Origin of the sequence: Parageobacillus galactosidasius (assembly GCF_002217735.1) — a bacterium.
GTDB classification, from domain to species: Bacteria; Bacillota; Bacilli; order Bacillales; family Anoxybacillaceae; genus Parageobacillus_B; species Parageobacillus_B toebii.
This window is the reverse complement of sequence record NZ_NDYL01000002.1, coordinates 1,842,403-1,957,745: the sequence shown is the minus strand read 5'-3', so window position 1 is coordinate 1,957,745 and position 115,343 is coordinate 1,842,403. Positions and strand designations below refer to the sequence as shown.

At 44.4% G+C, this 115,343-nt stretch carries 110 protein-coding genes and 2 pseudogenes (2 of these 112 only partly in view); 87 read left to right on the top strand and 25 right to left on the bottom strand.

The features are described from left to right. Both B9L23_RS19445 and B9L23_RS19440 read left to right on the top strand, forming a co-directional pair. Positions 1 to 390: the final stretch of a glycerate kinase gene (locus B9L23_RS19445; RefSeq protein ID WP_089098283.1), read on the top strand. 753 nt of this gene lie to the left of the window's left edge; the window shows 390 of its 1,143 coding nt (coding positions 754-1,143); its start codon lies off the left edge, out of view; it ends in the stop codon at positions 388 to 390. A gap of 102 nt (positions 391 to 492) precedes the next feature. Then, entirely contained in the window at positions 493 to 1,956 is a 1,464-nt protein-coding gene (locus B9L23_RS19440; protein WP_089098282.1) for an alanine/glycine:cation symporter family protein, read from the top strand. A 34-nt stretch (positions 1,957 to 1,990) separates the two neighbouring features. Here B9L23_RS19440 and manA read toward each other — a convergent pair whose 3' ends face one another. Further along, positions 1,991 to 2,965 carry a mannose-6-phosphate isomerase, class I gene (manA, locus tag B9L23_RS19435; protein WP_089098281.1) on the bottom strand — a complete coding sequence of 325 codons (975 nt, stop codon included), beginning with the start codon at positions 2,963 to 2,965 and terminating at the stop codon, positions 1,991 to 1,993. A gap of 160 nt (positions 2,966 to 3,125) precedes the next feature. Further along, positions 3,126 to 4,649 carry an FAD-dependent oxidoreductase gene (locus tag B9L23_RS19430; protein ID WP_089098280.1) on the bottom strand — a complete coding sequence of 508 codons (1,524 nt, stop codon included), beginning with the start codon at positions 4,647 to 4,649 and terminating at the stop codon, positions 3,126 to 3,128. Positions 4,650 to 4,865: 216 nt separating this feature from the next. Here B9L23_RS19430 and B9L23_RS19425 point away from each other — a divergent pair, with 216 nt between their 5' ends. Next, on the top strand, positions 4,866 to 6,236 hold the full coding sequence (locus B9L23_RS19425; protein WP_089098279.1) for an ATP-binding protein: 1,371 nt from the start codon (positions 4,866 to 4,868) through the stop codon (positions 6,234 to 6,236). Positions 6,237 to 6,430: 194 nt separating this feature from the next. Here the strand turns inward: B9L23_RS19425 and pflA are convergent, their stop codons facing one another. The 3 genes from pflA to B9L23_RS19410 all read right to left on the bottom strand — a co-directional run bounded on the left by pflA (position 6,431) and on the right by B9L23_RS19410 (position 11,137). Beyond that, positions 6,431 to 7,180 carry a pyruvate formate-lyase-activating protein gene (gene pflA, locus B9L23_RS19420; protein ID WP_081189688.1) on the bottom strand — a complete coding sequence of 250 codons (750 nt, stop codon included), beginning with the start codon at positions 7,178 to 7,180 and terminating at the stop codon, positions 6,431 to 6,433. A gap of 55 nt (positions 7,181 to 7,235) precedes the next feature. Next, the gene (gene pflB / locus B9L23_RS19415) at positions 7,236 to 9,485 is read right to left on the bottom strand and encodes a formate C-acetyltransferase (RefSeq protein ID WP_089098278.1); all 2,250 of its coding nucleotides are present in this window, start codon (positions 9,483 to 9,485) and stop codon (positions 7,236 to 7,238) included. 257 nt (positions 9,486 to 9,742) lie between these two features. After that, positions 9,743 to 11,137 (bottom strand): amino acid permease, encoded by a 1,395-nt coding sequence (locus B9L23_RS19410; RefSeq protein ID WP_089098277.1) that lies wholly within the window; start codon positions 11,135 to 11,137, stop codon positions 9,743 to 9,745. Between the two features lie 358 nt (positions 11,138 to 11,495). On the opposite strand from B9L23_RS19410, the gene B9L23_RS19405 reads away from it, so the two are divergent. Next, a complete protein-coding gene (locus B9L23_RS19405) occupies positions 11,496 to 12,209 on the top strand; it encodes a TrmH family RNA methyltransferase (protein WP_089098276.1) in 714 nt (237 codons plus the stop codon). 93 nt (positions 12,210 to 12,302) lie between these two features. On the opposite strand, the pseudogene B9L23_RS19400 reads toward B9L23_RS19405, so the two are convergent. Next, positions 12,303 to 13,042: pseudogene (locus B9L23_RS19400) on the bottom strand (basic amino acid ABC transporter substrate-binding protein); the annotation flags it as partial. A 249-nt stretch (positions 13,043 to 13,291) separates the two neighbouring features. On the opposite strand from B9L23_RS19400, the gene putP reads away from it, so the two are divergent. Further along, positions 13,292 to 14,746, top strand: coding sequence for a sodium/proline symporter PutP (gene putP / locus B9L23_RS19395; RefSeq protein ID WP_062754497.1), 1,455 nt, complete (start codon positions 13,292 to 13,294; stop codon positions 14,744 to 14,746). A 41-nt stretch (positions 14,747 to 14,787) separates the two neighbouring features. Here the strand turns inward: putP and B9L23_RS19390 are convergent, their stop codons facing one another. The 5 genes from B9L23_RS19390 to B9L23_RS19370 all read right to left on the bottom strand — a co-directional run bounded on the left by B9L23_RS19390 (position 14,788) and on the right by B9L23_RS19370 (position 19,875). Then, positions 14,788 to 15,459 (bottom strand): GNAT family acetyltransferase, encoded by a 672-nt coding sequence (locus tag B9L23_RS19390; RefSeq protein WP_089098274.1) that lies wholly within the window; start codon positions 15,457 to 15,459, stop codon positions 14,788 to 14,790. Between the two features lie 16 nt (positions 15,460 to 15,475). Further along, complete coding sequence (locus B9L23_RS19385; protein ID WP_089098273.1) at positions 15,476 to 16,327, bottom strand: carbon-nitrogen hydrolase family protein; 852 nt, start codon at positions 16,325 to 16,327, stop codon at positions 15,476 to 15,478. Between the two features lie 109 nt (positions 16,328 to 16,436). Further along, the gene (gene pdxK, locus B9L23_RS19380) at positions 16,437 to 17,249 is read right to left on the bottom strand and encodes a pyridoxine/pyridoxal/pyridoxamine kinase (protein WP_015865382.1); all 813 of its coding nucleotides are present in this window, start codon (positions 17,247 to 17,249) and stop codon (positions 16,437 to 16,439) included. A 134-nt stretch (positions 17,250 to 17,383) separates the two neighbouring features. After that, on the bottom strand, positions 17,384 to 18,517 hold the full coding sequence (gene ald / locus B9L23_RS19375) for an alanine dehydrogenase (RefSeq protein ID WP_015865381.1): 1,134 nt from the start codon (positions 18,515 to 18,517) through the stop codon (positions 17,384 to 17,386). Positions 18,518 to 18,636: 119 nt separating this feature from the next. Next, on the bottom strand, positions 18,637 to 19,875 hold the full coding sequence (locus B9L23_RS19370) for a PucR family transcriptional regulator (RefSeq protein WP_089098272.1): 1,239 nt from the start codon (positions 19,873 to 19,875) through the stop codon (positions 18,637 to 18,639). A gap of 431 nt (positions 19,876 to 20,306) precedes the next feature. Between B9L23_RS19370 and B9L23_RS19365 the strand changes: the two genes are divergently transcribed. The 8 genes from B9L23_RS19365 to B9L23_RS19325 all read left to right on the top strand — a co-directional run bounded on the left by B9L23_RS19365 (position 20,307) and on the right by B9L23_RS19325 (position 28,322). Further along, the gene (locus tag B9L23_RS19365) at positions 20,307 to 20,810 is read left to right on the top strand and encodes a PTS sugar transporter subunit IIA (protein WP_089098271.1); all 504 of its coding nucleotides are present in this window, start codon (positions 20,307 to 20,309) and stop codon (positions 20,808 to 20,810) included. A 171-nt stretch (positions 20,811 to 20,981) separates the two neighbouring features. Then, a complete protein-coding gene (locus tag B9L23_RS19360) occupies positions 20,982 to 22,601 on the top strand; it encodes a M20/M25/M40 family metallo-hydrolase (RefSeq protein WP_089098270.1) in 1,620 nt (539 codons plus the stop codon). A gap of 235 nt (positions 22,602 to 22,836) precedes the next feature. Next, positions 22,837 to 24,033: an MFS transporter gene (locus B9L23_RS19350; RefSeq protein WP_062754487.1), complete on the top strand. Its 1,197-nt coding sequence runs from the start codon at positions 22,837 to 22,839 to the stop codon at positions 24,031 to 24,033. 89 nt (positions 24,034 to 24,122) lie between these two features. Continuing rightward, the gene (locus B9L23_RS19345) at positions 24,123 to 24,944 is read left to right on the top strand and encodes a glycosyltransferase family 2 protein (protein WP_089098269.1); all 822 of its coding nucleotides are present in this window, start codon (positions 24,123 to 24,125) and stop codon (positions 24,942 to 24,944) included. A gap of 308 nt (positions 24,945 to 25,252) precedes the next feature. Continuing rightward, positions 25,253 to 26,635 (top strand): glycine--tRNA ligase, encoded by a 1,383-nt coding sequence (locus tag B9L23_RS19340; protein WP_081188522.1) that lies wholly within the window; start codon positions 25,253 to 25,255, stop codon positions 26,633 to 26,635. Positions 26,636 to 26,850: 215 nt separating this feature from the next. Further along, positions 26,851 to 27,525: a uracil-DNA glycosylase gene (locus B9L23_RS19335; protein ID WP_062754483.1), complete on the top strand. Its 675-nt coding sequence runs from the start codon at positions 26,851 to 26,853 to the stop codon at positions 27,523 to 27,525. Positions 27,526 to 27,591: 66 nt separating this feature from the next. Continuing rightward, positions 27,592 to 27,852, top strand: coding sequence for a YwdI family protein (locus B9L23_RS19330; RefSeq protein WP_073967960.1), 261 nt, complete (start codon positions 27,592 to 27,594; stop codon positions 27,850 to 27,852). A gap of 98 nt (positions 27,853 to 27,950) precedes the next feature. After that, positions 27,951 to 28,322, top strand: a complete 372-nt coding sequence (locus B9L23_RS19325; RefSeq protein ID WP_062754481.1) for a DUF423 domain-containing protein — start codon at positions 27,951 to 27,953, stop codon at positions 28,320 to 28,322. 91 nt (positions 28,323 to 28,413) lie between these two features. On the opposite strand, the gene B9L23_RS20220 is transcribed toward B9L23_RS19325, so the two are convergent. The 4 genes from B9L23_RS20220 to hemQ all read right to left on the bottom strand — a co-directional run bounded on the left by B9L23_RS20220 (position 28,414) and on the right by hemQ (position 30,708). Further along, entirely contained in the window at positions 28,414 to 28,755 is a 342-nt protein-coding gene (locus B9L23_RS20220; protein ID WP_141103881.1) for a UbiA prenyltransferase family protein, read from the bottom strand. 15 nt (positions 28,756 to 28,770) lie between these two features. After that, positions 28,771 to 29,334, bottom strand: coding sequence for a spore coat protein GerQ (gene gerQ, locus B9L23_RS19320; RefSeq protein WP_081188520.1), 564 nt, complete (start codon positions 29,332 to 29,334; stop codon positions 28,771 to 28,773). Between the two features lie 23 nt (positions 29,335 to 29,357). Then, positions 29,358 to 29,780: a cell wall hydrolase gene (locus tag B9L23_RS19315; protein ID WP_062754478.1), complete on the bottom strand. Its 423-nt coding sequence runs from the start codon at positions 29,778 to 29,780 to the stop codon at positions 29,358 to 29,360. Positions 29,781 to 29,961: 181 nt separating this feature from the next. Next, entirely contained in the window at positions 29,962 to 30,708 is a 747-nt protein-coding gene (hemQ, locus tag B9L23_RS19310; RefSeq protein ID WP_062754476.1) for a hydrogen peroxide-dependent heme synthase, read from the bottom strand. Positions 30,709 to 30,910: 202 nt separating this feature from the next. Between hemQ and pta the strand changes: the two genes are divergently transcribed. Next, entirely contained in the window at positions 30,911 to 31,885 is a 975-nt protein-coding gene (gene pta / locus B9L23_RS19305) for a phosphate acetyltransferase (protein ID WP_062754474.1), read from the top strand. Positions 31,886 to 31,968: 83 nt separating this feature from the next. Further along, positions 31,969 to 32,805, top strand: a complete 837-nt coding sequence (lipL, locus tag B9L23_RS19300; RefSeq protein WP_089098268.1) for an octanoyl-[GcvH]:protein N-octanoyltransferase — start codon at positions 31,969 to 31,971, stop codon at positions 32,803 to 32,805. A 32-nt stretch (positions 32,806 to 32,837) separates the two neighbouring features. On the opposite strand, the gene B9L23_RS19295 is transcribed toward lipL, so the two are convergent. Continuing rightward, the gene (locus B9L23_RS19295) at positions 32,838 to 33,497 is read right to left on the bottom strand and encodes an RsfA family transcriptional regulator (RefSeq protein WP_015865363.1); all 660 of its coding nucleotides are present in this window, start codon (positions 33,495 to 33,497) and stop codon (positions 32,838 to 32,840) included. Between the two features lie 266 nt (positions 33,498 to 33,763). Here B9L23_RS19295 and B9L23_RS19290 point away from each other — a divergent pair, with 266 nt between their 5' ends. The 3 genes from B9L23_RS19290 (at position 33,764) to B9L23_RS19280 (ending at position 35,971) form a co-directional block, all read left to right on the top strand. After that, positions 33,764 to 33,991: a YuzB family protein gene (locus B9L23_RS19290; RefSeq protein ID WP_015865362.1), complete on the top strand. Its 228-nt coding sequence runs from the start codon at positions 33,764 to 33,766 to the stop codon at positions 33,989 to 33,991. 146 nt (positions 33,992 to 34,137) lie between these two features. Next, on the top strand, positions 34,138 to 35,439 hold the full coding sequence (locus B9L23_RS19285; protein ID WP_015865361.1) for an HD domain-containing protein: 1,302 nt from the start codon (positions 34,138 to 34,140) through the stop codon (positions 35,437 to 35,439). Positions 35,440 to 35,452: 13 nt separating this feature from the next. Continuing rightward, entirely contained in the window at positions 35,453 to 35,971 is a 519-nt protein-coding gene (locus B9L23_RS19280; protein WP_015865360.1) for a YwgA family protein, read from the top strand. 24 nt (positions 35,972 to 35,995) lie between these two features. On the opposite strand, the gene B9L23_RS19275 is transcribed toward B9L23_RS19280, so the two are convergent. Then, complete coding sequence (locus tag B9L23_RS19275; RefSeq protein WP_081188516.1) at positions 35,996 to 37,297, bottom strand: NCS2 family permease; 1,302 nt, start codon at positions 37,295 to 37,297, stop codon at positions 35,996 to 35,998. Positions 37,298 to 37,414: 117 nt separating this feature from the next. After that, positions 37,415 to 37,600 (bottom strand): 2-hydroxymuconate tautomerase, encoded by a 186-nt coding sequence (locus B9L23_RS19270; RefSeq protein ID WP_015865358.1) that lies wholly within the window; start codon positions 37,598 to 37,600, stop codon positions 37,415 to 37,417. A 130-nt stretch (positions 37,601 to 37,730) separates the two neighbouring features. Here B9L23_RS19270 and B9L23_RS19265 point away from each other — a divergent pair, with 130 nt between their 5' ends. Together B9L23_RS19265 and B9L23_RS19260 are read left to right on the top strand one after the other, a co-directional pair. Further along, complete coding sequence (locus B9L23_RS19265) at positions 37,731 to 38,408, top strand: site-2 protease family protein (protein ID WP_015865357.1); 678 nt, start codon at positions 37,731 to 37,733, stop codon at positions 38,406 to 38,408. Between the two features lie 15 nt (positions 38,409 to 38,423). Beyond that, positions 38,424 to 38,936, top strand: a complete 513-nt coding sequence (locus B9L23_RS19260) for a YwhD family protein (RefSeq protein ID WP_089098267.1) — start codon at positions 38,424 to 38,426, stop codon at positions 38,934 to 38,936. 174 nt (positions 38,937 to 39,110) lie between these two features. Here the strand turns inward: B9L23_RS19260 and B9L23_RS19255 are convergent, their stop codons facing one another. Next, entirely contained in the window at positions 39,111 to 41,162 is a 2,052-nt protein-coding gene (locus B9L23_RS19255; RefSeq protein ID WP_089098266.1) for a transglycosylase domain-containing protein, read from the bottom strand. Between the two features lie 198 nt (positions 41,163 to 41,360). Here B9L23_RS19255 and speE point away from each other — a divergent pair, with 198 nt between their 5' ends. The 5 genes from speE to B9L23_RS19230 all read left to right on the top strand — a co-directional run bounded on the left by speE (position 41,361) and on the right by B9L23_RS19230 (position 45,788). Continuing rightward, positions 41,361 to 42,188, top strand: a complete 828-nt coding sequence (gene speE, locus B9L23_RS19250) for a polyamine aminopropyltransferase (protein ID WP_062678159.1) — start codon at positions 41,361 to 41,363, stop codon at positions 42,186 to 42,188. A 15-nt stretch (positions 42,189 to 42,203) separates the two neighbouring features. Next, positions 42,204 to 43,088, top strand: a complete 885-nt coding sequence (speB, locus tag B9L23_RS19245) for an agmatinase (protein ID WP_081188512.1) — start codon at positions 42,204 to 42,206, stop codon at positions 43,086 to 43,088. A 264-nt stretch (positions 43,089 to 43,352) separates the two neighbouring features. After that, positions 43,353 to 43,784, top strand: coding sequence for a YwiB family protein (locus B9L23_RS19240; protein ID WP_062678157.1), 432 nt, complete (start codon positions 43,353 to 43,355; stop codon positions 43,782 to 43,784). A 4-nt stretch (positions 43,785 to 43,788) separates the two neighbouring features. Continuing rightward, a complete protein-coding gene (gene argS, locus B9L23_RS19235; RefSeq protein WP_062678156.1) occupies positions 43,789 to 45,459 on the top strand; it encodes an arginine--tRNA ligase in 1,671 nt (556 codons plus the stop codon). Between the two features lie 161 nt (positions 45,460 to 45,620). Next, the gene (locus tag B9L23_RS19230) at positions 45,621 to 45,788 is read left to right on the top strand and encodes a XapX domain-containing protein (protein WP_015865350.1); all 168 of its coding nucleotides are present in this window, start codon (positions 45,621 to 45,623) and stop codon (positions 45,786 to 45,788) included. A 47-nt stretch (positions 45,789 to 45,835) separates the two neighbouring features. On the opposite strand, the gene cls is transcribed toward B9L23_RS19230, so the two are convergent. Beyond that, entirely contained in the window at positions 45,836 to 47,023 is a 1,188-nt protein-coding gene (cls, locus tag B9L23_RS19225) for a cardiolipin synthase (RefSeq protein ID WP_015865349.1), read from the bottom strand. Between the two features lie 201 nt (positions 47,024 to 47,224). Between cls and B9L23_RS19220 the strand changes: the two genes are divergently transcribed. From B9L23_RS19220 to B9L23_RS19175, 9 genes are all read left to right on the top strand, one after another. Then, positions 47,225 to 49,324: a heterodisulfide reductase-related iron-sulfur binding cluster gene (locus tag B9L23_RS19220; RefSeq protein WP_089098265.1), complete on the top strand. Its 2,100-nt coding sequence runs from the start codon at positions 47,225 to 47,227 to the stop codon at positions 49,322 to 49,324. 179 nt (positions 49,325 to 49,503) lie between these two features. Continuing rightward, entirely contained in the window at positions 49,504 to 50,682 is a 1,179-nt protein-coding gene (locus B9L23_RS19215; RefSeq protein WP_081188504.1) for an acetyl-CoA C-acetyltransferase, read from the top strand. 444 nt (positions 50,683 to 51,126) lie between these two features. After that, positions 51,127 to 51,978 carry a 3-hydroxybutyryl-CoA dehydrogenase gene (locus B9L23_RS19205; protein ID WP_081188500.1) on the top strand — a complete coding sequence of 284 codons (852 nt, stop codon included), beginning with the start codon at positions 51,127 to 51,129 and terminating at the stop codon, positions 51,976 to 51,978. A 21-nt stretch (positions 51,979 to 51,999) separates the two neighbouring features. Further along, positions 52,000 to 53,139 (top strand): acyl-CoA dehydrogenase, encoded by a 1,140-nt coding sequence (locus tag B9L23_RS19200; RefSeq protein WP_062678151.1) that lies wholly within the window; start codon positions 52,000 to 52,002, stop codon positions 53,137 to 53,139. A gap of 19 nt (positions 53,140 to 53,158) precedes the next feature. Next, positions 53,159 to 54,298, top strand: a complete 1,140-nt coding sequence (locus B9L23_RS19195; RefSeq protein WP_062678150.1) for an acyl-CoA dehydrogenase — start codon at positions 53,159 to 53,161, stop codon at positions 54,296 to 54,298. Between the two features lie 27 nt (positions 54,299 to 54,325). Continuing rightward, entirely contained in the window at positions 54,326 to 54,958 is a 633-nt protein-coding gene (locus tag B9L23_RS19190; RefSeq protein WP_015865343.1) for a TetR/AcrR family transcriptional regulator, read from the top strand. Positions 54,959 to 54,974: 16 nt separating this feature from the next. Then, on the top strand, positions 54,975 to 58,232 hold the full coding sequence (icmF, locus tag B9L23_RS19185) for a fused isobutyryl-CoA mutase/GTPase IcmF (RefSeq protein ID WP_081188496.1): 3,258 nt from the start codon (positions 54,975 to 54,977) through the stop codon (positions 58,230 to 58,232). A gap of 237 nt (positions 58,233 to 58,469) precedes the next feature. Continuing rightward, the gene (rpoE, locus tag B9L23_RS19180; protein WP_216368281.1) at positions 58,470 to 59,021 is read left to right on the top strand and encodes a DNA-directed RNA polymerase subunit delta; all 552 of its coding nucleotides are present in this window, start codon (positions 58,470 to 58,472) and stop codon (positions 59,019 to 59,021) included. A gap of 169 nt (positions 59,022 to 59,190) precedes the next feature. Continuing rightward, the gene (locus tag B9L23_RS19175) at positions 59,191 to 60,786 is read left to right on the top strand and encodes a CTP synthase (RefSeq protein WP_015865340.1); all 1,596 of its coding nucleotides are present in this window, start codon (positions 59,191 to 59,193) and stop codon (positions 60,784 to 60,786) included. A gap of 56 nt (positions 60,787 to 60,842) precedes the next feature. Here B9L23_RS19175 and B9L23_RS19170 read toward each other — a convergent pair whose 3' ends face one another. After that, positions 60,843 to 61,373, bottom strand: coding sequence for a DUF2529 domain-containing protein (locus B9L23_RS19170; protein WP_089098264.1), 531 nt, complete (start codon positions 61,371 to 61,373; stop codon positions 60,843 to 60,845). 148 nt (positions 61,374 to 61,521) lie between these two features. On the opposite strand from B9L23_RS19170, the gene B9L23_RS19165 reads away from it, so the two are divergent. The 12 genes from B9L23_RS19165 (at position 61,522) to B9L23_RS19110 (ending at position 74,061) form a co-directional block, all read left to right on the top strand. Next, on the top strand, positions 61,522 to 61,884 hold the full coding sequence (locus B9L23_RS19165) for a response regulator (RefSeq protein WP_015865338.1): 363 nt from the start codon (positions 61,522 to 61,524) through the stop codon (positions 61,882 to 61,884). A gap of 168 nt (positions 61,885 to 62,052) precedes the next feature. Next, a complete protein-coding gene (locus B9L23_RS19160) occupies positions 62,053 to 62,916 on the top strand; it encodes a class II fructose-bisphosphate aldolase (RefSeq protein ID WP_089098263.1) in 864 nt (287 codons plus the stop codon). 106 nt (positions 62,917 to 63,022) lie between these two features. Further along, positions 63,023 to 63,664 carry a fructose-6-phosphate aldolase gene (gene fsa, locus B9L23_RS19155; RefSeq protein WP_015865336.1) on the top strand — a complete coding sequence of 214 codons (642 nt, stop codon included), beginning with the start codon at positions 63,023 to 63,025 and terminating at the stop codon, positions 63,662 to 63,664. A 36-nt stretch (positions 63,665 to 63,700) separates the two neighbouring features. Beyond that, positions 63,701 to 64,987 carry a UDP-N-acetylglucosamine 1-carboxyvinyltransferase gene (locus B9L23_RS19150; RefSeq protein ID WP_089098262.1) on the top strand — a complete coding sequence of 429 codons (1,287 nt, stop codon included), beginning with the start codon at positions 63,701 to 63,703 and terminating at the stop codon, positions 64,985 to 64,987. 27 nt (positions 64,988 to 65,014) lie between these two features. Further along, a complete protein-coding gene (glpX, locus tag B9L23_RS19145) occupies positions 65,015 to 65,977 on the top strand; it encodes a class II fructose-bisphosphatase (protein WP_062754452.1) in 963 nt (320 codons plus the stop codon). Between the two features lie 263 nt (positions 65,978 to 66,240). Continuing rightward, positions 66,241 to 67,515 carry a transcription termination factor Rho gene (gene rho / locus B9L23_RS19140; protein WP_015865333.1) on the top strand — a complete coding sequence of 425 codons (1,275 nt, stop codon included), beginning with the start codon at positions 66,241 to 66,243 and terminating at the stop codon, positions 67,513 to 67,515. Positions 67,516 to 67,675: 160 nt separating this feature from the next. After that, positions 67,676 to 67,876 carry a 50S ribosomal protein L31 gene (gene rpmE / locus B9L23_RS19135; protein WP_081188488.1) on the top strand — a complete coding sequence of 67 codons (201 nt, stop codon included), beginning with the start codon at positions 67,676 to 67,678 and terminating at the stop codon, positions 67,874 to 67,876. A gap of 515 nt (positions 67,877 to 68,391) precedes the next feature. After that, positions 68,392 to 69,009 carry a thymidine kinase gene (locus B9L23_RS19130; RefSeq protein ID WP_089098261.1) on the top strand — a complete coding sequence of 206 codons (618 nt, stop codon included), beginning with the start codon at positions 68,392 to 68,394 and terminating at the stop codon, positions 69,007 to 69,009. A 64-nt stretch (positions 69,010 to 69,073) separates the two neighbouring features. Next, positions 69,074 to 69,517 (top strand): hypothetical protein, encoded by a 444-nt coding sequence (locus B9L23_RS19125; RefSeq protein ID WP_245842472.1) that lies wholly within the window; start codon positions 69,074 to 69,076, stop codon positions 69,515 to 69,517. A gap of 254 nt (positions 69,518 to 69,771) precedes the next feature. Further along, positions 69,772 to 70,920 (top strand): iron-containing alcohol dehydrogenase, encoded by a 1,149-nt coding sequence (locus B9L23_RS19120; protein WP_089098260.1) that lies wholly within the window; start codon positions 69,772 to 69,774, stop codon positions 70,918 to 70,920. Positions 70,921 to 70,922: 2 nt separating this feature from the next. Then, positions 70,923 to 72,587 carry a sensor histidine kinase gene (locus B9L23_RS19115; protein WP_089098259.1) on the top strand — a complete coding sequence of 555 codons (1,665 nt, stop codon included), beginning with the start codon at positions 70,923 to 70,925 and terminating at the stop codon, positions 72,585 to 72,587. A gap of 19 nt (positions 72,588 to 72,606) precedes the next feature. After that, positions 72,607 to 74,061, top strand: a complete 1,455-nt coding sequence (locus B9L23_RS19110; RefSeq protein ID WP_089098258.1) for a sigma-54-dependent transcriptional regulator — start codon at positions 72,607 to 72,609, stop codon at positions 74,059 to 74,061. Positions 74,062 to 74,102: 41 nt separating this feature from the next. Here the strand turns inward: B9L23_RS19110 and adh are convergent, their stop codons facing one another. Together adh and adhP are read right to left on the bottom strand one after the other, a co-directional pair. Then, positions 74,103 to 75,620, bottom strand: a complete 1,518-nt coding sequence (adh, locus tag B9L23_RS19105) for an aldehyde dehydrogenase (protein WP_089098257.1) — start codon at positions 75,618 to 75,620, stop codon at positions 74,103 to 74,105. Positions 75,621 to 75,697: 77 nt separating this feature from the next. Next, entirely contained in the window at positions 75,698 to 76,720 is a 1,023-nt protein-coding gene (gene adhP / locus B9L23_RS19100; protein WP_062678137.1) for an alcohol dehydrogenase AdhP, read from the bottom strand. 274 nt (positions 76,721 to 76,994) lie between these two features. On the opposite strand from adhP, the gene prfA reads away from it, so the two are divergent. The 11 genes from prfA to upp all read left to right on the top strand — a co-directional run bounded on the left by prfA (position 76,995) and on the right by upp (position 86,770). Then, positions 76,995 to 78,071: a peptide chain release factor 1 gene (prfA, locus tag B9L23_RS19095; protein WP_062754440.1), complete on the top strand. Its 1,077-nt coding sequence runs from the start codon at positions 76,995 to 76,997 to the stop codon at positions 78,069 to 78,071. Next, on the top strand, positions 78,061 to 78,927 hold the full coding sequence (gene prmC, locus B9L23_RS19090; RefSeq protein ID WP_089098256.1) for a peptide chain release factor N(5)-glutamine methyltransferase: 867 nt from the start codon (positions 78,061 to 78,063) through the stop codon (positions 78,925 to 78,927). Before prfA ends, prmC begins: the two co-directional genes overlap by 11 nt. Before the next feature lie 96 nt (positions 78,928 to 79,023). Next, positions 79,024 to 79,788, top strand: coding sequence for a stage II sporulation protein R (gene spoIIR / locus B9L23_RS19085; protein WP_089098255.1), 765 nt, complete (start codon positions 79,024 to 79,026; stop codon positions 79,786 to 79,788). A 199-nt stretch (positions 79,789 to 79,987) separates the two neighbouring features. Next, positions 79,988 to 81,034 (top strand): L-threonylcarbamoyladenylate synthase, encoded by a 1,047-nt coding sequence (locus B9L23_RS19080; protein ID WP_081188470.1) that lies wholly within the window; start codon positions 79,988 to 79,990, stop codon positions 81,032 to 81,034. Between the two features lie 62 nt (positions 81,035 to 81,096). Beyond that, positions 81,097 to 81,651 carry a manganese efflux pump MntP gene (locus B9L23_RS19075; protein ID WP_081188468.1) on the top strand — a complete coding sequence of 185 codons (555 nt, stop codon included), beginning with the start codon at positions 81,097 to 81,099 and terminating at the stop codon, positions 81,649 to 81,651. Positions 81,652 to 81,801: 150 nt separating this feature from the next. Further along, positions 81,802 to 82,248: a low molecular weight protein arginine phosphatase gene (locus B9L23_RS19070; RefSeq protein WP_062754430.1), complete on the top strand. Its 447-nt coding sequence runs from the start codon at positions 81,802 to 81,804 to the stop codon at positions 82,246 to 82,248. 11 nt (positions 82,249 to 82,259) lie between these two features. Then, the gene (locus B9L23_RS19065) at positions 82,260 to 83,555 is read left to right on the top strand and encodes a methyl-accepting chemotaxis protein (protein WP_062754428.1); all 1,296 of its coding nucleotides are present in this window, start codon (positions 82,260 to 82,262) and stop codon (positions 83,553 to 83,555) included. A 90-nt stretch (positions 83,556 to 83,645) separates the two neighbouring features. Then, positions 83,646 to 84,092 carry a ribose 5-phosphate isomerase B gene (gene rpiB / locus B9L23_RS19060; protein ID WP_015865321.1) on the top strand — a complete coding sequence of 149 codons (447 nt, stop codon included), beginning with the start codon at positions 83,646 to 83,648 and terminating at the stop codon, positions 84,090 to 84,092. A gap of 19 nt (positions 84,093 to 84,111) precedes the next feature. After that, positions 84,112 to 84,690: a TIGR01440 family protein gene (locus tag B9L23_RS19055; RefSeq protein ID WP_015865320.1), complete on the top strand. Its 579-nt coding sequence runs from the start codon at positions 84,112 to 84,114 to the stop codon at positions 84,688 to 84,690. Between the two features lie 92 nt (positions 84,691 to 84,782). Next, positions 84,783 to 86,018, top strand: a complete 1,236-nt coding sequence (gene glyA, locus B9L23_RS19050; RefSeq protein ID WP_089098254.1) for a serine hydroxymethyltransferase — start codon at positions 84,783 to 84,785, stop codon at positions 86,016 to 86,018. A 122-nt stretch (positions 86,019 to 86,140) separates the two neighbouring features. Then, positions 86,141 to 86,770: a uracil phosphoribosyltransferase gene (gene upp, locus B9L23_RS19045; RefSeq protein ID WP_062754422.1), complete on the top strand. Its 630-nt coding sequence runs from the start codon at positions 86,141 to 86,143 to the stop codon at positions 86,768 to 86,770. Positions 86,771 to 87,027: 257 nt separating this feature from the next. On the opposite strand, the pseudogene B9L23_RS20215 reads toward upp, so the two are convergent. Beyond that, positions 87,028 to 87,180, bottom strand: a pseudogene (locus tag B9L23_RS20215) (RNA-guided endonuclease TnpB family protein); the annotation flags it as partial. A gap of 317 nt (positions 87,181 to 87,497) precedes the next feature. On the opposite strand from B9L23_RS20215, the gene B9L23_RS19040 reads away from it, so the two are divergent. The 27 genes from B9L23_RS19040 to B9L23_RS18910 all read left to right on the top strand — a co-directional run bounded on the left by B9L23_RS19040 (position 87,498) and on the right by B9L23_RS18910 (position 112,514). Next, a complete protein-coding gene (locus tag B9L23_RS19040; RefSeq protein WP_015865317.1) occupies positions 87,498 to 87,719 on the top strand; it encodes an AtpZ/AtpI family protein in 222 nt (73 codons plus the stop codon). Positions 87,720 to 87,726: 7 nt separating this feature from the next. Beyond that, positions 87,727 to 88,080 carry an ATP synthase subunit I gene (locus B9L23_RS19035; RefSeq protein WP_062754421.1) on the top strand — a complete coding sequence of 118 codons (354 nt, stop codon included), beginning with the start codon at positions 87,727 to 87,729 and terminating at the stop codon, positions 88,078 to 88,080. Between the two features lie 27 nt (positions 88,081 to 88,107). Continuing rightward, entirely contained in the window at positions 88,108 to 88,818 is a 711-nt protein-coding gene (gene atpB / locus B9L23_RS19030) for a F0F1 ATP synthase subunit A (RefSeq protein ID WP_081188462.1), read from the top strand. A 57-nt stretch (positions 88,819 to 88,875) separates the two neighbouring features. Then, positions 88,876 to 89,088 (top strand): F0F1 ATP synthase subunit C, encoded by a 213-nt coding sequence (gene atpE, locus B9L23_RS19025; RefSeq protein WP_003253662.1) that lies wholly within the window; start codon positions 88,876 to 88,878, stop codon positions 89,086 to 89,088. 205 nt (positions 89,089 to 89,293) lie between these two features. After that, positions 89,294 to 89,812 carry a F0F1 ATP synthase subunit B gene (locus tag B9L23_RS19020; protein WP_062678128.1) on the top strand — a complete coding sequence of 173 codons (519 nt, stop codon included), beginning with the start codon at positions 89,294 to 89,296 and terminating at the stop codon, positions 89,810 to 89,812. Beyond that, the gene (locus B9L23_RS19015; protein ID WP_015865313.1) at positions 89,809 to 90,345 is read left to right on the top strand and encodes a F0F1 ATP synthase subunit delta; all 537 of its coding nucleotides are present in this window, start codon (positions 89,809 to 89,811) and stop codon (positions 90,343 to 90,345) included. Before B9L23_RS19020 ends, B9L23_RS19015 begins: the two co-directional genes overlap by 4 nt. A gap of 24 nt (positions 90,346 to 90,369) precedes the next feature. After that, entirely contained in the window at positions 90,370 to 91,878 is a 1,509-nt protein-coding gene (atpA, locus tag B9L23_RS19010) for a F0F1 ATP synthase subunit alpha (RefSeq protein WP_015865312.1), read from the top strand. A 79-nt stretch (positions 91,879 to 91,957) separates the two neighbouring features. Continuing rightward, positions 91,958 to 92,815 carry a F0F1 ATP synthase subunit gamma gene (locus tag B9L23_RS19005; protein WP_015865311.1) on the top strand — a complete coding sequence of 286 codons (858 nt, stop codon included), beginning with the start codon at positions 91,958 to 91,960 and terminating at the stop codon, positions 92,813 to 92,815. Between the two features lie 199 nt (positions 92,816 to 93,014). Next, entirely contained in the window at positions 93,015 to 94,436 is a 1,422-nt protein-coding gene (gene atpD, locus B9L23_RS19000) for a F0F1 ATP synthase subunit beta (RefSeq protein WP_015865310.1), read from the top strand. A gap of 25 nt (positions 94,437 to 94,461) precedes the next feature. Then, on the top strand, positions 94,462 to 94,863 hold the full coding sequence (locus tag B9L23_RS18995; protein ID WP_062678125.1) for a F0F1 ATP synthase subunit epsilon: 402 nt from the start codon (positions 94,462 to 94,464) through the stop codon (positions 94,861 to 94,863). A 184-nt stretch (positions 94,864 to 95,047) separates the two neighbouring features. Continuing rightward, positions 95,048 to 95,416, top strand: a complete 369-nt coding sequence (locus B9L23_RS18990; protein WP_015865308.1) for an NADH-quinone oxidoreductase subunit A — start codon at positions 95,048 to 95,050, stop codon at positions 95,414 to 95,416. Next, positions 95,407 to 95,919 (top strand): NuoB/complex I 20 kDa subunit family protein, encoded by a 513-nt coding sequence (locus tag B9L23_RS18985; protein WP_141103880.1) that lies wholly within the window; start codon positions 95,407 to 95,409, stop codon positions 95,917 to 95,919. The genes B9L23_RS18990 and B9L23_RS18985 overlap by 10 nt, the downstream gene beginning before the upstream one ends. Before the next feature lie 3 nt (positions 95,920 to 95,922). Continuing rightward, positions 95,923 to 97,518: an NADH-quinone oxidoreductase subunit C gene (locus B9L23_RS18980; protein ID WP_089098252.1), complete on the top strand. Its 1,596-nt coding sequence runs from the start codon at positions 95,923 to 95,925 to the stop codon at positions 97,516 to 97,518. A gap of 2 nt (positions 97,519 to 97,520) precedes the next feature. Continuing rightward, positions 97,521 to 98,621: an NADH-quinone oxidoreductase subunit D gene (locus tag B9L23_RS18975; protein WP_015865305.1), complete on the top strand. Its 1,101-nt coding sequence runs from the start codon at positions 97,521 to 97,523 to the stop codon at positions 98,619 to 98,621. Then, positions 98,618 to 99,619: an NADH-quinone oxidoreductase subunit NuoH gene (gene nuoH / locus B9L23_RS18970; protein WP_089098251.1), complete on the top strand. Its 1,002-nt coding sequence runs from the start codon at positions 98,618 to 98,620 to the stop codon at positions 99,617 to 99,619. The genes B9L23_RS18975 and nuoH overlap by 4 nt, the downstream gene beginning before the upstream one ends. Before the next feature lie 19 nt (positions 99,620 to 99,638). Then, positions 99,639 to 100,058, top strand: coding sequence for an NADH-quinone oxidoreductase subunit NuoI (gene nuoI / locus B9L23_RS18965; protein WP_015865303.1), 420 nt, complete (start codon positions 99,639 to 99,641; stop codon positions 100,056 to 100,058). Then, positions 100,055 to 100,576 carry an NADH-quinone oxidoreductase subunit J gene (locus B9L23_RS18960; RefSeq protein WP_062754408.1) on the top strand — a complete coding sequence of 174 codons (522 nt, stop codon included), beginning with the start codon at positions 100,055 to 100,057 and terminating at the stop codon, positions 100,574 to 100,576. Before nuoI ends, B9L23_RS18960 begins: the two co-directional genes overlap by 4 nt. Then, a complete protein-coding gene (nuoK, locus tag B9L23_RS18955; RefSeq protein ID WP_062678120.1) occupies positions 100,573 to 100,887 on the top strand; it encodes an NADH-quinone oxidoreductase subunit NuoK in 315 nt (104 codons plus the stop codon). The genes B9L23_RS18960 and nuoK overlap by 4 nt, the downstream gene beginning before the upstream one ends. 57 nt (positions 100,888 to 100,944) lie before the next feature. After that, the gene (gene nuoL, locus B9L23_RS18950) at positions 100,945 to 102,798 is read left to right on the top strand and encodes an NADH-quinone oxidoreductase subunit L (protein ID WP_089098250.1); all 1,854 of its coding nucleotides are present in this window, start codon (positions 100,945 to 100,947) and stop codon (positions 102,796 to 102,798) included. Continuing rightward, on the top strand, positions 102,798 to 104,324 hold the full coding sequence (locus tag B9L23_RS18945; RefSeq protein WP_089098249.1) for an NADH-quinone oxidoreductase subunit M: 1,527 nt from the start codon (positions 102,798 to 102,800) through the stop codon (positions 104,322 to 104,324). The genes nuoL and B9L23_RS18945 overlap by 1 nt, the downstream gene beginning before the upstream one ends. Positions 104,325 to 104,329: 5 nt before the next feature. Further along, positions 104,330 to 105,838: an NADH-quinone oxidoreductase subunit NuoN gene (gene nuoN, locus B9L23_RS18940; RefSeq protein ID WP_089098248.1), complete on the top strand. Its 1,509-nt coding sequence runs from the start codon at positions 104,330 to 104,332 to the stop codon at positions 105,836 to 105,838. A gap of 84 nt (positions 105,839 to 105,922) precedes the next feature. After that, the gene (locus B9L23_RS18935; RefSeq protein WP_015865297.1) at positions 105,923 to 106,165 is read left to right on the top strand and encodes a DUF1146 family protein; all 243 of its coding nucleotides are present in this window, start codon (positions 105,923 to 105,925) and stop codon (positions 106,163 to 106,165) included. Positions 106,166 to 106,293: 128 nt separating this feature from the next. Next, the gene (locus B9L23_RS18930; RefSeq protein ID WP_062678116.1) at positions 106,294 to 107,055 is read left to right on the top strand and encodes a YwmB family TATA-box binding protein; all 762 of its coding nucleotides are present in this window, start codon (positions 106,294 to 106,296) and stop codon (positions 107,053 to 107,055) included. 31 nt (positions 107,056 to 107,086) lie between these two features. Beyond that, entirely contained in the window at positions 107,087 to 108,394 is a 1,308-nt protein-coding gene (gene murA, locus B9L23_RS18925; protein ID WP_062678115.1) for a UDP-N-acetylglucosamine 1-carboxyvinyltransferase, read from the top strand. A gap of 324 nt (positions 108,395 to 108,718) precedes the next feature. Beyond that, positions 108,719 to 109,747 carry a stage II sporulation protein D gene (gene spoIID / locus B9L23_RS18920; RefSeq protein ID WP_062678114.1) on the top strand — a complete coding sequence of 343 codons (1,029 nt, stop codon included), beginning with the start codon at positions 108,719 to 108,721 and terminating at the stop codon, positions 109,745 to 109,747. Positions 109,748 to 109,872: 125 nt separating this feature from the next. Beyond that, positions 109,873 to 110,781 (top strand): stage II sporulation protein SpoIIQ, encoded by a 909-nt coding sequence (spoIIQ, locus tag B9L23_RS18915; RefSeq protein ID WP_015865293.1) that lies wholly within the window; start codon positions 109,873 to 109,875, stop codon positions 110,779 to 110,781. A gap of 128 nt (positions 110,782 to 110,909) precedes the next feature. Next, a complete protein-coding gene (locus B9L23_RS18910; protein ID WP_089098247.1) occupies positions 110,910 to 112,514 on the top strand; it encodes a gamma-glutamyltransferase family protein in 1,605 nt (534 codons plus the stop codon). A 59-nt stretch (positions 112,515 to 112,573) separates the two neighbouring features. Here B9L23_RS18910 and B9L23_RS18905 read toward each other — a convergent pair whose 3' ends face one another. Beyond that, positions 112,574 to 113,062 (bottom strand): BsuPI-related putative proteinase inhibitor, encoded by a 489-nt coding sequence (locus B9L23_RS18905; protein WP_089098246.1) that lies wholly within the window; start codon positions 113,060 to 113,062, stop codon positions 112,574 to 112,576. A 296-nt stretch (positions 113,063 to 113,358) separates the two neighbouring features. On the opposite strand from B9L23_RS18905, the gene spoIIID reads away from it, so the two are divergent. The 3 genes from spoIIID to B9L23_RS18890 form a co-directional block, all read left to right on the top strand. After that, a complete protein-coding gene (spoIIID, locus tag B9L23_RS18900; RefSeq protein WP_008880665.1) occupies positions 113,359 to 113,622 on the top strand; it encodes a sporulation transcriptional regulator SpoIIID in 264 nt (87 codons plus the stop codon). 116 nt (positions 113,623 to 113,738) lie between these two features. Further along, on the top strand, positions 113,739 to 114,740 hold the full coding sequence (mreB, locus tag B9L23_RS18895; RefSeq protein ID WP_015865290.1) for a rod shape-determining protein: 1,002 nt from the start codon (positions 113,739 to 113,741) through the stop codon (positions 114,738 to 114,740). 111 nt (positions 114,741 to 114,851) lie between these two features. Then, positions 114,852 to 115,343: the 5' portion of a flagellar hook-basal body protein gene (locus B9L23_RS18890; RefSeq protein ID WP_089098245.1), read on the top strand. The gene runs 345 nt beyond the window's last position; only the first 492 of its 837 coding nucleotides appear in the window; it begins with the start codon at positions 114,852 to 114,854; its stop codon lies off the right edge, out of view.

The window sequence follows — 115,343 nt, the reverse complement described above, 5'->3', positions numbered from 1 at the left end:
GGACTTGGCGCTGGATTGCTTGCCTTTCTCGAGGCGAAGCTGAAGCGCGGAGTGGAGATTGTGTTAGAAACGGTGAATTTTCATGAACGAATTCAAGGCGCATCGCTAGTGATTACGGGGGAAGGACGAATCGATAGGCAGACGATTTTTGGAAAAACGCCGATCGGCGTAGCAAAAGCGGCAAAACGATACAATATTCCAGTCATTGCCATTGCCGGCTCTGTATCCGATGACAGCGATGTCGTGCGAAGCTATGGAATTGATGCGCTTTATAGCATTGTCCCGGGAATTATTCCATTAGAAAAAGCATTAGCAAATGCTCGGTATTATGTTACCCAAACCGCCCGGAACATTGCAGCGGTTTGCAAAATTGGAACAAATATGAAGTAAAAAAGGTTCTTTATCCCAGAACCTTTTTTAATTTTTACTATTAAAAGAAAATTTAAAATATTTTATAATAAATATTATTATAGTAAATACAGGGGGATGAATATGGAACAATTTGTGAATTGGTTAAACAGCATTATTTGGAGCCAATATTTGGTCTATCTTTGTTTGGCAACCGGTCTTTTCTATTCGTTGCTCACTCGCTTTTTGCAAGTGAGGCATATGAAAGAAATGATTAAACAAATGTTTCAAGGCAAGAGCTCTGAAGCAGGAATTTCTTCTTTCCAGGCTTTATCGCTCGCGTTGTCCGGACGGGTCGGGACAGGAAACATAGCAGGTGTCGCGACTGCTATTGCATATGGAGGTCCTGGTGCCGTATTTTGGATGTGGCTCATTGCTTTCGTAGGGGCAGGTTCCGCTTTTGTGGAAGCAGCGCTCGCGCAGGTGTATAAAACGAAGCAGGACGGTCAGTTTCGCGGCGGACCAGCCTACTATATTGAAAAAGGGCTAAAAATGAAATGGTATGCGGTATTGTTTGCTATTGTTACGGTGTTGGCGACCGGGGTGCTGTTGCCGGGTGTGCAAGCCAACAGCATTGCCGCGGGAATGGAAAACGCGTTTGGCATCAGTCCGACGATTACAGGAATCGGAATTGCCGTTCTTTTAGGCGCCATTATTTTCGGGGGTGTGAAGCGGATTGCCCGTGCGGCCGAATTGATTGTTCCATTTATGGCGTTAGGATACATTATAGTGGCTTTATTTATCGTATTTGCGAATATTACCGAACTCCCTCATGTACTCAGCTTAATTTTCCGAAGCGCCTTTGGTATGGATGCGGCGTTTGGAGGAATTCTTGGTGCCGCAATTTCGTGGGGAGTCAAACGGGGAATTTATTCCAATGAAGCGGGACAAGGAACTGCACCGCATGCAGCCGCTGCCGCAGAGGTGTCGCACCCAGCAAAACAAGGCTTAGTTCAAGCATTTTCGGTCTATGTCGATACATGGTTTGTTTGTTCGGCAACTGCATTTATGATTTTAATTACCGGCATGTATAACGTGACACCGGAAGGAAAGGCGCCGATTGTGCAAACACTTGGCGATGTAGAGCCGGGACCTATTTTTACGCAGAAAGCAGTTGAAACGGTATTCCCAGGATTCGGTGCCCCGTTTGTTGCGGTTGCTCTATTCTTCTTTGCGTTTACGACCATTATGGCGTATTACTACATGGCAGAAACAAATTTAGCGTATATTACAAGGAGAATGAAAGCTAGCTGGCCGCAATATGCGTTAAAAGTGGCGATTTTAGGGGTAGTGTTTTACGGATGCGTCAAAACGGCAAAACTCGCTTGGGCACTTGGCGATATCGGTGTCGGAAGCATGGCATGGCTCAACATTATCGCGATTCTTTTATTAACGAAACCAGCATTAAAAGTTCTTAAAGATTTTGAAGAACAGAAAAAGGCTGGCAAAGACCCAGTCTTTGATCCGGTGAAACTAGGCATTACCGGCGCGGACTTTTGGGAAAAAGAATATCCAACTTCCCATGCTAAAGCGGTAAATGAAGATTGATTATATCGTAAAAAGAAAGGGAGCTGTCTCATATTTAAGAGGCAGCTCCTTTTTGTACTAGAGGCCATGAAGCAATCATTTCGAGCGTTCCGTTTATGGAAAAACGCCCAAATTGATATGGAAGAATGAAATGATCCCCTTTTTTTAGATCGTATGAACCGCCTTCCGACACTAGCTTGCCTTCTCCATTAAGGACGCTAACGATGAGAAAATGTTTCGTTTGGTCCAAGTTGACAGTTCCATTAATCTCCCATTTTTGTACACCAAAGTAGTCGCTTTCGATAAATGTTGTAATCGTGGCATCGTCAACTTGGGTGATGTGCGGATGAACATTCGCGTCGCGATGTGGAACGGTAATGACGTCTAACGCTTTGTCTAAATGCAGTTCGCGTTTCTTCCCGTTGCTGTCGACGCGGTCATAGTCATAGACGCGGTATGTTGTGTCAGAGCTTTGTTGTGTTTCTAAGACAAGCGTCCCTTCGCAAAGGGCGTGAATTGTGCCGCTAGGGACATAGAAAAAGTCGCCAGGTTTAATCGGAATTCTGCGAAGCAACTTGTCCCATTGGCCGGTTTCCATCATTTCTTTCAGTTCTTCTTTCGTTTTCGCATGATGTCCGTAAACAAGTTCCGCATCTTTTTTGCAGTCAATAATATACCAACATTCTGTTTTTCCAAATTCGCCATTTTCATGTTTTTGTGCGTATGCGTCATCAGGATGCACTTGCACTGATAAATCAGCGTTGGCATCTAAAATTTTCGTCAACAAAGGAAAACGGTCTGATGGAAAGTGGCCGAATAAGTCGCGTCGCTCTTCCCATAATTGGCCAAGCGTCATTCCTTGAAACGGCCCGTTTTTAATCACGGTTTGTCCGTTTGGATGTGCGGAAACTGCCCAGCATTCCCCTGTGTGTGTTGACGGGATGGAATAGCCGAATTCATCCGCCAATTTCGTGCCGCCCCAAATTCGCTCTTGAAAAATAGGAGTGAGAAAAATTGGCTCGATTTGCACGGAAATCACCCCTTTTATATACAATGTGCCTGATATGATTATACAAAAAAGAAAGGCGCTTTGCACTGATCACGAAGAGCACAAATGTAAGTGCATTCTATTAGCATAATGATATAGTTTGCAGATGCAACAAAGGGCCGCCTTATCGGGCAGCCCTTTGTTATGATGGATCGTCCTCTATTTTGTTTAAAGGATATTTCGCCGGTCCTTCGACGACATCGCCGTGAATGGAGAATCGCGAGCCGTGGCAAGGACAGTCCCATGTGCGGTCGCCGCTGTTCCATTCCAGTTCACATCCCATGTGGGTGCATGTCGTGTCAACGATGAACAATGTCCCGTTTTCGTCCTTATACGCACCGGCACGTTTCCCGTTCACGACAACAACTGCGCCTTCGCCGTTTGCCAAGTCTTCCGGATTGCGGACGACCACCTCCACTTTTCCTTCGATGAGGTGTTTGGCGACATCAAGGTTTTGCGTGAGAAAATGTTTGACGCTCGGATCGGCATAAAAGCGCGATGGCGTATATAAGTCATGGTAGCGGTTGTTGCGTCCCATGACTAAGTCGCTGAGCAATAGCCCCGCGATTGTCCCGTTGGTCATCCCCCATTTTCGGTATCCTGTCGCGACATAGATGTTCGGCGTGCCTGCGGTCATGTTTCCAATGTAAGGAACTTTATCAAGTGTCGTTAAATCTTGCGCCGACCAACGGTATGGGATGTCAGTGACGGTAAATAGCTGAGAGGCAAAGCTTTGCAGTGCCTCGTAATGTCGCATCGTCGGGACGCCCTGTCCTGTCTTGTGGTTTTCGCCTCCGATTAAAATCAAGTTTTCCCCGTTCATCGTTGTGTAGCGGATGGACCGCTTCGGGTTATCAGCGCTCAAATACATGCCGCCTGGGTATTGCTCCGCTATTTTGGCTGCCAATACGTAAGAGCGCTCTGCGTACATGCGTGAAAAATAAAAGCCGCCGTCATAAAACGGAAAATGGGAACAAATGATGACATGTTTACACGTAACCCGTTTTTTGTCGCGGGTGACGACGGCAAGCGCCGCTCCTTGCTCGATATCGGCGGCGGGCGTGTATTCGTAGATTTTTCCACCTGCCTCGACAACAGCGTCGACTAGTTTCATTAAGTATTTCAGCGGATGAAATTGCGCTTGATTTTTCATCACTACCGCAGCTTTCACAGGGATCGGAAGAGGAATCGATTCAACAAACGCTCCGTCAATGCCAAGCTTTTCATACGCCTTCCATTCGTTTATTAATTTTGTTAACGATGAGGAGGAATTGGTGTATATATATGCATCTTGCTCAATAAAATCGCAGTCAATCGCTTCTTGTTCGATTGTACTTCGAATAAAACGCAATGCTTCCGTACATGCTTCGTAGTACAGTTTCGCCTTTTCCTGTCCAAGGTGGTTGATTAATTCATCATAAATGATATCATGCTGAGCAGTAATTTTCGCGGTCGTATGCCCTGTCGTTCCGTTCAGAAGACGATCCGCTTCTAATAAAGTGACGCGCACTCCCTGTTTAGCGAGCAAATAAGCGGTCGTGATACCAGAAATTCCTCCGCCGATAATGGCGACATCGGTGCGAATATCTTCTTCTAGTTTCGGAAACGATGGAAGCTTGACAGATGTCCGCCAATACGGCTCTAGTGATGAAGGAAGAGATAGCATATGTAACAAAATCCCCCTTACTGTGTTTTAATTTATATTAGTTTTGCTCACTTTTAGAAAAACTATCCATCTATTTTCCAACATGCAATAAACGTGTTGGGCATCTTCTTTCTTCTTTTTTTGGCAACTACACGCAACGAAAACGAAAGATGATACAATAAGAATAAAGAAGGAAGTAAATATTTTTATAAAATAATAATTAAAGGAAGATCGGAAGTGAATAAATATTCAAGTTTTTATGATGGGAATTCAACTGTTTGGCATGATAGTTCCATTTTGGAACACTATGGACTGCATGAATTAAATTTTGAATCGGTGAAAAGCTACCGGGAAAAGTTTGCAGCTGTCAAGCCAAACCATCCATGGAATGGGTTGGAGACGAAAGAATTTTTATACAAGATCGGTGCATGGGGAAAATTGCGAGATAGCAGCAAAGAAGGAGTTACATTAGCAGGGTTATTGATGTTTAGTGAGGAACGCATTATTACAGAAGTTTTACCGCAATATTTTCTCGAATATCGGGAAAGTTTGAACGGTATAGTAACGAACGATTGGACAAAGCGATTCACCTCTCAAGATGGCACATGGTCTGGCAACTTATACGATTTTTATTTTAAAGTGATCTCACAGCTTAAAAATAATGATATGGATCGCTCCATGCAAATTGCGCTGCACGAGGCGCTTGTAAACGCGATTGTTCATGCGGATTATTTAGGAGAAGGCGGCATTATTGTAGAAAAAGAAAACGGTGTGTTTCGCTTTGCCAATCCAGGATTATTTCGCATTCCGATTGATTCTGCTCTTTCCGGTCATATGAGCAATCTTCGCAATCCGAATTTGTTTAAAATGTTTATTTTGATCGGTCTTTGCAAGCGGGCTGGTTTCGGGTTAAAGCATATTGTTACAACATGGAGCAACCCTCAATACAAGCAGCCTGAATTTATTCAACATTCGAATCCAGAACGAACTGTCGTGATATTATATCCGTATGAAACAGCTGCATCATATGAAACAGATATATATCAAGATATAGAACAGCATGATGATAGTGAAATGGATCTTACATTAACGGAAGAAGACTCGAACTCCATAAATAAGCAACAAAACTCCGTAAATAACGAAGATATCTCTATAAATAGCGAAGAAAACTCCGTAAATAAACGAGAAAACTCCGTTAATAATCCGTCGGACTCCATAAATAACGGTGTTGACTCCGTAAATAAAGAAGAAAACTCCGTGAATAACGAACCTAACTCCATAAATAAACGTCTTAACTCCATAAATAATGAACTATCTTCATCTGATCCGTACAAAGAAAAGAGTGAAATTGATGAAAAACTATGGAATATTGCGGAGTTAGCGAGAAAGAAAAAACGATTGCCTCCAAGTGTGATGGAAAATATTATTTTGCAGCTTTGCGAGCAAAGACCGCTGATGTTAAAGGAACTAGCAGCACTATTGGAAAGAACGCCAGATGGACTAAGGAATAACTATTTAGGAAAACTGATAGAGGAAGGAAAAATTCGTTTAAAATATCCAGATCAGCCGAACCATCCGAAACAAGCGTATATGAAAGCGACCGAATAGGAAGGCGCCCGTTAGGCGGCCTTCCTTTTTTATGTCATATCGGAGCCTTTTGCGATGTGTGATAAATGGTGCGATAACAGATGTTGATTAGAAAATACGACTCAGGTCTTAGAGAAAAATAACGCCTCGGCTCATTATCGAAATATGAAACGGTTGGTAGGATGGAGACAGAAGGGAGGTTATCATAAAAACAATTACGTAAGAGGCACTGTATCTTCTGTTCCGTTTAGGATTCGTTGTGCCATTTCCACGCTTTCTTCCGAAGGAGGTTCAATTCCTTCCAAAGGATACTTCAATCCAAGCGCTTTCCATTTGTATACTCCTAATTTATGATATGGGAGAATTTCAATTTTTTCTACATTATTTAACGTGCGAATAAAAGCGGCGAGACTGCGCAAATCATTCGGGTCGTCTGTAATGGTTGGAACGAGAACATGCCGGATCCAAACAGGAACGTTTTTTTCGGATAAGAACCGAGCAAATTGTAAAATATGTTGATTTGTTTTTCCTGTCAGCTTCCGATGTTTTTTTTCGTCAATATGTTTTAAATCAAGCAAAATTAAATCAGTATAGGAAAGCAATTCGTTTAATTTTTGCTGGAACGACGCTTCCGCCGTGTAGCATCCTCCTGACGAATCGATCGCTGTATGAATGCCGAGTTTTTTGCATGCTTTAAATAGCTCGATTAAAAAGTCGATTTGCAACAAAGGTTCCCCGCCGCTGACGGTAATTCCGCCGCCGGAAGCGTTGATAAACGGCAAATACGTTTTTACATCATCGATAATTTCTTCTACGGTCATTTCTTTTCCTTTTCCGATTTCCCATGTGTCGGCGTTATGACAATATTGACAGCGCAGCAAGCATCCTTGTGTGAAGATGACATAGCGAAGGCCTGGACCGTCGACGGTGCCGCATGTCTCAATCGAATGAATAAACCCTTTCATCGGATGGTCTCCTTCCTAAGAGAAATATCCCCCCTCAAGAAGGAGGGGGAGATCGTTACATCGTTTCGTGGAATGTGCGGTTAATGACGTCAATTTGTTGTTCACGAGTTAATTTAATGAAGTTGACGGCATATCCAGAGACGCGAATCGTTAATTGCGGATATTTTTCTGGATGTTCCATTGCATCTAATAACGTTTCACGATTCAACACGTTAATGTTGAGATGGTGTCCGCCTTTTTCCATGTAACCATCTAAAATGGCGACAAGGTTGCGAACACGGGCATGTTCTTCTTTTCCTAAAGCTTTCGGCACGATTGAGAACGTATTAGAAATGCCATCTAATGCATGTTCAAATGGCAATTTCGCGACAGAGCTTAACGAAGCGAGCGCTCCCTTCGTGTCACGGCCGTGCAGCGGGTTCGCTCCCGGAGCAAACGGTTCGCCAGCGCGACGGCCATCTGGCGTATTTCCTGTCTTTTTCCCGTATACGACGTTCGATGTAATCGTTAAAATCGATAACGTATGTTTTGAATCGCGATACGTTTTATGTTTTTTCAATTTCGTCATAAAACGTTCGACTAAATCAACCGCAATTTGGTCGACGCGATCATCGTTATTTCCGTATTTCGGGAAATCTCCTTCGATTTCAAAATCAACGGCAATGCCGTTTTCATCTCGAATCGGTTTGACTTTTGCGTATTTGATCGCACTTAACGAATCAGCGACAACCGATAGTCCGGCGATACCAGTTGCCATCGTGCGTAAAATATGCGAATCATGAAGCGCCATTTCAATGCGTTCATAACAATATTTATCGTGCATGTAATGAATGACATTGAGTGTATTAATATAAAGTTCCGCAAGCCATTCAAGTACATGATCAAACTTACGCATGACTTCATCGTAATCTAAATATTCGGATGTAATTGGCGCAAACTCAGGACCAACTTGTATTTTTAATTTTTCATCAACGCCGCCATTAATCGCATATAACAATGCTTTCGCAAGGTTGGCGCGCGCTCCGAAAAATTGCATTTGCTTGCCAATTCTCATTGGCGATACGCAGCAAGCAATTCCATAGTCATCGCCGAATTCCACGCGCATTAAGTCGTCGTTTTCATATTGAATCGAGCTTGTTTTTATCGACATTTTCGCGCAATATTCTTTGAACGCTTCCGGCAATTGTTTCGACCAAAGTACCGTTAAGTTTGGCTCTGGCGCAGGTCCTAAGTTATCCAACGTATGAAGGAAGCGGAACGAGTTTTTCGTGACTAACGGACGACCATCGATCGCCATTCCGCCGATCGATTCTGTTACCCATGTCGGGTCGCCGCTGAATAGTTCGTTATATTCCGGTGTTCTGGCGAATTTGACAAGGCGCAATTTCATCACAAAATGGTCGACAAGTTCCTGCGCTTCTTTTTCTGTTAGCGCACCTTCTTGTAGGTCGCGTTCGATATAAATGTCTAAGAAGGTGGACACGCGGCCTAAGCTCATCGCTGCGCCGTTTTGTTCTTTAATAGCGGCAAGATAAGCGAAATAGAGCCATTGGAATGCTTCGTGTGCGTTTTGCGCTGGTTCGGAAATGTCGTAACCGTAGCTTAATGCCATTTGTTTCAATTCGTTTAACGCGCGAATTTGTTCAGCAATTTCCTCGCGAAGGCGGATAATGTCTTCCGTCATCGTTCTTGCGCCAGTGTTTTTCAAATCCTTTTGTTTTTCTTCAATCAGACGATCGACACCGTATAACGCCACGCGGCGATAGTCGCCAATAATGCGGCCGCGTCCATATGCGTCTGGAAGGCCTGTGATAATTCCCGCTTTGCGCGCTAATTTCATCTCTTCGGTGTAAACGTCAAATACACCTTGGTTATGGGTTTTTCGGTATTCGGTAAAAATTTTTTTCACTTCGTCGCTTACTTTGTAGCCGTATGCTTCGCATGATTGTTGCGCCATGCGGATGCCTCCGAACGGCATTAATGCGCGCTTAAACGGTTTATCTGTTTGAAAACCAACAATTTTTTCCAAGTCTTTGTTTAAATAACCCGGTCTGTGGGAAGTGATGGTGGAAACAATGGATGTATCCATATCGAGAACGCCGCCTTTTTCGCGTTCTTGTTTCGACAATTCCATCACTTGTTCCCATAGTTTCTTCGTCGCTTCTGTAGGCCCTTCTAGAAATGACTCATCCCCATAGTAAACGGTGACGTTGTTTAAAATAAAGTCACGGACGTCAATGGACTTTTTCCATTTTGACCCTTTAAAATTTCGCCACGGGTCTAATACAGCAGTAGCTTGTTTCATAACAGATCCCCTCCCAATCGCCTGTAACTATAACAGATCAAAAAAATATATATAACAGATTTCAACTATACAATACTATATTTATTGACGCCTAGAACAATCTATTATTGAATAGTTTGTGAAATATTGAACAATATTAAATGAATGATGGTGTTGGTATGTAACAGGGGGAAGGGAGAAAGGATCATCAATGAACATGGAGAAGGATGTAAAAAAATAAACATCTCCATCCCTATAAAAGGGATGGAGACGGTTGTTTAGCTAACTTGTTTTTTATCAGAAGGGTAGGCATGGCGCTTATGCATGCCTTTTGCATAATAGACGACAACGAGCAAGATGAGCCAGGCTGGTCCAATGATAAGTGCGATTCGTGTGTCAGGGAAATATGCCATTAAACCGGTAACTCCGACTAAAAAGGCGAGAGCGATATAAGAGCTATAAGGATAAAGCGGCATTTTATACTTTAATTGTTTTTGCTTTTCTGGGCTTAAGCGTTTACGGAAGTGCAATTGCGAAAGCAAAATAATCGCCCATGTCCAAATCGCGCCAAATGTCGCGACACTTGTGACCCATTGGAATACTTTTTCGGAAACGTAGTTTAAATACACACCGACTAACATCGCTAACGCCGTGACGATGAGGGCGACGCCTGGAATTCCGCGCTTTGTCAGTTTAGCGAAGGAAGGCGGTGCTTCTTTTTGCTCAGCCAAGTTGAAGAGCATGCGGCTTGTGCTGAAAATTCCACTGTTGCAGGAAGACAACGCAGCCGTTAAAACGACAAAGTTGATGATTCCCGCAGCGGCGTGAATGCCGATTTTTTCAAATGTTAAGACAAACGGGCTTCCTTTTTCGCCGATTTCGTTCCAAGGGTAAATGGACATGATGACAAATAATGCGCCCACGTAGAAAATTAAAATGCGCCAAAATACGCTATTGACCGCTTTGGTCAGCGATTTTTCCGGATTTTTCACTTCGCCGGCCGTAACGCCGAGCATTTCAATTCCTAAGTAGGCGAACATCACCATTTGCAAAGACATTAACACACCGGTAAAGCCGTTCGGGAGAAATCCGCCATGTTCCCAAAGGTTGCTGATGCCTGTGGCGACTCCGCCATTGCCGATTCCGAACAGAATCATGCCCAAGCCAACGATGATCATAAATACAATGGTGACAATTTTAATAAGCGCAAACCAAAATTCTAATTCCCCGTACGCCTTGACAGCGAGGAAATTGATTAATGTCATCATTATTAAAGCGGCTAGCGCCCATATCCATCTTGGCGTATCAGGGAACCAAAATTGCATATAAATGCCGGCAGCGGTGATTTCCGCGATGCAAGTAACTACCCATAAAAACCAATAGTTCCACCCGGTTAAATAACCAGCAAGCGGTCCTAAATAGTCATGCGCGTAGCGGCTGAATGAACCGGCAACCGGGTTTTCCACGGCCATTTCGCCGAGTGCGCGCATAATAAAGAACATAATCGCGCCGCTTACCGCATAAGCAATCAAAATCGCCGGTCCCGCTAATTTGATGGAAGATGCAGAGCCAAGAAATAGCCCGACCCCAATCGCTGCCCCAAGAGACATAAGAGAAATATGTCTTTCCTCTAATCCACGATGTAATTTTTGTTCATTTTTTGGAGTTTGCATAATCGTTTCCTCCTATCGATCGGGACAATTTTGTAAAAAGCAAATAAAAAATAAATTATTTTAAAAAATTTTTTAAAGCGTTTACATTTAATATAGTATATGCTGGATAAATATTTGTAAATGTATTTATATATGAAATAAGTGGTATCTTTGTTATTTAAATAAAATTAATAATATTCTAATAAATATATCATTTGCTTTGTAATATGTATTATGGTTCATGATAGGCAATAAAAAAATGGGAATGTATGGATTTATTAAGAAGTTTTTCGGCTTGTTGTGTTTGCTCGCATTGTCAAAATTTTGTACAATGAGATTCGTTCTAGGTAGATTATTAGAAGAAACGAAGGTGATGGCAATGAACGAGCAAGAAGCAAAAGCGTTCATTGAACAGCTGCAAAAAGAAGGGGTGTTGACGGAAGAAACGCGTCTTATTTGGGAAATGATTTTACCGGAACGGTTAAAGCGGATGTATGATGTACTTCAAAAGCGGACGCGTTATATTACGGTATTGACTGAAGCAGTCGACGATCCGCATAACCAAGCGGCGGTGTTGCGGACAGCGGAAGCGTTTGGCGTGCAGGATGTGTATGTCGTCACTGGAAAAACGCCGTTTCAGCCGAACCCGCTTGTGACGCGACATGCCGATAAATGGCTGACGCTGCAGCAAAAACCGGATATTGTAACGACGATTAAAGAGCTGCAAGCAAAAGGGTATCAAGTGTATGCCAGCTATCTCGGCGAAGGAACGCTTCGCCTTGGCGACATCGATGTGTCGCGGCCGACGGCGCTTCTATTTGGCAACGAGCATAGCGGTGTGTCGCAAGAGGCGATTCGTGCCGCTGATGCGACGTTTATGATTCCAATGTATGGGTTTGTCCAAAGTTTTAATATATCAGTGGCGGCAGCGCTTGCGTTATACGATGTAACCGAGAGAGCGCGCCAACAAGCAGGCGAGCGCTACTATTTACCATTTCAAGAAAAAAAGGAGCTATTTGAAAAATGGATGTGGCAAACGTTAAATCCGCGCATTCGCGAACGGCTGGCAAAGCAGCTGGGTCGTTCTGTTTAGCCTTCCCTAAATGCGAGGGAAGGATTCTTTTTTGTTTGCGGATGGAAGCAGCATGGCGAAGACCAGCTTTTTGCTGTTGTGGTCCGTAAAAAACCTTGTCGCTTCGTCCACTTTTGGCTTCAAGTCGCTTCCTTTCGGGAACATCAGCCCGTAAAACTCAGACTCGAAATGTTCTGGATCGGCGATGGTTTTGATTTTTTTATCCGGATTGTTTTTCACATACTCGCTTGCCACCGCGTTGTCCGTAACGACCGCCTCGACGCCGCCGTTTAATAAGTCCATAATCGCCACAACCGTGTTTTCGAATTTTTTAATGTTTTTATTTTCTTTTCCAAGCAATTTTTCTACTGCTGCTTGTCCCGTGGTGCCGTTTTGGACGCCGATCGTTTTTCCTTTTAAGTCAAGCGCATTTTTGATTGGACTATTTTCTTTCACCATAATCATATAGGTGGATTCAAAATAAGGAATGGAGAAATCGTATGTTTGTTTCCGCTTATCATTGATCGTGATGCCGGAGATCGCCATATCGATTTCTTTGCTTTGCAATGCGGCAAAGAGCGGATCCCAGCCGATATTTTTCAGTTCATAGTCGATGCCAGCTTCTTTCATAACCGCATCTAACAAGTCAACGTCAAAACCGACGATTTCCCCTTTATCCATGTACTCAAACGGTGCAAACGCAGCGTCTGTTCCGACGATAATTTTTTCTTTGTTTCCTCTTTTCCCGAAGAGGAAGAAGAACTCGGTTCCGCAGATTTTCCACCACATGCAGCCAACGCTGTAAGCGACGCAAGCACTACAGCGATCGTATTAATAAACCTCCTCACTATTATATTCTATTAGTTGAATTTCAATTTATAATATTCTTGAAACAAATGAATATTCATTTTTATAAAATAATGTAGCAGAAGTGGGTTGGTTTATTTTTATATTATAAATTAATTGAATATTCGTTTTGTTTTTTGGAAAACCTTATAATATATTTATGTTCTAAACAATTGGAAAATTATAATTATTATTGTAAAAATAATATTCTTTCGTTATGATGATAGAGAAGGCAACAAAGGAAAGGGGAGAATGCCTTGGTATTGATTTCTGTCGCAGTGTATATGATTGGGATGCTTCTTATTGGGTATTGGGCTTATAAACGTACGTCCAACCTTTCCGATTATATGCTTGGGGGAAGGACGTTAGGCCCTGCGGTCACAGCGCTCAGTGCGGGGGCTTCCGATATGAGCGGTTGGCTGTTGATGGGGCTTCCAGGAGCAATGTATGCGCAAGGATTAAGTGCATCATGGATTGTTATTGGGCTTACGCTCGGAGCATATGCGAACTGGTTATATGTTGCGCCTCGTTTGCGTGTATATACGGAAGTAGCAAATGATTCGATTACGATTCCGGAATTTTTGGAAAATAGATTCGGCGATACATCGAAGCTGCTTCGGTTAATTTCCGGTCTTGTTATTATGATTTTCTTTACCTTTTATGTATCTTCTGGTCTTGTATCTGGAGCGGTGCTGTTTCAAAACTCATTTGGCACAAGTTATCATACAGGGCTATGGATTGTTGCTGGTGTCGTTGTTGCGTATACATTGTTTGGAGGATTTTTGGCTGTTAGTTGGACCGATTTTGTGCAAGGAACGATTATGTTTATTGCTCTTATTCTTGTCCCGGCCGTAACGCTTTTCCATACGGGCGGTGTCGGCGATACGTTTACTACCATTAAAAACATTGACCCTAATTTGCTCGATTTATGGAAAGGAACTAGCTTCCTCGGTATTATTTCGCTGTTTGCGTGGGGTCTCGGTTATTTCGGACAACCGCACATTATTGTCCGTTTTATGGCGATTTCATCGGTCAAGGAAATGAAAAATGCCCGCCGCATTGGAATGGGGTGGATGATTTTCTCCGTTGTCGGCGCGATGTTGACAGGGTTATTTGGAATCGCCTATTTTTCTGAGCACGGTCCGAAGCTTGGAGATCCGGAGACCGTCTTTGTCAAGCTCGGAGAAATTTTATTTCATCCGCTCATTACCGGATTTTTGCTTTCGGCGATTTTAGCGGCGATTATGAGCACGATTTCTTCGCAGCTTCTGGTGACGTCAAGTTCCTTAACGGAAGATTTATATAAAGTATTATTCCGCCGTTCGGCTTCGGATAAAGAATTAGTTTTCGTCGGCCGGCTTTCCGTGCTCATTGTAGCGTTAGTAGCGTCGGCGTTGGCGTATACGAAAAACGACACGATTTTAAACTTGGTCGGCTATGCGTGGGCAGGTTTTGGCGCTTCGTTCGGTCCCGTCATTTTATTAAGTCTGTTCTGGCGGCGCATGACGAAATGGGGTGCGCTTGCCGGCATGGTTGCAGGAGCAATGACCGTTATTCTCTGGACGCAATCAGCGTATTTAAAAAGCTTGCTTTATGAAATGATTCCAGGCTTCGCTGCGAGTTTGGCGGCGATTGTGATCGTCAGCTTGTTAACAAAGGCGCCGGAAGGTAAAATTGCTGAGCAGTTTGACCGTTTCAAAGCATCGTTATAAGAAAAAAACCCGGACGTGTTGTCGCATCCGGGTTTTTTTCGTTAAATCGGCAGCAATTCCACTTCCGTTTTCGTTTTTAAGTTTTCTATCATGTCATGCCAGGCGTCTGATTTGTTTGGCAAAATCGCATAGTACGTCTGAAGAAAGCGGACGATGAGATCGGCCGGCAGCGTGTCTCCCTTATGGCTATAAGATAGGAAGCAAAAATCAAGGGCGGATACCGCTTCCCCATCATTTTTCCACGAAGGGTGGACGTACGGAAAGTTAAGCTTGCGGTAGCCGATATGGGACAACACTTCGCGGCGGACGTAAGGGTCCATCGGTTTAATGCCGCCGAACGAATGATCTTGCACGCGATAAGGGTCGTAAATTTCCGCAAACATGCCCAATAGCTCGTTGCCGTGCTTGGCGGCCATCCCTAGCAAATCTTTCTCGCGGTGTTCCATTAAAAAGCGGCCGATGCCAAGCCCTTCTTTACCGATGATTGTAAAGTCCGTCATCGCGACGTTCATGTCCGGGTAGTAGCGGTATTCGGTCGCACCGACGACATTATCGTCTAGTATGGCGACACAGACGCGCAAATTCTGGTCTTGGAGCGGTTCTTTCCACAGCTCAAACTCGAGCACTTCTTCTTCTGGAAATACTGTTTTTAGCAACTCATACATTTTTGCAAAAAGCGGGTCGTCAATGCTTGTAATTCGTACGTATTTCATCGATTCGTCCTCTCCCTTATTTCCAATCTGGGTACAAGTCGGTGCGGCGGTCGCGCCATGTCGTCACCGAACCTTTTTCCCGCACTTTATACAACAGCGACAAGTCGAGGTCAGCGGTGACAATCATGTCGTCGTTGATTTCCCCTTCGACTAAAATGCCGCGCGGTGGGAACGGAATATCGTTTGGTGTAATAACCGCGGCTTGGCCGAAGTTGGCGCGCATGAAGTCGACGGTTGGCAGCGAGCCGACCGTGCCTGTCGTGACGACATACACTTGGTTTTCGACGGCGCGCGCGTGGCAGCAATACCGTACGCGATGGAATCCATGACGGTCATCGGTGCATGATGGGCAGAAGATGACGTCTGCTCCTTTGGCGCGAACGATGCGAACGGCTTCCGGAAACTCAATGTCATAGCACGTCAACAGCGCGATCGTCCCTTTTTCTGTTTCGAACACATTGATGCTTTCTCCCGGAGCAATGCCCCATTCTTTTACTTCCGTCGGAGTAATATGCAGCTTTGCTTGTTGATGAATTTGTCCGTCTGGTGTAAATAAATGGGCGACATTATATAACTTTCCGTTTTTGCGAATAACATGTGTGCCGCCAATTAAGTACATGCCCGTTTGTTTCGCTAACGAAGTGAATAGCTCGTAATACGGTTCTGTATAATTTGGCAAGTCATCAATGGTTGCGGCTTTTCCTGAATTGGTCGGAATGGATAACAGCTGGGTGGTTATAAATTCGGGAAACAGGACAAATTCCGCTTCGAACTCTTGTGCGGTTTTTACGTAATGGGTTACTTGATCGGCAAATTGCTGGAACGAATCAATGGTATGGAGATGGTATTGAACAGCAGATACTCTCAATCGATTCACACATCCTTCTTTTAATAAATTATTTGTTTTTTTATAATATTATCACGTTTGTTTTTTTGTATAAAGCAAAAGGAAAGCAGGAGATATTCCTCCTGCCTCATTATTGATGATAGCGGCGGTACGCGCCATGATTTGTTGGCCCGACATATTGGTTGAGCGGGAAAGAATGGCGAATTGCTTCCGTAATGAACTCCTTCGCCGTTGCGATCGCTTCTTTCACCGGCTTTCCTTTCGCAAGTTCTGCAGCGATCGCAGCGGAGAACGTGCAGCCTGCGCCGTGTGTATAAGTTGTTTCGATGCGATCGGATTCCAACAATTCGAACGTTTTTCCATCGTATAGGACGTCGATCGCTTTTTCATGAGGAATTTTGCGTCCGCCTTTTACGATTACATATTTTGCGCCAAACTCATGGATTCTTCCCGCCGCTTCCTTCATATCTTCCACCGTTTCAATGCGGCTTAGCCCGCTTAATTGTGCTGCTTCGAATAAGTTTGGTGTTACTACTGTCGCTTTTGGCACAAGCACTTCGCGATAGCATACTGTATTTTCCGGATGAAGCGGTTCGTCCGCTCCTTTACATACCATTACCGGGTCAATGACAACATTGGTCAATTGATGTTTTTCAATCGTTTTTGCGGCAAGTTCAATGATATCTGTTGTCGGAAGCATGCCGGTTTTCATCGCGTCAACTCCGACGCCAACAATAATGGTTTCGAGCTGCGCTTCGATAGTAGCGAGATCGATCGGAAACACTTGATGAAACCATTGTTTATGTGGATCCATCGCGACGATCGTCGTAATCGCGGTCATTCCGTATACGCCAAGTTCTTGAAACGTTTTTAAGTCCGCTTGAAGGCCAGCGCCGCCGCTGCTGTCAGAACCGGCGATGGTCAGTGCTTTAGGCATTGCCATGGTGCATTCCTCCCTCGTATGTATCATGATTCTTTAATAATAGCATAAAATCACTTCGATAAGATAGAAAAGTGGTTGTGGCAAAGGAATAAAAAACCGGCACTGCGCCAGGCGCGCAGTACCGGTATGATGGATTAATTTGCGGTTAGTTGTTTTCCTAACGCTTCTTCCACTGGGACATAGTTGTAGCCAAGGTCGCGGGCAACTGCTTCGTAAGTGATTTCGCCGTTTGCGACGTTGACGCCAAGTTTTAACGCCGGGTTGTCTGCGACGGCTTGATGAACACCTTTGTTAGCGATTTGCAGAGCGTATGGAATCGTTACATTCGTTAATGCGAGCGTGGATGTTCTTGGAACCGCTCCAGGCATGTTGGCAACCGCATAGTGAACGACACCGTGTTTGACGTATGTTGGGTTGTCGTGCGTCGTGACGTGGTCGCTTGTCTCGACGATACCGCCTTGGTCAATCGCGACATCGACAATGACGGAACCTGGTTTCATCGCTTTGACCATTTCTTCTGTAACAAGTTTTGGTGCTTTTGCTCCTGGGATTAAAACAGCGCCGATCACAAGATCCGACTCTGCGACCGCTTGAGCGATGTTCATTGGGTTGGACATTAATGTCGTAATTTGGTGGCCGAAAATGTCATCTAGCTCGCGAAGGCGGTCTGCGCTTAAATCGATGATTGTTACATCTGCGCCTAAACCGACTGCGACTTTTGCCGCATTCGTTCCGACAGTACCGCCGCCGATGATCGTCACTTTACCGCGGCTTACTCCTGGAACACCACCGAGAAGAATGCCTTTTCCGCCTTTTGGTTTTTCTAAAAATTGCGCGCCGATTTGCGCCGCCATGCGTCCTGCTACTTCGCTCATCGGCGTAAGAAGCGGAAGGGTGCGGCCGACTTGTACAGTTTCGTACGCGATCGCAATTACGCCTTTTTCTTTCAGTGCACGCGCCAATTCCGGTTCTGCAGCAAGATGCAAATACGTGAATAAAATTAGTCCTGGGCGGAAATAGTTATATTCGCTTGGCAGCGGCTCTTTTACTTTCATGATCATATCCGCTTTTGCCCATACGTCTTGTGCTTGATCGATAATTTGCGCTCCAGCGCTTGCATAATCTTCATTAGTGAAACCGCTTCCAATTCCTGCGTCTTTTTCCACTAACACCGTATGTCCAGCTTGAACGAATGACATAACGCCCGCCGGCGTGATCGCAACACGGTTTTCGTTATTTTTAATTTCTTTTGGTACCCCAATAATCATGAGTGAAATTCCTCCCTCGTATTTTGGCCTTAATTATAGTATAAATGGTTGTAATAATTTTTTCTTTGTTAAGAAGGAAAAAAGAAGCGCTATCATTTTGTGGATTTCCACAAATTAATTTAATGGAGCGCTTCATATTTGGCAAGTTTAATATCGATATATAGTTTTACTTTTTGATTGATATCATGTAAGTCAATTTCACCAATTTCGGCGATGCGTTTTAGTCGGTAAGCAAGGGTGTTTGGATGAATGTTTAACGCTTTCGCCGTTTCATTGACATTGCTGTCGTGGTCGAAAAAGATTTCAAATGTTTCGACTAAATCGCTATGATGTTTTTGATCGTACGATTGTAATTTGAGTAAAGCCGTGTTGGTAAACTCTCCTTGTCGTTTTTTCTCTAACAATAAATCAAAAAATTGATAAATGCCCAATTGTTGATATCCATAAATGGAGCTGATTTGCGCCAGAAACTTTTCTTTCATTTTCAGCACTGTTAAAGCTTCCTTGTAGCTTTTTTCGATGCATGTATACGTTTCGTATATACCGCCGAAGCCGCTTTGAATGCTGCTAATGTGAAATCGCTCCTTCATTTTCGTCGCGAATGATTGGATAAAGCAGTTAAACTCTTGCAGCGGTTGATTTGCATTTTTCGGTGTTGCCAATAAAATGACATCACTCCGGTCTGTCGTATACAGAAGAAGTTGAATTTGTTGAGTTGTCTGTAACAGATAAGAAATTTGTTTTTCAATCTCTCTCGTAATTTCGTTGGCAAGCCGAAAAACGATGACGGAAAATAAAGGAGCGGTCGGGATTTGCATCATCTCGAAATTTTCTTTAATTTCTTCCTCTGTCGTCATATGTCCCGTCAACAGCTTCCAAAAAAATTCCTGAACCCGTTCTTCTTTTTTATTTTTGCGCATATACAGCTGCAATACTTTATTTTTCGCTGCTTTTGCTGCTTTTTTTAACAGCTCCATATCCTCTTTCGATAACGTGCGGTCTGTTTCCAATGCCCAAATAAATCCGATTACTTCGTCGTTTTTCCAAATCGAGACGGCGACACGACTGCCGAGACCGACTTCGGAAATGGCCGCGACACGGACAGGGTCACGACTGCTTAATAACGCCGGGATCGCCCCTTGCTTCCATAAACTATTAATCACTTTTTCGGGTACGCGCCGGCTGATAATCGTTGCGGTACGCGCCGGATCGGTATAGTCATCGTGAGCGCTATAGGCGATGAGCCGATGGTTTGCGTCTTCAATCGTAATCGGACATTGCAACAGATCGCTAATATGGTCCGCAAATTCTTCGAGGCTGTCGAAGTTCCCTTGAAATGGGTCATCGTGATGGGTCATATCCGTTTCCCTCGTTTCATAACGTGAATTTGTGGAAATGCACAAACAAAAAATTGTTTGTTTTTATTTTAGCACGAAACCAATTTTTGAGAGGAGTGTGCAGGGGCTTTATTATAAAGGAACCGATTATCGAAGTGTAGCAACAGATGGCATAAAAACTTCTGACATCGGCGGGAAATTGACTATCCGTGAAGTGGCGGACGAGATTTGCCGATGCTTAAGACAATGAGCATAGCCAAAATATGAATTTCCAATGAACTTATATCGTTATTCTTTGACAAATTTGGAATTTCCATTTACCCTAAATATGAAAAAGGATGGGATTGTGACTGCGACTGCAGGCAAGACCTAAGACGAACACGATGGTGGCGTTTTAGGTTTTTTTTGTTCATTTATCTCGTTTATTTAAAAAAGAAGAAAGGATGGACTACATGTTTAAAAAATGGTTTGGCAAAAAAGAAAAGCCGACTCATGAAGATGTGGTTGCGCCATTGACAGGCACAATCAAGTCTCTAGAAGAAGTTCCTGATCCCGTTTTTTCGCAAAAAATGATGGGAGACGGTATCGCGATTGAACCAACGGAAGGAGAAGTTGTTGCGCCTGTCAATGGGGAAGTCGTACAAGTATTTCCAACAAAACACGCGGTCGGTTTGCGTTCGGAAGCGGGCGTAGAACTGTTAATTCATGTGGGATTGGAAACGGTTTCGATGAATGGCGAAGGATTTACAGCGCATGTAGCAGCCGGAGACCGTGTCAAAGCCGGCCAGCGTTTATTAACGGTAGACCTAGATCTTGTCAAACAAAAAGCGAAAAGCACGGTCACACCGATTATCGTGACAAACGGCGATGCCGTGGCAAGCTTGCAAAAAACGTCCGAAACGAAGGCGACAAAAGGAGAAACAGTCATTTTTCATATCGAAACGAAAAATGCGTAACCACTGCCCATTGCGGCAGGCTCCGTATTTTTCGCAATGTTATCAAATGATTTTATTTGTCGAACTTTGACATCCAAAAATGGAGTTTGTAACGCCGCACCTGCCATAGGTGGCGGCGTTATTTTTTGCTAAAATAAGGGAGAACGATATCAAAAATAATGGGGGATCGGGATGAAATGGCAAACGACGCAACAATTAAAGCAATTGCTTTGTCATTTAGTTGAATATCCAAGCATTAGCGGGACAGAAGCGGAAGTGTTACTTGCACAATACATCACGGAACAGTTGTGCACACTTGATTATTTCCGGGAAAATAATAAATTTGTGCAATTGCATCCGACAGGTGATGGCCGTTATTTTGTAACCGCACTGGTGAAAAAAGCGGAACAAGTGCGCGATACCGTCATTCTCATCAGCCATTTTGATGTGGTCGATGTGCAAGATTACGGGGCATGGAAGGACGCCGCATTTTCTCCCGAAAAGCTGACGGAGCGGTTTTACGAACAGAAACAACAGCTTCCTTCTGATGTGCAAGCTGATATGGAAGAAGGGGAATGGTTATTTGGCCGCGGCGTGATGGATATGAAGTGCGGTCTTGCTCTTCATATGTCGCTGATCGAGCAAGCATGCCAAGGAAAGTTTGAAGGAAATTTACTGCTGCTTACGGTACCGGATGAGGAAGTGAGCTCGGTAGGAATGCGTGCGGCCGTGCCGATCCTTGTCGAAATGGCAGAAAAATACGGATTAACCTATCGGCTTGTGCTTAATTCCGAACCGATGTTTACTCGCTACCCAGGGGACAAAGCGAATTACATTTACACCGGCTCGATTGGAAAAGTGCTGCCGGGCTTTTATTGTTACGGAAAAGAAACGCATGTCGGAGAACCGTTCGCAGGGCTAAATGCCAATTTCATGGCGGCGCAAATCGCTAATGAATTAGAATTTAACACTGATTTTTGCGAAGTGTTTAGTGGGGAAGTCAGTCCGCCGCCGACAAACTTATTGCAGACCGATTTAAAAGAAGAATATTCTGTGCAAATACCGCATCGCGCGGTAACGTTATTTAATTTATTTTTGCAGAAAAGGTCGCTCGACGATGTGACAAACTCGTTAATCGCGATCGCAAAGTGGGCGGCAAAACGCATCGAAGAGCGTTATAACGATGAGGCGTCCCGTTTTGCGAAACTCGAAAAATGGGCACCGAAACCGCTGTCTGTCAACGTATTCACTTTTTCAGAGTTAAGAAAGAAAGCAGTGGAGATGGTTGGATTAGAAAGAATCGAACAGCTTGAAGCAAGCGTTTTATCAACGGAAGCAGCGAAAGACGAGCGGGAGAAAACGATCAAACTAGTCGACCGGCTTGCCATGCTTTGTAAAGATTTCGCGCCGATGATCGTTCTTTTTTATGCTCCTCCGTATTACCCGGCTGTCAACGCCAGCAGCGATCCGCTCGTTCAGCGTCTTGTTGCGAAGCTGCAAAAATACGCGCAAGAAAAGCATGGCATTTCTCTTGTGCAGCAACATTACTTCGGCGGAATTTCCGACTTAAGCTATGTCGGCTTGCAGCAATCTTCATCTTCTTTACGAGCTCTTACCGATAACATGCCGGTGTGGAATCGCGGCTATCATTTGCCGTTTGATGCGCTGGCAAAATTTCAAGTTCCGGTGCTCAATGTCGGTCCGGTCGGACGCGGCGCCCATCAATGGACCGAGCGCCTCAACGTTCGTTTTGCGTTTGAAACAGTGAAGGAGTGGCTGGAATATACGATTAAAGAAGTATTTGCAAGATAATTTGGTATAACTAGAGGATAAGTCAATGGCTTATCCTCTTTTTCATTTATATTATCCGTTGTGCTTGGAATAGGAGGATGGGGAATATTCTTGCTCATACAGAACATCATATTAAAAAACATATAACTTATGTATTTCTATCAGCAAACAAAAAATCGATTATTGAATAAGCAGCCAAAACCCCCTATAATGATGTAAAAGGTGTCTTTACACTTGTAAAAATAGGAGGATTTACATGATTCAACAAACGATTTCGCAACGAAAGCTGTTAGGAGTTGCCGGGCTTGGCTGGATGTTTGACGCGATGGATGTTGGCATGCTGTCGTTTATTATCGCGGCGTTGCAAAAAGATTGGAACTTAAGTGTCGAACAAATGGGATGGATCGGCAGCATCAACTCCATCGGTATGGCAGTTGGCGCGCTGTTATTCGGATTGTTGGCCGACCGCATCGGCAGAAAAAACGTGTTTATTATTACACTATTATTATTCTCGATCGGAAGCGGACTATCTGCCTTAACGACGACATTGACGGCGTTTTTAGTTTTACGGTTTCTCATAGGCATGGGGTTGGGCGGAGAACTGCCGGTTGCTTCGACGCTTGTATCGGAAAGCGTGCCGGCGCAAGAACGTGGAAAAGCTGTTGTGCTGCTGGAAAGCTTTTGGGCAGTCGGCTGGTTGTTATCCGCGTTAATTTCATATTTTGTCATTCCAACATACGGTTGGCAAACAGCGCTATTGCTTGCGGCGATTCCGGCGTTATACGCCCTATATTTACGATGGGGATTGCCTGATTCGCCAAGGTTTACAAGTGCGCGCAAAGAAGAAACCGTATGGGACAACATCGTCAAGGTTTGGTCGTCTTCTTACCGGAAAGAAACGTTCATGCTTTGGGTGCTTTGGTTTTGCGTCGTATTTTCTTACTACGGTATGTTTTTATGGCTGCCAAGCGTAATGGTCATGAAAGGGTTTAGCTTAATTAAAAGCTTCGAGTATGTCTTGATTATGACGCTGGCGCAATTGCCTGGCTATTTTAGCGCCGCATGGCTTATTGAACGAGCGGGTCGGAAATTTGTGCTCATCACGTATTTGATTGGTACGGCCGTTAGTGCCTATTTCTTTGGCAACGCGGATTCGCTTGCACTGCTCATGACCTTTGGCATTTTACTATCGTTTTTTAACCTTGGCGCATGGGGAGCGTTATACGCCTATACTCCAGAGCTTTACCCGACTTCGATTCGCGGCACGGGAGCTGGGATGGCGGCGTCATTTGGACGCATCGGCGGCATTTTAGGACCGCTTTTCGTCGGCTATCTTGTCAATAGACATATTACGATTACAACGATTTTTCTGATTTTCTGTATTTCTATTTTCATTGGCGTTATTGCGGTATGGGTGTTAGGAAAAGAAACGAAGCAACAGGAATTGGCATAGCGGTTGACAAAAAGGGGGAGGAGCTTATACCTTAAGGGTAATTGCTCCTTCTTTTTTGTGGGGAGAAAAAGAGAGGCGGTGAGCGGACTTTGCGTCCCTTTGTATCGGTTGTCGTTCCCACCTATAATCGTCTGTATCCGCTTGCGGAATTATTAGAATCATTAAACAGACAGACATATCGTTATTTTGAAGTGATCGTTGTAAATGATGGTGGCGAGCGTGTTGATGATATTGTCGCGTTATATCCAGAGTTGCGCGTCCATCTCATCCATTGCCGCGACAATGTCGGACATGTCGAGGCGAGAAATATCGGCGTTAAAGCGGCAAAAGGGGAACTCATTATGCTTTGCGATGATGACGATATATTGCTTCCTTGTCATATAGAGCAAATGGTTGCGGAAATTGCCGATGTGGACTTCGTTTATTCAGATGTAGAAATTTTCCATTATCGAATCGAAAACGGACAGCGTATCCCGACAGACCGCTTCTTATTCGCTTATGAATATGACCGGGAAGCGATGCGGAGATTTTCTACATACGTTCCATCCGGGAGTTTATACCGAAAATCGATTCATGATCACCTCGGTTATTTTGATCCGAATGTTCACCATTATTGGGATTGGGACTTTTTTTTACGCGTATCCGAGGCGTTTCGCATCAAGCGTGTCGCGGTCGCGAGCGTATTGTACGCTTTTTCCAATGATGGAGACAACTTGTCGCGACAGATGAGCGAAAAACGACAAATGTACTTAAATCGGTTAAGCGAAAAGCATGGGCTTGGAAATTTGCCGATGAAAAACTTTTGGTTGCTGCTTGATGAGCCGGAAGTGAAAAAACGAAGAGCAAAAAGCAAGATTGTTTGGGATGGAACACCGATAATATCAAGACTGTGTCGTTTAAAACATGTTTAAAAAATGGTGTTGGCCATTGACGAGCGTTTTTTGATTTTGCTATTATAATTAGCAAAATGGAATATGCTGTAGCGATGATGGATCGATAGTAGTTAGCCCTCTCTTCCATAGCGAGCCGGGGACGGTGGAAGCCTGGCGAAGATGGTTAATGAAACGGCAGTCCGGAGTTACTTTCCTGAAAAAGTGGATGCGCAGGTCGCATCAACTAGGGTGGAACCGCGGGAGTCACGCTCTCGTCCCTAGGCATAAGGCCTAGTGGCGAGAGCGTTTTTGTATGTCTAAAGAAAACAGTAAAGGAGGAAACAGTTATGTCAGTGACAATGGAGCAAATTGTTGCTCATGCAAAACATCGCGGCTTTGTATTTCCAGGTTCAGAAATTTACGGCGGCTTAGCAAACACATGGGATTACGGCCCATTAGGAACGGAATTAAAAAACAACATTAAGCGGGCATGGTGGAAAAAGTTCGTTCAAGAATCACCTTATAACGTCGGTTTGGACGCGGCGATTTTAATGAATCCAAAAACGTGGGAAGCATCCGGCCATTTAGGCAACTTCAATGACCCAATGATTGATTGTAAACAATGCAAAGCTCGTCACCGCGCTGACAAGCTGATCGAAAATGCGTTGGAAGAAAAAGGAATCGAAATGATCGTTGATGGTCTTCCGTTCGAAAAAATGGAAGAGCTCATTAAAGAGCATAACATCGCCTGCCCAGAATGCGGCAGCCATGATTTTACGAACATTCGTCAATTTAATTTAATGTTTAAAACATATCAAGGAGTAACGGAATCAAGTGCAAACGAAATTTATCTCCGCCCGGAAACGGCGCAAGGCATTTTCGTGAACTTTAAAAACGTCCAGCGTACGATGCGAAAAAAACTGCCGTTCGGCATCGCACAAATCGGCAAAAGCTTCCGCAATGAAATTACGCCAGGAAACTTTACGTTCCGTACCCGCGAATTCGAGCAAATGGAGTTAGAATTTTTCTGTAAACCTGGTGAGGAGCTAGAATGGTTTGATTATTGGAAACAGTTTTGCAAGCAATGGCTGTTGTCATTAGGCATGAAGCCGGAAAACATCCGTCTTCGCGACCATACGAAAGAAGAATTGTCGCACTACAGCAACGCCACAACCGATATTGAATACAAATTCCCGTTTGGCTGGGGCGAGCTATGGGGAATTGCGTCACGTACGGATTATGATTTAAGACAACATATGGAATATTCCGGCGAAGATTTCCGATATATTGACCAAGACACGAACGAACGTTATATCCCTTATTGCATTGAGCCATCTCTTGGGGCGGACCGCGTGACGCTTGCGTTCATGATTGACGCCTACGATGAAGAGGAGCTGGAAGACGGTACGACACGGACAGTGATGCGTCTGCATCCGGCGCTAGCTCCTTATAAAGCAGCTGTCTTTCCGCTGTCGAAAAAACTATCGGAAGGCGCGCGCCGCATTTATGAAGACCTATCGAAATATTTCATGGTGGACTATGACGAGTCTGGTTCGATCGGCAAACGTTATCGCCGTCAAGATGAAATTGGTACACCGTTCTGTATTACGTACGATTTCGATTCCGAACAAGACGGCATGGTGACGGTGCGCGACCGCGACACAATGGAGCAAGTGCGAATCCCGATTTCAGAGTTAAAAAGCTTTTTAGAAGAAAAAACTCAATTTTAATTTGGAAGGAGAGCGCCTTTATGGATAAGGCGCTCTCAGTTTATCGACAAGCTGAAGACGATTGGCAAACGCTTAAACATCATTGGTTTCATCTGCAACGAATTCGAATATGTGGCGCTGTTCATTTGGCTATTTCAGTTTCTCGCTGAACAATTTAATAATAAAATGAGTTGTGATACATTAATGATGAACAAATGAAAAGGAGTTATGGGGGTATGGCAATTTTAAAAAATGACTGGGCTCCATTGCTCGAAGAAGAGTTTCATAAGCCGTACTACATAAAGTTGCGTGAGTTTTTAAAAGAGGAATATCGCACGAAAACGATTTATCCGGATATGTATGATATTTTTAATGCACTTCATTATACACCGTATGCACAGGTGAAAGTGGTGCTTTTAGGACAAGATCCGTATCACGGACCGGGACAGGCGCACGGGTTGAGTTTTTCTGTCAAACCAGGGGTTCCGCTGCCGCCGTCGCTAGTCAATATTTTTAAAGAGCTTCATGACGATTTAGGTTGCTACATTCCGAACAACGGTTATTTAGTAAAGTGGGCAAAGCAAGGAGTATTATTGTTAAACACCGTATTAACCGTACGGCGCGGGCAAGCGAATTCACATAAAGGAAAAGGATGGGAATTTTTTACGGACCGCGTGATTGAGCTTGTCAATGAAAAACAAGATCCCGTTGTCTTTCTTTTGTGGGGGCGGCATGCGCAAGCGAAAAAAGAACTGATTACCAATCCGCATCATTACATTATTGAAGCGCCACATCCAAGCCCGTTTTCCGCTGCGCGCGGCTTTTTTGGGCATCGCCCGTTTTCGCGGACAAATGCTTTTTTGCAAAAAGTGGGGCGTGAACCGATTGATTGGCAGATTGAAAATATTTAAAACGAGCGGGAAGAGATGACAGCGCTAGGAGTTCAGCGCGATTTTATGTAGATAGGAGTGAAGGAGTTGAATATACCGATCACAACTATTTTAATGAAAATGGAGGAACAGCTGCGGCAGGCGAAGACGGCTGCTAGTCCGCAACGTTTACGTGAGCATATTGCCGTTGTTCGCGCCCTTTGTGATTTAGTGTTGGAAGAAGGGAAAGAAAAGGAAATGCCAGTCGCTTCTTCCGTTGAGGTGCCTCCGCTTTCCATCTCACAAGGGAAAGGGGAGCGAATCGAAATCGGAGATGATGCAAACGGTCCATCGTTATTCGATTTTTAAGTAAGCAAAAGAATAGTCAATCTGCCCATATCGTTTTCTTTTGTGTGGAAATACGTTATCATAGTGATGAAAAATTGTTCATGAGGGGACGGAGATCAATGAAAATGTTTGTGCTCCTTGGAGCGATCAATGCATTTTTAGCGGTTGCGCTCGGGGCGTTCGGAGCGCATGGGTTAGAAGGAAAAATTCCGGACCGTTACTTAGAAATATGGAAAACGGGCGTGCAATATCAAATGTTCCACGCACTCGGCTTGTTTGTCGTTGGTCTATTGCTTGGTAAGTTTCCGAATATCAGCCTATTGACAACAGCTGGCTGGATTATGTTTATTGGCATTGTCCTTTTTTCCGGAAGCTTATATGTGTTAAGCGTGACGCAAATCAAACCGCTTGGGATGATCACCCCATTTGGTGGCGTTGCCTTTTTAATCGCGTGGGTGCTGATCGGTTATGCGGCAATGAAAATAAGTTGAAAGGAGCGGTTCCATGAAGCGCTCCTTATTTTTTGGAATATAAACAGTTCTTTGCGGGTGGCAAATGACCGAAAGTTTTTCTGACGTTCGTTTACAGGGATATGCCAAAAACAAAGAGCAATCCGAAGACCCAGTGATGCCAGGCCGCCCATTTCATGCCGATAATTTCATCCATCCGTTCGGCCCCATGGCGGAAACACCAGCGAAGCCGAATGGCTAGCGGTAGAGCGAGCAAGGCCGCTCCCGCTGTCCATGGAACGATATGAAAAGCGATCAAACTAATCATGGACAAGTAGGCGAGAGTGAGTATAACGGAAAGAAGATGTACAGCGCCCGCGCGTCCAAGAACGATCGCCAAGGTGCGACGAAATATCGCCGCAAACATGTCGGCGCGGCGTGGGATGGCATAAAAAAATAAGGTTGCCGCTAGCAACCTTATTTTTTGCGGTTATCGCGGGGAATAGCTGCTCAATTGCGCTGTCGCCCCAGTAAACGGATATTCGTAGGCAATTTCCCCGTCAAACGTAATATAATCAAGGTAAATCATCGGCAATAAGTAGCGCATTTCCGTTTGCGGGTCTCTCAAGATTAAATGGTCGCGCCCCGCCGCTTCGATGGTTCCGCGGAATATTTTTGCGTTCCACTCGCGGTTGTTTTCAAACGTCATATATACGGTAACGAGTTTTCCTTTATTGAGGCGCAAAATGTTTTCAATGTAAGACTGTTCGATTGGCAGCATGCCAGGGATAGACGGCTGGCTTGCCATTGTCGGTGTTTGGGCCGCGAAAGAAGGCGCCTGCAAACCAAATTCAGAAGTTGGCGCCATCATTGGCTGTTGGTACGCTGTCATCGGTTGTTGGTAGTATGGATAAGCCATTGGATAGTAGGTTTGTGGGTACATATATCCATATGGATACTGCTGATAAGGTTGATAAAATTGATAAGGTTGATACGGTTGTTGACGCTCATCTTCTAGCGGGTTATACGCATTTTCATATGAATTATTGGACATAGGGGAACCTCCTCTATGAAAATTTAATATACTCTTGGGCAATCACTACGTGATGGCGCATAAAAACAATGCGACTTATAACGACCGACGTTCCATTGGTTGAACCACTGCGCTGGACATTCTCCCGCTGGTTTAAAAAACCAAAGCGCGTTTGTCGCAGGATGGTATCGCCAGCCGCGAATCACTTGACGGGCTAATTGAATGTCGATGTCTCTTGCTCTTTGGTAGAAATAGCCCTTTTGAACTGCTTCAAAGCCACCCGGGCTTTGAAACACCATTTGACGGATGGTGCGTATCCCTCGAAAGTCAAGGCAATCGGCAATGCAGCGGTTCACTCCGACGTTTCCTACCATTAACATGCCAAGTCTTCCGTCACCTTCTGCTTCTGCTCGCATCAGTCTTGCCAGCAGTCTTACGTCTTCCTCTGTATGTGCCACAACAGCCATGTCGTCACCTCAATTGTCTTTTTTCTCGACAATAATAGGCTATTGCGGAAGCGAGAAATGGTGACAAATTTATAAACGAATTTCTGATTTTATATTTATGGGGAAGAAAAACGGTATATGACAGAAAAAACGGAGATTGTCCAAAAAAAAATCGGGGATGCTTGATGCATCCCCATCGAGGTTACACGTGTAAAAATACCGGTACTTTTTCTACTGTTAAACGATTTCCAACAAAGAACGATCCAAATTCCCCGTAGCGGGCACTGACCTCGTCAAAACGCATCTCATAAACAAGCTTTTTAAATTGCAATGCGTCATCAGAGAATAATGTAACGCCCCATTCAAAGTCATCTAAACCGACGGAGCCAGTGATAATTTGCGTCACTTTGCCGGCATATTTTCGACCTGTCAGACCATGGGCGCGCATTAAATTGCGGCGTTCTTCCATGGAAAGCATATACCAGTTGTCATTGCCTTGACGACGCTTGTCCATAGGATAGAAGCAAACATGTTTCGTTTTCGGCAAAATTGGATAGAGGCGGCGGCGTACTTCCGGAATTTGATAAGGATCCTCGTCGCCGGAGGCTAAGTAGTTGCTTAGCTCGACAACAGAAACATATGAATAGGCCGGCACCAAAAATTCAGCCAGTTTTGTTTTGTTTAGCGCCGTTTCGATTTCATTTAATTCTTCGATCGTCGGACGTAAAATCATAAACATAATATCTGCCTTTTGACCGACGATCGTATAAATCGCGTGACTGCCTTCTTTTTTATCTTCTGTTTCCTGCCATTTTTCGACTAAAGATAAAAACTCACGAATCGCTGCTTCACGCTCATCACTCGTTAACGTTTTCCAAGCGCTCCAATCGATCGAGCGGAAATCATGAAGACAATACCAACCATCGAGTGTTTGTGCAGCTTCACTCATTATATTCACTCCTTATATGTAATTTACAGTTCTACTATACCATAGTTTAGCCAAAAAAAACGCGAATGTCGCATGTGGAAGCCAGTAAACTGAATTATTTTAATAAATCGACTATTCATTGCAAGTGCTTAAATTGGTTGCGTTTCTACATAATAAGAGTATCCTAGTATATGGGGATTTTTTATATTGAGGAGGATTATTCGTGAGTAGCGATTTATTTTCTGCCTTAAAAGAAAAAGTAGTAGGAAAACAACGGAAAATTGTGTTTCCGGAAGGTCTTGATGAGCGTATTTTAACTGCGGTAAGCCGTCTGGCCAATGAACAAGTTGTCACACCGATTGTGATCGGCAACGAGGAAGCGGTAAAACAAAAAGCAAGTGAGCTTGGATTGACCCTTCCGAATGTCGAAATCATCGACCCGCATCAATACGAGGGAATGGACGAGCTTGTCAAAGCGTTTGTCGAACGCCGCAACGGAAAAGTGACAGAAGAAGCGGCGCGGGAAATGCTTCTCGATGAAAATTACTTTGGCACCATGCTTGTGTACATGGATAAAGCGCATGGGCTTGTAAGCGGTGCGGCACATTCGACTGCCGATACAGTAAGACCTGCATTGCAAATTATTAAAACGAAACCAGGCATCCGCAAAACGTCAGGCGTATTTATTATGGTGCGCGGTGACGAGAAGTACGTGTTTGCCGATTGCGCGATTAACATTGCGCCAGACAGCCAAGATTTAGCGGAAATTGCTGTAGAGAGCGCCAACACCGCAAAAATGTTCGATATCGAACCACGTGTGGCGATGTTAAGCTTTTCGACAAAAGGATCGGCGAAATCACCGGAAACGGAAAAAGTCGTCGAAGCGGTGCGGCTTGCGAAAGAAATGGCGCCAGACTTAGTGTTAGACGGCGAGTTTCAATTCGACGCGGCGTTCGTTCCATCTGTCGCGAAAAAGAAAGCGCCGGATTCGGTCATTCAAGGAGATGCGAATGTATTTATCTTCCCAAGCTTAGAAGCGGGAAATATCGGTTATAAAATCGCTCAGCGTCTCGGTAATTTTGAAGCAGTCGGTCCGATTTTGCAAGGGCTGAATAAGCCTGTTAACGACCTGTCTCGCGGCTGCAATGCGGAAGATGTGTACAAGCTTACGCTCATTACCGCGGCGCAATCGCTATAATCGAAAAAAGGGTGACAAGTGGTCACCCTTTTTTCATATTGTGATATAATTTTTGGCAGATTACTTCGTTAAGGAGAAAAGCAATGGTCCACGAATTGTTGCAACAGGCGAAATGGCGCATTATTGATCAGTCGAATTTCGGCCCGATGTTTGATGCGAAACAATCGTTTGCGATCGATGATACACTTTGCACATCGGTAGGAACGGGACAGTCTGATACGGTCGTTCGTACATGGGTTCATTACAATACGGTAGTATTGGGGATTCAAGATGCGAAGCTCCCCTATTTGCATGATGCGGTGTCATTTTTAAAGGCGCAAAAGTACAATGTCATTGTCCGTAATTCTGGGGGGCTTGCCGTCGTGCTGGATGAAGGGGTGCTCAATATATCCCTCATTTTTCCGGAAACAACGAAAGCAATTGATATCAACCAAGGATATGAAGCGATGTGGCAGCTTATACAGGCGATGTTTTCGGCTTACAATAAAACGATTGAAGCGAGGGAAATCGTCGGTTCGTATTGTCCGGGAAGCTACGATTTAAGCATTGCTGGAAAAAAATTTGCCGGTATTTCTCAGCGGCGCGTGCGCGGTGGAGTCGCGGTGCAAATTTATTTATGCATAAATGGAAGCGGATCAGCGCGGGCGGAGTTAATCCGGCAGTTTTATGAGCTTGGACTAAAAGGAGAAACGACGAAGTTCGTATACCCGACGATTGTTCCAAGCACGATGGCATCGCTTTCCGAATTGTTAAACGAGGATTTGACGATACCATCGGTCATGCTTTTGTTGCTTCGCACGCTGCAATCGTTTGGCGGCGAGATTTATTCATCCGCTTTGACCGGGGAGGAGCTATCGCTATACGAATATTATTGGGATCGGATCGTCAAGCGGAATGAGAAAGCGTTGATGACACAATAATGGCTGCCTCGATGGAACCGGGCAGCCATTATTTATTCTGCGATTTTTTCCAGATTTCCGTTTTGGTCCATTCGGAATTTGAGCGTTTGCCGCTCTTCTTCCTCTTGCAAGACAAGTTTGCGGGCTCTATTAATAATTCTTACTAATGTTTCATAATCTTCTTGAATCGTGGAAGAGTTTTCTTCTAATTTGGCAATTTTCTTTTCTAATTCTTCATTTTTTGCGCGCATTTCTTCATTTTCTTTTCGTAAACGCTCGTTTTCTTTTGCTAATGCTTCGTGGTTGCGGTGAGTTGTTTTTAATGTTTGTAAAAAGGCAATCACGTGATCGATCGTCATCGACGCTGTTTCATTGGAAGGAGATACAACAGCTGGTAATTGGGCGAGTTCTCCTATTTCCTCCAAAGAAGGAACCGGTGGATTGTACAACAATTTTTTCTTCCCGCCTTGCTGTTTTCCTAAAAGGCGCTGCCGTTCTTTTCGCTGCCGTTTGGCGAGCTGCAATGCTTGCTCATAGCGACGGCGGACAACCGCGTTCCAGCGGAATCCGCAGGCGGCTGATGTTCGGTTTAGTTTGTCTCCAACTTCTTCAAACGCGTTAAGCTGTGTACTTCCTTCCCGCACATGCCGCAACACCGTTTCCGCTAATAGCAAATCATCTTCTTCTGTCCATGCATCTTGACGTTGTTTCATTATTCTCAACTCCCCTTTTTTCTTGTTTGCTAGTAGAAGCATGGACAAAAATAGTAAATTTTATACTATTTTTAGTTTCCGTGAATAAAAATTTGCAAGAGTTGCTGTCTATGCGAAAAAGGAACTTGCTAACTTTCGTTATACAAACATAAGGAAGTAAATGGAATCAAGACTTCAAGCAAATAAACTTGCATTGGTGAAAAAGAAGCGTTAGAATACACGTTAGTTTAATCTACACGGCAAGCGAAGAGAAAGGGTGACAAGAGATGGCGAATGAATTTCGCGTCTGTGACGATTGTAAAGCGCCAAATTTAAAAACGTTGATTCCCCGTTTGAAAAAGCTGGATCCAAACGCGACGATTAAAATTGGCTGTCAGTCGTATTGCGGTCCCGGCCGCAAAAAAACGTTTGCCTTTGTCAATAACCGTCCAGTCTCCGCGCTGACAGAAGATGAGCTTATTGAAAAAATTGCCGAAAGATTAAAGAAAAGCTAAAATCGCCTTCATTTTTTAAGAAGAAGGTGATTTTTTGTTTCTATTTTTAGGAAATACTGATAGGTGAAGGAGGAAAAATCAAGTATTTTTTTATCATTTGAAACGGCTTATAATAGATTCATGTTAGAAATGAAAGAGGGGATAACATGGTATATCCCGGCGGGCAACTGAGTGAGGAAAAAGTATTTAAAGATCCAGTTCATCGATATATACACGTTCGCGACAAAGTCATTTGGGATTTAATCGGAACGAAGGAATTTCAGCGATTGCGCCGCATTAAACAGCTCGGTACGACGTATTTGACGTTCCACGGCGCCGAGCATAGCCGCTTTAACCATTCGCTTGGAGTCTATGAAATTATTCGCCGCATTGTTGATGATGTGTTCGTCGGCCGCGAACATTGGGATCATAGCGAACGGCTCCTATGTTTATGTGCGGCCCTGCTGCACGATTTAGGCCACGGTCCGTTTTCCCATTCATTTGAAAAAGTATTTCATCTTGATCATGAAGATTTTACCCAGGCGATTATTTTAGGGGATACGGAAGTAAATGAAGTGCTTCGGCGCGTAGGAGAGGATTTTCCAAAAAAAGTGGCCGAAGTCATTGCGAAAACATATCCGAATAAACTGGTTGTCAGCTTAATTTCGGGTCAAATTGACGCCGACCGAATGGATTATTTGTTAAGAGATGCGTATTATACCGGTGTCAGTTATGGCAATTTTGATATGGAACGGATTTTGCGCGTCATGCGTCCGCGCGAAGATCAAGTGGTCATTAAGCGAAGCGGCATGCATGCGGTGGAAGACTATATTATGAGCCGCTATCAAATGTATTGGCAAGTATATTTTCATCCAGTGACGCGCAGTGCCGAAGTCATTTTAACGAAAATTTTGCATCGGGCGAAAAAGTTGCATGAAGAAGGATACAATTTTCAAACGAAACCGGTTCATTTTTATTCTCTCTTTACTGGAAAGGTAGATTTACAAGATTATTTAAAGCTTGATGAAGCGGTCATATTATTTTATTTCCAGCAATGGCAAGACGAGCGTGACGCGATTTTAAGCGACCTATGCCGTCGTTTTGTAAATCGTCATTTATTCAAATATGTCGAATTTAATCCAACAAATGAACAGATGACAAAGCTGATCGAACTGACAAACTTATTTAAAAAAGCGGGCATTGATCCGGAATATTACTTAGTTGTCGATTCTTCTTCCGATTTGCCGTACGATTTTTATCGTCCGGGCGAAGAAGGGGAGCGGCTGCCGATTTACTTGTTAATGCCGAACGGAGAGCTCCGCGAACTGTCACGGGAATCGGTGCTTGTCGATGCGATTTCCGGAAAGCGGAGAACCGACCATAAGCTATATTTTCCAGCTGATTTCATTTATGATTTTTCAACGAAGCGGACAACCAAGAAAAAAATTATCGAAATTTTAGAGGGTTAGGAGATGACGGGGAGTGTTCACAGAGCATGCAAAAGTGATGAAGGCGTTGGCGGCAGCTGGGGAAATTGTTGGTCGCAAAAAGCTACAAAAAATGATTTACATCGCGAAAAAATTACAGTTTCCATTTTACGAGAAGTTTGACTTTCACTTCTATGGACCGTATTCCGAAGAATTGACATGCCGCGTTGAGGAGCTTTGCGATTTAGGATTTTTGCATGAAGTAAAAGAGAAAAAGGGCGGTTATTTCCAATATCGCTACACGTTGACGGAAGCAGGAAAGCAGTTTTTAAACCACTACGAGTTGGACATGCCTCATTTACAAGAATGTATGCAAGATATGAATGAACAAAATTCGCGGTTTTTGGAACTCGTATCGACAGTGCTGTATTTTGAGCATTTAACGAAAGATGAAGTGAAAGAAAAAGTATTTTTATTAAAAAGCAAGCAGCGTTATACGGAAGAAGAAATTGAGCAAGCGTATGCGTACATAGAGAAATTGCGCGCCAAAGTAAAAAACGAAGTCCACGCCTGAACGGGACTTCGTTTTTTTGTTGCGTTAATGCGGCAGGAAGGCAAGCTGATAGAAGAAGAGGACGGCAAAGATATAAACGAGCGGATGTACTTCACGCCATTTGCCGCGCGTGATTTTTAACAGCGGGTAGGAAATAAAGCCGAGCGCGATTCCTGTTGCAATGCTGGAAGTAAGCGGCATGCTTAAAATAATGAGAAACGCTGGGAATGCCTCATCTAATTGATCCCACTGAATGTGAGCGATGCTGCCCATCATTAAGCTTCCGACGATAATTAACGCTGGAGCTGTGATCGCCGAAATGCCGGATACGGCGCCAACAAGCGGCCCGAAAAAGGAGGATAATATAAATAATATGGCGACCGTTAACGCTGTAATACCTGTGCGCCCTCCGGCGGCAACTCCCGAAGAAGATTCGATATAAGCGGATGTTGGGCTAGTGCCGAACATTGCTCCGATCGTGGTTGCGATAGAGTCGGAAAGCAATGCTTCACGGGCGCGCGGCATCGTTTTTCCTTTCATCAGTCCGGCTTGCTGGGCTACGCCAATCATCGTTCCCGTCGTGTCAAAAATTGTCACAAGCAAAAAGGAAAATACAACGGCATACAATCCGTAATGGATGACATCGCTAATGGCGGTAAGCGGATTGGCGACAACAAGCCCTTCCGGAAGCGATGGCATAGAAACGAAGCCTTTTTCAAATTTCAATTGTCCGGTGAAATAAGCAATCACTCCGGTGATGACCATCCCGAAAAAGAGCGCGCCGTTGACGCCAAGCGACATAAGCACAAGCGTAATCGCTAAACCGACTAACGTCAGAATGACCGATGGAGAGTGCAAATCCCCTAGCGCGACTAAGTTTTGTGGATGCGCTTGGATAATGCCGGTGAGGCGCATGCCGATAAATGCGATAAACAAGCCGATTCCAGCGGTAATGCCATGTTTTAAGTTTTCTGGAATCGCTTCGATCAGCTTGCTGCGAAATGGCGTCAGCGACAAAATGACGAAAATGATTCCGGCAACGAACACAGCCGAGAACGCCACTTCATAGGAAATATTGCCATGCGAACCAACAACGGAGTAGGCAAAATATGCGTTTAACCCCATTCCCGGCGCAATTGCGATCGGATAGTTCGCAAACAGCGCCATCCATAGCGTTCCGATGACGGTAGCGATAATCGTGGCGGTGAACACTTGGGAAAATGGAACGCCGGCATCCGATAATACAACAGGGTTCACGACGATGATATATACCATTGTTAAAAACGTCGTAAATCCTGCAATGATTTCTGTTTTTAAATTCGTGTTATGTTTCGTTAAATCAAACATCGTTTACCTCCAAAAAACGAACATTTTTAAATGCATATATAATAATATTCGTTTTTAAAAAAATTAGCAATAAAAAAAAGCAAGGAACATAATAAAAGTTCCTTGCCTGTATGCTTATTATTCGTCGCTCAAACGTTTTCCGCCAATAGCGTAATGATTTTTCGACATTTCTTCAATAAAAACGACAATTTTGTCTTTTGAGGCGCCTGTTGTTTCGGCGACCGCTTCTGTTACTTTTTCGACAAGCGCCTTTTTCTGCTCTTCCGTACGTCCTTCGAGCATTTTGATCGTAACATAAGGCATGGCCCGTCCCGTCCTCCTTTTGGTCATCTGTCGCGTTTATTATATCATGAAAAATGGAACTTTAGTCCACTTTTTCTGTCAAATCATGTATACTTAAGTAATAAATGAATGGAAAAAGGAGTTAAAAAAAGTGGAACAATTATTGCCTTATTCGCTTAATGAAATTCCATATGTGTTTATGACGCTTGCGATTGCTTTTTCAATTCACGAATTTGCCCATGCCTATGTCGCTTATAAGTTCGGAGACCCAACGGCAAAAAACGAAGGAAGATTAACGTTATCGCCGCTTGCCCATCTTGATTTGCTCGGTACATTGCTTATTTTTCTCGCCGGATTTGGCTGGGCAAAACCTGTTCCAGTGAATCGTTTTCACTTTAAACATCCTCGCCTTGCCGGGATTCTTGTATCAGTTGCAGGTCCCTTAAGCAATTTATTGCTTGCCGCCCTTGGTTTTCTTGTGTGGTATAGCATGATTTATTTCGGAATTATGCAGGCGATCCCAGATTGGTTTGCTGCGGGATTTGATTTATTTTTTCAAATTTTTATTGGCTTAAATACGGTATTGTTTGTATTTAACTTGCTTCCATTTCCCCCACTCGATGGTTATCGGATTATCGAGGATTTGGCCCCGCAAGGCATTCGCGCGAAAATGGCGCAGTGGGAAAGTTATGGAGCGCTTATTTTTCTTATTCTTGTGTTGACGCCGCTTGACCGCTATACGATACAGCCGATTTTTCATGTGGCGATTCCGTTTGTATTAGAAAACTTGCAATCATTTTTTTCTACATTATTCTTTTTTAAGTCGTGAAGGAGGCGTTTTTGGATGGAGAAGAAAAAGAAAACGATCGGGTTTAATATCATTAAAGATGATCCAACGGGCGGCCACGGCGGGTTTGGCGCAGGGGTATTAAGCTTGGAAAATGTTTCTCCGGTGATTATCGATGTCGAAGCGGGGGAAGCGTTCGTAGATATGGGAGCGATGCATGCCCGGAGCGCAGTGGAACGGGGAATTAAATTTTTGCCAAATCGCGATGAAGTGCCAAACGGAAAACCGTATTGGATCGTATGGGTAACGATTGAGCAAAAAGAAGATGGACCGTATTATGCCGGCGTAACGGCGTGCGAAATGACGGTCGACAGGGAGGCTCGCCGCGGCTATAAACTGCTTCCAGAGCATGTAAATCGTCTAGATAAGTCATTAAAGCGCCATATTATCGTGGATCATATGGATGAGAAATCAAAACGGGTGCTTGCGGACTTTTTAAAGAAACACGATATCGAAATGTGGAATCGTTCGAGTGAGGAATTGAAAAAAGGACTCGAAGGCGAAAAATAACAAGAGAAGATGCCCATGCTTTCATGAAATTCCATATATGTGACATTTTTGTGAATGTTATGTGACGAATACTTGTCGTCTAACAGGAAACAAGGTAAACTAGACCTAAATGTATAACACAATAAAACTAGGACAGGAAAACCCCTCAAGCGATTTCGCTTGAGGGGTTTTCCTTTAGAACCAAGGGAACAGTTTTTCAAACCAATTTTTCTGCTTTTCTTTTTTCTTTGATTTCTTTTGATGTAAATGGTCGGTGCAGTAGTCGTTCGGTTCTGAGCCAGAGATATAATAAGTAAGACGCTTTACCGGACATGACTTTGTCGCAAGTTTGCCGTTATCCGGGTCGACATAGACACCAACGACCCCTTTGGTTGGTTTAAACTTTTTCTTTGGTTTTCCTTGCAAACTTTTTTCCATAAATTGCACCCAAATTTGTTTTGCATATTGTTTCTCCGCAATTTTATCAATCGTTTCCCCGCGGTCGTAACCGGTCCATACCCCTGCAACTAGTTGTGGTGAAAATCCAATCATCCAGCTATCTGTTTCTGTTGTTCCCGATTTTCCTGCGTATGGGCGTGTGATCTCCTTTCGAATCGATTGCCCAGTGACTGTTGTATAATCATTTAATTTCGGATCAAACATGCCTGTCATCAGCTGAGTCGTTACATATGCGGCGTCCGGATCTAGCACTTGTTTGCTTGATGGTTTGTATTCGTAAATTGTTTCTCCATGATGATTGACGACTTTTTTAATAAAAACTGGCTCGACTTTTTTGCCGTTATTGGCAAATACGCTGTAAGCTTTCACCATATCGATCACTTTCACCGGCGATGTTCCGAGCGCGAGTGAAGGAACAGCTTTTAATTTGCTTGTAATGCCTAGTTTTTTCGCTGTCTCTACCAGTTTTTCCTCACCGATAAACAAATGCGTTTTTACAGCAAATACGTTGTCTGATAGCGCGATGGCTTGAGCGAGCGTAATCGAGTCGTTCGCATAGTAGTTATTGTAGTTATGTGGTGTATACGTTGCTTTTCCATTGTCAAAGGCAAAGGTGGTCAACTCGCTTCGCATTTGTGTCGACGGCGTAAATCCCTGTTGAATGGCTGCGTAGTATAGAAATGGTTTAAACGTAGAGCCCGGCTGCCGTTCCGCTTGCACGGCGCGGTTGAAAGGGCTTTTGTTGTAATCTCTGCCGCCGACGAGCGCTTTTACTTCTCCTGTGCGCGGATCCATCGCTACAAGTGCCGCTTGAATGTTCGAGTGAGGGTCAATGATGTCATGAATGTTTTGTTCCGCAGTTTCCTGCATTTTCGTATTCAGCGATGTATACACGCGCAATCCGCCCATTTCAATCGTGCGTTCATCCAATCCTAATTGATTTCGCAGCACATATTTCACTACATCTTGAAAATAAGGGGCGATCTTTTTCGTTTCTATTTTGTGATGGGGAGAATAAACAAGCGGTTCTTTATACGCTTGTTCCGCTTCTTTTTTGCTGATGTATCCAGTTTCCGCCATTGACAAAAGCACCGTTTTTTGCCGCGCTTTTGCCCGCTTCTCATCAATAAGTGGCGAATAGTAATATGGACCTTTCGGAATTCCGGCTAACATTGCCGCTTCGCTTAAGGTAAGCTGTTTTGCCGGTTTTCCAAAATAATGATGAGCAGCCGCTTCAATTCCGTAAGCGCCATGGCCGTAGTAAATGGTGTTTAAGTATCCTTCTAAAATTTGTTTTTTGCTGTAATTCGCTTCGAGGCGAATCGTATATAATGCTTCTTGCAATTTCCGCGTCCATGTTTTCTCGTGATTCAAAAATAAATTTCGCGCATATTGCTGGGTGATGGTGCTTGCTCCTTGCACTTTCGCCATCGCCTTTATATCGGCAATAATGGCCCCGATAATGCGCTTTATATCAAAGCCGTGATGTTCATAAAATTTCCGATCTTCTACAGCAACCGTTGCTTGTACAATATAGGGGGATATATCATCAAGGTCTACCCAGTAACGCGTCTGCCCGTTATCGCTCTCGCCGATTTTTGTGCCATCATCCGCATAAAAAATCGTCGTTTGCGGCACTGCTAAAGGCGGGGCTCCTTTTAATTTGGCAAACACGATCAAACCGGCAAGCGTAACGACGAATAAGATTGCTAGGATAAAACTAATAAAAACGAACGCCCGAATGTATTTCCACGTTCCGCGAAACCGGCTGCTTGGAATGATTTCCAACGTTCATCACCTCATGATCGTCTTTGTATTAGTATGCAAAATTTTTTTTTATTTTAAACATTTTTCTATTAAGTTTCACTTGCATTTTTGCTAGATTGCTCTATACTTTTTCATGTTTGGTTTTTTCTTTACCAGGGAAAGATGAAAAGTAGTATATAGTTATGATAGACGAAACGAGTAAAGGAAGGGTTGTTGAAGATGGAATTATGGTTTACGGAAAAGCAGACAGAGCATTTTGGCATTACAGCGAGAATTAAACGAACTTTACATACAGAGCAAACCCCATTTCAAAAGCTGGACATGGTGGAGACAGTAGAGTTCGGCAATATGCTTATTTTAGACGGAATGGTGATGACAACGCAAAAAGATGAGTTTGTGTACCACGAAATGGTTGCACACGTTCCGCTCTTCACCCACCCGAATCCGGAAAATGTGCTTGTCGTTGGCGGCGGCGATGGCGGTGTTATTCGTGAAGTGTTAAAACACCCGAGCGTAAAAAAAGTGACATTAGTGGAGATTGATGGAAAAGTGATTGAATGCTCAAAAAAATATCTTCCGGAAATTGCTGGAAAGTTAGATGACCCGCGTGTAGAAGTAAAAGTGGATGACGGTTTTATGCATATTGCGAAAAGTGAAAACGAATATGACGTCATTATGGTCGATTCGACAGAGCCAGTCGGCCCGGCTGTCAACTTATTTACAAAAGGTTTTTATGCTGGAATCGCAAAGGCTTTGAAAGAAGACGGCATTTTTGTCGCACAAACAGACAACCCTTGGTTTAAAGCAGACTTAATCCGTAATGTTTATCGCGATGTTCGCGAAATTTTCCCGATTACGCGTCTATACACTGCCAATATCCCGACATATCCAAGCGGTCTATGGACGTTTACGATCGGCTCGAAAAAATACGATCCGCTTGAAGTAAGCGATGAACGCTTCCACGATATTGAGACGAAATATTACACAAAAGAGCTTCATAAAGCTTGCTTTGTTCTGCCGAAATTTGTCGCTGATTTATTGAAGTAAGGGAGGGGCATGACGATGCGATTTGATGAGGCGTATTCGGGTAATGTGTTTATTAAAAGCCATCCGAATTTTGAGGAAAGCGAAGCGGTGATTTACGGAATGCCGATGGATTGGACGGTAAGCTACCGTCCTGGTTCCCGCTTCGGTCCGGCACGCATTCGCGAAGTATCGATCGGCTTGGAAGAATATAGCCCGTATTTAGATCGCGAACTTGAAGAGGTAAAATATTTTGATGCGGGCGATATTCCGCTTCCGTTTGGAAACGCGCAGCGCAGTTTAGAGATCATTGAAGACTTCGTGGATAAAATTTTAGCGGCCGATAAATTCCCGCTTGGCATCGGCGGCGAACATCTCGTTTCTTGGCCGGTCATTAAAGCGGTGTATAAAAAATATCCTGATTTAGCGGTCATCCATATGGACGCTCATACCGACTTGCGTGAACATTATGAGGGCGAACCGCTGTCCCATGCGACGCCGATTCGCAAAGTAGCAGAGCTTATCGGCCCGACCAACGTATTTTCGTTCGGCATTCGTTCTGGCATGAAAGAAGAATTCGAGTGGGCGAAAGAGAACGGGATGTACATCGCAAAATTTGAAGTGCTCGAGCCGCTAAAAGAAGTGCTTCCAAAGCTGGCTGGACGTCCGGTGTACGTGACGATTGATATCGACGTTTTGGACCCTGCCCATGCCCCGGGAACGGGAACGGTCGACGCCGGCGGCATTACGTCTAAAGAACTGTTGGCGGCGATCCATGAAATCGCGAAATCGGATGTTCGCGTCGTCGGAGCGGATTTAGTGGAAGTAGCTCCTATTTACGACCATTCGGAACAAACCGCCAACACCGCAAGCAAACTCATTCGCGAAATGATTCTCGGCTGGGTGCAAAAACGGAACGCATAAACGAGGTGGAAGGTCGTTTTTCTGGTGCAGGCAAAAAGCATCCTTGCTATGGTAGCGAGATATGCCCATGACAAAATATTTGCAACGAAAATCCTGCCTTTGATTAAAGAAGGCAGGATTTTTTATATTTTTTGGGAATATAGACCGATACTTACGATTTATTCATGATCCGCACGTCTCATCCTCTTGAACATTAGGAAACGATTCCTTTATACTTAATAAAGTTAGTTATTACTTGTTTTGGATCATAAGGATGTGTCCTTGATGGAAAAGCAACACGGAATTCCTATTCGCCTCAAGCAAATTACCAATATTCGTGACGGATTTCGCAAAGAAACGGTTGCTTTGGAAACGGAAGGATTTTACTACATAAAAGAAAATGCCGTTTATTTGCAATTTGAGGAACAGCAAGAACTAGGCAAAGTAAACACGGTGATGAAAATAACGGATCATGAAGTTGTCGTAATGCGGTCCGGAGCGGTTCGGATGCGCCATGTCTTTCGCAAAACAGAAGAAACGACTGGACACTACCATACTCCGTTTGGACAGTGGACGATAAAAACAAAAACGGACAATATTGAATTTCGGTATAATGAAAAAAGAAAGAAAGGACACCTATTTTTATCGTATCAATTGGAGATGCAAAACGAACAAGCAGGACGTCATGCGATGACGATCATGTTTAAGGAGGCATAGATTCATGAATATTGTCGAACAAATGAAAGAACGCATTAAAGAGGAAATTAAACGCGCTGTCGTAAGCGCAGGGCTTGCTGCGGAGGAAGAAGTGCCAGATGTCATTTTGGAAGTACCGAGAGAGAAAGCGCATGGGGATTACTCGACAAATATGGCGATGCAGCTAGCGCGCATTGCAAAAAAACCTCCGCGCGCAATTGCCGAAGAAATCGTCCAGCATATGGATAAAACAAAAGCGTCGATTGAAAAAATTGATATTGCCGGTCCTGGCTTCATTAACTTTTACATGGACAACCGTTACCTTACGGAGCTCATTCCAACGATTATTCAAGCCGGCGCATCTTACGGTGAAACAAATGTCGGAAAAGGACAAAAAGTCCAAGTGGAGTTTGTTTCCGCGAATCCGACTGGGGACTTGCATTTAGGGCATGCGCGCGGCGCGGCGGTTGGAGATTCTTTATGCAATATTTTAGAAAAAGCGGGGTTTGACGTAACGCGCGAATATTATATTAACGATGCCGGAAATCAAATTTACAATTTGGCGAAATCAGTGGAAGCTCGTTATTTCCAAGCGCTCGGGATCGATAAAGAAATGCCGGAGGACGGCTATTATGGCGAAGATATTATCGAAATCGGGAAAAAGCTCGCCGAGGAGCATGGCGACAAGTATGTTCATATGGATGAACAAGAACGTCTCGCCTTTTTCCGCGAGTACGGACTCAATTATGAATTAGAAAAGATTAAAAAAGATTTGGCAGACTTCCGCGTAACGTTTGACGTTTGGTATTCGGAGACATCTTTATACACAAGCGGAAAAATTGATGAAACGTTAGCCATATTGCGCGAACGCGGGCATATTTACGAAAAAGATGGCGCGACATGGTTCCGTTCGACAACGTTTGGCGACGACAAAGACCGCGTCTTAATTAAGAAAGACGGTACATATACGTATTTGTTGCCGGATATCGCCTACCACCAAGACAAGCTGCGTCGCGGCTTTACAAAAATCATTAACATTTGGGGCGCAGACCACCATGGTTATATTCCTCGGATGAAGGCGGCAATTGAGGCGCTTGGCTATGATCCTGACGTGCTCGAAGTCGAAATCATTCAATTAGTCAATTTGTATCAAAACGGCGAAAGAGTGAAAATGAGCAAACGGACCGGAAAAGCGGTGACCATGCGCGAATTAATGGAAGAAGTCGGTCTTGACGCGACGCGTTACTTCTTTGCGATGCGCTCAAGTGACACCCATTTAGACTTTGATATGGACCTTGCCGTATCGCAGTCGAATGAAAACCCAGTGTACTACGTACAATACGCTCATGCGCGCGTTTCTAGCATTCTTCGTCAAGGGGAAGAACTGCAGCTATCGTACGAAGGAGATTTGCAGCTTGATTATATCCAAACCGAAAAAGAAATCGAGCTATTGAAAAAACTAGGGGAATTTCCAAGCGCAGTTTCGGAAGCGGCGATCAAACGGATGCCGCACCGGATCACTGGCTATGTTTTTGAGTTAGCATCAGCATTGCATAGCTTTTACAATGCAGAAAAAGTACTAGATCCAGAAAACATCGAAAAAAGCCGTGCCCGTTTAGCGTTAATGAAAGCCGTCCAAATCACGCTACAAAACGCTTTAGCGCTCATTGGCGTATCCGCTCCAGAAAAGATGTAAGAAAATCGGCGGATCAGCGTGAAAGACGGAAAGCAGTAAAAACGGAAGACGTTTTTCGACAATAATGATACAATAGACATGGGATAGAGGGGGACTTTCAGAGTGACCCCTCTTTCTTATGGGCATAATGACAATAAAAAAGCACACATGGAGGAAAACCGATGAAAGAAGTGATTTTATCATTAGTGACAGGCATCGTGGTCGGTTTCTTATTTACGCTGTTTCGTTTGCCGATCCCTGCTCCTCCAGCATTAGCGGGCATTGCTGGCATTGTTGGAGTATACCTAGGAATGAAAGTGTTTGAATGGGTAAGTTATTTTTGGAAATAAAACAATGTTGAGGGCGATTCCCTCAACATTGTTTTTTAAATCATACGCTACAGCCATGCAGAAAGGAGGGTAGATATCGATTCTTTGCCGCGCTGCCATAATGTGCGCTTTTTCCAAAAATCGAGCGTCAGCGGTTCCGAGCGAGCCAGATCATGCCTGATCGCTTCTTTTACTTGCTGCACAAAATTGCGATCATAAATATAACAATTGATTTCGCTATTTAAGAAAAAGCTTCGTTTATCAAAGTTAGTCGTACCGATATCACAACAATCTTCGTCAATGACCATCGTTTTGGCGTGATAAAATCCTTGATAAAACCGATAAATATGTGCTCCAGCTTTTAAAAGGCGGTAAAAATAAGGATATGCGGCCTCTTTGACAAATAAGTGATCGGCTTTTAACGGTACGAGAATCGTCACCTTTACTCCGCGGGAGAGTGCATCAAGCAGTGCGTTCATCACAGCGCTGCTAGGGATAAAATACGGACTTCCAATGATCAATTCTTTTTTCGCTTGGCGAATGAAATCGATGAATTGTTGTTCTAACAAATAACCGTTCGTGGCAACAAACTGGTGAGAAACCGTTCCTTTTTGAAGAGGAGGGAAATATTGATCTTCCACAATCGATGTATTTGTCGCTTCTTTCCAATCACGGCAAAACTGCATTTGTAAATCGCCAACCCCTTCTCCTACTATTTTCAAATGGTAATCACGCCACTCGCCGAATTTTGGATCTTGTCCAACATATTCTTTGCCGATATTAAAGCCGCCTATATATCCGATTTTTCCATCAATGACGGTAATTTTCCGGTGATTCCGCCGGTTTAGCCGATAAAAGAAAAATGGAAAACGCGGTTTATGTGCATATGCGAATTCGATGCCGCTTTCTTTTAAGGAACGTATCAATTTTTTTGGCAATCCGAAGCTGCCGACCCAATCGACAAGAAGACGAACGCGAACGCCTTCTTCTGCTTTTTGTTTTAACAATTGAAAAAATTGCTGGCTAATTTCATCCGTCTTCACGATATAAAACAAAATGTGTATATGATGTGTTGCCTTGCGAATTTCTGCAAAATAATCGGCAAATAGATGTGTACCGTTTATGAAAAAAGAAAGATCGCTTTGGCGCTCTGGATACACGATTTTTTCTTTTTTCTTTTTGTAAAAGTATTCTCCCAGCTTGTCATCGAGATAAATTAGCGCTAATATAATAACAATAACGAAAAGTACAATCATTTCGTTCCCTCCTGATTACATCGTTATTTATTAATGTACCCGTCATGAGAAAAAATAGCAGGACAACTTGTAAAAACATTATTGACTGAATGCTCATTCATTATGTAAAATAAACACAAGGTTATAATTCTGAAAATTTATTCTGTTGTCAATATTTTTGATGATCATCTCATCGATTCAAAGGGGGAAGGGGAGACAATAATGAATTCACTGTTAATCATTAATTTTCTCGCATTTTTAATTGTAACCGCTTACGCTGTCTACTTGTTTGTCTACTTGGTTAAAACTCGTGCCGCTTACATTAAACTCGGTAAAAAAGTCGAGTTTGATGACAAAGTAAAAGAGCGTCTCCAAAAAATTTGGGTGAACGTATTTGGACAGAAAAAGCTATTAAAGGATAAAAAAAGCGGAATCATTCACGTTATGTTTTTCTACGGGTTTATTCTTGTTCAATTCGGGGCGATTGACTTTATTATTAAAGGTCTTGTCCCTGGGGCGCATCTTCCGTTAGGGCCGCTTTATCCAGGCTTTACGTTTTTCCAAGAAATCGTTACTTTGCTCATTTTGATCGCAGTGTTCGCCGCGTTTTATCGCCGCTATATTGAAAAACTCGTCCGTTTAAAACGAGATTTCAAAGCTGGTCTAGTGTTGATTTTTATCGGCGGATTAATGATCTCCGTCTTGTTTGGAAATGGAATGAGCATGATTTGGCACGGTGAGGAAGCCTCGTGGAGCGAACCGGTCGCATCATTCATCGCTGGCGCTTTCAGCTGGGTCGGCGAAACAGGTGCAGCCGTATTGTTCTTTATCGCTTGGTGGGTGCACTTATTGATCTTGCTTACATTTTTAGTATATGTACCACAATCGAAGCATGCTCATTTAATTGCTGCGCCGATTAATGTCTTTTTCAGCCGTTTGTCCCGGCCAAAGCTGTCGAAAATCGATTTTGAAGATGAAACGCAGGAAGCGTTTGGCGTCGGAAAAATTGAAGATTTTACGCAAAAGCAGCTCATCGATTTATACGCCTGTGTCGAATGCGGACGATGCACAAGCATGTGTCCGGCAACAGGAACTGGGAAAATGTTGTCGCCAATGGATCTAATTTTAAAACTGCGCGACCACCTGACCGAAAAAGGGGCGGCCGTTACGTCCCGCGCTCCGTGGGTGCCGACGTTTGCCTTTAAAAATACAAGAGGTAACCAATTGGCGTTTGCCGCGCAAGGAGTGCAGGAACAAGCGGCGGCATTGGAGATGCCAAGCCTCATCGGCGACGTCATTACCGAAGAGGAAATTTGGGCCTGTACGACATGCCGCAACTGTGAAGACCAATGCCCGGTCATGAACGAGCATGTCGACAAAATTATTGATTTGCGCCGCTATCTTGTGCTGACGGAAGGAAGAATGAACCCAGATGCGCAGCGGGCGATGACCAATATCGAACGCCAAGGAAACCCATGGGGACTCAACCGCAAAGAGAAAGAAAACTGGCGCGAGCTTCGCGATGATGTGCATATTCCAACAGTAAAAGAAGCGAAAAAAGCTGGCGAAGAGTTTGAATATTTATTCTGGGTCGGCTCAATGGGGGCATTTGACAACCGCAGCCAAAAAATCGCTTTGGCGTTTGCGAAATTGTTAAACGAAGCTGGTGTGAAATTTGCGATTTTAGGAAATAAAGAGAAAAACTCTGGCGACACGCCACGTCGCTTAGGAAACGAATTTTTATTCCAGGAACTCGCGGCCAACAATATCGCGGAATTTGAAAAAGCGGGCGTGAAAAAGATTGTGACGATCGACCCGCACGCGTACAACACGTTTAAAAACGAATATCCTGATTTTGGATTAGAAGCGGAAGTATACCATCATACAGAACTGCTTGCGAAGCTTATTGAAGAAGGAAGATTAGTACCAAAATACGAAGTAAAAGAAAGAGTTACTTTCCATGACTCCTGTTATTTAGGCCGCTACAACGACGTGTACGATGCGCCGCGTAAAATTTTGCAAGCAATTCCGGGCGTGGAGCTCGTGGAAATGGAACGTAACCGCGAACGAGGCATGTGCTGCGGTGCAGGCGGCGGTTTAATGTGGATGGAAGAAACAACAGGCAATCGGATTAATGTTGCTCGTACAGAACAAGCGCTTGCCGTCAACCCAACGGTCATCAGCGCTGGCTGTCCATACTGCTTAACGATGTTAACCGACGGTACAAAAGCAAAAGAAGTCGAAGATCGCGTCACTACTTACGATGTCGCAGAACTGCTTGCTAAATCCGTATTTGGCGAAGAAAAGGAAGCTGCTTCATAAAAAATAATTGAATATATAATTCTCATTTTTTAAAATATTAGTATAATAGATAGAGAGGGTGTGCGCTCCAATGTACACCTTCTTTTGACCATCAACATCGAGCGAGCGTTCAGTCTGCATTGTTGTAATCGCTTTCTTGAACTGGTGGTCAAGACATATAAACAAAGGGGAGAGGTTTTATGGGAAAAACGGTTATTTTAAGTGGGGTTCGCACACCGTTTGGAAAATTCGGTGGAGCACTGCAGCCGCTTACGGCACCTGAGCTTGGCGGCATTGCGATCAAAGAGGCGCTTCGTCGAGCTAACATTAGCGGTGAGCAGGTCGATCAGGTGATTTTAGGAACGGTGCTGCAAGGTGGACAAGGACAGCTTCCATCCCGTCAAGCGATGCGTTATGCCGGCATTCCATGGGAGGTGCGGACGGAAACGATTAATAAAGTATGCGCTTCAGGAATGCGGAGCGTTACTCTTGGTGATCAAATTATCCGCCTAGGAGATGCGGAAGTCATCGTCGCAGGCGGAATGGAATCGATGAGCAACGCGCCATATATTTTGCCAAATGCTCGTTGGGGATTACGAATGGGCGATTCTACCGTAAAAGATTTAATGGTGTATGACGGGCTGACATGCAGTTTCACCGGTGTGCATATGGGTGTGTACGGTGGTGAAACGGCGAAAGAATTAGAAATTTCCCGCAAAGAACAAGATGAGTGGGCATACCGCAGCCATCAGCGGGCGATCGCCGCGATGGAAGCCGGATTATTAGCGGAAGAAATCGTACCAGTGGAAGTTCCGCAACGTAAAGGAGCGCCGCTATTGGTGGAGCATGACGAAGCACCAAGAAAAGATACATCTCTCGAAAAGCTGGCGAAGCTTCCGCCTGTATTTGACTCAGAAGGGACGGTAACAGCGGGGAATGCACCTGGGGTCAATGATGGTGCTGCGGCGCTCGTGTTAATGAGCGAGGAAAGAGCGGCGCGGGAAGGAAGAAAACCGCTCGCAACGATTTTGGCACACACATCGATTGCAGTGGAAGCAAAAGACTTTCCGAAAACGCCAGGGCTTGTGATTAACGAATTGCTTCGCAAAACAGGGAAAACGGTCAATGACATCGATTTATTCGAAATTAACGAAGCGTTTGCCGCAGTTGCATTGGCTAGCATCAAAATCGCTGGCATCGATCCAGAAAAAGTGAACGTCAATGGCGGTGCGGTCGCATTAGGCCATCCGATCGGCGCAAGCGGTGCGCGCATTATCATTACATTGATTCACGAATTAAAACGCCGTGGCGGCGGCATCGGAATCGCGGCGATTTGCAGCGGCGGCGGTCAAGGCGATGCCATTATGGTACAAGTATAGAAAAGCGGCAGGCGCTCCTATTTCGCCTAAAGGCCGCCCACGTCCTGTGGGCAACGGCGAAATGTCGCCGTCCTGTCTCCGCGACACACGCTGGAGGGACCGCGAGGAGGCTCAGACCAAACAAAGTTTGGTCTTGCGTGGGTTGTTCAGGGAAGTTAACTCAATGTGTTGCCGCCGAAGCTAGACAGAGAGAAAAGCGGAGGCAGCGCAATTTCGCCTAAAGGCGGTCCGCATCCTGCGGGCAACGGCGAAATGTCGCCATCCTGGCTCCCTCGAAGCGAAATGTTCTTTGCGCGCGGAAGTGCTTGCACTTCAAGCGAAGGTTATTTCGCACAAGGGAGCTAGCCTCTGGAGCTAGACAATAAGAAAAAGCAATGGTCTCGATATTCCATCAGACAAACTGTACTTCACTTAGAAATGACTAAGGATAGGGGATGTGGAACAATGGACGTCAAAACGATTATGGTTATCGGTGCAGGACAAATGGGATCTGGCATTGCGCAAGTGTGCGCGATGGCAGGATACGACGTTTTCTTGCATGATATTAGCCAACAACAGCTCGACAAAGGATTGGCGAATATCGAAAAATTGCTGTCACGCCAAGTCGAAAAAGGAAAATTGACAGAAGAGGAAAAAGAGGCGACATTGTCGCGGCTTACTCCTTCAACCGATTTGCAAAACGCCGCGAAAGCCGATTTAGTCATTGAAGCGGTCGTCGAAAACATGGATGTTAAAACAAAGTTGTTTGCCCAGCTTGATGAAATTGCTCCGCCGCACACGATTTTGGCGACAAACACGTCTTCGCTGCCAATTACGGAAATCGCATCGGCGACGAAGCGGCCGGAAAAAGTGATTGGCATGCACTTTATGAATCCGGTTCCTGTAATGAAACTTGTAGAAATTATCCGCGGATTGGCTACCGCCGATGAAGTATATGAAACGATTGAAGCGATTACGCGCAAGCTGAACAAAGTTCCGGTGGAAGTCAATGACTTCCCAGGCTTTATCTCGAACCGCGTGCTCATGCCGATGATTAACGAAGCGATTTACGCGTTATATGAAGGGGTCGCGACAAAAGAAGCGATTGATGAAGTAATGAAGCTTGGCATGAACCATCCGATGGGACCGTTGACATTAGCGGATTTTATCGGGCTGGACACGTGCTTATACATTATGGAAACACTTCATGAAGGATTTGGCGATGATAAATACCGCCCATGCCCGTTATTGCGCAAATATGTGAAAGCCGGCTGGCTTGGCCGCAAAACAGGCAGAGGTTTTTACACGTACGATTAATCAGCAAAGAAGGTGGCATACATGAATTTACACTTTACAGAAGAGCAAGAAATGATGCGGAAGATGGTGCAAGAATTTGCGCAAACGGAAATCGCTCCATTTGTTGAACGTATGGAACAAGGCGAATTTCCGCGCCCGATTTTAAACAAAATGGCCGAACTCGGTTTGATGGGAATTACCGTTCCTGAAGAGTACGGCGGTGCGGGAATGGACTTTATTTCCTACATTATCGCCATCCATGAAATTTCGAAAGTTAGCGCTACAGTTGGTGTCATTTTATCGGTGCATACGTCGGTCGGCACCAATCCGATTTTATACTTTGGAACGGAAGAGCAGAAGAAAAAATACGTTCCAAAATTAGCCAGCGGCGAATATTTAGGCGCTTTTTGCCTTACTGAACCGGGCGCCGGATCGGATGCGAAAAGTTTAAAAACGAAAGCGGTCCGCCAAGGAGACTACTACATTTTAAACGGCTCGAAAATTTTTATCACCAACGGCGGGGAGGCGGATACGTATATCGTATTTGCCCGCACCGATCCGAATGAAAAAGGAAGCCGCGGCATTTCCGCCTTTATCGTCGAAAAAGATACGCCGGGATTTATCATCGGCAAAGACGAGAAAAAAATGGGGCTTCATGGTTCACGGACGGTGCAAATTACGCTGGAAGACGCGAAAGTGCCGGCAGAAAACTTGCTTGGCGAAGAAGGGCAAGGCTTTAAAATCGCAATGGCCAACCTCGATGTCGGACGCATTGGCATCGCCGCGCAATCGCTAGGCATTGCCGAAGCGGCGCTCGAACATGCGACCGCTTATGCGAAAGAACGCATCCAGTTTGGCAAACCAATCGCCGAACAGCAAGGTGTTGCTTTTAAGCTTGCCGATATGGCGACAGCGGTCGAAGCGGCGAAACTGCTTGTCTATCATGCCGCGTTTTTGCGCGCGCAAGGCCTCCCATGCGGAAAAGAAGCATCGATGGCGAAATTGTTTGCCTCCAGAACGGCGATGGAAAACGCCATTGAAGCGGTGCAAATTTTCGGTGGCAATGGCTATACGAAAGATTATCCGGTCGAGCGGTTGTTCCGCGATGCAAAAATTTGTGAAATTTACGAAGGAACAAGCGAAATTCAACGTCTAGTCATTAGCAAATATTTATATCAATAATAAATGGGGGATCGGGATTATGAACTTTCAGTTAAGTGAAGAGCATGAAATGATACGAAAAATGGTGCGCGAATTTGCTGAAAAAGAAGTAGCACCGACTGCAGCCGAACGGGATGAAGAAGAACGATTTGACCGCGAAATTTTTAATAAAATGGCTGAATTAGGCCTTACCGGAATTCCATGGCCGGAAGAGTACGGCGGTATCGGCAGCGATTATTTAGCGTATGTCATCGCAGTAGAGGAGCTATCGAGAGTATGCGCGTCTACCGGGGTAACGTTGTCTGCGCACATTTCACTCGCAAGCTGGCCGATTTACAAATTCGGCACAGAAGAGCAAAAGCAAAAATATTTGCGCGCGCTTGCGACAGGTGAAAAACTTGGCGCATATGGCCTTTCGGAACCAGGTGCCGGTTCGGACGTCGCCTCCATGAAAACGAGAGCTGTAAGAGATGGCGACTATTACGTGCTAAACGGCTCGAAAGTATGGATCACCAACGGCGGCGAAGCGGAAATTTACGTGGTGTTCGCCGTAACCGATCCAGAAAAGCGCCATAAAGGAATCAGCGCCTTTATCGTTGAAAAAGGCACACCAGGCTTTTCGATCGGGAAAAAAGAGAAAAAACTCGGCATTCGTTCATCGCCGACAACCGAGCTTATTTTTGAAGATTGCCGCATTCCGAAAGAAAACCTTCTCGGGCAAGAAGGGGAAGGATTTAAAATCGCGATGATGACGCTTGACGGCGGCCGAAATGGAATCGCTGCACAAGCGGTCGGTATCGCGCAAGGAGCCTTAGACGCAGCGATTGAATATGCAAAACAACGGGTGCAATTTGGCAAACCGATCGCTGAACAGCAAGGAGTTGCTTTTAAACTTGCTGATATGGCGACCGCCATCGAAGCGGCGCGCCTGCTTACGTATCAAGCGGCATGGCTCGAAACAAACGGTCTTCCGTACGGCAAAGCATCGGCGATGGCGAAATTGTTTGCCGGCGATACAGCGATGAAAGTAACGGTCGATGCCGTGCAAATTTTCGGAGGCTACGGCTATACGAAAGATTATCCAGTCGAACGGTTTATGCGCGACGCAAAAATTACACAAATTTATGAAGGAACGCAAGAAATTCAACGTCTCGTTATTTCGCGGATGCTTACAAGATAAGCATTCCGCGGCATACAGGTGATGCATATGAAAAAACGGGAAGTGATAGCGTCCGTAAAAGATGAAAAACTGGTGAAAAAACGCCGTAATCAAATGATTAAAGGGGCCATTGCCTTGTTTAAACAAAAAGGATTTCACCGCACGACAACGAGAGAGATCGCGAAAGCCTCGGGGTTTAGCATTGGAACGCTTTATGAATACATTCGCCAAAAAGAAGATGTTTTATACCTTGTCTGTGACCGTATATATGACGAAGTGCGCGAACGGATGGAAAAAGATATCGACACCCATCACGGGACATTGGAAAGCTTTAAATTAGCAATTGCCCGTTATTTTAAAGTCATCGATGATTTGCAAGACGAAGTGCTTGTAATGTATCAAGAAGCAAAATCGCTTAGTAAAGAATCGCTGCCATATGTGCTCAATAAGGAAATACAAATGGTCGCGATGTTTGAAAAAATTTTGCAGACGTGTGTCGACAATGGGGTATTTCAGTTAACAGAACAAGAAATTAAATTGTTCGCCCATAACATCTTTGTTCTAGGGCAAATGTGGGCGTTCCGCCGATGGGCGCTGCAAAAAATGTATACGCTCGATGAATACATTGCATTGCAAACGGAATTATTGCTAAAGGGAATTATGGAGAAACGGTCATCATGACAAAGGGGGAGAAAGGATGGCACATATTTACCGTCCAAAGCATCATGTTCGTTTTGTGACAGCTTCTAGCTTATTTGACGGACATGACGCATCGATTAACATCATGCGCCGCATTTTACAAGCAAGTGGCGCGGAAGTGATTCATTTAGGACATAACCGTTCCGCTAATGAAATTGTGAACGCCGCTATTCAAGAAGATGTGCAAGGAATTGCGGTATCTTCCTATCAAGGCGGACATATGGAATTTTTCAAATATATGTATGACCTGCTTCAAGAACGTGGCGCTTCCCACATCCGCATTTACGGCGGTGGCGGCGGCGTCATTATTCCAAGGGAAATAAAAGAGTTGCACGAATACGGAATTGCGCGTATCTTTTCGCCGGAAGATGGCCGCAAGCTCGGATTGCAAGGCATGATTAACCTCATGCTCGAAGAATGTGATTTTCCGACTGTAACAGAAATTACCGATGAATTAGAGCGGCTGCCAAAAGGGGACGTTCAGGCGATCGCTCGTTTGATCACGCTATGTGAAAACCGTGTTGATGTGACGAATGAAGCAGCTGCGGCGATGGAAACAGTGATGGAAAAAGTAAAAGAGCTGACGAAACCGGTGCCAGTTATCGGAATTACCGGTACAGGCGGATCGGGAAAGAGTTCGCTTACCGATGAGCTTGTCCGCCGTTTCTTAAACGAAATACCAGATATTAAAATCGCGATTTTATCGATTGACCCGACGAAACAAAAAACAGGCGGCGCGCTTTTAGGTGACCGCATTCGCATGAATTCGATCAACACACCGCGCGTGTATATGCGCAGTTTAGCGACGCGAAATTCCCGTTCCGAATTGTCGCTTGCGATTAAAGATGCCATCTCGGTCGTCAAAGCGGCAGGGTTTGATTTAATTATCGTCGAAACGAGCGGGATCGGCCAAGGTGACGCGGCGATTACCGAAGTATGTGATATTTCGATGTATGTGATGACAAGTGAATTCGGAGCGCCAACACAGCTTGAAAAAATCGATATGATTGATTATGCGGATTTAATCGTCATTAACAAATTTGAACGAAAAGGTTCCGAAGATGCGAAGCGTCAAGTGCAAAAACAATATCAGCGCAGCCATCAATTATTTGATAAAGACCTTTCCGAAATGCCGGTATATGGCACGATTGCGAGTCAATTTAACGACCCGGGAACGAATACGCTATTTGTGGCGCTTGTTGACCTCATTAATCAAAAAGCAGGAACCAATTGGAAAACAAGCTTAAAAACCGTATCGAATGTCGAAAAACATAACGTCATTATTCCGAGCGAACGCCGCTACTATTTGCGCGAAATTACCGAAACCGTTCGCAACTATCATAAACGCGTCGAACGGCAAGTAGAAATCGCGCGCCGCTTATTCCAAATCGAAGGAGCGATTGAAGCGGCAAAAGAGCGCGGTGAAAGCGAAGACGTCATCGCGTCTTTAGAGACGCTCAAACAACATTACGAAAACGAACTAACGCCGGAATCAAAACGAATTCTTGATTCATGGGAAGACTTGAAGGCAAAATACTCCGCAAAACAATTCGTGACTAAAGTTCGCGATAAAGAAATCGTAACGGACTTAACGACCAAAAGTTTATCAGGATTAGATATTCCAAAAGTGGCGCTGCCGAAATTCAAAGACTATGGCGAAATTTTGCGCTGGGTGTATAAAGAAAACGTTCCGGGTTCGTTCCCATATACAGCAGGCGTCTTTCCATTTAAACGGCAGGGAGAAGATCCGAAACGGCAGTTTGCCGGGGAAGGAACGCCAGAACGGACGAACCGTCGCTTCCATTATTTATGTAAAGAAGATAAAGCGAAGCGCCTAAGCACCGCGTTTGACTCGGTAACGCTTTACGGTGAAGACCCAGATTACCGGCCAGACATTTTCGGGAAAATTGGGGAAAGCGGCGTCAGCGTCTGTACGCTCGATGACATGAAAAAATTATATAAAGGCTTTGACTTATGCGACCCGCTAACGTCCGTATCGATGACAATCAACGGTCCAGCACCGATTATTTTAGCGATGTTTATGAATACGGCAATTGACCAGCAAGTCGAAAAGCGGGAAAAAGAGCTAGGCCGCCCGCTTACGAAAGAAGAGTACGAAGAAGTAAAAGCATATACGCTGCAAACGGTGCGCGGTACGGTGCAAGCTGATATTTTAAAAGAAGACCAAGGACAAAATACGTGTATTTTCTCCACCGATTTCGCCTTAAGAATGATGGGCGACATTCAAGAATACTTTATTAAAAATAAAGTTCGCAACTATTACTCTGTTTCGATATCGGGATATCATATCGCCGAAGCAGGAGCAAATCCGATTACACAGCTTGCATTTACGCTTGCCAACGGCTTTACGTACGTCGAATATTATTTAAGCCGCGGCATGAAAATTGATGATTTCGCGCCAAACCTTTCGTTCTTCTTCAGCAACGGCTTAGATCCGGAATATTCGGTTATCGGCCGGGTGGCGCGCCGCATTTGGGCGATCGCCATGCGGGAAAAATATGGAGCAAACGAACGCAGTCAAAAGCTGAAATATCATATTCAAACATCAGGCCGGTCGCTTCATGCGCAAGAGATTGATTTTAATGATATCCGCACGACATTGCAAGCGTTAATAGCGATTTATGATAACTGCAACTCGCTGCACACCAATGCCTATGATGAAGCGATCACAACACCGACCGAAGAGTCGGTCCGCCGAGCAATGGCGATTCAGCTGATCATTACGAAAGAATTTGGTCTCGCGAAAAACGAAAACCCGCTTCAAGGCTCTTTCATTATTGAAGAACTTACCGATTTAGTCGAAGAAGCAGTGTTAAAAGAGTTTGAGCGCCTCAACGACCGCGGCGGCGTGTTAGGCGCGATGGAAATGCAATATCAGCGCGGAAAAATTCAAGACGAATCGATGTATTATGAAATGAAAAAACATAGCGGCGAGCTTCCGATTATTGGAGTAAACACATATCTCAACCCGAACCCGCCGTCTGAAGAAGAGCTGAACAATATACAGCTAGCGCGCGCGACATATGAAGAAAAAGAATTGCAAATTAAGAACTTGCGTGAATTCCAAGAGAGAAATAAAGATAAAGTAGATGCAGCGCTAGAGCGTCTCAAACAAGTCGCGATTAGCGGCGGCAATATTTTCGAAGAGCTAATGGAAACCGTAAAGGTCGCAAGCCTTGGACAAATTACGCGCGCTCTCTATGAAGTTGGCGGTCAATATCGCCGCAATATGTAACGTTGAAAAAAGGAAATCGCTTGCCGATTTCCTTTTTTCATGGCATAAAAAATATGGGTTATGATCTACAATTTCGATGCAAAACAAGCTTTCTACGATCGTCAAAACAATTTTATGAGGAAATTCGCATTTTTTTCAGTAAACATCTAGCATAAACAACGAGAATTTGTTTATAATGAATGGTATGTATTCGAATCGCATTCATCGTCAGTTTACATAGGAAAGGGAGTGCCGAATTTGAGTTTGCAGCAATACTCTCAAGAGGAATTGCGAGAAATGTCGTTTGTGGAACTCGCTAGTCTCGTTTTATCTGAAAAAAGGGAAGCGTTATCGTTCCAACAGCTTGTGAATGAAGTTGCTGCGCTAATTGGTTTATCGGAGCAAGAAGTAAAACAGCGGCTTGCTCAATATTATACAGATTTAAATATTGACGGTCGTTTTATTTGTGTTGGAGAAAATGTCTGGGGTCTGCGCGTTTGGTATCCGTTTGATCAAACAGAAGATGAAACGGTAATGATCGCCAAGCCGAAGAAGAAGAAAAAAGCCCTTGATGATTATGAGGATTACGATGATATTATCGATGATGAAGATATCGATTATGATGATCTTGACGAATATGATGAAGACGAGCTTGATCTTGGTGAAGACGAGCTTCTCGATGATGACGAATTTGATCTCGACGACGACGAGGCGTTTGATGACGAACTTCTTGATGACGATGAATTTGACTTAGGGGATGACGAACTGGACGAAGATTTAGATATAGACGTCCCGGAAGAAGACGAGTAATATTCTCTTGACTTTATCCATGGAACTATGTAAAATCTTATCTGGGCTCTTAAAAACAGACAGTACAAATATATCGCTCCCTTACATATACGTAAGCGGAGCGTTTTTTATTTTTGTATTTGGCACACACTTAAACTGTTATATATATTTCGGCAGGGGGGAACGCAATATGACAAAATATATTTTTGTTACCGGCGGTGTCGTATCATCGTTAGGAAAAGGGATTACGGCGGCGTCGTTAGGCCGGTTATTAAAAAATCGCGGCTTGAACGTAACGATTCAAAAGTTTGACCCATATATCAATGTAGACCCGGGAACGATGAGTCCGTATCAACATGGAGAAGTGTTCGTTACCGACGATGGCGCAGAAACGGACCTCGATTTAGGACACTACGAGCGCTTTATTGATATTAACTTAAATAAATATAGCAACGTAACAACGGGAAAAATTTATTCCGCTGTGATCAAAAAAGAGCGCCGTGGGGATTATTTAGGAGGAACGGTGCAAGTTATTCCGCACATTACGAACGAAATTAAAGAACGAGTATTTCGGGCCGGTCAAGAAACCAATGCGGATGTTGTCATTACGGAAATTGGCGGAACGGTCGGCGATATTGAGTCGTTGCCATTTTTAGAAGCGATTCGCCAAATCAAAAGCGACGTTGGCCGCGACAATGTAATGTACATTCATTGTACGCTTGTTCCATATATTAAAGCGGCTGGCGAAATGAAAACAAAACCAACCCAACATAGCGTAAAAGAACTACGGAGCCTTGGCATTCAACCAAACATCATCGTCGTTCGCACCGAGATGCCAATTTCTCAAGATATGAAAGAGAAAATTGCACTATTTTGTGATATTGATCCGAAAGCGGTCATTGAAGCGCGCGATGCGGATACTTTATACGCCGTTCCGCTTATGCTACAAGAGCAAAAATTAGACCAAATCGTTTGTGAACATTTGAAGTTAGACTGTAAAGAAGCAGACATGACGGAATGGAAGGCGCTTGTCGAAAAAGTGCGCAATTTGTCACGGACAACGAAAATCGCGCTTGTCGGAAAATACGTGGAATTGCAAGATGCGTACATTTCTGTAGTAGAAGCGTTGCGTCATGCCGGATATGCGTTTGACACCGATATTGATATTAAATGGATTAACTCCGAGCATGTAAATAAGGAAAACGCAGCCGACTTATTGAGCGATGCGGACGGCATTCTCGTGCCAGGCGGATTTGGCGACCGCGGCATTGAAGGGAAAATTGAAGCGATTCGTTACGCGCGCGAGCAGAAAGTTCCATTCCTCGGAATTTGTCTCGGAATGCAGCTTGCTTCGATTGAGTTTGCCCGCAATGTAGTGGGGCTGAAAGAAGCTCATTCCGCTGAATTTGACCCGAATACACCTCATCCAATTATCGATTTATTGCCGGAACAAAAGGATATAGAAGATTTAGGCGGAACGCTTCGACTAGGTCTTTATCCTTGCAAATTGTCAGAAGGAACGCTTGCCTACGAAGCATATCAAGATGAAGTTATTTATGAACGCCATCGCCATCGTTATGAGTTCAACAATCAATATCGTCAAATAATGGAACAGTACGGATTCGTCTTTTCCGGTACAAGTCCGGACGGCCGTCTCGTCGAAATTATTGAGCTAAAAGATCATCCTTGGTTCGTCGCTGCCCAATTCCATCCGGAATTTACATCACGGCCGACAAGACCGCAGCCATTGTTCCGTGATTTTATTAAAGCATCATTAAAACAATAACTGTGGTTGCACAAAAAAGGACTATCTTCCGCATAGGTTAGATAGTCCTTTATTATTTACTCGTATTCTTCTAAAATGTCATAAATGGTAAGCAACAGACAATAGTATGCAAACGAGGCTGTAATGACCGTCGGGAAGCCAATGCGGCTGCCGTCGTCTTTCGGAACGATCGGCTTTAGCAATTTGCTATCGATATGGACATCGACAATGTCAACTAGTGACGGTTGCTCGTCTTTGACCACAGCGGAAATGGCGGCAATTTCAAGACCTTGTTCTTTTAATCGTTCGGCAAGACTGATGGCGTCTTTATCATTGGAAAATCGCGCAATCAATAAAACGCGATCCGTTTCATCGATATCATTGCGAAGATGGCCATTTTCCATTAAGCGTACCGCTTTTGGAAGTTTATCTTGTCCGCAGAGAGCCTCGATGACAACGGCTTCCATTTCGTGAAATCCGTGAAGCAAAATGCGCCCGTCTCCGATGATCGCCTGTGCGAGCAGACGCGCTCCATCCTCGAATGCCATTTCTTCTTCTTCGGCAATTTTTTTCAAATAACCGATCATTTGAGTCGTAAAAATTTTCACTGTTCGTCCTCCTTTCGTTGCTATTATATAATAAAATGATTTGCTAATTGGAATTTATCCAAATGCAAAAAATTTGGCAGGAAAATAACTGAACGATGCGAAACTAATAACATGGAAGAAAAACAAAGAATTGAGGTGCATAATAGCGATGGGAAGTAAAATTTTAATTGTTGATGATCAATACGGGATTCGCATTTTGTTAAATGAAGTGTTTCAAAGAGAAGGATATACGACATATCAAGCCGCTAATGGCATACAAGCACTGGAAATTGTCCGCAAACATCAACCCGATTTAGTGTTATTAGATATGAAAATTCCTGGAATGGATGGAATTGAAATATTAAAGCGATTAAAAGAAATTGATCCAGATATTAAAGTGATTATTATGACTGCTTACGGAGAGCTCGACATGATTCAGGAAACAAAAGAATTAGGCGCGATTATGCATTTTGCGAAACCGTTTGATATCGATGATTTGCGCGAGGCAGTAAAAAAGCATTTAGTTTCGTAAGAAAGTTGTCATAGTTTGCTCTAAGTTACAATGTTGCTGTTTTGTTTATAAGTTGGTATGCTTATTAACGTAAGACTATTGACGCCTTTCATACATATCCCCCGTTGGAATGACGCATAGCTATATTGAAGAAAGGCGAAGACGTTAAAGCATAAGGAGGATTTTACTATGCCTTTAGTATCCATGAAAGAAATGCTTAATAAAGCGTTGAAAGAGAAATACGCTGTCGGTCAATTCAACATTAATAACTTAGAATGGACGCAGGCGATTTTAGCCGCGGCAGAAGAAGAAAAGTCACCGGTGATTCTCGGAGTGTCTGAAGGCGCGGCGCGTTATATGAGCGGTTTTAAAACGGTAGTAAATATGGTTAAAGGATTAATGGAAGATATGAATATTACCGTTCCGGTAGCGATTCATCTTGACCATGGTTCTAGCTTCGAAAAATGTAAAGAAGCAATCGATGCCGGTTTTACTTCTGTCATGATTGACGCCTCCCATCATCCATTTGAAGAAAACGTCAAAATCACCTCTCAAGTGGTGGAATATGCTCATGCACGCGGTGTATCGGTAGAAGCAGAATTAGGTACGGTCGGCGGCCAAGAAGATGATGTTATTGGGAAAGACATTATTTATGCGGATCCGAAAGAATGTGAAGAATTAGTCAAACGGACGGGAATTGACTGCTTGGCTCCTGCATTAGGTTCTGTGCACGGTCCGTACAAAGGGGAGCCAAAATTAGGCTTTGCGGAAATGGAACAAATTCGTGATCTAACTGGCATTCCGCTCGTGCTTCACGGTGGTACAGGCATCCCAACAGAACAAATTCAACGTGCCATTTCTCTCGGTACATCCAAAATTAACGTCAATACAGAAAACCAAATGGCCTTTACAAAAGTCGTCCGCGAATTGTTAGCGAAAGACGAAAAAGTATATGACCCTCGCAAAATTATCGGTCCTGGCCGCGATGCGATTAAAGCGACAGTAATCGGGAAAATCCGCGAGTTTGGTTCTTCCGGAAAAGCAGTCCAATAACATTTTCATTGGTAAAAAGGAAAAACCGCTTAACGGAACAACGAACGTTGTGACGTTATCGCGGTTTCCTTTTCTTGCCCCATCAATGATAAGGGAGGATATCGCCATGAAATTTTTCATCGATACGGCAAATTTAGAAGAAATTAAAAAAGCGAATGAGCTTGGGATTTTAGCCGGTGTGACGACAAACCCTAGTCTTGTTGCGAAAGAAAATGTCCCATTCCATGATCGTCTTCGCGAAATTACGTCCATTGTTTCTGGGTCGGTTAGCGCGGAAGTGATTTCCACGGATGCAGAAGGAATGATCGAAGAAGGCGAAGAACTAGCAAAAATTGCCCCGAACATTACGATTAAAGTGCCGATGACAAAAGAAGGGCTTAAAGCGGTAAAGGTATTTAGCGAAAAAGGGATTAAAACGAACGTTACATTAATTTTTACAGCAAACCAAGCACTATTAGCAGCACGTGCCGGAGCAACATACGTGTCTCCATTTCTTGGTCGTCTAGACGATATCGGTCATAACGGTTTTGAACTCATTTCCACCATCGCCGACATTTTTAATATCCACGGAATCGATACAGAAATTATCGCTGCCTCCATTCGTCATCCGCTTCATGTAACGGAAGCTGCACTAAGAGGAGCGCATATCGCTACTGTTCCGTACAAAGTATTAATGCAATTGTTTAACCATCCGTTGACGGATCAAGGAATTGAAAAGTTTTTAGCAGATTGGAATCGGCAAAAATAGAAGTCAACTTCTCGTTAAAAAAGAAGGGAGACTATAATGGAAAAAATCAAAATTATCGGCGGTGATCCGCTGCAGGGAACGATCAAGGTAAGCGGCGCAAAAAATAGCGCCGTTGCCCTCATCCCTGCTACGATTCTCGCTGATTCACCGGTTACAATCGAAGGATTGCCGGACATTTCTGATGTGCGAATTTTAGGCGACTTAATTAAAGAGATTGGCGGAACGTTCCATTTCGATGGCAAAAAAGCGGTCATCGATCCGACCAATATGGTACCGATGCCGCTGCCGAATGGAAAAGTAAAAAAATTGCGTGCTTCGTATTATTTAATGGGAGCAATGCTTGGTCGTTTTAAAAAAGCGGTTGTCGGGCTGCCAGGAGGCTGCCATCTAGGTCCGCGCCCGATTGACCAGCATATTAAAGGCTTTGAGGCGCTAGGAGCGAAAGTAACGAACGAGCAAGGTGCGATTTATTTGCGCGCGGAGGAATTGCGAGGTGCCCGTATTTTTTTAGATGTGGTAAGCGTAGGGGCAACGATTAACATCATGTTGGCCGCGGTGCGCGCCAAAGGCCGGACGATTATTGAAAACGCTGCAAAAGAGCCGGAAATTATTGATGTGGCGACATTGCTTTCCAACATGGGAGCAAAAATTAAAGGCGCCGGAACCGATGTCATTCGCATCGACGGTGTTGAGAAATTATCAGGATGTCGTCATTCGATTATTCCGGACCGCATTGAGGCTGGTACATATATGATTGCTGCGGCAGCGATGGGGAAGGAAGTAATCGTCGATAACGTTATTCCTCAGCACGTTGAATCATTGACCGCAAAATTACGCGAAATGGGCGTGCATGTGGAAACGAGCGACGATCAAATCCTTGTTTCTAGTGTACCAGCTTTAAAAGCAGTAGATGTGAAAACGCTTGTTTATCCTGGTTTTCCAACCGATTTACAGCAACCGTTTACAGCGCTTTTAACAAAAGCGCAAGGGACAAGCATTGTGACTGATACGATTTATAGAGCCCGCTTTAAGCATGTCGATGAGCTCCGTAGAATGAATGCGAACATAAAGGTGGAAGGCTGTTCCGCCATTATTACCGGTCCGGTTCGGCTGCAAGGCGCAAAAGTGAAAGCGAGTGATTTACGCGCAGGCGCGGCGCTTGTGGTTGCAGGTTTAATGGCAGAAGGGCTTACGGAAATTGCGGGAGTAGAACATATTGACCGCGGATATAGCAATCTTGTCGAAAAGTTAACCAACATAGGCGCAACGATTTGGCGAGAAAAAATGACGGATGAAGAGATTGAACAAGTCAAAAATGCGTAAGCGACAAAGGGGAAGGGGGAAGTTCCGATGGAAAGAAGTTTAACAATGGAACTTGTTCGTGTCACGGAAGCAGCTGCTCTCGCCGCCGCCAGATGGATGGGGCGAGGCAAAAAGAACGAGGCAGACGAAGCAGCAACAACGGCCATGCGCAATGTATTTGATACCGTTCCGATGAAGGGAACGGTCGTCATCGGTGAAGGAGAAATGGACGAAGCACCGATGTTATATATCGGAGAAAAGCTCGGCAACGGCTATGGACCTCGTGTGGATGTTGCAGTAGATCCGCTAGAAGGAACAAATATCGTTGCTTCCGGCGGTTGGAACGCATTAGCGGTCGTTGCGGTGGCGGACCATGGCAATTTGCTTCACGCTCCTGACATGTACATGGATAAAATCGCCGTCGGTCCTGAAGCGGTCGGAATGATTGATATTGAAGCACCGGTGATTGATAATTTAAAAGCGGTTGCAAAAGCGAAAAACAAAGATATTGAAGATGTCGTTGCCGTCGTATTAAACAGACCGCGCCATGAACGGCTCATCGCTGAGCTAAGAGAAGCGGGAGCGCGCATTAAGCTGATCAATGACGGCGATGTTGCCGCTGCGATTAATACCGCATTTGACCATACAGGTGTAGATATTTTGTTCGGTTCTGGCGGGGCGCCGGAAGGAGTATTGGCTGCGGTAGCGCTGAAATGTTTGGGAGGAGAAATTCAAGGAAAATTATTGCCGCAAAATGAACAGGAAGTAGAACGATGCAAAAAAATGGGGATTGATGTAACGAAAGTGCTTCGCATGGAAGATTTGGTGAAAGGCGACGACGCTATTTTTGCCGCAACTGGCGTAACAGATGGGGAATTGTTGCGAGGCGTTCAATTTAAAGGTGCATATGGCGAAACTCACTCCGTTGTGATGCGCGCGAAATCAGGAACCGTTCGTTTTATTGAAGGGCGGCACAGCTTGAAGAAAAAACCAAATTTAGTCATCAAGTAAAAGCGAATGCCAGCGGGGCGAAAAAGGTTCAACCTGTCGCCCTTGCTTATTTTATATCACGAAATAAAAAACTGTTGATTAAAAAACGATAAAAAGGGTAAAATAGTCATGCTGCGTGTGCATAAAATAAGCTCTGCCATTTCTACTTCATTTTCAGCCTTCATCGCCTTCTTTTCATCCCATCCGTTTTAAAATTCATAATAAATTGAAGGTTTGGAGTGAGTATGGAAGAACATGAAAAATTGCAAAAGTGTGGTGTCGAAATGGAGTTAACACTTTCTACATTAGAAAATATGAAACTGAAAGAGCTCTATGAGCTTGCTCGCCAATATAAAATTTCTTATTACAGTAAGCTAACAAAAAAAGAGCTTATTTTTGCCATTTTGAAAGCGCGTGCGGAACAAGATGGATTGTTTTTTATGGAGGGCGTGCTTGAAATCATTCAATCAGAAGGATTCGGCTTTTTACGTCCGATCAACTATTCCCCAAGCTCCGAAGATATTTATATTTCCGCGTCACAAATTCGCCGATTTGATTTGCGAAACGGGGATAAAGTGTCTGGAAAAGTGCGTCCTCCAAAAGAAAATGAACGCTATTTCGGATTGCTTCATGTCGAAGCAGTCAATGGCGAAGACCCAGAAGTCGCAAAGGAACGCGTGCACTTCCCGGCATTAACACCTTTATACCCAAATCGACAAATGAAATTAGAAACAACCCCGGACAAGCTATCAACGAGAATTATCGACTTAATTGCCCCGGTCGGATTCGGGCAGCGCGGATTGATTGTAGCTCCTCCAAAAGCGGGAAAAACGATGTTATTAAAAGAAATCGCCAACAGCATCACGACCAATCATCCAGAAGTAGAACTCATTGTTCTCCTCATTGACGAACGTCCAGAGGAAGTAACAGACATCGAGCGGTCGGTCAATGGTGACGTTGTCAGCTCGACGTTTGACGAAGTGCCGGAAAATCATATTAAAGTAGCGGAATTAGTGTTAGAAAGAGCGATGCGTCTTGTCGAACATAAACGAGATGTCGTTATTCTTATGGATAGCATCACTCGTTTAGCACGCGCTTATAACTTAGTCATCCCGCCAAGCGGCCGCACGCTTTCAGGGGGGATTGATCCGGCTGCGTTCCACCGTCCGAAACGGTTTTTCGGAGCGGCCCGCAATATTGAAGAAGGCGGCAGTCTAACGATTTTAGCTACTGCTCTTGTTGATACAGGTTCGCGTATGGATGATGTTATATACGAGGAATTTAAAGGCACCGGAAATATGGAACTCCATCTTGACCGATCGCTGGCGGAGCGGCGTATTTTCCCAGCCATCGATATTCGTCGCTCAGGTACGCGTAAAGAAGAGTTGCTCATTCCGAAAGAGCATCTTGAAAAATTATGGGCGATTCGAAAAACAATGTCTGATTCCCCTGATTTTATTGAGCGGTTCTTAAGCAAACTCCGTCAAACAAAATCAAACGAAGAATTTTTTGCGATGCTTGATGAAGAATGGAAAAGTAATGGAGCCGTGCGAATTTAATAGAACCGAGGGAAGAAATCGGCAAAAATCACTGGTTGCAAAAGAACATTAAAGTTGTTATAATTTTACCATGTGTGTTTTGACAAACGCCAAAATATGATAAAAATAATGATATACAAACTCTGTTTCGAAATGATACAGGGCGGAAGGAGTGAAGATCATGAAACCAGGAATTCATCCAGAGTACAAAAAAGTAATCGTACGTTGCGCATGTGGAAACGAATTTGAAAGCGGTTCTGTAAAAGATGAATTGCGTGTAGAAATTTGCTCCGAATGTCATCCATTCTTTACAGGACGTCAAAAATTTGTTTCTGCTACAGGACGTGTTGATAAATTCAACAAAAAATACGGCTTGAAATAAGAAAAGCGGAGGGCGCTTGCTCATCGGCGACACGCGCTGGAGGACCCGCGAGGAGGCTGTCGCCGCCACAGCGGGGCCGAAGCGTCGCGAGCCGATAGCGCCCGGAGCTGGACAATAAAGAAAAGCGAAGGCGAGCTGCTTAACCGCGAAGGGCAAATGTTCTTCGCCCGTAGGGGTGCTTGCACCCTGAGGGAGAAGGTTATTTGACCCCGAGCGGTTGCGAGCCGAGCTGGACAATAAGAAAAGCGGAAGCGGCGCGATTAGCCTTCGAAGCCAAATGTTCTTTACCCGCAGGGGTGCTTGTCACCCCAAGGGGGAAGGTTATTTGGCAGAAGAAGGCTAGCCGCTGGAGCTAGACAGTAAGAAAAGCGGAGGGCGCTTAAGCGTCTATCACGTCCTAACGAATTCCATGAAAAACAGGCAAGCGGCTGATTCTTGCCTGTTTTTTTATGGGCAAACAAGGTACAATAAAACATACATACGCCGGCAGACGAAAACGAAGGGAGAGGCATTTCATGTATATTATGAAGCAGTCCGGCTGGCTTGAGGTCATTTGCGGAAGCATGTTTTCCGGAAAATCAGAAGAATTAATTCGCCGCGTTCGTCGCGCGACATTTGCCAAACAAGAAGTGAAAGTATTTAAACCGACCATTGATAATCGTTATAGCAAAGAAGCAGTTGTGTCGCATAATGGAAATTCGGTGATCGCCATTCCTGTTTCCTCGCCGAAAGAAATTTTTGACCATATTTCCGAGAAAACGGACGTCATTGCCATTGACGAAGTGCAATTTTTTCCCGATGACATTATTGAAGTCGTTCAAACGTTAGCGGATCGCGGCTATCGAGTGATCGTTGCGGGGTTGGATCAAGACTTCCGCGGCGAACCGTTTGGACCTGTGCCAACGTTAATGGCGATTGCTGAATCAGTCACAAAACTGCAAGCGGTTTGCACGGTATGCGGTTCCCCTGCAAGCCGGACGCAGAGGCTCATTAACGGTGTTCCTGCATCTTACTATGACCCCGTTATTTTAGTAGGGGCAAGCGAATCATACGAGCCGCGCTGCCGCCACCATCACGAAGTTCCTGATAAGCCAACAAAAAAATGCCAAACAAATAATCACCTTGCCCGTTAACCGGTGAATCCTGCCATCTATATTTTTATGAATGCGGGAAAACCTAACAGCAGGGAGGCGACAAATGATGAGAAACTTGCTGCTGTTAGGTTTTGCTATGGTTCTTTCCGCTTGTTCGATGAATCCAAATCATGCTTCTTACCACGAACAAAGCGAAGACAAAAATGGCACGAAGCTAATGACCGATGATAAAGCGAAAAGCGATTATGACCGCTATTTATATAACAACTTTGACGACCCGGAAAAAACACGGCAAAATCCGAATTTCATCAACACCACAGACAACAGTGGAAATGATCGCGCCGATGTTAGGAAAGCCGTACAAGTCATCGAGACATATACCGATTATGAATTAGGGTCTGTTTGGATGAATGGAAACAATATGTACGTGACTGTTCACGTTCCTTCCTCGATGTCAGAGGAAAAACGGCAAAAAGAACAGAAACGGATTCATCAGTTGCTCACAAAAGCCATTCCGACGTACGATATTTATGTGCGTTTAGATTAAGGATTCATCTTCTGAGAAGAAGATGGATCTTTTTCTTCATCAAATATTGTAATTTGATGGTTAGTTATGCTTTTTTATACGTTTTTGAGTAAAAAAGAAAAATTTGGCTAAATTCGATGGAAAAGAGGTATCCAATTTATTATATGTCGAGAATACACCTAAATTGATATAATTGAATGTAGGAATATACATAATGGTGTCGAATAAAATGTCCTTTAGATGACTTTGACAATTTTTTGGTTAGGTGGGGGAATATGAATATTCATAAATTTGTGATGCCCGAGGTTATTTTTGGCAATGGTGCTATTGAGCAAGTAGGGGAAAGCTGCTTGCGACTTGGAGCAACTAACGTTTTAATTGTCAGTGACCCAGGAGTGATCGAAGCCGGATGGTTAGATGTTGCCGTAAAAAGTTGCAAACAGGCGAATTTAAAATACACGATATTTCACGATGTAACGATTAATCCAAAAGATATCGAAGTGGAAAAAGGATGCAAAGTTTATATAGAAAATGAATGTGATGCGATCATAGGAATTGGTGGAGGAAGTCCTTTAGATGTGGCGAAGGCCATTGCCATTTTGGTCACCAATGGAGGAAAGATTCACGATTATGAAGGGGTGGACAAAATCAGAAACCCATTGCCTCCACAAGTGATGATTCCTACAACGGCTGGATCAGGCTCTGAAGTGTCGCAATTTTCAGTAATCGTAGATACGTTAGGGCAAAAAAAGATGACGATTATTTCCAAATCACTTATTCCAGATATTGCAATTATTGATCCAGAAACATTATCGACAAAAAGCGCCCGTTTAACTGCTTCAACCGGCTTAGATGTTTTAACGCATGGTATTGAATCATACGTAAGTTTAGCCGCAACCCCATTAACCGATGTTCAAGCAAAAAACGCTATTTCTTTAGTATCAGAATATTTGCGTCCATCTGTTGCTTCAAAAATAAACAAAGAAGCGAAGACACATATGGCAATGGCTAGTTTGCAGGCTGGCCTTGCGTTTTCTAACGCCATTTTAGGCGCGGTGCATGCGATGTCGCATGCGGTCGGAGGAAAGTATCCAGTTCTTCATGGTGATATCAATTCTATTTTACTTCCATATGTGATGGAATATAATCTATTGGCCACCCCGAAAAAATTTGCGGATATCGCGACATTTCTTGGTATTGATATTCGAGGATTGTCATACATGGAAGCGGGAAAAAAAGCGATTGAGTATGTAAAACAATTATCAATGGAGATTGACGCTCCGCAACGATTATCCGATATAGGATTAGAAAAAGACGAAATACCGCATATGAGTGTCATCGCCTTCCATGATGCTTGTATGATCACCAATCCTCGAGATGTCACAGTAGAAGATATTGAAGAAATATTTAGAAGGGCATGGTAAAGATGAAAGTAGAAGATCGACAACAAATGATTAACTTATTAACTGGCGTTCAGTCTTCGAAAAAAAGTTACTATAACGAATTAAAGAAAACGGTGATTGAGCTCAAAAAGAAAAATATGCAGTTGGAAATTATTAATGATGTAACAAAAAGTTTTAATGTCGATATGTCCATCGATGAAATGTTGAAAAACGTTTTTGATAAGCTGCAAACGATTTTTCCAATCGAAAGAATTAGTTTATCTATGTATGAAAATGAAAAATTGATTTTAACCAATGTTTATCCTCCTCACTCATTGTATTTTCCGATTGGATTTGAGTTGTCAAAAGAGCATTCCCTTTATTGGAAAGCAGTTGAATCACTTGAAAAAATCTTTTATCAAGTAGATTCCAATAAAGAAAACTATGAAGACTATATAGAAAATAAAGTATATGAATCTTTAGGAATTCGCAGTGTATTGTTAGTCCCGCTTATTCACAAAGGGAAAGTCATCGGTGTGTTCAGTATAGGAAGTAAAGAAATGATGGAATATGACGAAGATGATTTGACCTTCTTTCAACAGTTTTGTGACCAGTTAGCCGTGTGCATCGAAAATGCTCGTCTTTATAACGAGGTTCTCACTAGCAAAAAAGAGTGGGAGGAAACATTTCGCGCGGTTTCGGAGATGATTTTAGTCGTTGATTTAGAAGGAAATATTTTGAAATATAATGACGCAGCGAAAGATTTTTTCCAACTTCATTTATATCCACGGGAGAAACGAAACTTTCATCAACTTTTATCGTTAGACATCCATAACAGTCCCGTTCTGGAAATGGTTCAAACAAAAAAGCCTGTGTATCAAGAGATTCATTTTCAAAAGCGAGTATGTGAATTGCGTGCTTATCCAGTATTCAATGAAAGTCAACACATATATGCCATTATTATTTATATTAATGACATTACGGAAAAACGTCGAATTGAAGCGCAATTAGTTCAATCAGGAAAGTTAGCTGCAATCGGGGAGATGGCAGCGGGAATCGCCCATGAATTGAATAACCCATTAACGGCTATTTTAGGCAATGCCCAATTGCTGTTAAGAACGGCATCAAAGGATGATCGATCCTACAAATTGCTTTCCGATATTTATTCATGTGGAAAGAGATGTAAAACGATTATCCAAAATTTATTGACTTTCTCCCGGCAAGATGAATATATGTTTGAAGATTGCTCTGTCAATGAAGCGGTGGAACAAGTGCTAGGGTTAATCGGCGATCAAATTAAGAAACAAAATATCATCATTCAGAAAAAATTAGATCGTTCACTGGAATTGATTGAAGGAAATATTCAGCAAATCGGACAAATTGTTTTAAATCTTTTAATTAATGCAAAAGACGCATTGGAAGAGATGGATATTCCAAAAAAAGTCATTTCTATTGAAACAAAATCGATTACGGAAGACGGCAAAAAGTGGGTGCTTTTATCGGTTCAAGATAACGGCAAAGGAATTGAAGAACAATACTTGCAAGAGATTTTTAATCCTTTCTTTACGACGAAAAGGCCCGGGAAAGGAACGGGGCTTGGATTATCCGTCAGCTTAGGAATCGCGCAAGCTCACGGAGGGACCATCGAGGTGATAAGCCATCCTGGAAAAGGAAGTACATTTATGTTAAAGCTGCCGGCAAAGCAATAAACGTGGGAGTGAACAATTAATGCCCAATGTGTTAGTGATTGACGATGAACGAGAAGTATGTACATTTTTTCTTCATTTGTTAGAGGGAAAAGGATATCATGTCAAGTTAGGATGGAACGGCAAAGACTTTTTAAAATTAATTCAACAATATTCATTTGACCTTGCCTTAATTGATGTAAAGCTGCCAGACACAAATGGGTTGGAACTGTTAAAACAGTTAAAAGCCGTTCAACCATCGTGCAAGGTCATTATTATGACGGGATACAGCACTGTGAAGACTGCGGTAGAAGCAATTAAGTATGGCGCAAGTGATTATATTGAGAAGCCATTTGACGATATTGATGAGTTAGAAAAAATCATTGAAGAATTGCTCGATAGTGAAATCCATTCGTCTCAACAGGATATGTATGAGTTGGCGGAAGCGCTCGGTTTTGTTATCGGAACGAATAAAGAAATGAACGATTTAATCAAGCTTGCTTATAAAATTGCGAAAAAAAATGTAAACGTGTTAATTGAAGGAGAGACCGGAACGGGAAAAGAAGTGCTCGCGCATTTTATTCATCAAGCAAGCATGCGTTATGACCAGCCTTTTATTGGAATCAACTGCGGAGCGCTGTCGGAAACGCTGCTTGAAAGCGAATTGTTTGGCCATGAAAAAGGGGCGTTTACGGGAGCGTTGAAAGAAAAGAAAGGAATTTTCGAGATCGCGAACAGAGGAACATTATTTTTGGACGAAATAGGGGAAGCATCCTTAGCTACACAAGTAAAATTATTACGTGTGTTGGAAACAGGAGAGTATATTCGCGTCGGTGGCGAAACCGTCCGTAGAACCAATGCTAGAATTATTGCCGCTTCTCATGTCAATCTCAGTCAGGCGGTAAAAGAAAAAACGTTTCGTGAAGACTTATTATACCGGTTAGATGTAGTAAAATTAACGATCCCTCCTTTAAGAGAACGGATAGATGATTTACCTATTTTGATCAAGCACTTTTTAAAAAAGCTGAATTCTACTCTTATTTTTTCCGACGATGCCATTTTGCAAATGAAACAATATCCATGGCCGGGAAATGTGAGAGAGCTTTTTAACATCGTAAAAAGAGCGGTGACGTTGGCGGAAGGCGAAACGATGGTCATCACTCCTGATTATCTTCCAGAAAAAATAAGAACGGAAACGAATATATCTTCGATTCCATCAAGTGAAATTAAAAATAACAACGAGATGGATTTAGAATCTTACTTACAAAACTGGACCAGCTATATTTTATCATTATGGAAAGAAAACAATGAGCGGCTTGATCTTCAACATGTTTTAGATGCCGTAAAAGATTTAGAAACACAGATCGGACGATTTTTCGTTTGGAAAACGTTGAAGGAAACATTAGGAGATAAAAAAGAAGCGGCAGAACGGTTAAACATTACGGTGCGCCAGCTTCGCTATTTACTGAAAGAAAAAGGGACTGCTTTAAAAGAATAAAATTTAAAAGCAGTCCCTTTTTAACATATTATTTTTATTTTTCAGAAAAATCCTTGGGCTTTTTGGCTGTAACTTACCAATAAGTTCTTTGTTTGTTGATAATGGGATAGCATCATTTTATGTGTTTCCCGTCCAAATCCAGATAGTTTATAACCGCCAAATGCAGCATGGGCTGGATACGAGTGATAACAATTCGTCCATACCCTACCAGCTTGAATACCTCTACCAAAACGATAGGCAAGATTAATATTTCGTGTCCAAACTCCTGCACCTAAGCCATATAATGTATCATTGGCAATTTCTAATGCTTCCTTTTCATCTTTAAATGTAGTAACAGATACAACCGGTCCAAAAATTTCTTCTTGAAAGATTCTCATTTTATTATGACCTTTAAATACAGTCGGCTTAATATAATATCCATTTTCGAATCCTTCAATAATGTTTTTTTCTCCACCGATGAGGCATTCTGCTCCTTCTTGTTTACCAATTTCAATGTAAGAAAGTATTTTTTCCATTTGTTCGGATGAGGCTTGTGCACCCATCATTGTATCAGTATCTAATGGGTTTCCTGTTTTAATATTTTTTACTCTCTCTAACGCTCGTTCCATAAAATCATCATAAATTGATTCATGAATGAGCGCTCGAGATGGGCATGTACATACTTCTCCTTGGTTGAGAGCAAACATCGCAAATCCTTCAATGGCTTTGTCTAAAAATTCGTCTTCTTGATCCATCACGTCAGGGAAAAATATGTTTGGAGATTTGCCGCCTAGCTCAAGAGTAACTGGAATGATATTTTGGGAAGCATATTGCATAATAAGCCGACCTGTTGTCGTTTCTCCGGTAAAGGCGATTTTGGCGATACGTGAACTCGAAGCTAGAGGTTTTCCAGCTTCAAGACCAAATCCATTAACGACATTTAGTACTCCTGGTGGCAATAGATCACCGATAAGTTCCATCAGCACCATAATGGAAGCAGGAGTTTGCTCTGCTGGTTTTAACACAATGCAATTGCCCGCTGCCAGTGCGGGAGCGATTTTCCATGCAGCCATTAATAACGGAAAGTTCCAAGGAATAATTTGTCCAACAACGCCTAACGGTTCATGGAAATGATAAGCTACTGTATCATCATCAATTTGGCTGATCGTGCCTTCCTGGGCGCGGATAACTCCGGCAAAGTAACGAAAATGATCAATACATAACGGTAAGTCAGCATTCAATGTTTCTCGAATAGGCTTGCCATTGTCCCACGTTTCAGCTACCGCGAGCATTTCTAGATTAGCCTCAATGCGATCGGCAATTTTATTTAAAATTAACGCTCTTTCCGCTGGAGAAGTTTTTCCCCATGATTCTTTTGCAGCATGGGCAGCGTCTAACGCTAACTCAATATCTTCTGCTTGGGAGCGAGCGACTTCACAAAACACTTCGCCAGTTACAGGGGTGATATTTTCGAAATATTGCCCTCCAATAGGCGGAACCCATTCACCATTAATATAATTATCATATCTTGTTTTAAATTGTACTTTTGCGTCTTTTTCTCCTGGGCGGCTATAAATCATGCTTTTTCCCTCCTATAATGTCATTTTGAATAGGGAGCGGTCAAAAAGACCGTCTCCCGTGTGGATCATATGTTCCATTAACGGTTTACACCGATTGTTAAAACGACCCGGCCGTTAATTTTTCCTTTTTCCATTCTCTCAAATACTTCATTGATTTGTTCTAGTGGAGCGGTTTCTACAATAGGGCGTACTTTTCCTCTCGCAGCGAAATCCAACGCTTCTTGCATATCTTTTCTCGTACCGACGATTGATCCTTTCACCGTAATTCCATTTAATACCGTATCGAAAATAGGGATTGGCAGTTCATCGTTAGGCAATCCAACAACAACAAGGCATCCGCCGCGTCTTACAGATTTATAGGCTTGTTCAAACGCTTTTTTCGTTACGGCAACGCTAATGGCAGCGTGCACTCCGCCTACTTTTTCATGAATAGCTTCTACTGGATCCTCTTTTAGTCCATTAATAGCAATATCCGCCCCCAATTGTTTGGCAAGATCTATTTTTTCATCGCTAATATCGACCGCGACAACGTTGAATCCCATTGCTTTCGCGTATTGAAGAGCAATATGCCCTAATCCTCCGATTCCGTAGATGGCTACCCATTCTCCCGGTTTGGCGTTAGACACTTTTAGCGCTTTGTATGTCGTTACTCCCGCGCAGAGAATCGGCGCGACTTCGACTGGATCTAAATTTTCTGGGATTTTTGCGACATAATCGGCAGGTGCTTTGCAGTATTCCGCATATCCCCCATCGACGGAATATCCACCGTTTAATTGATGTGGGCAAAGTGTTTCTTGCCCGCTCAAGCAATATTCACATTCTCCGCAAGCGGAGTATAGCCATGGGACACCGACACGGTCACCTACTTTAACGGATTTTACTCCTTCTGCTACTTCGACAACAATCCCTACCCCTTCGTGTCCAGGAATTAAAGGCAATTTTGGCTTGACTGGCCAGTCTCCGTGCGCAGCATGCAAATCGGTGTGGCAAACCCCGCAAGCTTCAATTTTGATAAGTACTTCTCCGTAGTTTAGCTTCGGTTTTTCCACCTCTTTAATTTCTAATTTTTGCTTAAATTCATTGACGACTGCTGCTTTCATTCTCCCTACCCCTTTCTAAATTTGAAAAATAGTTTCGCTAATTTACTTTGCAAAAAGTATGCCAATAGAAAAAAACGATTTTTCTATGACCAATATCTATTTTTTGCCGAATTTTTGTTAAAATTGAACGAAATCTCGATGATTTTGACTAATTTTCGTAATGTTGATTTTAATTGGCTTGTGAAGCTCTCTTCACTATGCACCCTTTTCTATTTCATATATTTGGGATATAATAATAAATTAGACTGTGCATCGAAAAACAGAGGTGAAAAACGTGTTTGAACGTCTGGAAGCAGTAGAAGAACGTTATGAAAAATTAAATCAACTGCTAATGGATCCAGAAGTGATTAACGATCCAAAAAAACTTCGCGACTATTCGAAAGAGCAATCGGATTTATCAGAAACGGTACAAACGTATCGCGAATACAAATCGGTCCGCAAGCAGCTGGATGAGGCAAAAGCGATGTTAGAAGAGAAGCTTGATCCAGAAATGCGGGAAATGGTGAAAGAAGAAATTGATGAGTTGGAACAAAAAGAAGAAGAGCTTGTCAATAAGTTAAAAATTCTTCTTCTTCCGAAAGATCCGAACGATGAGAAAAACGTTATTATGGAAATCCGTGCCGCGGCAGGCGGTGAGGAAGCGGCGCTATTTGCCGGCGACTTGTACCGGATGTATACACGCTATGCGGAATCGCAAGGATGGAAAACGGAAGTTATTGAAGCGAGTCCGACCGGGCTTGGAGGATATAAAGAAATTATTTTTACGATTATCGGAAAAGGAGCGTATTCCAAGCTGAAATACGAAAACGGCGCGCACCGAGTGCAGCGCGTCCCGGAAACGGAATCTGGCGGACGTATTCACACATCGACGGCAACGGTTGCTTGTTTGCCGGAAATGGAAGAAATCGAAGTCGAAATTAACGAAAAAGATATTCGCGTCGATACGTTTGCATCGAGCGGACCGGGTGGACAAAGCGTGAACACCACGATGTCGGCGGTTCGTTTGACGCACATTCCAACGGGAATTGTCGTAACGTGCCAAGACGAAAAATCGCAAATTAAAAACAAAGAAAAAGCAATGAAAGTGTTACGCGCCCGCATTTATGACAAATACCAACAAGAAGCGCGCGCGGAATACGATCAGACGCGCAAACAAGCAGTTGGAACAGGGGATCGTTCGGAGCGAATTCGCACGTATAACTTCCCGCAAAACCGTGTGACCGACCATCGCATTGGATTGACGATTCAAAAGCTTGACCAAGTGTTAGACGGCAACCTCGATGAAATTATTGAAGCACTGATATTAGACGATCAATCAAAAAAATTGGAGCAAGCGAACAATGAGTCATAAAATTTACGAAGTCCTCACATGGGCTTCTTCTTTTTTAAAACAACATGGCAAAGAAGAGCGGGCCGCGGAACTATTGCTTTGCCACCATTTGCAAATCACAAGAGCGCAGCTGTTTGCCCGGCTGCGCGATCCAATCGATGAAAACGTGCGCCAATCATTTGAAGCGGACGTTCGTAAGCATGTGTATGAACATGTTCCGGTGCAGCATCTGATCGGTTTGGAACAATTTTACGGCCGGCCGTTTCTCGTCAATCGCAATGTGCTGATCCCCCGCCCGGAAACAGAGGAATTAGTGGAAGGCGTGCTAACCAGAATCACACAATTATTCCCGGGAAATAAAACGATCGATGTGGTCGACGTCGGGACAGGAAGCGGGGCGATTGCGATTACGCTGGCATTAGAAAACAAATCGCTTCGCGTTGCGGCCATCGATATTGCTCCCGAGGCTCTGGAAGTGGCAAGGCGAAATGCGGAACGTCTTGGAGCGGATGTTGCATTTATTTGCGGCGACTTATTGCAGCCCCTTATAGAGGCCAATCGCAAAGTAGACATTGTCGTTTCCAATCCGCCGTATATTCCGGAAAATGAAATTGCTTCGCTTTCCCCTGTCGTAAAAGATTACGAGCCTTTACGGGCGCTTTCCGGCGGCAAAGACGGCCTTGATTTTTACCGCCGTTTCGCCCGCGAGCTGCCATTCGTATTAAAAGAACGCGCGCTTGTCGCGTTCGAAGTAGGAGCTGGGCAGGGAGAGACGGTCGCGGCAATATTGCGGCAGACGTTTCCACAAGCAGAGGTGGAAGTTGTTTTCGACATTAACGGAAAAGACCGAATGGTATATGCATCATTAGGAAAATAACTTCCGGTACCACCTGGAAGTTATTTTTTTAGATTGATAGAGTTTAAAATTTGCTTGCGCTGTCCACAATGAAAAGTGAAAGGACGGTGCAAGCAAATGAACCAAAAAAATATCGGAATTATTTTATATATACTTCTATTAATCATCGGGGTGCTGGTAAATGTATATGGCCATCAAACGAAAGCGGGGGAAAACGCGACGGTCGCTATTCCGGACGAAGCGATCCGTCTGCGGATTTTAGCCAATAGCGATTCTGCGGAAGATCAAGCGTTGAAACGAAAAGTGCGCAACGCGGTGAATGCGCAAATTAATGGGTGGGTAGCCGATTTAACGTCTTTTCAAGAGGCAAAGCGAGTGATTCGATCCCATATTCCAGAAATTGAACAAACTGTAGCGGATGTGTTGCGAAAAGAACACAGCGATCAATCGTATAAAGTACAGTTCGGAAAAGTCGATTTTCCGACAAAAATTTATGGGAATTACGTTTATCCAGCCGGGCAATATGATGCTGTTTTAATTACGCTTGGCGAGGGAAAAGGAGCAAACTGGTGGTGCGTTTTATTTCCGCCGCTTTGTTTTCTTGATTTTAGCAATAGCGATGCGGTGCGAATGAACGAGCAACCATACGACGCCAATGACAATAAAAAAGAGGTGTTCGCTCCTGCACAAGGAGAGAATAAGGAAACGGTAGAAACAGACGAACAGCAAGAACAAAGCAGCAAGAAGGAAAAAACCATAAAAGAAGAGGAAGTAAAGCGGGCAAGTATAGCAACGACGCCGTCTCCGTTTGTAGCAGAAAATGATCAACCTGTGGAAGTCAAATTTTTCGTGAAAGAACTTATTGAACAATTGATTCCATAATAGTTTGTGGATAAATGTGTAAAACTCACTCACATATCCACAAACTTATCCACTAAAATAACACATTTATCCACATTTTGTGGATAAATTTTGCGAAACTTTTTTCTTTTTTTCATTTTAAGATATAATTCTCGAAGAGATTGTTGATATTTTTATACTATTTTGCTAGCAAGCAGCAACGATAGTTGGGGGGAACAGAGTGGAAACGAATATTTGGATTGTGGATAATATTGTTGATAAACAAAGTATTTATCCACAGGTTAAAGAGGCTGCACAACTATTGAAATCCGGCGAGGTTGTCGCTTTCCCAACGGAAACGGTGTATGGACTGGGGGCAAACGCGAAAGATGCAAAAGCAGTGGAAAAAATTTTCGCGGCAAAAGGCCGCCCAAGTGATAATCCGCTTATTGTCCACATCGCTCATCTTAAACAGCTAGAAGAGATGGTTTCTGCCATTCCTGATGTGGCGCATACGTTAATAAAACGCTTTTGGCCAGGACCGCTTACGCTCGTTCTGCCAAAAAAAGAAGGAGTGATTTCTGATCCAGTAACAGCAGGGTTGCCTACTGTAGCGGTGCGCATGCCAGCACATCCAGTCGCCCTTGCGTTAATTGAAGCCAGCGGATTGCCATTGGCCGCGCCGAGTGCCAATATATCAGGGCGTCCGAGCCCAACGACAGCGGCGCATGTGTTCGCTGACTTAAATGGACGGATTGCTGGCATTGTTGATGGCGGGGAAACAGGTATTGGAGTGGAATCGACCGTTCTTGACTGTACAACGAAAGTGCCGACAATTTTACGTCCGGGCGGTGTAACAAAGGAAGCACTCGAGAAAGTGATCGGAAATGTTTTCGTAGATAGCGCGCTAACCGATGAACGGCAAACACCGAAATCACCGGGAATGAAATATACACATTACGCCCCAAAATCACCAATGGCGATTGTTCAAGGCTCTCCGGCTTTTTTGCAAACGCTTGTGAATAAACAACGTACGCTTGGAAAAAAAGTCGGTGTCCTAACGACAGAAGAAAACCGCTCTTTTTATGATGCCGATGTAGTGTTAGCGTGCGGATCGCGTCATGATTTACATACCGTAGCAAGCCATTTATATGATACGCTTCGAAAATTTGACGAAACAGATGTTGATTTCATTTATAGCGAATCGTTTCCGACAGAAGGAATTGGAGAAGCTATTATGAATCGGCTGAAAAAAGCCGCAGGTCATCAAGTGATTGATGAAAAATAAATCTTCTAAAATTCCCGGACATGCATATGTTAACAGTAAGGCAAGTCCGGGAGGGAAATCAAATGAAGATGTTCATCGGCGAACTTGTGGCACTATCGATGATGGCGTTTGCATTAGGAATGGATGCATTCTCCGTCGCATTAGGCATGGGGTTGTTTCGATTGCAATTAAAACAAATTTTTTACATAGGCATTATGATTGGGCTTTTTCATATTATTATGCCGTTTTTAGGAATGTTCCTCGGCCGCTTTTTATCATACCAATTTGGCAGCATCGCCTCTTATATCGGAGGGGCGTTGCTGCTATTGTTAGGAATTCAAATGATTGTTACATCCTTTAAAAAGGAAAGCGATAGGTTTGTTTCGCCAATGGGAATAGGACTTATTTTTTTTGCTTTTAGTGTGAGCCTTGACAGCTTTTCCGTCGGGCTTAGTCTCGGCATTTACGGCGCGCGAACATTGCTTACGATTTTATTGTTCGGTTTTTTCAGCACGGTGTTGACGTGGATGGGATTAATGTTAGGGCGCCATTTCCAACAATGGCTTGGTGCTTACAGTGAGGCGCTTGGCGGCAGTATTTTGTTAGCGTTGGGGCTGAAACTATTATTTTCGTTTTAAGTTGGCCGCTGCTCACTAAAAAACAAAAGAGCTGCTCCAAAAAGAAGTTTGAACTTTTTGGGCCGCTTTTTTGACACTATATTTTGCTGGTAATTTTTATTATAATTAATTTGTACGTTAGTCGAGTTATGAACGGTAAGAGGTGTTTGTATGTCGCATCGCATTTTATTTGTTTGTACGGGAAACACATGCCGCAGCCCGATGGCGGCAGCGTTATTAAAAAGCAAACAATTGCCAGATTTGGAGGTGAAATCAGCGGGGGTGTTTGCTGCGGAAGGAAGCGATGCTTCGCTTCACGTAAAAACGGTGTTAAAGGAAAAGGGAATCGAAACAAAACATCGTTCATCAATGCTGAAAAAAGAAGATATCGATTGGGCGACGCATATTTTTGCCATGACGGCTGGGCATAAGCAGTTAATCATTGAAAGATTTCCAGAAGCGAAAGAGAAAACGTTCACTCTCAAAGAATTTGTTTTCGGAAAACAAGGGGACGTATCCGATCCGTTTGGCGGTTCTGTTGAAACGTATCGCAAGACGAGAGATGAGCTAGAAAAGCTGATTGATCACCTCGTGCGTAAGCTTGGTGGAAATCAGTAGGAGGAAAGGGAATGGAAAGGGCAAAACAGAGATATCGTTTTAGTTTACGTCTAAAAATTGTTGCATTTACAACCATATTGGCCATCATTACGTATTCTACAAGCGCATTTTTTATTTATGTTTTGTATGATTTATTCTTCACTTCGATGAACAAAAGCGCGTTTACCATTATTATACTATTGCTTGGAATCATTTGGTCAGGCTTGCTTGCATACATGGCATCAGGATTGATCGTAAAGCCGTTGCATCGGTTAGAACAGGCGGCAATCAAAGCAGCAAGCGGACAAATTAATGAAGATGTTCCGTTGCCCAAATCAGATGATGAAATCCGCTCATTAGGGATTGCTTTTAATGAAATGTTGCGAAGTTTGCGAACAATCGTGAAAAATATTGAAGATAATTTTTCTCGCACGAATGAGAAAGTCGTGGAAATTACGAACGCTTCCCTTGTTGCGGCAGAGCGTTCGAAAGATATTGCCCACACGATTGAAGAAATTTCTAAAGGCGCGAATGACTCTGCTGTATCGATGCAAACGGCTGCTGAGTCGGTGGATGATGTGCTGCGCATTGCGAATCAAGTGCAGCAAAAGGCGAATCAATCCGAACAATTAGCGAAGGAAATGGTGACAACATTACATAAAAGCCGTGAAGTCATTAGTTCGCTTGTCAGCGGAATCGAACAATTGGCGCGCAATAATCAAACGTCTTTAAGTGCGGTCGAGCGGCTGGAGCAACACGCGAAAGAAGTGGAAAACATTATCTCTCTAGTCGGTGATATTGCCGGGCAAACGAACTTGCTTGCCTTAAATGCTTCCATTGAAGCGGCGCGAGCTGGCGAGCATGGAAAAGGTTTTGCTGTTGTCGCGGAAGAAGTCCGGAAGCTTGCGGATGAGAGCGCAAAAGCGGTTCAAGGGATTTCTGAGCTGATTCAAAACATTCAAAAGGAAGTCGCACATGTCGTATCACAAATTCATGAGCAAGTAAAATCCGCGAATGAAGAAGCCGCAAAAGGCGCCGATACGAACGACGCGATTGCGGAAATGACCAAATCGATTCACGAAGTCGTTCGTTCCGTCCATGAAATTGCGGAATTAGCGAAAGAACAAATGTCACATATCGAAAAAGCATCGATTCAATCACAAGAAGTTGCGGCGATTGCCGAAGAAACGTCGGCTGGGGCGATGGAAGTAACGGCGGCGACACAAGAACAAACTTCTGTTATTCAGCATGTAAACAAACTAGCGGAAGAATTGGCGGAACAAGCGAAAAAATTAAAAGAAACGATCGACCAATTTGGTACAAGATAAAATTAGAAAGGTCGCCTTCTATATCGGAAACATGTAAAATGAATAGAAAGGCGGCTTTTTTCTATATGACAAAACAAGGAGGAAATGAACATGAAAGTAGCGATTGCATCTGATCACGGCGGAATTCATATTCGTGAAGAAATTAAAAAATTAATGGACGAAATGGGGATCGAGTACATCGACTTAGGATGTGAATGCGAAACATCGGTCGATTATCCTGATTACGCGATTCCAGTTGCGGAAAAAGTCGCAAACGGGGAAGTGGATCGCGGCATTTTAATTTGCGGCACCGGAATTGGCATGACGATTGCCGCTAATAAAGTAAAAGGCATTCGTTGCGCGCTCTGTCACGACGTATATAGCGCCAAATTAACGCGCCAGCATAATGATAGCAACATATTAGCGATGGGAGAACGCGTCATTGGACCAGGATTAGCGCGTGAAATCGCGAAAGTGTGGTTGACGACGGAATTTGAAGGCGGACGTCACGCACGACGCGTGGAAAAAATTACACAATATGAAAACAAACATTTATAACATGGGAGGAATCGTCAATATGTCTTCCCCATTATCCGAATGGAAGCAGCAATGGCAGACGATTATTCGTGAATTTCGAAAGCAAGTCCCGCTTTCATCCGAGCATATTCTTGTCATCGGCTGCAGCACAAGCGAAGTGATCGGCGAGAAAATCGGAACAGCTGGCTCAACGGAAGTCGCCGAAATGCTGTTTGCCGAATTGAGAAAGTGGCATGAGGAAACAGGGGTGCAGCTAGCGTTTCAATGTTGCGAACATTTAAACCGCGCGCTTGTTGTAGAAAGACAGACCGCCATGTCCCGTCAGCTTGAAATCGTCTCGGTCATCCCTGTCCGAACAGCCGGCGGAGCAATGGCTGAATACGCGTATCGTCATATGAACGATCCCGTCGTTGTCGAATTTATTAAAGCAGATGCCGGCATTGATATCGGCGATACATTGATCGGCATGCATTTAAAGCATGTCGCTGTTCCTGTGCGCGTGTCGTTAAAGCAAGTGGGACATGCCCATGTGACATTGGCAAAAACGAGACCGAAACTGATCGGCGGCGCCCGCGCAGTCTACTCTTTAGAAAATCCGAATACTTCTTGCACTTCCTGATGATTTTGTTCATTTTTTCTTTGAATCTACCCGCAAAAAGCTGGTAAAATAAAAAAGAATATTCATTATTTCGAAATGAGGGGGAGCTAGTGATGAACTACTTGCCACAACAAGATCCGCAAGTATTTGAAGCGATTCAAAATGAGTTGAAACGGCAGCAATCAAAAATTGAATTAATCGCGTCAGAAAATTTTGTCAGCCGCGCTGTTATGGAAGCGCAAGGATCGGTATTAACGAATAAATATGCCGAAGGATATCCGGGACGCCGCTATTATGGTGGCTGCGAATATGTCGATGTCGTCGAGGATCTCGCGCGCGAACGGGCGAAAAAATTGTTTGGCGCGGAACATGCCAACGTACAGCCGCATTCTGGCGCACAAGCGAACATGGCGGTATATTTTACTGTTTTGGAACATGGCGATACGGTGCTTGGGATGAATTTGTCGCACGGCGGTCATTTAACGCATGGCAGCCCAGTTAACTTTAGCGGCATTCAATATAACTTTGTCGAATATGGTGTCGATCCAGAAACACATGTCATTGATTATGATGATGTGCTTGAAAAAGCGCGCATACATAAGCCGAAACTGATTGTAGCAGGGGCAAGCGCTTATCCGCGCGTCATCGATTTTAAACGTTTCCGTGAAATCGCTGATGAAGTAGGGGCGTACTTGATGGTAGACATGGCGCACATTGCAGGTCTTGTTGCGGCAGGTCTTCATCCAAATCCGGTGCCATATGCGCATTTTGTGACCACAACGACGCATAAGACGCTCCGCGGGCCGCGCGGCGGCATGATCCTTTGCAAAGAAGAGTTTGCAAAACAAATTGACAAAGCGATCTTCCCAGGCATTCAAGGCGGACCGCTCATGCACGTCATCGCGGCGAAAGCAGTCGCGCTCGGTGAAGCACTGCAAGACAGCTTTAAAACATATGCGCAAAATATCATCAACAACGCAAAACGCCTCGCGGAAGCATTGAAAAAAGAAGGCTTTACACTCGTTTCCGGCGGAACAGACAACCACTTGTTGTTAATTGATTTACGTTCCCTTGGCCTCACTGGAAAAGTGGCGGAAAAAGTGTTGGACGAAGTCGGTATCACCGTCAACAAAAATACGATTCCGTACGATCCGGAAAGCCCATTTGTGACAAGCGGCATCCGTATCGGCACCGCCGCGGTAACGACGCGCGGATTCGGTTTGGAAGAAATGGATGAAATCGCAAGCATTATTAGTCTTACATTAAAACATCACGAAGACGAAGCAAAATTGGAAGAAGCGCGAAAACGCGTAGCGGCATTAACGGAAAAATTCCCATTATATCGTTGACAAAAAACGCGCCTCTAAGACGAATGTCTTTAGAGGCGCGTTTTTGTTTGTAGTTGAATACACGTATATTTTTCGGTAGAATTAATGGAAGTGTAAACCGCAAACAAAGAGGAGAGTGCAAAATGGGAAAAGTATATGTATTCGATCATCCACTTATTCAACATAAGCTGACATATATTCGCGACAAAAACACTGGCACGAAAGAGTTTCGTGAACTTGTCGAAGAAGTGGCGACGTTGATGGCGTTTGAAATTACGCGCGATCTCCCGCTTGAAGAAGTAGAAATTGAGACACCGGTCAGCAAAGCAAAATCGAAAGTAATCGCAGGCAAAAAACTTGGTGTAATCCCGATTTTGCGCGCAGGAATCGGTATGGTCGATGGCATTTTAAAATTGATTCCAGCCGCGAAAGTCGGCCATATCGGGTTATATCGCGACCCAGAAACGTTAAAACCGGTTGAATATTACGTGAAGCTGCCGACCGATGTAGAAGAGCGCGATTTTATTGTTGTGGACCCAATGCTCGCGACAGGCGGATCAGCGGTAGAAGCGATTAACGCCTTAAAAAAACGCGGCGCAAAAAGCATTAAATTCATGTGCTTAATTGCTGCCCCAGAAGGGGTGGAAGCGGTGAAACAAGCACACCCGGATGTCGATATTTACATTGCTGCACTCGATGAAAAGCTAAACGATCACGGCTATATCGTTCCAGGCCTTGGAGATGCCGGTGATCGCTTATTCGGCACAAAATAAATTCCAAAGACGGTATCATTTCATGGAAGTGATACCGTCTTTTTTTAAAGATTATGTCTAAAAAAATAAATATATCATTATACACTAATTAAGTCAACTACCCAACGGCTAAAGCCGTGGGCTTGCAACTAGCCTAATTGGCTGCCGCGTTCGGCTGGTTGACAGCAGCCCTGCGGATGTTTTCCGCAGCCACGTTGTCGGCAGGGGCAGCGTACCCACAAGCTCGACAACAAAACTGATCCCTTGACGGTCTGTCAAAGCCGCTGGATTTTCGTTTTGGAAAAGGTTCTGGAGCGAAAAGCAATCTCGCTAATATAGTTGCATGCTTGGTTAAACCGTTTCATTGTTTCCAGCAGCGCATGAAACTGTTCAAGAGTTGGCATTAATTTAATCTTGAGAGTGCAGAGCATTCTTGATTCACCTACCTTTCTAAATCCAGTGTACTTATATTGAACGAAAAATTCAATATATACTGAAAATATAAACCCCGCCTTCCTCCCACAGCTAAAGCAGTGGGCTTCCGGCGGATGTTCTCGTGAAAAAGAAATTAATAAATGTCACAAATTATTAACATTTTCGTTGTTATAATACAGTTTTTTTCTATGAAACACATTGACATCGACCCCATGGTATTGTATGCTTGACAGGGGATGTATGATAAGGTTTTCAGATACACTATATACATAGTTTTTACGATAGTTTTTACGAATGTGAGGACTATAACGATATGGGGCAAAACCAACGCTATCCTTTCCGGGCAATCGGTTTGATGTCTGCCATTGTTTCTCAGTTGGCTGGTTCTGTTTTAATTGGTATATTCGGCGGCAGATGGCTTGATCGAAAGTTTGACTCCGAACCTCTTTTTCTTATTATTGGTCTCCTTCTTGGACTAGCTGCGGGCATCTCTGCAATGTTAAGAACAATCCGTCAATTTTTTTCAGGGGAATAATAGAATTATGGAACATATAATGCGAAATTTGCGAAAATATTCGTTGTTTCTCCTTTTGATGTATGCGGCAGGCTGGGGGATGACAGAGTATAAAACATTATTTTTGAGCTTGCTGTTCGGAACATCTATAGGATTTTATAGTGTGTGGTTATTAGCCAGCCGAGTAATGAAATTTGGACGAGCCGTAGCGGAAGGGAAGCGTGTTCGCTCACTAGGTACGTTTTCACGAATGGCGCTTGCGGCACTTGCTGCTTTAGTCGTATTGCAATTTCCGAACCATTTTTCCATTGCACCTGTCATATTGGGGTTAATGACACCTTATTTTGTCATTATAATAGATTATTTTCTGCACATACATTAATGAGGCAAGGAAGCGAGGTGATAACTAGTGCATCATGAAGCTCCTTTATATGAATTTCTAGGACTTACCTTTAACTTAGCCAACGTTTTGATGATAACGATCACTAGCGTGATTGTGTTCATCATTGCCGTTGCTGCTACGCGCAATCTTTCGATGAAGCCAACGGGAATGCAAAATTTCCTTGAATGGGTCGTCGACTTTGTCAAGGGAATCATCAAAAGCAACATGGACTGGAAAACGGGGGGGCGTTTTCATCTACTGGGCATGACCTTAATCATGTATATTTTTGTGGCAAACATGCTCGGTCTTCCGTTCTCTATCGTCATCGATGGAAAGCTATGGTGGAAATCACCGACAGCAGACCCTGTGATCACATTAACGTTGGCGATTATGGTTGTTGCGCTGTCGCATTATTACGGCATCAAACTTCGTGGATTCCAAGAATACGCCAAAGGCTTTGTCAGTCCAATGTTGATTTTATTCCCGCTTAAAATTATCGAAGAGTTTGCTAACACATTAACATTAGGTTTGCGTCTATACGGGAACATTTATGCTGGAGAAATTTTGCTTGCTTTATTGGCGGGTGGATTGGCTACTGGCGTTGGCGGTACGATCGCAGCGATCATTCCAACGATCGCTTGGCAAGCGTTCAGTATTTTCGTTGGCGCCATCCAAGCGTTCATTTTCACGATGTTAACAATGGTTTATATGGCGCACAAAGTGAGTCATGACCATTAATTTTTTATAAAAACAACTTCAATAAATTTCAATAAATACTAAAAGGAGGACTTTTCAATGGGTGTATTAGCTGCAGCAATCGCAATTGGTTTAGCTGCACTTGGTGCAGGTATTGGTAACGGTTTAATCGTATCTCGTACCGTAGAGGGGATCGCACGCCAGCCAGAGGCGCGCGGTATGCTTCAAACAACAATGTTTATCGGGGTTGCGTTAGTCGAAGCGATTCCGATTATTGCGGTTGTTATTGCCTTTATGGTTCAAGGGCGCTAATTTTTGCGTAGCGCTTGTTCATCAACGTTGGCAAGCAACGTAAAAATCGATAGGACAAGCAAAATCGTTCAATGATGGCGAAGATCATTCCATGCGAACCTTCGCCATTCCTTTATGTTCATTTCATCGTAAAAGATAACAATGACGCTCAAAAAGCGAGAAAAATAGGTCTAGAGGGCGACTCTTGAAGGGAGTGAAACGCGTAATGGCAAACTTTTTTGCATTAGGGGCTGCTGGGCATGGATTCAACGGCGGCGATATGTTATTCCAGCTAATTATGTTTTTATTATTAATGTTATTGCTCCGTAAATACGCGTTTGGTCCATTAATGGGCGTGATGAAACAGCGCGAAGAGCATATTGCAAACGAAATCGATCAAGCGGAAAAACATCGCAAAGAAGCGGAAAAGCTATTGGAAGAACAGCGCGAACTAATGAAGCAATCTCGCCAAGAGGCGCAGGAGCTCATTGAAAACGCGCGCAAAATGGCTGAGGAGCAAAAAGAGCAAATTATCGCGTCTGCCCGTGCGGAAGCAGAGCGTTTAAAAGAGACAGCGAAAAAAGAAATCGAACGCGAAAAAGAACAAGCGATGGCCGCGTTGCGAGAACAAGTTGCTTCACTATCTGTATTAATTGCTTCCAAAGTGATTGAAAAAGAGTTAACCGAGCAAGATCAAGCGAAGTTGATTAGCGAGTACATTCAAGAGGTAGGAGAAGGGCGATGAACAAAGAAATCATAGCAAAGCGATATGCGTTAGCTCTTTTTCAAATCGCCACGGAAAAGCAGCTTCTTGATCAATTAGAGGAAGAAATTCGCGCCGTTTGGCAAGTGTTTGCTGAAAACGATAAATTCTTATCGCTATTGACATACCCGAAGCTATCATTGGAAAAGAAAAAAGCGTTAATAAAAGAAACGTTCGCGGCGGTGTCAAGCCCGTTACGAAATACATTGCTGCTTTTGTTGGAACGTCATCGCATTGATATCGTTCCACAGCTTGCAGAGCAGTTTATCCATTTGGTGAACGAAGCTCGTGGCGTCGCTGAGGCGACCGCATATTCGGCTCGTCCGCTAACGGAAGAGGAAAAACGCGCACTTTCGGATGTGTTTGCGAAAAAAATGGGCAAAACGACGCTTCACATTGAAAATATCGTCGACCCAAGCTTAATTGGCGGCGTGAAGCTGCGCATCGGCAACCGCATTTACGATGGCAGCATCAGCGGAAAATTAGAACGAATTCAACGACAGCTTATCGGCTAAGATTTGAAGATAGGGGTGAAATGAATGAGCATCAGAGCGGAAGAAATAAGCGCGCTCATTAAGCAGCAAATCGAAAACTATGAGTCTGAAATTCAAGTAAGCGATGTCGGTACGGTAATTCAAATTGGTGACGGTATCGCGCGCGCCCATGGTTTGGACAACGTAATGTCTGGGGAACTTGTCGAGTTTTCCAACGGTGTCATGGGAATGGCGCTAAACTTAGAAGAAAACAACGTTGGTATCGTTATTTTAGGTCCATATACAGGGATTAAAGAAGGCGATGAAGTGCGCCGTACAGGACGTATCATGGAAGTGCCTGTCGGTGAAGCGTTAATTGGCCGCGTCGTTAACCCTCTAGGACAACCAGTCGACGGTTTGGGCCCAATCGAAACGACAGAAACTCGTCCAATTGAAAGCCCAGCACCAGGTGTTATGGACCGTAAATCGGTTCATGAACCGCTGCAAACAGGGATTAAAGCGATTGACGCATTGGTGCCAATCGGCCGCGGTCAACGTGAGTTAATCATCGGAGACCGTCAAACAGGGAAAACATCGATTGCGATCGACACGATTATCAACCAAAAAGATCAAAATATGATTTGTATTTACGTTGCGATCGGACAAAAAGAATCAACGGTCCGCACGGTTGTCGAAACATTGCGGAAACACGGTGCGCTAGATTATACGATCGTTGTGACGGCATCTGCATCACAACCAGCGCCACTATTGTTCCTTGCGCCATATGCCGGTGTAACGATGGGCGAATATTTCATGTATAAAGGTCAGCACGTGCTTGTTGTTTATGACGACTTATCAAAACAAGCGGCGGCTTACCGTGAGTTGTCACTATTGCTTCGCCGTCCACCAGGCCGTGAAGCATATCCAGGGGATATCTTCTACTTGCACTCTCGCCTCTTAGAGCGCGCAGCAAAATTAAGCGATGCCAAAGGCGGCGGTTCGTTAACAGCGCTTCCGTTTGTCGAAACGCAAGCTGGTGACATTTCTGCTTACATTCCGACGAACGTCATCTCCATTACAGACGGGCAAATTTTCTTGCAATCTGATTTGTTCTTCTCCGGCGTTCGCCCGGCGATTAACGCTGGTCTTTCCGTATCCCGCGTCGGTGGTGCGGCACAAATTAAAGCGATGAAAAAAGTATCGGGTACGCTTCGCCTTGACTTAGCGGCGTATCGTGAACTTGAAGCGTTCGCACAGTTCGGTTCAGACCTTGATAAAGCGACGCAAGCAAAGCTCGCACGCGGTGCTCGTACGGTAGAAGTGTTAAAACAAGACTTGCATGCACCGATTCCAGTAGAAAAACAAGTGGCGATCATTTACGCGCTTACTCACGGTTTCTTAGACGACATTCCAGTCGAAGATATTCGCCGCTTTGAAAAAGAATTCTTCTTATGGCTCGACCAAAACGGCCAACACTTGCTTGAACATATTCGTACAACAAAAGAACTTCCAAACGAAGAAGATTTCAACAAAGCGATCGAAGCGTTCAAGAAAACGTTTGTTGTTTCTCAATAAAGCAGGGCGGAACAGAAGGATGACGGCTTCTGTTCCTCCTCTATTCTAGATTTCGTGCATAAAAAAGGTGGTGAAACCTTTGGCATCCTTACGCGACATTAAAAAGCGCATCAACGCGACGAAAAAAACAAGCCAAATTACGAAGGCGATGGAGATGGTTTCCGCTTCGAAGTTAAACCGCGCGGAAATGAACGCGAAATCGTTTGTTCCATATATGGATAAAATGCAAGAAGTCGTTGCGAACATCGCCCTTGGTGCCGGCAATGCGACACATCCGATGCTAGTGACGCGCCCGGTGAAAAAGACAGGCTATTTAGTGATCACATCGGATCGCGGCTTGGCGGGAGCGTATAACAGCAACGTTCTTCGCACTGTGTACCAAACGATTCAACAGCGCCATCAATCTCCAGATGAATATGCGATTATTGTCATTGGACGTGTCGGTTTAAGCTTTTTCAAAAAGAGAAATTTCCCGGTCATTTTAAATATTACTGGGCTGCCGGATCAACCGTCTTTTGCGGATATTAAAGAAATTGCGAATAAGGCGGTCGGATTGTTTGCGGATGGTACGTTTGATGAGTTGTATATGTACTACAACCATTACGTCAGTGCGATCCAACAAGAGGTGACAGAAAGAAAGCTGTTGCCGTTAACGGATTTAGTCGATAACAAACAACGGACAACGTATGAATTTGAACCTTCTCAAGAAGAAATTTTAGATGTGCTTTTGCCGCAATATGCCGAAAGTCTTATTTACGGTGCGCTGTTAGATGCGAAGGCAAGCGAGCATGCAGCGCGGATGACGGCGATGAAAAACGCGACGGACAACGCGCACGAGCTTATTCGTACGCTTACTCTTTCCTACAACCGTGCTCGTCAAGCAGCGATTACCCAAGAGATTACGGAAATCGTGGCGGGAGCAAACGCGTTGCAATAACGGTAAATTGGAAGCTGCAATTATATAAACGCAACTTGATATTTCATCTTATCGAAAGAATTTTCGACTGTCGGAGGCAAGTCGATAACTTGCCTTCGTCACGCATAAGCGCAGTCGAAAAAATAGATCGCAAAAGTAGAATTTTCAAGTTTCACTATATAGGTACTGCTGTCCAACTAGCAAGTTAGGAGGGAAAACGATGACAAAAGGACGCGTTATTCAAGTTATGGGTCCGGTTGTAGACGTAAAGTTCGAAAACGGACATCTTCCTGCGATCTACAACGCTTTGAAGATTCAACATAAAGCGCGTAATGAAAATGAAGTCGACATCGACTTAACATTAGAAGTAGCACTTCATCTTGGCGATGATACGGTTCGTACGATTGCAATGGCATCGACAGACGGATTGATTCGTGGAATGGAAGTCATTGACACAGGTGCGCCAATTTCCGTTCCAGTCGGAGAAGTTACCCTTGGCCGCGTATTCAACGTCTTAGGGGAACCGATCGACATGCAAGGGGAAATTCCAGATGATGCGCGTCGTGACCCAATCCATCGTCCAGCGCCAAAATTCGAAGAGCTTGCAACAGAAGTAGAAATTTTGGAAACAGGTATTAAAGTCGTTGACTTGCTTGCTCCATACATTAAAGGTGGAAAAATCGGTCTATTCGGCGGTGCTGGTGTAGGAAAAACGGTCTTAATCCAAGAACTTATTCATAACATTGCGCAAGAGCACGGTGGTATTTCCGTATTCGCCGGCGTAGGGGAACGCACTCGTGAAGGGAACGACCTTTACCATGAAATGAAAGATTCCGGCGTTATCAGCAAAACGGCGATGGTATTCGGACAAATGAACGAGCCGCCTGGTGCGCGGATGCGCGTAGCGTTGACAGGATTAACGATGGCGGAATACTTCCGTGATGAGCAAGGACAAGACGTGCTGCTCTTTATCGACAACATTTTCCGTTTCACGCAAGCTGGTTCTGAGGTTTCGGCGCTATTAGGCCGCATGCCTTCTGCCGTAGGTTATCAACCGACGCTTGCGACAGAAATGGGTCAATTGCAAGAACGGATCACTTCTACAGCCACTGGTTCTATCACATCGATTCAAGCGATTTACGTACCAGCGGACGACTACACAGACCCAGCGCCAGCAACAACGTTCTCTCACTTGGACGCAACGACGAACCTAGAGCGGAAACTTGCGGAAATGGGTATTTATCCAGCAGTGGATCCACTTGCGTCCACATCTCGCGCGCTTGCGCCTGAAATCGTTGGTGAAGAACATTACCAAGTAGCGCGCAAAGTGCAACAAACATTGCAACGTTATAGAGAATTGCAAGATATTATCGCGATTCTCGGTATGGATGAGCTATCCGATGAAGATAAACTCATCGTTCATCGCGCTCGCCGCATTCAATTCTTCTTATCGCAAAACTTCCATGTCGCGGAGCAATTTACAGGCCAACCTGGTTCTTACGTGCCTATTAAAGAAACAGTTCGCGGCTTCAAAGAAATTTTGGAAGGAAAATACGATCACATTCCAGAAGATGCTTTCCGCTTAGTAGGGCGCATTGAAGAAGTTGTTGAAAAAGCGAAGCAAATGGGCGTAGAAGTTTAATTGAGGGACATAGGAGGATTTCATGATGAAAACGATCAAGGTCAGTGTCGTTACTCCTGATGGCCCGGTATATGAAGCGGACGTAGAGATGGTAAGCACGAAAGCAAAAAGCGGAGAGCTTGGAATTTTGCCAGGGCATATTCCGCTTGTCGCTCCGCTTGAGATCAGTGCCGTTCGCCTGAAAAAAGAGGGGAAAACGGAATATATCGCGGTCAGCGGCGGGTTTTTGGAAGTCCGCCCTGACAAAGTGACGATTTTGGCGCAAGCGGCGGAAAGAGCGGAAGATATCGATGTGACCCGGGCAAAAGCGGCGAAAGAACGCGCGGAACGGCGTCTGCAAAGCAAAGAGGATGATATCGACTTTAAACGTGCGGAACTGGCACTAAAACGGGCGATTAACCGCTTAAACGTAGCAAACATGAAATAAAAGACGGGAGGAAATCGTTTCCCCCGTCTTTTTTTATTGTTATCGCTGTCGTTATAAGTAAAAATGGATGGTCTGTCGACACTTCTGGATATAAATGTTATAATGGCACTGGGGATAATTCGTAATTGTGTAATATTTCAAAACAATATAAAGTAGCATAATAATGAAGGGAGCGAACGGCATATTGTGGAACGTATACGTTAATAACTATGTGATTGTTTTTGTATTTTTGTGTATCGGCATTTTGCTTCCTGTTGGCGCATTAACAATAGGACGATTTCTACGTCCACACGTTCCGAGTGAGGCAAAGCAAACGACTTATGAAAGCGGTAACAATCCGTTCCATGACTCGCGTGTTCAGTTTCAAGTTCGTTACTATATGTTTGCACTATTATTTGTCATTTTTGATGTCGAAACAGTGTTTTTATATCCATGGGCAGTCGCTTATAACAAACTAGGATTATTCGCTTTAGTGGAAATGATTATTTTCGTGTTGATGCTCGTTCTTGGGCTTGTCTATGCTTGGAAAAAGAAGGTGTTACAATGGATGTAAAATGGTTGGACGTACCGGAAGGAGATACGCAAGAGTTAAAGCGCAACGTGTTTTTCACTACACTGGAACAATTAAAGGCGTGGGCCCGCAGCAATTCTCTATGGCCGTTAACGTTCGGTCTTGCCTGCTGCGCGATTGAAATGATGGGAGTCGGTGGAGCTCATTATGATTTAGACCGGTTCGGCTCCTTTTTCCGTGCGTCTCCAAGACAGTCTGATGTCATGATTGTATCCGGAACGGTGACGAAAAAGATGGCGCCAATCATCCGCCGTTTATATGATCAAATGCCAGAACCAAAATGGGTCATTGCCATGGGGTCATGCGCAACGGCAGGGGGGCCGTATGTGAAATCATATAGCGTCGTCAAAGGAGTAGATCAAATCATACCAGTTGATGTATATATTCCTGGTTGCCCGCCGAATCCAGCGGCGTTAATTTACGGGATTAATAAATTAAAAGAAAAAATTCGTTATGAAGCAAAGACGGGGAAGAAGGTGCTGTAATCGATGAGTGAAGAAAAAGATTTACAGCAGCGGAAAAAAGAAGCGGCAGAGCGAGCGAGACAGTTGGCTCGCGAACGATTAGCGGCGAAACGAGCCGCCGAACAAACTGAACAGCCGCTCGAAGAACCAAAAGTTCCAACCGAAGAAAAACTTGCCGAAGATGATCTCACTCTTGCGAAGAAAAAAGCGGCGGAAGAGGCAAAAGCCAAAGCGGCGGCGTTGGCGAAACAAAAAGCAAAAGAAGCGCAACAGGCAGAAGGAGAAAACCAAGAAACAGCCGAAGATGATCTCACCCTTGCGAAGAAAAAAGCGGCGGAAGAGGCAAAAGCCAAAGCAGCGGCATTAGCGAAACAAAAGGCAAAAGAAGCGCAACAGGCAGAAGGAGAAAACCAAGAAACAGCCGAAGATGATCTGGCGCTTGCGAAGAAGAAAGCAGCAGCGGCGGCGAAAGCCAAAGCGGCGGCGTTGGCGAAACAAAAAGCAAAAGAAGCGCAGCAGGCAGAAGGAGAAAAGCAAGAAGCCCCAGAAGATGATCTGGCGCTTGCGAAGAAGAAAGCAGCAGCGGCGGCGAAAGCCAAAGCGGCGGCGCTAGCGAAACAAAAGGCAAAAGAAGCGCAGCAGGCAGAAGGAGAAAACCAAGAAACAGCCGAAGATGATCTGGCGCTTGCGAAGAAGAAAGCAGCAGCGGCAGCGAAAGCCAAAGCGGCGGCGTTGGCGAAACAAAAAGCAAAAGAAGCGCAGCAGGCAGAAGGAGAAAACCAAGAAACAGCCGAAGATGATCTAGCGCTTGCGAAGAAGAAAGCAGCAGCGGCAGCGAAAGCCAAAGCGGCGGCGCTAGCGAAGCAAAAAGCAAAAGAAGCAGCGGGCGACGGAGCGGAAGATGACCTTGCCAAACAAAAAGCGATTGCGGCAGCGAAGGCGAAGGCGGCAGCCGCTGCAAAAGCCAAAGCAAAAGCGCTGGCAAAACAACAAGCAAGCGGCACCGCTGGCGAAAACGATGATGATCTCGCAAAAGCGAAAGCAAAGGCAGCAGCGGCAGCAAAAGCCAAAGCAGCGGCTGCGGCGAAAGCGAAAGCCGCAGGAGATTCGGAGCCAGCAGCGAAAAAAGAAGAAACTCCATCGCCAAATCAGCCGCTTCTTGATAAATACGTCAAAGTGATTCGCGAACATCTCGGCGAAGATGTGCTAGAAGATGCCTATATTAACCGCCTTTCCAAAGATGTTCCGACATTGGTCGCAAAAAAGGATACATATTACAAAATCGCCGAGTTTCTAAAATATAACGAACAGCTTAGTTTTGATTATTTGTCGGAGCTGCATGGAACGGATTTTCAAACACATATGGAAGTATATGTGCACTTATATTCTTATAAAAAACGACAAGCTGTCGCATTAAAAGTGAAAATCGACCGCGACCAGCCGGAGATTGATTCTCTCGTTCCGCTTTGGCAGGGGGCAAATTGGCCGGAATGCGAGGCGTACGACCTATTAGGAATCCGCTTTAAAGGGCACCCGAATTTAATCCGTATCTTTTTAGGAGAAGATTGGGTCGGATATCCGCTTCGCAAAGATTATGAACCATACGACGCGGAGGTATAACTATGCTTCGGACGGAAGAAATGATTTTAAACGTAGGACCGCAGCACCCGAGTACACACGGAGTTTTCCGCCTCATTTTAAAAATAGATGGAGAGATCATTCAAGAAGCGAAACCTGTCATCGGCTACCTCCACCGCGGAACGGAAAAGTTAGCGGAAAACTTACAATATACGCAAATCATCCCGTATACAGACCGGATGGATTATTTATCGGCAATGACCAATAACTATGTTATTTGTCATGCAGTGGAAACAATGATGGGCATTGAAGTTCCGGAACGAGCGGAATATTTGCGCGTTTTGGCAATGGAACTTGGCAGAATCGCCAGCCATCTTGTCTGGTGGGGGACGTATTTGCTCGACCTTGGCGCCACAAGCCCGTTTTTGTACGCATTCCGCGAGCGGGAAATGATTATTAATCTATTAAACGAGCTGTCAGGGGCGCGACTGACGTTCAATTACATGCGCGTCGGCGGCGTGAAATGGGATGCGCCGGATGGATGGATTGAAAAAGTAAAACAATTTGTCCCGTATATGCGGGAAAAACTCGCTGGTTATCATGACCTTGTGACAGGAAATGAAATTTTCCGCCATCGTGTCATCGGTGTTGGCAAATATACGAAAGAAGAGGCGATCAATTATTCGTTAAGCGGCGTAAACTTGCGTTGTACCGGCGTGAAATGGGACTTACGGAAAAACGAGCCGTATTCGATTTATGACCGTTTTGATTTTGACATTCCGGTGCGGGAAGAAGGAGATTGCCTTGCCCGTTATGAATGCCGCTTGGCGGAAATAGAAGAATCGTTAAAAATCATCGAACAAGCATGTGAGCAATTTCCAAAAAGCGGAGAAATTATGGGGAAAGTGCCGCGCATCATTAAAGCGCCGCCGGGAGAGACATTTGTCCGCATTGAATCACCGCGCGGGGAAATCGGCTGTTACATCGCCAGCGACGGAAAGAAAGAGCCGTACCGCATCAAATTCCGTCGGCCGTCGTTTTACAATTTGCAAATACTCCCGAAACTGTTAAAAGGGGAAAATATTGCGAATGTGATTGCGATTCTTGGCTCGATTGATATTGTGCTCGGGGAGGTCGACGGATGATGGAACAATTGCTGAATTCTACTCCGAGCTGGACGAATCTCGTGATCTTCTTCGGACTTGGCATCGCCTTGTTGCTTGCCGTTCTTGCTTTTGTGACGTATGGCATTTTAGCGGAACGAAAAGTCATGGGATTTATGCAAGGCCGTTACGGCCCGAACCAAGTCGGAGGCAGATGGGGGCTATTGCAAACGGTCGCGGACGTATTAAAGCTGCTTTTAAAAGAAGATACGATTCCAAAAGCTGCTGACAAGCCGTTATTCATTTTAGCGCCGATTATCGCTTTTGCGCCGGCGTTTATGGTATTGGCGACATTGCCGTTCACTGACGCATTTCAATTTGCCGATATCGGCGTTGGCCTGCTTTATTACATTGCCGTTTCGGGACTGACGACGATCGGCGTTGTGGCCGGCGGATGGGCATCGAACAATAAATATGCGCTCATCGGCGCAATGCGTGCGGCGGCACAAATGATTTCCTATGAAATTCCGCTTGTTGTGTCTGTGCTTGGCGTTGTTTTGCTAACGGGCAGTTTAAATTTAAACGATATTGTCGAAGCGCAAAAAGATGTATGGTATATTTTCATACAGCCAATTGCGTTTATCGTATTTTTCATTGCTGCTGTCGCGGAGTTAAACCGCACTCCATTCGACTTGCCGGAAGCGGAATCAGAGCTTGTTGCCGGGTTTCATGTCGAGTATTCCGGTTTTCGTTGGGCATTCTTTATGCTTTCGGAATATGTGTATCTTTTTGCTATGGCGGCGCTTACAACGATATTATTTTTAGGTGGATGGCACCCGGTGATGTTTTTAGATTTCATTCCAGGAGCGGTTTGGTTTGCGTTAAAATTCAGCATCGTTGTTTTCGTCCTGATTTGGTTCCGTGTGACATTTCCGCGCCTTAGAGCGGACCAGCTCATGGAATTAGGATGGAAAGTATTGTTTCCTGTGGCGCTTGCAAATATTTTTGTTACCGCGCTGATACAAGAACTATTTTTCTAATAAGAATGGGGTGGCATGCATGATCGGTTTAGCCAAAGGGTTGGCATATACCCTGAAAAATTTAACTCGGGAAAAAGTAACGTACGACTATCCGAATGAACCGCTTCCCCTTCCAGATCGGTTTCGCGGCATTCAAAAATTTTATCCCGAAAAATGTATCGTTTGCAATCAATGTGCTAATATTTGTCCAACCGACTGTATTCAATTGACAGGAAAAAAGCATCCGGATCCGACGAAAAAAGGGAAAATCATTGATACGTACAGCATTAACTTCGAAATTTGCATTTTATGCGACCTTTGTACAGAAGTATGTCCGACAGAAGCCATCGTCATGACGAACAATTTTGAGCTGGCGGAATATAGCCGCGATGCCCTTTATAAAGATTTGGCATGGCTCGATGAAAACGACGCCAATGTCCGAAAGGAGAATAAGCCGTGAGCGGAGAATATCTCGCCTTTTTAGTGCTTGCCCTTGTTGCGATCATCGGCGGAGTGCTCATGCTGAATTTAACGAAAGTCGTTCATATGGTCATCGCGCTTGTGTTTACGTTCATCAGCATTGCGGGTCTTTACGTGCTCTTATCAGCCGAATTTGTTGCTGCTGTGCAAGTGCTTATTTACTCTGGGGCCATTACCATTATCATGCTGTTTGGCATCATGTTGACGCGCCATCGGGAGGAAGAAAAAGAAGAAACGACAACAGGCGGATTTTGGCGAAAAACATTCACCGCCATCGCGGTCTTTGCCTTTGGCATCGCCGTTTATCTCGGCATTTATCAGCTTGATTTTGGCGAGGAAGCCGCAAATCTCCATGAAAACAATACGGAACAAATCGGCCTCGCCCTATATTCTCATTATATCATTCCGTTTGAAATTACATCGATCATTTTGCTTGTGGCGCTTGTCGGCGCGATTATACTAGCGAAAAAAAATGATAAGGGGGCGCCAAAAAAATGAGCTCCGTTCCATTATCCGTATATCTGGTACTTGCGCTCATCTTGTTTTGCATTGGGCTGTATGGAGCGCTCACCAAACGAAATACAGTGATTGTGCTCATTTGTATTGAGTTAATGCTGAATGCCGTCAATATTAATTTAGTCGCTTTTGCGAAATACGGGGCTCATCCCGGTATTTCAGGGCAAATTTTTGCCCTATTTACCATCACGGTGGCAGCTGCTGAAGCCGCGGTGGGACTCGCGATTTTAATGGCGCTTTATCGCAACCGCAAAACCGTTCATATCGATGAGATCGATTCGATGAAACATTAAAGCAAGAAAATGCAAAGAGCTCTTCAAGCTCTTTGATCAAAAGGGGACTGTGATACCATGATGGAAATGGCTTGGATTGTGCCGCTTTTTCCGCTATTTTCCTTTTTCTTATTGCTGCTTTTCGGAAAACGAATGAAAGAAGCGAGTGCTTATGTTGGAATACTAGCGACGTTCATTTCTTTCCTTGTTTCTGTCGCCGTGCTGTTTGACCGCATTGGCGGTTCGACTTACAAAGCAGAACAAGTATGGCTTACGATCGGCAGCACGAAATTGACAGCTGGATTTGAGGTGACGGCGCTAAATGCATTAATGCTTGTCGTTGTCTCCCTCGTTAGCTTTCTAGTACATATGTATGCAAAAGGGTATATGCGCGGCGATGAGCGGTTCTCGGTTTTCTATGCGTATTTAGGGCTGTTCACGTTTGCGATGCTCGGTCTTGTCGTTTCGCCGAATTTATTGCAGACATATATGTTTTGGGAACTGGTTGGTCTTGGTTCGTTTCTATTAATCGGATTTTATTTCTATAAAGAAGAAGCGAAAGCGGCTGCGAAAAAAGCGTTTATTATGACGCGGATCGGCGATGTCGGCTTTTTTATCGGCATGATTCTATTATTCTGGCAAGTGGGCAGTTTTGAGTATGATGACATTTTTAAAGCCGTGCAAGACGGAACGCTGTCGCAGACGATGGTGACCCTAGCGGCGATTCTCATTTTCGTGGGAGCGATCGGAAAATCTGGCCAGTTTCCGCTTCATACGTGGCTTCCAGATGCCATGGAAGGTCCGACGCCAGTTTCGGCGTTGATTCACGCGGCCACGATGGTAGCCGCAGGGGTTTATTTAGTGGCTGCGCTGTTCCCGTTATACGAAGCAAGCGAAACGGCGATGCTGACGGTCGCGGTTGTCGGGGGATTTACGGCGATTTTCGCCGCATCCATCGGCCTTGTGCAGACCGATATTAAGCGCGTGCTTGCCTACTCGACGGTAAGCCAGCTCGGCTACATGATGCTTGCACTCGGTTCGGGAAGCTATGTAGCGGGAATATTCCATTTGACGACACATGCATTTTTTAAAGCGCTCTTGTTTTTAGCGGCAGGAAGCGTCATTCATGCTGTCGGCACGCAAGACATTGAAAAAATGGGCGGACTTTGGCGGAAAATGCCGCTTACCGCGCCGCTATTTCTAGTTGGAACGCTGGCCATCAGCGGGGTCCCGCTTTTATCAGGATTCTTTAGCAAAGACGAAATTCTTGCCGCCGCTTGGACGAATGGTCATGTCGTTTTATTCTGGATTGCGGTTTTTGCTTCGTTTTTCACCGCGTTTTATATGTTCCGTCTCTTCTTCCTTGTCTTTAGCGGCGAGGGGCGGCATGAAGCGGAGGAAATTCATGAATCGCCAGCGGTTATGACGTTTCCGATGCTCGTCTTGGCCGTGCTTGCCGTCATTTCCGGGTATATTCATACTCCATGGTTCGGGACATTTCTCGGCGATTGGCTGACAGATGGCCATTATGCTCACAAAGAAGCGCCAAGCTGGATTATGGTCGTTGCTGCCATCGTTTCGTTGCTTGGCATTTTCCTCGCGTGGCTGATGTACGGAAAACGTTCGCTTGCGAGAGATTGGCTTAGCTCGCGCGTTCCGTTTGCGTACAACGTGTTATGGAATAAATATTACATCGATGAATGTTATGCATGGACGGTTGGCTATGCGGCAAACGCCATTAGTCTATTATTCTATTATATTGATCGCTTTATCGTAGAGGGAATGGCCAGTCTCGTTGCAGCGGCAGTAAACACGGTTGGTTCAATCGGATCGCGGCTGCAAAACGGGCAAGTTCAAATGTATGGCGCGGTGACGTTGATCGGCCTTGCGCTTCTCGTCGTCATTCTCGCGTTCACAGGGGGGTATTTATAATGAATGGAACGTATTTTCTCTCCCTTCTCGTTTTCTCCCCGCTTGTTGGCATTCTTTTGCTTGCGTTTGTACCAAAAACGCAAGAGCGGACGATAAAATGGCTCGGTTTTTTATCTACGCTGCCATCGCTGATTTTATCGCTATTTGCCTTTGTACAATATTTGCGGGGTTACCGCCTGGAACATTTGGCAGAAAAACACGATTGGGTTCGCTTCGCGGATTTTCCGTTTTTAACGGAGTCCACGTTCGCCATCCGTTATGAGCTGAGCATCGACGGCTTTTCGCTTGTCATGATCGTGCTTACGTCGCTATTGGCGACGCTTGCCGCCGTCGCCTCCATCCATATCAAAAAAGAGTGGAAAGGCTATTTCATGCTCTTTCTTCTATTAGAAATCGGCATGCTTGGCGTGTTTGCGGCAGGAAATATGATTTTATTCTTTATCTTTTTAGAAATCACACTCGTTCCGATGTTCTTTTTAGTTGGAAAATGGGGCGGTTTTGAACGGGAGCGCGCCGCATACAGCTACTTGCTTTACAACGGGATTGGTTCGGCGATTTTACTGATTGCCATTATCGTTTTATTTGCCCGCACCGGGACGTCCAATATCGAGCTATTAAAAGAAATGCTTCATAACCCGGCGGTCGAGGCGCAGCTTGTCGCGCCGATTTCAAACGATTTGCGCTTAGGATTGTTTATTGCATTGTTGATCGCATTTGGGATTAAGCTGCCGATCGTTCCGTTTCACCGCTGGATTTTGCGGGTGCACGTACAAGCGCCGCCGTCGATTGTGATGCTGCACTCCGGCGTGCTATTAAAAATCGGGGCGTACGGTTTGATTCGGTTCGGCATCGGTTTATTCCCAGATCAATTCCGCGATTTCGCTTTTTGGATTGCGATTTTAGGGGTTGTCAACTTATTGTACGGAGCGTTTTTAGCGTTCGTCCAAGACGATTTTAAAATGGTGCTTGCCTATTCGAGTGTTTCCCATATGGGAATTGTGCTCATTGGATTGGGAGCGCTGAATGAAGCAGGGATTCAAGGGGCGATTTTCCAGGCTGTTTCCCATGGATTTATTTCCGCATTGCTGTTCTTGCTCGTCAGCATTTTATACGAACGAACGAGTACGACGACGATCGACCGTTTAGGAGGGCTGGCGAAAGTGATGCCGCTGACGGCGGGATGCTTATTGGCAGGAGCGATGGCGTCGCTCGGATTGCCGGGAATGTCTGGGTTTGTAAGTGAGTTTACCGCATTTTTAGGTTTGTTCAAAACAGAGCCGGTCGTTGCGGCGATCGGTGCGCTCGGCATTATTATGACCGCGGTTTACCTGCTTCGCGCCGTATTGAACATGACGTTTGGCGCCTCCAAGCGCGATGATGTACAAGCGCTTGATATGAGCCTGGCGGAAGCGATTCCGGTGTTCGTATTGCTCGCATTGATTGTGATGATCGGCGTATATCCGCATATTTTAGCGAAACCATTGCAAGCGACGATTGAAATGATGATGAACGGGTTAGGAGTGTGAGAGAAATGAGCATGCATACATTATTGCAATATAAATGGGGGATGATGGCACCGGAATTCATCGTTCTTGGAACGGCGCTCATTCTCTCGCTGATGGACCTGTTTATGCCGGATGATAAAGACCGCCGTCCGCTTGCATGGATTGCTTTTGTTGGAGTTGCCATTGCGTTGATCGCGACAATCGGACTGATTCCGGCCAAAGTAGTTTCGATTTTGAACGATACGTTTCGCTTAGACTCGTTTGGCAAAGCCTTTAAGCTTCTTTTATTAGCAGGCGGAGCGCTTTCGCTGTTGCTTGCGTTTGATTATCGCCCAAAAGAAGGGTTAAAAGATCGCGGGGAATTCTACTATTTATTGCTTTGCGCCTTGCTTGGCGCGATGATCATGGCCTCCAGCGGCGATTTAATCACCTTATTTGTCGGGCTAGAGCTATTATCGATTTCCTCTTATATCTTGGCGGGAATACGAAAAACATCGATGCAGGCAAACGAATCGGCGATGAAATATGTGATTAACGGCGGGATTTCGACAGCGATTACGCTGTTTGGGATGAGCTATATTTTCGGCTTAACAGGCACGACGAACATAAAAGAAATTGCCTTAGAGGTACAGAAGCTAACCGATAGCGGATACCAATACATCTTGGCGATTGCGTTCTTGATGATGCTTGTCGGTTTATCGTTTAAGATTTCATCCGTTCCGTTCCATATGTGGACGCCGGATGTCTATCAAGGAGCGCCGACTCCTGTTACCGCGTTTTTAAGCGTCGTTTCGAAAACGGCCGGGTTTGTCATCGTTTTACGATTGTTTATCACTATCTTTGCCCAAGCGCCGGCGCAAGGAAAAGATCCGTCTTCGCTATTGTTTTCGATGCAGGATTATATCGCCTTTTTAGCCGGGGCAACGATGATCATCGGAAATACGATAGCGTTAAAGCAGCGGAGCATGAAGCGGCTGTTTGCTTATTCGAGCATTGCCCACGCCGGATATATTCTTGTCGGTTTTGCGGCGATGTCATGGGTCATGATCGATTCGATTTGGTTTTATTTGCTTGCGTATTTGTTCATGAATCTTGGCGCATTTGCGATATTGCAACGAATATCTGACGAAGCCGATTCCGATGATCTCAGCCATTTTGCCGGCCTTTATCAGCGAAACCCGCTTTTAGCGGTTGCGATGGGAATTTTCTTGCTGTCGCTTGCGGGAATCCCGGGTACGGCTGGTTTCATCGGAAAATTGAACATTTTCCTTGGGGCGCTCATGACAGAGCCGGGTCATTATGTGCTTGCCGCGGTGATGATCGCTGCAACGGTTATATCGTATGTATACTATTTTGGCATTTTTGTGCAAATCTTTTTCCGCCCTGCCGATGAGACATCATCGGTGAGACTATCGATCGGGCTGGCGATCGTTGTTGTCATTTGCGCGCTTGGCACGTTGCTATTCGGTGTCGTTCCAGGGCTAGCTTATCACTTTCTTGAACAATTCGATCACTTTAGCGATTTCCTTCAATAGCGTTACAATAAAGGGGGTTATTCCCCTTTCTTCTTTTATCGCCAAACCGCGAAGTAATGGATGGAAAGAAAGGAGTGAAAAACGATGATGCCCATGCTGGGCCAACAGGCGTTAGTAAGCATTGTTGTCCATCTCGTGTTTATCGCCATTACGTGGTGGACATTACAAGGAGTTCGGCTCGAGATGATCATCAAACCAAACCGTGTATTTCAGGGACGATTGCTTTATATTTTATTGACGATTATGATCGGTTCGACGGTGGCCAACTTTTTTCTTGACTATTTATCATGGTCGAAACAACTCCCGTTTCTATTTGGAGGCGAGTAATGCCATATTACTCGCTTTTTTTTTTTTAACTGACAGCGCTTTCATTTTTGGTTATTGTCGATTTTTTTTATGTATGTTCACTTCCGATCTGGCAACAATAACAATTAAGGAGAGGAAGTGAAACGGATATGAAAAAAAGACAAGTGCGTCCATTCATTTTTTTATGGACATCATTATTTATCATGATTATTGGAATGTATCAATATTCATCCGGAGAAGCGATGGGGAACGAGTCCCTTCAGCCATTAAAAACGATCGCGCGCGTTTTAGAAGACAATGAAGTAGAAATTGAACAATGGACTGTTTACACAAGAGAGTATGCCCCGCATATTCGAAATGATGCAACTTTTTTTAAAAAGCTAGACGAACTCAAAAACGAAAACCGCGCCTTTCATTGGCATTTTGAGGCAAACCACCATATGAAAAAAGCAACGGGTATATACAACCGCCCCTTCTTTCAAGAAAAAATTCAACTCGTCATGACCGACACAAAGGACAAGCCCCAAACGTATATCCTCTATGAACTCAAAGGAGTAGGTTGGAGCAGAAAAATATGGGAAAAAATTGTCGAAACGATAGAGAAAAAGTCGAGCCAATTATTTGTGAAGCAGCCTACATTTTTCACTTGTATCAAAGGGGATTTCAGTGATAATATGGAAGGTGGTTTGTTCTACAATGCTTTACATCTTCTAAGAGAATTTCAAGCAACACCAGTTGAATCATTACAAGAAGAGTCATTTGTTTCCCTGTCTGCATATACTGGGCAGTGGGAATACGTTCTTCCAACTAGCAAACATCAGCCAATGAACATTCAACTTGCATTGCGAGAAAGATTGGGCGGGAAGACGGCTGTCGTCATTGGAACCCCAATCATTACGATTGAATATTAATATAGAGAAATTGGACGCGGAGGGGAATACCTTGGAAAAGATCATCGTCCGTGGCGGAAACCGGTTAAGCGGCACCGTAAAAGTAGAAGGAGCGAAAAATGCCGTTTTGCCTGTGATCGCCGCAACATTATTAGCCAGTAATGGGAAAAGTGTTATTCATGAAGTGCCTGCTCTTTCCGATGTATATACAATCAGTGAAGTACTGCGTTATTTAGGCGCGGATGTAAAAATAGAGGAAAATACGATCACTGTCGATGCGTCGCAAGAGCTAAAGTTCGAAGCGCCGTTTGAATATGTGCGTAAAATGCGGGCATCGGTGCTTGTGATGGGATCATTGCTTGCCCGAAATGGCCGCGCCCGCGTCGCGCTGCCAGGAGGCTGTGCGATCGGTTCGCGCCCGATTGACCAACATTTAAAAGGCTTTGAAGCGATGGGCGCCCACGTAAAAGTCGGAAACGGATTTATTGATGCCGAAGTAAAAGGAAGATTGCGCGGCGCAAAAATTTATTTAGATTTTCCAAGCGTTGGAGCAACAGAAAATATTATGATGGCCGCGGTATTAGCGGAAGGCACCACCATTATTGAAAACTGCGCCAAAGAACCGGAAATTGTCGATTTGGCAAACTTTTTAAATGCAATGGGAGCGAAAGTGCGCGGAGCTGGAACCGGCACGATTCGCATCGAAGGGGTAGACCAGCTGACTGGCACGACTCATACGGTTATTCCTGATCGCATCGAAGCAGGTACGTTTATGGTTGCTGCGGCAATTACAGGCGGAAACGTCCTTGTACAAGGTGCTGTTCCAGAACATTTAAGTTCCTTGATTGCCAAAATGGAAGAAATGGGTGTCACTATTATCGAAGAAGGAAATGGACTGCGGGTAATAGGTCCAGAAAAATTAAAAGCGGTGGACATTAAAACAATGCCGTATCCAGGTTTTCCAACGGATATGCAGTCACAAATGATGGCATTGCTGCTTAAAGCAGAAGGTACCAGTATGGTTACGGAAACGGTATTTGAAAACCGCTTTATGCATGTGGAAGAATTTCGCCGCATGAATGCCGACATTAAAATTGAAGGACGTTCTGTTATTATTAACGGTCCTTGCAATTTGCAAGGCGCGGAAGTAGCTGCTACCGATTTGCGGGCAGCGGCGGCGTTAATTTTAGCCGGCTTAGCGGCGGAAGGCTATACGCGCGTGACGGAATTAAGACACCTCGACCGCGGATATGTTCGCTTTCATGAGAAACTAGCGGCGCTTGGTGCCGACATCGAGCGTGTCAATGACGAAAGCGAAACGGCGGCAGAGGATGTAAAAGTGAAGGATCTCAACATATAAAAATAAAAACGACCGTCAACTACATATGTAGTGAATGGTCGTTTTTATTTTTTTGGCATTGGAAAAGCTGCCGCCATGCCCGAGCGATTCTTGCTTCATGCGCGCGCAAGAAAGCATCTCTGTATACGGCGAAAAATACACGTCCTATCAGATGCAAAGGAGCGAATGAAAAGAAGTTGTCATATATACTTGTCCGAGCCCATAACTATATAACGAACCAAAAGCACAAACCAAGTGTCCCTAAGTGCAAATATGCAAATAGCGCCTAACTGGGAACGGATATACGCTTGTGCTTGGAAAATGAATATTGGGGGCTCGGAGTATATGAAACGTATAAAACCACTTATCGCACTCCTTTCTTTTTTATTTGTCGTTGTATTGCTCATTCCAACAGTGCTAGTAATTCCATTTAACGACGGTGAAGTTGGGAAATTGGCTGAAGAGCTTCGCAAACAGGAGAAAGTGCCAAACGTAAAAGCAACCGAAAACGGACCGGCCGTGGAAGTAGCGGTATACCGCAGTAAAGAAAAGCGGATTGAACGGATTCCGCTTGAACAATATGTCATCGGCGTTGTCGCAGCGGAAATGCCGGCGGAATTTGAAATGGAAGCACTAAAAGCACAAGCGCTTACTGCCAGAACGTACATTGTCAAACAATTATTAAATGATCAACCAATCAGCCTGCCAAAAGGAGCGAATGTGACTGATACGGTCATGCATCAAGTGTACTACAGCAATGACGAATTAAAGCGTCTATGGGGAAGCGATTATGAATGGAAAATAAAAAAGATTACAGAAGCGGTACAAGCAACAAGCGGGCAAATTTTAACATACGACAATAAACCGATTGAAGCGTCGTTTTTTTCAACAAGCAACGGTTTTACCGAAAATTCCGAAGCGTATTGGCAAAACGAATTTCCATACTTAAAAAGCGTTGCTAGCCCGTGGGATAAAAAGTCGCCCAAATTCTATCACCAAAAGGTAATTTCGGTGGCGGAATTTGAACGAAAACTAGGTGTCAAACTTCCGCAAGACGGCTCGGTTGGCGTCATTTTATCGCGTACGCCGGGGAAACGTGTCGACGTTGTAGAGATTAACGGGAAAAAACTAAAAGGAAGAGAAGTACGAGAAAAATTAGATTTAACATCCACCGATTTTACATGGGTTCGAAAAGGCGATCAAATCGTCATCACGACAAAAGGATACGGGCATGGTGTCGGCATGAGCCAATACGGCGCCAATTTTATGGCGAAAGAAGGGAAGACATACGATCAAATCGTCAAATATTATTATCGGGGAGTGAAAATTTCTTCTGCGACCGCTTTTTTAAATAAGCTGACGGTGAAAAAATAGAGGCCGGGATGCCTCTATTTTTTTTGCATAAAATAACGTATTTTTTCAAAAAATAAATGAAAAAATTGTTTTTTCGTGTATATATTTTCCTCTTTCTGTTCAAAATGGTTGCTGAGGTGATGAACATGAGAGAGGAAGAAAAGAATCCAATTTCTCCAAAGAAACCAAGTTTACAACGTTTGTTCAGAAAGCGTTGGGTGTTTCCAGCTATCTATTTAACATGCGCCGCCCTCATTGTAGCAGGAGCGCTATGGTTCCAAAACAAACAGGACGAAAAAACTAAAAAAGACGAATACGAATACAGCCAAGCAGGTACTTCGCAACAAAATGAGCCGGCCGTTCCAGTCAACGAAGCGGTAGAAAAATTCACGATGCCGGTTCTTGATCCAAATTCCGTGGAAATCCAAAAACCGTTCTACGATTACCATGCGTCAAAAGAAGAACAGGAAGCAGCTCTTGTCTTTTATGATAATACGTATCATCCAAACCGCGGAATCGATATCGTGAGAAAGGACGGCAAAGCGTTTGATGTTACTGCTTCGTTAAGCGGTACAGTAACCAAAGCGGAAAAAGACCCGATTTTAGGTCATGTCGTGGAAATCGAGCATGAAAACGGCATCGTCACCGTTTACCAATCGCTTGCCGATGTGAAAGTGAAAGCTGGAGATACGGTAAAACAGGGACAAGTGATCGGAAAAGCAGGGCAAAGCCAATTTAACCAAGAAGCAGGCATTCATGCTCACTTTGAAATCCGCAAAGACAATAAGCCGGTCAACCCGATCGATTACATTGACCAACCGTTTACAGCGCTAACGGAACAAAAAGCTGGAAACGAAAACGCGACTGAACAAAACAATGCAACGTCAACCGATGAGCAAACAAAAGAAAACGAACAAACAACATCTGATGAACAAAGCCAGTTGAATGAAGAAACACCGTCAACGGAACAATCAACCGATGAAGAAACAACGACACCGAGCGATGAACAATCTTACAAAACGCCAGACGCCTCGATCGGCATGGCAAGAACGTAAACCATCGCCTGTTTCCTTCCTATTAGATGGAGGGAAGCAGGCAATTTTTTTATAGAACTATAAAAAAAGGAAAAACATTTCGGAAAGCGAATAATAGCGATAGATTCACTGGTATAGGGGGGAATGCAATGGACTATTTACACTATCCGTATCCGTCACAGCGGATGACGACGTTTGCGGCAAACGGCATGGTGGCGACATCACAGCCGCTCGCGGCGCAAGCGGGGCTAGAAATACTGAAAAAAGGCGGAAATGCCATCGATGCGGCGATTGCGGCCGCCGCGTGCTTAACGGTGGTGGAGCCAACATCCAACGGCATCGGCAGCGATGCGTTTGCGATCGTTTGGACGAACGGAAAGCTTTATGGGCTAAATGCAAGCGGGTACTCGCCGAAGTCGATTTCTATCGAAGCAGTAAAAGAGCGCGGATATAAAGAAATTCCAAAACACGGCTGGATTCCGGTCACCGTTCCTGGTGCGCCGGCGGCGTGGGCCGCGTTATCCGAACGATTCGGGAAGCTGCCGCTTACCGAGGTGTTAAAACCCGCCATTGACTACGCGGAAAACGGCTATCCGGTGTCCCCGACGTTAGGGAAGTACTGGCAGGCCGCATTTCAAACATATCAAAAAATGTTAAAAGGCCCGGAGTTTGCAAGCTGGTTTGAAACGTTCGCGCCAAACGGACGCGCTCCAAAAATCGGGGAAATATGGGCGTCCAAACATCATGCCAATACGCTTCGCCTCATTGCGGAAACGAATGCGGAAAGCTTTTACCGCGGCGAATTAGCGGAAAAAATCGCGGCCTATTCCAAACAATATAACGGCTTTTTAGACATCGATGATTTAGCGGAATATGAAGTGGAATGGGTCGAGCCGATTTCTGTTCATTACCGTGGTTATGACGTATGGGAAATCCCGCCGAACGGCCAAGGACTTGTCGCATTAATGGCATTAAACATCATGAAGGGATTCGACGTTCCGGAAGTTCCAACGATCGAGACATACCATCGGCAAATCGAAGCGATGAAGCTGGCGTTTGCCGACGGAAAGGCTTTTATTACCGACCGCCGTTATATGCAGCATCGCATCGAAGAATTATTGTCCGAATCGTTTGCTAAGGCGAGACGAGCGCTTATTGGCGAAGAAGCATTTCTTCCAAAGCCGGGAACGCCTCCAAAAGGAGGGACGGTCTATTTAGCAGCGGCGGATGGCGACGGCAATATGGTGTCGTTCATTCAAAGCAACTATATGGGATTTGGCTCCGGCCTTGTTGTGCCAGGCACCGGTATCGCACTGCAAAACCGCGGGCATAATTTTTCCTTTGATGAACATCATGTAAACCGGCTGGCCCCAAGGAAAAAACCGTACCACACGATCATTCCGGGGTTTTTAACCAAAGGGAACGAGCCGGTCGGACCGTTCGGCGTCATGGGCGCATTTATGCAGCCGCAAGGGCATTTGCAAGTCGTGATGAACATGATTGACTTCCATCTTAATCCGCAAGCGGCGCTCGATGCGCCAAGATGGCAATGGGTCGAAGGAAGAAAGGTGCTCGTCGAACCTCATTTCCCTCGCCATATTGCCGAAGCGCTGGCACGAAAAGGGCATGAAATCCATGTTTCCCTCGATTCCGGGACATTCGGGCGCGGTCAAATCATTTGGCGGAATCCGCGCACAGGAGTGCTCGCTGGCGGTACAGAGCCGCGCACGGATGGAACGATCGCCGCATGGTAAAAGAAATCATCTTAAAAACGAAACCTGCCTTGTTGGAAAGAGGCAGGTTTTTCCTATGATTATTCTACCGTAAACATAATCGTCGCTTTTGCGTTTGGCCAATTTTTATCCGCAAGCCACCATTCGAGCTTGTAATTTCCTTTTGGCAAATCGGCAAACGTTTCGGTAAAAACGAGCGCTTCTCCTTGTTTTAACGGACGTTCTTCATAAATTTGCGTAAACATTTTCCCTTCGCTGAACTGTTTCACTTTTTTGCCGTCGCGGTACAAAATGTAATCATATTTTTTTCCGCTCGTAAACGTCACTGTTTGCACGCGATTGGTTTGATTTTTTACCGTAAACGTCACCATGTAATTTCCATCTTTTTTCTCATACGTTAATGAAGGTTTGAGCGTCCCATTGCTCATCCCTCGCTCTACTTGCGATTTTGCTTGCGAAGCCTCATCTTTTGCCTTTGGCCGTTCTCCTCCATTGTTGGAAAAAAGCATACCGATTGCCGCCACCCCCACAGCGATGCCCGCTAGCCCGATCATCCGTCCTTTTCCCATAAAGCTCACTCCTTTCTATATATAGTCGTCCCCATTTTTCATCTTGTTACAAGAAACGAAAAAAATTATGAAAAAATCCTTGTCCTCCTTGATATTTCTGGCATATATGCCCGATTTGTCTAATAAACTGTTACAAATTGAACAACAACGAGAGTGTTTGAGGTGGGGATCGTTCATAACAGCACGGATACAAGCTCTAGATATTTTCGAAATGCACAAGCAGAAGTGGTTTTCATCATCCACGAGGCGAGTCTCATTTCACACTCCTCACATCCAACTTAGGGAGGGCGAGTGGTGTGCACGATTACATCAAAGAGCGTACTATCAAGATTGGAAAGTACATCGTGGAGACGAGGAAAACCGTTCGCGTGATCGCGAAAGAATTCGGGGTTTCCAAAAGTACGGTTCACAAAGATTTAACAGAGCGGCTCCCTGAAATTAATCCGGAGCTGGCACAGGAAGTCAAACAAATTCTCGATTACCATAAATCGATTCGCCATTTGCGCGGGGGGGAAGCGACAAAGAAAAAATATAAAAAACAAGCCGTGAAAAATAACTAAGAAGTTTTCTTCCTTGCGCCATACCTTCGTAACAAAAATAGTATGATTCTCCTAATAGAATATGGTAAAATAACCAATTAGGAGTGATTCGAGGGTAAAGGCAAGGAGGATCATATATGTTCTCGAGGGATATTGGGATTGACCTTGGCACGGCGAACGTACTCATTTTTGTCAAGGGAAAAGGAATCGTGTTAAATGAGCCGTCCGTTGTCGCGATTGATAAAAATACAAACAAGGTGCTGGCTGTCGGCGAAGAAGCGAGACGAATGGTAGGACGTACTCCTGGGAATATCGTTGCCATTCGGCCGCTAAAAGATGGAGTAATCGCCGATTTCGACATCACGGAAGCGATGTTGAAATACTTCTTAAACAAGCTCAACGTCAAAGGCTTTTTCGCCAAACCGCGCATTTTAATTTGTTGCCCGTCGAATACGACATCGGTGGAACGGAAAGCGATCAAAGAGGCAGCGGAAAAAAGCGGCGGCAAAAAAATTTACTTAGAAGAAGAGCCAAAAGTAGCGGCCATTGGCGCGGGAATGGATATTTTCCAGCCATATGGGAATATGGTAGTCGATATTGGCGGTGGCACAACTGATGTGGCAGTCCTCTCAATGGGAGACATTGTCACCGCCTCCTCCATTAAAATGGCTGGGGACAAGTTTGACATGGAAATTTTGCATTACATCAAGCGGGAATATAAGCTGTTAATTGGGGAACGAACCGCAGAAGAAATTAAAATCAAAGTTGCAACTGTATTCCCAGGCGCACGTGATGAGGAAATTGACGTCCGGGGCCGCGATCTTGTCACAGGCTTGCCGCGCACGATCACGATCCGCTCTGGGGAAATTGAAAAAGCGCTGCGTGAATCGGTCGCGATGATTGTACAAGCTGCCAAAAGCGTATTAGAGCGCACCCCACCAGAATTGTCGGCCGATATTATTGACCGCGGCATTATTTTAACGGGCGGCGGCGCGCTGTTGCACGGCATTGACCAATTGCTTGCCGAGGAACTAAAAGTACCTGTGCTTATCGCGGAAAATCCGATGGATTGCGTTGCGCTCGGAACGGGGCTCATGCTTGAAAACATCGACCGCGCGCCAAAGCAAAGTTTTGCGTAATTTTTTTGATGAACAAAGCGAATAGATGCCGTTAGGAATTGGTACCTATTCGCTTTTTTCGCCTCACTGTCTTATAATGGTAATATATGACTACATGCGAGGTGACATCCCTTGTTGCGAGGGTTTTATACAGCGGCCAGCGGCATGATGGCCCAGCAGCGCCGCATCGAAATGTGGACAAACAATATCGCCAACGCCAATACACCTGGATACAAGTCTGACCAGGCGGCATTGCGCGCATTTCCGGAACTGCTTCTTTCGCGATTGGACAAGGCAACCGTGCCAACGAAAACGCCGCGTTCATTTCCGTTGCAGCCAACGATTGGTTCGATCAACACAGGCGTCTATATGCAAGAACTCATCCCGAATTTCCGCCAAGGCGATATAAAAGAAACCGGACAGCCAACCGACATTGCGCTGATCAACGGGACGCTTCCTGTTGATGCGGAAACGGGGAAGGAAGGAACGCTGTTTTTCATCGTGCAAAACGAAAACGGTGACATCCGCTATACGAGAAACGGCAATTTCACCTTGAATCCACAAGGCTTTTTAACGACCAATGACGGCTGGTACGTATTAGATGAAAACGGGCGGCGCATCGAG

Bases quoted from the DNA above. Each gene is read 5' to 3' on its own strand.
- B9L23_RS19215 (WP_081188504.1), top strand. From the start codon at position 49,504: ATGGGAAAAACGGTTATTTTAAGTGGGGTTCGCACACCGTTTGGAAAA.
- B9L23_RS19220 (WP_089098265.1), top strand. From the start codon at position 47,225: ATGAATTCACTGTTAATCATTAATTTTCTCGCATTTTTAATTGTAACC.
- B9L23_RS19190 (WP_015865343.1), top strand. From the start codon at position 54,326: ATGAAAAAACGGGAAGTGATAGCGTCCGTAAAAGATGAAAAACTGGTG.
- fsa (WP_015865336.1), top strand. From the start codon at position 63,023: ATGAAATTTTTCATCGATACGGCAAATTTAGAAGAAATTAAAAAAGCG.
- B9L23_RS18910 (WP_089098247.1), top strand. From the start codon at position 110,910: ATGGACTATTTACACTATCCGTATCCGTCACAGCGGATGACGACGTTT.
- B9L23_RS19075 (WP_081188468.1), top strand. From the start codon at position 81,097: ATGAAGATGTTCATCGGCGAACTTGTGGCACTATCGATGATGGCGTTT.
- glyA (WP_089098254.1), top strand. From the start codon at position 84,783: ATGAACTACTTGCCACAACAAGATCCGCAAGTATTTGAAGCGATTCAA.
- gerQ (WP_081188520.1), bottom strand. From the start codon at position 29,334: ATGTCCAATAATTCATATGAAAATGCGTATAACCCGCTAGAAGATGAG.
- pflB (WP_089098278.1), bottom strand. From the start codon at position 9,485: ATGAAACAAGCTACTGCTGTATTAGACCCGTGGCGAAATTTTAAAGGG.
- B9L23_RS19325 (WP_062754481.1), top strand. From the start codon at position 27,951: ATGAAAATGTTTGTGCTCCTTGGAGCGATCAATGCATTTTTAGCGGTT.
- B9L23_RS19015 (WP_015865313.1), top strand. From the start codon at position 89,809: ATGAACAAAGAAATCATAGCAAAGCGATATGCGTTAGCTCTTTTTCAA.
- B9L23_RS18995 (WP_062678125.1), top strand. From the start codon at position 94,462: ATGAAAACGATCAAGGTCAGTGTCGTTACTCCTGATGGCCCGGTATAT.
- B9L23_RS19270 (WP_015865358.1), bottom strand. From the start codon at position 37,600: ATGCCTTATGTTACGATCAAAATGCTCGAAGGACGTACGGAAGAGCAG.
- spoIIQ (WP_015865293.1), top strand. From the start codon at position 109,873: ATGAGAGAGGAAGAAAAGAATCCAATTTCTCCAAAGAAACCAAGTTTA.
- B9L23_RS19195 (WP_062678150.1), top strand. From the start codon at position 53,159: ATGAACTTTCAGTTAAGTGAAGAGCATGAAATGATACGAAAAATGGTG.
- B9L23_RS19240 (WP_062678157.1), top strand. From the start codon at position 43,353: ATGGAAAAGCAACACGGAATTCCTATTCGCCTCAAGCAAATTACCAAT.
- B9L23_RS19125 (WP_245842472.1), top strand. From the start codon at position 69,074: ATGATGAGAAACTTGCTGCTGTTAGGTTTTGCTATGGTTCTTTCCGCT.
- B9L23_RS19200 (WP_062678151.1), top strand. From the start codon at position 52,000: ATGAATTTACACTTTACAGAAGAGCAAGAAATGATGCGGAAGATGGTG.
- pdxK (WP_015865382.1), bottom strand. From the start codon at position 17,249: ATGGCAATGCCTAAAGCACTGACCATCGCCGGTTCTGACAGCAGCGGC.
- adh (WP_089098257.1), bottom strand. From the start codon at position 75,620: ATGATTTATAGCCGCCCAGGAGAAAAAGACGCAAAAGTACAATTTAAA.
- B9L23_RS19340 (WP_081188522.1), top strand. From the start codon at position 25,253: ATGTCAGTGACAATGGAGCAAATTGTTGCTCATGCAAAACATCGCGGC.
- B9L23_RS19430 (WP_089098280.1), bottom strand. From the start codon at position 4,649: ATGCTATCTCTTCCTTCATCACTAGAGCCGTATTGGCGGACATCTGTC.
- upp (WP_062754422.1), top strand. From the start codon at position 86,141: ATGGGAAAAGTATATGTATTCGATCATCCACTTATTCAACATAAGCTG.
- B9L23_RS19175 (WP_015865340.1), top strand. From the start codon at position 59,191: ATGACAAAATATATTTTTGTTACCGGCGGTGTCGTATCATCGTTAGGA.
- adhP (WP_062678137.1), bottom strand. From the start codon at position 76,720: ATGAAAGCAGCAGTCGTCAATGAATTTAAGCAAAAATTAGAAATTAAA.
- atpD (WP_015865310.1), top strand. From the start codon at position 93,015: ATGACAAAAGGACGCGTTATTCAAGTTATGGGTCCGGTTGTAGACGTA.
- lipL (WP_089098268.1), top strand. From the start codon at position 31,969: ATGGTCCACGAATTGTTGCAACAGGCGAAATGGCGCATTATTGATCAG.
- B9L23_RS19290 (WP_015865362.1), top strand. From the start codon at position 33,764: ATGGCGAATGAATTTCGCGTCTGTGACGATTGTAAAGCGCCAAATTTA.
- B9L23_RS19070 (WP_062754430.1), top strand. From the start codon at position 81,802: ATGTCGCATCGCATTTTATTTGTTTGTACGGGAAACACATGCCGCAGC.
- B9L23_RS19365 (WP_089098271.1), top strand. From the start codon at position 20,307: ATGTTTAAAAAATGGTTTGGCAAAAAAGAAAAGCCGACTCATGAAGAT.
- B9L23_RS19285 (WP_015865361.1), top strand. From the start codon at position 34,138: ATGGTATATCCCGGCGGGCAACTGAGTGAGGAAAAAGTATTTAAAGAT.
- B9L23_RS19205 (WP_081188500.1), top strand. From the start codon at position 51,127: ATGGACGTCAAAACGATTATGGTTATCGGTGCAGGACAAATGGGATCT.
- spoIID (WP_062678114.1), top strand. From the start codon at position 108,719: ATGAAACGTATAAAACCACTTATCGCACTCCTTTCTTTTTTATTTGTC.
- B9L23_RS19370 (WP_089098272.1), bottom strand. From the start codon at position 19,875: ATGACCCATCACGATGACCCATTTCAAGGGAACTTCGACAGCCTCGAA.
- B9L23_RS19120 (WP_089098260.1), top strand. From the start codon at position 69,772: ATGAATATTCATAAATTTGTGATGCCCGAGGTTATTTTTGGCAATGGT.
- B9L23_RS18930 (WP_062678116.1), top strand. From the start codon at position 106,294: ATGAAAAAAAGACAAGTGCGTCCATTCATTTTTTTATGGACATCATTA.
- B9L23_RS19295 (WP_015865363.1), bottom strand. From the start codon at position 33,497: ATGAAACAACGTCAAGATGCATGGACAGAAGAAGATGATTTGCTATTA.
- B9L23_RS19260 (WP_089098267.1), top strand. From the start codon at position 38,424: ATGGAGAAGAAAAAGAAAACGATCGGGTTTAATATCATTAAAGATGAT.
- B9L23_RS18975 (WP_015865305.1), top strand. From the start codon at position 97,521: ATGCTTCGGACGGAAGAAATGATTTTAAACGTAGGACCGCAGCACCCG.
- atpA (WP_015865312.1), top strand. From the start codon at position 90,370: ATGAGCATCAGAGCGGAAGAAATAAGCGCGCTCATTAAGCAGCAAATC.
- nuoI (WP_015865303.1), top strand. From the start codon at position 99,639: ATGATCGGTTTAGCCAAAGGGTTGGCATATACCCTGAAAAATTTAACT.
- glpX (WP_062754452.1), top strand. From the start codon at position 65,015: ATGGAAAGAAGTTTAACAATGGAACTTGTTCGTGTCACGGAAGCAGCT.
- B9L23_RS19040 (WP_015865317.1), top strand. From the start codon at position 87,498: ATGGGGCAAAACCAACGCTATCCTTTCCGGGCAATCGGTTTGATGTCT.
- B9L23_RS19165 (WP_015865338.1), top strand. From the start codon at position 61,522: ATGGGAAGTAAAATTTTAATTGTTGATGATCAATACGGGATTCGCATT.
- B9L23_RS19410 (WP_089098277.1), bottom strand. From the start codon at position 11,137: ATGCAAACTCCAAAAAATGAACAAAAATTACATCGTGGATTAGAGGAA.
- B9L23_RS18980 (WP_089098252.1), top strand. From the start codon at position 95,923: ATGAGTGAAGAAAAAGATTTACAGCAGCGGAAAAAAGAAGCGGCAGAG.
- icmF (WP_081188496.1), top strand. From the start codon at position 54,975: ATGGCACATATTTACCGTCCAAAGCATCATGTTCGTTTTGTGACAGCT.
- B9L23_RS19110 (WP_089098258.1), top strand. From the start codon at position 72,607: ATGCCCAATGTGTTAGTGATTGACGATGAACGAGAAGTATGTACATTT.
- B9L23_RS19115 (WP_089098259.1), top strand. From the start codon at position 70,923: ATGAAAGTAGAAGATCGACAACAAATGATTAACTTATTAACTGGCGTT.
- B9L23_RS19130 (WP_089098261.1), top strand. From the start codon at position 68,392: ATGTATATTATGAAGCAGTCCGGCTGGCTTGAGGTCATTTGCGGAAGC.
- mreB (WP_015865290.1), top strand. From the start codon at position 113,739: ATGTTCTCGAGGGATATTGGGATTGACCTTGGCACGGCGAACGTACTC.
- cls (WP_015865349.1), bottom strand. From the start codon at position 47,023: ATGATTGTACTTTTCGTTATTGTTATTATATTAGCGCTAATTTATCTC.
- B9L23_RS18945 (WP_089098249.1), top strand. From the start codon at position 102,798: ATGAATGGAACGTATTTTCTCTCCCTTCTCGTTTTCTCCCCGCTTGTT.
- nuoH (WP_089098251.1), top strand. From the start codon at position 98,618: ATGATGGAACAATTGCTGAATTCTACTCCGAGCTGGACGAATCTCGTG.
- B9L23_RS18905 (WP_089098246.1), bottom strand. From the start codon at position 113,062: ATGGGAAAAGGACGGATGATCGGGCTAGCGGGCATCGCTGTGGGGGTG.
- ald (WP_015865381.1), bottom strand. From the start codon at position 18,517: ATGATTATTGGGGTACCAAAAGAAATTAAAAATAACGAAAACCGTGTT.
- B9L23_RS19360 (WP_089098270.1), top strand. From the start codon at position 20,982: ATGAAATGGCAAACGACGCAACAATTAAAGCAATTGCTTTGTCATTTA.
- B9L23_RS19405 (WP_089098276.1), top strand. From the start codon at position 11,496: ATGAACGAGCAAGAAGCAAAAGCGTTCATTGAACAGCTGCAAAAAGAA.
- argS (WP_062678156.1), top strand. From the start codon at position 43,789: ATGAATATTGTCGAACAAATGAAAGAACGCATTAAAGAGGAAATTAAA.
- B9L23_RS19390 (WP_089098274.1), bottom strand. From the start codon at position 15,459: ATGAAATACGTACGAATTACAAGCATTGACGACCCGCTTTTTGCAAAA.
- B9L23_RS19160 (WP_089098263.1), top strand. From the start codon at position 62,053: ATGCCTTTAGTATCCATGAAAGAAATGCTTAATAAAGCGTTGAAAGAG.
- nuoK (WP_062678120.1), top strand. From the start codon at position 100,573: ATGAGCTCCGTTCCATTATCCGTATATCTGGTACTTGCGCTCATCTTG.
- rpiB (WP_015865321.1), top strand. From the start codon at position 83,646: ATGAAAGTAGCGATTGCATCTGATCACGGCGGAATTCATATTCGTGAA.
- prmC (WP_089098256.1), top strand. From the start codon at position 78,061: ATGAGTCATAAAATTTACGAAGTCCTCACATGGGCTTCTTCTTTTTTA.
- B9L23_RS19315 (WP_062754478.1), bottom strand. From the start codon at position 29,780: ATGGCTGTTGTGGCACATACAGAGGAAGACGTAAGACTGCTGGCAAGA.
- rpmE (WP_081188488.1), top strand. From the start codon at position 67,676: ATGAAACCAGGAATTCATCCAGAGTACAAAAAAGTAATCGTACGTTGC.
- B9L23_RS19035 (WP_062754421.1), top strand. From the start codon at position 87,727: ATGGAACATATAATGCGAAATTTGCGAAAATATTCGTTGTTTCTCCTT.
- B9L23_RS19065 (WP_062754428.1), top strand. From the start codon at position 82,260: ATGGAAAGGGCAAAACAGAGATATCGTTTTAGTTTACGTCTAAAAATT.
- rho (WP_015865333.1), top strand. From the start codon at position 66,241: ATGGAGTTAACACTTTCTACATTAGAAAATATGAAACTGAAAGAGCTC.
- B9L23_RS19350 (WP_062754487.1), top strand. From the start codon at position 22,837: ATGATTCAACAAACGATTTCGCAACGAAAGCTGTTAGGAGTTGCCGGG.
- nuoL (WP_089098250.1), top strand. From the start codon at position 100,945: ATGATGGAAATGGCTTGGATTGTGCCGCTTTTTCCGCTATTTTCCTTT.
- B9L23_RS19230 (WP_015865350.1), top strand. From the start codon at position 45,621: ATGAAAGAAGTGATTTTATCATTAGTGACAGGCATCGTGGTCGGTTTC.
- B9L23_RS18935 (WP_015865297.1), top strand. From the start codon at position 105,923: ATGATGCCCATGCTGGGCCAACAGGCGTTAGTAAGCATTGTTGTCCAT.
- B9L23_RS19020 (WP_062678128.1), top strand. From the start codon at position 89,294: ATGGCAAACTTTTTTGCATTAGGGGCTGCTGGGCATGGATTCAACGGC.
- B9L23_RS18985 (WP_141103880.1), top strand. From the start codon at position 95,407: ATGGATGTAAAATGGTTGGACGTACCGGAAGGAGATACGCAAGAGTTA.
- speB (WP_081188512.1), top strand. From the start codon at position 42,204: ATGCGATTTGATGAGGCGTATTCGGGTAATGTGTTTATTAAAAGCCAT.
- B9L23_RS19055 (WP_015865320.1), top strand. From the start codon at position 84,112: ATGTCTTCCCCATTATCCGAATGGAAGCAGCAATGGCAGACGATTATT.
- B9L23_RS19150 (WP_089098262.1), top strand. From the start codon at position 63,701: ATGGAAAAAATCAAAATTATCGGCGGTGATCCGCTGCAGGGAACGATC.
- nuoN (WP_089098248.1), top strand. From the start codon at position 104,330: ATGAGCATGCATACATTATTGCAATATAAATGGGGGATGATGGCACCG.
- speE (WP_062678159.1), top strand. From the start codon at position 41,361: ATGGAATTATGGTTTACGGAAAAGCAGACAGAGCATTTTGGCATTACA.
- B9L23_RS19335 (WP_062754483.1), top strand. From the start codon at position 26,851: ATGGCAATTTTAAAAAATGACTGGGCTCCATTGCTCGAAGAAGAGTTT.
- spoIIR (WP_089098255.1), top strand. From the start codon at position 79,024: ATGAACCAAAAAAATATCGGAATTATTTTATATATACTTCTATTAATC.
- B9L23_RS19440 (WP_089098282.1), top strand. From the start codon at position 493: ATGGAACAATTTGTGAATTGGTTAAACAGCATTATTTGGAGCCAATAT.
- pflA (WP_081189688.1), bottom strand. From the start codon at position 7,180: ATGAAAGGGTTTATTCATTCGATTGAGACATGCGGCACCGTCGACGGT.
- hemQ (WP_062754476.1), bottom strand. From the start codon at position 30,708: ATGAGTGAAGCTGCACAAACACTCGATGGTTGGTATTGTCTTCATGAT.
- B9L23_RS19275 (WP_081188516.1), bottom strand. From the start codon at position 37,297: ATGTTTGATTTAACGAAACATAACACGAATTTAAAAACAGAAATCATT.
- atpE (WP_003253662.1), top strand. From the start codon at position 88,876: ATGGGTGTATTAGCTGCAGCAATCGCAATTGGTTTAGCTGCACTTGGT.